Here is a 115343-nt window from a genome sequence, read left to right as displayed (position 1 = left end):
AGAAACGATCCATGGCCGACCCCACGCCGGCCATCCCCTCAGCCGCGCCGAACTCGCCCGCCGCTACGGCGTCGATCCCTCGATCATCACGCGCACGCTGCAAAGGGCCGCAAACGCCCACGCCAAGGACCAGCGGCGATCACGCGTCGGGTCTCCCCGACGCCCCGTCGTACACCGCGGCCGAGATCGCCATCGTCGGGGCGTCTCGGCGATCGGGGAACTGTGGGACTGGCGCGTCGCGCGCTGCAGTGCTCCTCGCCGACCCGGAGCACGCCCATCTCGCCCCGGACGTCCGGCGCTGCATCGCCCGCTACGGACGCGTGGCTCGACCGCGCGGCGTCGTGAACGAACGCTGTCGACCGGCCTGGATGGAACCCGCACCGACACACCGCCCCTCGAAGGGAGCACGCCATGATCCACCACACCTCTTTCGTCCTGCCCCGCAGGCGGCGACGATCCGCCACGGGACACACCGTTCGTCGTCCTGGCCGGCGAAACCGACGAGGACATCCGGCACATCCCGCTCGTGACGTCCCTGCACCGCATCGACAACCACGCCCGCCTGTTCCAGCGCGACGACCCCCGGTTCGACAACCAGGCGATCCCCGTCTCCGACGCCTGGATCACGGCCGTGAACGGCTACGAACACGCGGTCAAGTTCGTCATCGTCCTCGAACCGGTGGCCTCCGGCGCCCCGAGCACGTGGGCGCCGCTCCCGGAGGGCTTCAGGGGCCAGGACCTGCCCCGCTGGGTCGGATCGATGATCCTGGCGCAACTGCGCATGGTCGTACGCGAGGTCCCGGTGACCGCCGGCTCCACCCCCTGGACATGGCCTTCGTCCACGACGCCCCCCGCTCGATCGAGGCATGGGCCCAGGCCCTGGTCCCGCGCCGACGCATGGAACCCGCGGAGTGGCAGCGCCGGTATCCGGCCATGCGCGGCATCCTCGCCTGCCAAGGCTGTGCCCCGCTCACGGGTTGGTCGAGCTGCCAGGTGGACGAGAAGGGAATGTTCCCTCTGGTGGGACCGAGGCGTCCGCGGGGGCGCGGTGAGGGGCGGCCCGGGCGCAACGGCGTCGAGGCCACACTCTCCCAAGGAGCCCGTGCTTTCGGCATGCGCCGGTCGCGCTACCGCAGCCAGTCCAAGGCCCACCTTCAGCACCTGTTCACCGCCGCAGCGATGAACCTCGCGCGGCTCGATGCCTGGACTGAAGCGCCCTGGTACATCGACAACAGGTCGTTGTTGTCCCGTCCCACGGGTTCGCACGGAACTGCATCACAAGGATCCACACTTCGTCGTTCGTCAGGTCCTCGATGGGGCGTAGACGGCTACCGACGCGGGCAACGTCCTCACCCGGATCCGGGTGCTCACCACGAATCGGGCGGACGGGGCGAATGCGCCGTCGACGTGTTGGTGCCTGCCGGGCGCCATTCCTCTCGTCTCCCGTTCGTCGGGGCCGGCCGGCTGCCAGACTGGGGCGGTGACTACGGCGAAATCGGCGGCATCGCAGGGGCTTCCGGCGTCGAGGCTGGGCAGGAAGTTCACGCTGCTGTGGTCGGCCTCGTCGGTCTCCGCCGTGGGTGACGGCGTGCGGGAGGCGGCCCTGCCCTTGTTGGCCGCCACGGTGTCGTCGTCACCGAGCGCCGTGGCGTTGGTGACGGTGGCCGGAACGCTGCCCTGGCTGGTGATGTCCTTGGTGGGGGGTGTCCTGGCCGACCGGTTCGACCGGCGGCGCCTGATGTGGCAGGTCGACCTGGTGCGCGCCGTGGTGGTCCTGGGCTTCGCCGCGTGGGTGCTGGTCGCGAGCCCGCCGTTGGTGGTGCCGGTCCTGCTGGCCTTCGTGCTCGGATGCGGCGAGACGGTCTTCGTCAACGCGTCCACGTCCGCCCTGCCGGATGTGGTGCGGCCCGAGCAACTCGAGGCCGCCAACGGTCGTCTGGAGGGCGGTCTCATCGTCGGCGGACACTTCGTCGGCCCGCTGCTGGGCTCCGCCCTGTTCGTCGTCGGCGCGGGGTACCCGTTCGCCGTGGACGGCGTCTCCTTCGTCCTGGCCGCCGCCCTGGTGGCCGCGTTGGGTCGGTCGAGCGCGAGCACGCCGTCACCTCGTCGCCCGGTGGCGGCGGACATCCGCGAGGGCGTTCGCTGGACTTGGACGCACCGCGGGATCCGGCTGCTGGCCATCGTGGCAGCGGTGGCGTCGATGGCCTTCTATCTGGCGGTCACCATGCTGGTGCTGCTGTTGACGAAGACCCTGGGGGCGTCGCCCGTGGCGTACGGCATGGTGTTGGCCTCGGGTGCCGTCGGCGGAGCGTTGGCCGGCGTCACCTCGGGCCGGCTGCGCAACCGCCTCGGCCTGACGTCCAGAATCGGTCTGTCCTTCTTCCTGATGGGAGCCTCACTGCTGGGTCTGGGGGTCGGCTCCTCCGTGGCCTTGGCGGCCGTCCTGTACGCCGTGGCCAGTTTCGGTGTGGTGACCTGGAACGTGCAGGTGGTCTCCCTCAGGCAACGGGTCGTACCGCGTCGGCTTCTCGGTCGGGTCAACAGCTGCTACCTGTTGCTGAGCCGTCTGGGGATCCTGGTCGGCGCCGGGCTCAGCGGCTGGCTCGGTTCCGCGTTCTCCGTGCGCACCCCCGCCGTTCTCGGCGGTGTCGTCCTGCTCGCGTCCCTCGTCGTGGTCCCCAGGTTGGCGAGTCTCGAGGCGGTTCGAAGCCGACCCGCCGGACTCGACGGCGCAGCCGATCCGGATCCGGATCCGGATCCGGATCCGGATCCGGTCGACGATCCGACGCTCCCCCGGTGACCGGGCACCGCTTTCCGCAAGGCCGGGCGCGGCTCCCACCGCGCCCGTCCACGGTCACCGAACGACCGCGTACGCCTGTTGCCCGCGCGGACTCGCCGCCGCCAGCACGCCGCCGTGCGAGTCCGGGCCCGTGGCACACACCTTGCCCAGGGTCATCGGCGCGACCGTCTGCACCTCGTGGCCGCGCCGGCGAAGCTCGGTCAGGACGGCCGGATCGAACCCGTCCTGCTCCACGACCGCGGCCAGCGGCCGCGCCCGACGGGGCGTGAACGAGCTCGGTACGTGGTCGGTGTGGAAGGTCGCCGCTTCCACCGCCTGCTGGGGGCTCATGCCGAAGTCGACGTGGTTGACGAAGAAGTTCAGGGTCCACTGGTCCTGTTGGTCGCCCCCGGGCGTACCGAAGGCCAGATAGGGGGCGCCGTCCCGGAGCGCCAAGGTCGGACTGAGCGTCGTACGGGGCCGTTTGCCCGGAGCGACGGAGTTGTTGTGCCCCTCGTCCAACCAGGCCATCTGGCCTCGGGTGCCCAGCGGAAATCCGAGACCGGGGACCACAGGGGAGCTCTTGAGCCACCCGCCACTGGGGGTGGCGACCACCATGTTGCCGTCGCGATCGGTCGCACTCACGCAGCACGTGTCGCCCTTCGCCGCCGTCCGCTGCAGGACGGTCGGGATGCCGTCGGCCAACTGCCGCAGCCAGTCCGGGTCGCCGGAGGAGGCGGACACGTCCAGTACCGGGGGAATCCACGGTTTCCGACCGTCGGGGGAGCCGGGGCGCAGGACATCGGACGCCTCGGATCCGATCAGGGTCCGGCGGGCCGCCGCGTAGGCGGGGTCGAGGAGGCCGGCCAGCGGCACGTCGGCGTGCTCCGGGTCGCCGTACCACGCCTCCCGGTCCGCGAAGGCCAACTTGGCGGACTCGATCACGGTGTGCACGTGGTCCGCGCTCCCGAAGCCCATCGCGTTGATGTCGAAGCCCTCCAGCAGGGCCAGTTGCTGGAGGAAGACCGGGCCTTGGGACCAGGGACCCGCCTTGTGCACGCTGTGACCGCGGTAGTCGAGGGCCACGGTGGCCTCGACGGGTACCCGCCAGCCGGCCAGGTCGTCACCGGTGAGCAGGCCGCCGTTGTGCCGGCCGGTGGAGTCGATCGGCTCCTCGGTTGCCATGAACCGGTCGACGGCCTCGGCGACGAATCCCTCGTAGAAGGCCGAGATCGCGGCGTCCGCCTGTGCCTCGCGCGTTCGTCCGCCCGCCGTGGCCTCGGCGAGGATGCGGCGATATGTCCGGGCCAGCGCCGGATTGCGCATCCGGGCGCCGGGCGCGGGAGCCGCGCCGTGGTGCAGATAGGTACGGCCGGACTCGGTCCACTCGTCGCGGAAGAGCGGCGCCATCACCTCGATCATCGCGGCGGTTTTGGGCAGCAGCGGATATCCGTCCTCGGCGTAGCCGATCGCGGGCTCCAGCACGTCCTGTACCGTCAGCCGGCCGAAGTCGCGCAGCAGGCGCATCCAGGCGCCGAAGGCCCCGGGCACGGTGGCCGCCAGCAGTCCGGAGCCGGGTATCACCGCCAGCCCGCGCCGGCGAAACGCCTCGGGCGTCGCCTGCCGCGGCATCGGACCCTGTCCGCAGACGACCTGGGTGGACCCGGTCGCCGCGTCGTAGACCATGATCGGGACGTCTCCGCCGGGGCCGTTCAGATGCGGCTCCACCACCTGGATGACCAGGGCCGCGGCGGTGGCGGCGTCGAACGCGTTCCCGCCGCGGTCGAACATCGCCACGCCCGCCGCCGAAGCGAGCCAGTGCGTGGAGGAGACCGCGCACGCGGTGCCGTGCAGTTCCGGACGATGCAGCACGAGACGTCCTTCCGAGGGGTCGGTCAGGGGAATTCGACGGGGTCCGCGAGGTGTCCGGAGGCGACCGGTGTCACCCGGCCGGTCACGCTGCCTCGCACCACGAGGCCGTTCTCGACCGTCACCGTGCACTCGAGCAGTGCGGGGCGGCCCGCCTCGGCTCCCTGGCGGACCGTGTATCCGTGCTCGCCGTTCGTGGCGGGCAGTCGGCCGGCGACGATCAGCCACCCGCCCAGGGCCATGGCCACCGGTCCGCAGGCGGGGTCCTCGGGGATGCCGAAGCCGGGGGCGAACAGCCGGGCCCGGGCAAGGCGATCGGCCGGGTCCCAGGTGAACAGGCACAGAGCCGGCAGCGCGACGTCGCGCATGTGCGCGTAGTCGGGTCGGGCCCGGGCGATCGCGCCGGCGCGGACGGGGAGCACCGCGAAGCCCCCGCCGAAGCCCGCCAGTCGCGGCCCGCCGGCGCCGTCCGCATCGGCGAGGTCGGCCTCGGTCAGCCCCACCGCGTCGAGCAGTGGTTGCCGATCCAGCGGCTCGCCGCGCACCGGACCGGTCGCGTGCAGGGTGGCACGGTCGGCCCGCGCCGCGAGCACCTGGCGTCCGGTGCCACATTCCTGCACCAGGTGGCCGGTGGGAACGCGGCCCAACCGAGCCAGCGTGGCGGCGGTCCCCACGCCGGAATGCGCGCCGTGCGGTGATTCGGCGTCCGGACCGAAGACGCGCACCCGGTACGACGCGTGGGGCGAGGTCGCGGGGAGGACGAAGGCGGTTTCCGCGGCGCCGAGTTCCGCCGCGACGCACTGCATCACGGCGGACGACAGTCCCGTCGCGTCGGGGACCACGGCCAGGGCGCTGCCCGTGAAGGGACGGTCGGTGAACATGTTGACGAGCTCGTAGCCGATCATCGTGTGCCCGTCGACGTGAAGAGCTTGCCGGCGATCCGCTCCACGACCTCGGGGCTGCCCTGGTAGGGGAAGTCGGCTCGGGGCCAATGGACGACCAGGTCGGTGAAGCCGATGTCCGCGAACAGCCCGCAGGCGTCCTCGTAGGCGTCCACCGAGTCGATCACGCCGGTGATCATCGCGCCGGTGACGACCAGGCGGCGCACCGTGGAGGGGTCGCGGCCGATGTCCGCGCACGCCGCGTCGAGGGCGTGCGCCTGTGCGCGAAGCTTCGCGATCGCCGGTGCGTAGCCGCTCGGTTCACCCCAGCCGGCGTCGCCGGCCGTCACCCAGATGTCGGCGTGGCGAGCCGCCAGCCGGATGCCTCGGGGGCCGGTCGCGGCGATGGCCAGGGGCAGGCGCGGGCGCTGGACGCAGCCCGGCACCATGAAGGCGCCGTGGGCTTCGAACCAGGCACCCCGGTGGTCGGTCACCCGTCGGCGCAGCAGCAGGTCGGTCATTTCGACGAACTCCGCGAAACGGTCGTGGCGTTCGGCCGGGGACGGGGGTGTGTGGCCCAGCACCCGGTCGTCGTGGCCTCCGGCGCCGGCGCCGAGTCCGCAGATCAGCCGGCCGGCCGAGATGTCGTCGAGGGTCATCAATTCCTTGGCGAAGGTCACCGGGTGCCGGTAGGACGCGCCGGCGACCATCGTCCCGAGTGCGATCCGGGAGGTGGCCTCGGCCGCGGCCGCCAGCGTGGGGACGGCGCCGAACCAGGGCTTTTCGCGGAACCATCGCCACATCAGGTGGTCGTAGGTCCACGCGTGGTCGAAGCCGAGTTCCTCGGCGTGCGTCCACAGTCGCCGCGCGTGCGACCAGCGCTGCTCGGGGAGCAGGATCACCCCGTGCCGCATGGTGCTCACGAGGCGGTCATCTCCTTGGCCACCCGGGCCGCGGAGAAGCCGGCGGCCAGACCGGCGACGCGAAAGAGCGAGGGGGTCAGATCCTCCTCGCACTCCACGATGTCGGGGTGTCGCATCTCCGCCAATGTCTCGTCCCGGCTCTCGGGCGACCCCGGATACAGGCCGTTCGTGGCGAGGTCCATCACGATGGCCTTGTTGCGCCGCAGCAATTGCGCCAGGATCTCCTGCCGCGTGGTCGGCGCCCGCAGGGTCAGGAAGTAGCAGTCGAAGATCCCCTCCCACATGCGGGGCTGGTTGGCGTCGCGTTGCGCGACCGACTGCTGGAGCAGCGACCTGCCGCCTTCCACCAGCTTGGCCGCGACCCCCAGGTGGATGCGGTGGCTCAACTCGACCTGTCGGACCAGCCGTTCCCGCTCGGAGTCGACCACGGGCGGCAGTTTCCGGCCTCGGAACAGGCTTCGTACCGGCGGGTAGTCCGGCGCCCAGGTACCGCTGAAGGTGCTGTGCAGCCGATGCATGCTCGGTCGGATGTCCGCGTTGTAGATGGCGCTGTTGCACGAGCCCGTGTACAGCAGCATCCCGCAGTACGCCCGCACGTATTCCGTCACGGCGACCGAGGCGGCCTCGCGGTCCTTCGGGTTCGAGGACAGTCGCGACAGTTCGTCCGCCAGCAGGCGCCAGATCACGAAGGAGACGTGATGGCCGATGATCCAGCGAAACCAGAACAGTTGCCCCAGGCGGCTGTCGTCGACGGGCGGGGTGATCCCGAAGCCCTCCTTGGCCCGGGCCAGAAAGCCCAGGCACGCGTCGTCGAGGTCGGCTTCGTCGCGACTGCCGCCGTCGGGCGCGGCGCTGTTCGGCGCCGGCATCGTCAGCGGTTCCAGGCCGTAGGGGTAGTCGCCGAAGTCCCAGCCGTTGGTTCCGGGCAGGGAGAGCGCGGCGACGGCCGACGGGCGCCTCATGCGTTTTCCCCCACTGCTCCCCCGATGCAGGTGAACTCGAATTCCAGGCCGTTCACGTCGAGACAGTAGAAACTTTGGGTGCCCTGCGCGTCGGTCACGATCTCGGTGGGTTGCTCCGGGTCGACGAACGCGTAGCGGTGCGAAGCGGAGAGTTCCAACCAACGGCTGCGCCAGGTACGCAGTTCGGCGGGCGTTTCGACGCTCAGGCACACGTGTTGGAAACGAGGTGCGTCCGGCGCGGCCCGGCGATCGGCGGGAGTGCCGCGTTCGAAGAGATGGAAGTGCGCGGCCCCGACGGCCAGTTCGGCCATCCGCACGACGCCGGGCAGGCGGGATACGGTCAGGTCCGAGAATATGTCCGTCGCCCAGGTCAGCCGGCCGCCGAAGAAGTCCTCGTACCATGAAATCGAGTTGTCGAGGTTGTCCGTCTGCACCGCGATGTGGTGCAGAACGGGCACCGATTCGAGATCGGGCATACGAATCCTCTCCGGTGGCCGGCGGCCTGCGCCGGCCCGGTTCCGACATCCTGCGCGGCTCAGAGCCCTTCGAGTTCGAAGATGACCTCGCCGACGGCGATGTCGATCGAATTTTTACTCCTGAGCCGCCAACCGCCTTCCTCGAAAACGGATTCCCAGTCGCGCACGGTCGGAATGAACGTGCCCATCATGTCGTGCGCGACCTCGAATCCCAGCGCGAAGATCGGCAGGTCACGGTCGGCGACTCCCTCGCTGCGGGTGGCGTCACCCAGCAGGAATCTGCGCGCCCGCGGGAACAGGATGCGCAGCCGCCGAAGGTTGTCGATGCACCGTTGCCGGGGCCAGAAGTCGTGCCCCATCATGAAACAGGTCAGGAGTTCGACCTCTTCGAACACCGGAACCGGGGCCATCGTCAGCACGTCGGCCTGCACGAACGTCATCCGGTCGGCAAGGCCGGCCGCGGCCGCCGCGGCGGTTGCCATCCGTACGGCCGGCTGGGCGATGTCGATGCCCACGGCCCGGGTACCCGGATGGCGGCCGAGGAGTTGCATGAGCCGCTCGCCGCTGCCGCAGCCCAGGTCGGCGACGACGTGAAAGTCGAAGTCCAGGCCCTGCACCGTCTGCCAGAACCAGGGGTCGTAGCAGAACTCGCTGATCTCCCGGCACGCGAAGGCGATGGCGGCGCTGTCGCGCGGGCAGAAATTTCCCACCCGGTTCTCGGTGCGCACGACCTCGGGCGCCCGCCGGAACAGATCGGCACTCCCCCTGGTGAGCCAGTGAAAGAACGATTTGTTTCGGTATGCCTCGGAGAAGTGAACACCCGGTAATATCTTGAACTCTTCGCGCTCGACGATCTCGACCGCCGACAGTGCCCGAAAGAGGCCGAGAACGGAAACGGTGTCGAGTCCCCGTTCGGCCGCGAAACTCTGCACGTCGAGCATTCCCTGCGTGTGTAACTCGTCAAACATACCGAGTTCCCAGGCGGCCCCGATGGCCGAAGCCGCCACCGCAGAATTGTATATGTGGGTTATCGCTCTTTCGCTGTCCCCCGGCGTCACATCCACCCCTCTCACGCAAAATGGTGAGAAACAAAAATTTACGACAGGCGACATTTAATATCCATGATCACGATCGGATAACGCAAGTGACGTGCGTCACATCGGCGTCGTGTTGACAGGGCGACCGCACCGACGGCAGGTTCACCATGACCCACCTGGACGACCAGGGCCGCCGACCACTCGGCACGCCGGGACGGCGGCTTGAATTCATGTCACCCCGCCTGCCGTGCGGCCTCCCTGGATAGGGCTCGGCGCGACCGTCGGACCGGAATGCGGCAGAGTGACTGGAGTTCACGTTGTCCGATTCGTCAGCAGACATACACTTATCAGGAAATTCTTCCGTCTCGTCATATACCGAGTGGGATCCACTCGAAGAAGTGATTGTCGGGATAGTTGACGATGCCACGTTTCCCCCGTGGCACGCGTCACTGGAACCGGTCATTCCGGCACACCAGCACGAGACCTTCCGCCGCTGCGGCGGGCAACCGTTTCCCGCGGAGCTGATCGCCGCGGCCCGCAAGGAACTCGACGAGTTCGTGCACATCCTCGAAGCCGAGGGGGTGACGGTCCGACGCCCCGAGCCGGTCGCGCAGCGCACGCCCTACGCCACGCGCGACTGGACCAGTACCGGTCTGTACGCGGCCATGCCGCGGGACTGCCTCCTGGTGGTGGGCGAGGACGTCATCGAGTGCCCGATGGCCTGGCGCTCCCGGTACTACGAGACCCTCGCCTACCGGCCGCTCCTGAAGGAGTACTTCCGGACCGGCGCCCGGTGGAGCGCCGGACCCAAGCCCGAACTCACCGACGAACAATACGACTTGACCTGGACCGAGCCGGCCGAGGGGATGCCGACCCGGCTGATCGTGACCGAGTTCGAGCCGACCTTCGACGCGGCCGACTTCCTGCGGCTCGGGCGCGACATCGTCGCGCAGAAGAGCAACGTCACGAACGAGTTCGGCATCGACTGGCTGCGCCGCCATCTCGGTGATCGATACCGGATCCACGTCCTCGAGTTCGACGACACGCACCCCATGCACATCGACGCCACGCTGGCCCCGCTGGCTCCCGGGAAGCTGCTCGTGCACCCCGAGCGGGTGTCGAAGGTGCCCGCGATCTTCAAGGGCTGGGACGTGATGCGCGCCCCCCGGCCGGTGATTCCCGACAGTCACCCGCTCTACCTGACCAGCAAGTGGATCAACATGAACGTCCTGATGCTGGACGAGAACCGCGTCGTGGTCGAACGCGGCGACGAGCCGATGATCTCCGCGATGAAGGAGTGGGGCTTCACCCCCATTCCGTGCAGCTTCCGCAACTTCAACAGTTTCGGTGGCTCCTTCCACTGCGCCACCCTCGACGTGCGACGCAGCGGCGGACTCGACTCCTATCTCGACCACCCCGGCTGACCCACCGCAGGGAGCACCTCGCCAAGCGTCGTCTCGATCTGGAGTGTGAGATGTCGGACCGCAGCGCCGGACGTATCGAGCTCATGGCAGGGCAGCGGGGCCTGTGGTACGCCCATCGATTCGACCCCCGGAGCCCGATCCTCAACGAGGGCGAGTATCTCGACATCGACGGCTCCCTCGACATCGGCCTGTTCGAGGAGGCATTGCGGCAGACCGTGTCCGAGGCGGAGACCCTGCGGCTGAGATTCTTCGAGGACGAGGACGGGCTCCGCCAGGAGGTCGACCCGGACCTCGAACATCGCCTGCACGTCGTCGACGTGAGCGCGGACCGGGACCCGCACCGGTCCGCGCTGGAGTGGATGAGCGCCGATCTGGCCCGCCCGCGCGACCTCGAACGCGGCCCGCTCGTCACGTTCGCGCTCTTCAAACTGCACGATCGGCGCTTCCACTGGTACCAGGGCTGCCACCACATCGTGAACGACGGATTCGGCTTTCCCCTGGTGGTCGCCCGCGTCGCCGAGCTCTACACCGCCCTGTTCGAGGGCGGCTCGGCCGACGGCGAACCCTTCGAGTCCGTGCAGGCCCTCGTCGACGCCGATGCGGCGTACCGCGCCTCCCCCGCGTTCGACGAGGACCGGCGGTACTGGCTCGACCTGCTGGCGGACCGGCCCCGCCCGGTGTCCCTGGCCGGCGGGGCGGTGCAAGGACCGGCCCGCGCGCGCCGGCGCGAGACGAGGAACCTGGACCCCGCGGCGGCCGACCGACTCCGGTCCGCCTGCCGCGGCTTCGGAACCAACCTGGCCGGCCTCGCGGTCGCGGCCACCGCGCTCTTCGCCGCCCGGGCCACGGGCGAGACGGACGTGGTCATCGGCTTCGCCGTACCCGGCCGCGGCCCCGGCATCGAGCAGACGATTCCCGGAGTCGTCGCCAACGTGGTCCCCATCCGCCTGTCGGTGCGTCCCGAGACGACCCTGGCGGACCTGGTCGACCGAAGCCTTGTCCAGGTCCTGGAGGCGATGCGCCACCAGCGATACCGCTACGAGGACATCCGCCACGACCTCGGCCTCGCCCCGGGGGAGGTGCCCTGGGCGGTCTCCCTGAACGTCATGCCGTTCGACTACCGAGTCACCCTCGCCGGCCGGCCCTTCCTCGCCCACAACCTCGCCACCGGGCCCTTCGAGGAGATCTCCCTGAACCTGTGGGACATCTCGCGCGACGGCAGCCTGCAACTGGCCGTCGACACCGACCCCGACCGGTTCGACGAGCGCACGCACGCCGGCTGCGCGCGCCTGCTCGACGAAGCGCTCGACCGCGTCGTCGACACGCCGGGCAACACCCCGGTGAGCCGAATCGACGTGCTGCCGGCCGCCGTTCGGCGGCTGCTCCTGACCCGGTGGAACCCGCCGTCGGCACCGCTCCCCCCGCGCACCCTGTCCGAGCTGCTCGCCGAGCAGGCCCTGCGCACCCCGGAGCGAACCGCGCTGGTGTACGGGGACACCTCCTTGACGTATGCCGAACTCCGGGCCCGGGCGGGGCGGCTGGCCCGCGTGCTCACCGAGCGGGGCGTCGGACCCGAGCGGTTCGTGGCCGTACTGCTGCCCCGCTCCCCGGCGGGCGTGGTGGCCTTCCTGGCGATCCTCACCGCCGGAGGCGCCTACGTGCCGATCGATCCCGGATACCCGCCGGAGCGCATCGCGTACATGCTCGACGACGCGCGACCGGCTCTCGTGGTGACGACGGCGGACCTGGCGCGGGGACTTCCACCCGGCTGGACCGGGCCACGGTGTCTGGTGGTGGACGAGGTCACCGGCGCCGCCGACCGGACACCCCTCGCCGAGTCACGCGACGCACCCGCGCCCGACCTCCTCCCGGCGCATCCGGCGTACGTGATCTACACCTCGGGGTCGACCGGACGCCCCAAGGGGGTGGTGATCGAACACCGGTCGATCGCCCGGTACGTGGCGCACGCCGTCCAGGCGTACGGCGTGGGCGAGCGGGACCGCATCCTGGCGGCGTACGCCTTCACCTTCGACGGTTCCATGCTCGAACTGTGGGTCTCCCTGGCCGCCGGGGCGCAGATCGTGCTGGCCGACGACGACCAACGGCTCGACGCCGAAGCCCTGCAACGGCTGATGGCCGCCCACCGGGTCACCGTCGCGCATCTGTCCCCGGCCCTGATGCATCTGCTGCGGCCCGACGAACTGCCCGCGCTGCGCACGGTGTCCGCCGGTGGCGAGCGCGTGCCGGCAACGCTCGTGGACCAGTGGGCCGCGGACGGACGAAAGTTCTGGAACGGATACGGACCCACCGAGACCACCGTCGACGCCACGCAGAAACTGTGTGTCGCGCCCTCCGACGGCCGATCGCCGCCGATCGGCCCACCGGTCACCCACGCCACGGCGTACGTGCTGGACGCCGGTCTGCACCTGCTGCCCCCGGGCGCCGTCGGCGAGCTCTACATCGGCGGACCCGGCCTGGCCCGGGGCTATCTGCGGCGCCCCGGCCTCACCGCAGAGCGCTTCGTCCCGAACCCCTTCGGTGCGCCCGGATCGCGGATGTACCGTACCGGGGACCTGGTGCGCTGGACGTCGGACGGCGATCTGGACTTCGTCGGGCGGGCGGACCGCCAGGTCAAGATCCGCGGCTTCCGGATCGAGCCGGGCGAGGTGCAGGCCGCCCTGGCCCGGTGCGCCGGCGTCGCCGCCGCGCTCGCCGTGGTGCGCGAGGACCCCGGCACCGACAAGCGCCTGGTCGGCTACCTGGTGCCCGCGGCGGGAGCGCGGCCGGACATCGCCGCGATCCGTGCGCAGGTGGCCGGCTTCCTGCCCGACTACATGGTGCCCGCCGCCTTCGTCGTGCTGGACGCGCTGCCGTTGACCACCGCGGGGAAGGTGGACGAGCGCGCCCTGCCTGCCCCGTCCCGCCAGGCCCCGAGCGGCGGACGCGAGCCCGGCACACCCGCGGAGAAGGCGCTGTGCGCGATCTTCGCCGAGGTGTTGGGCCTGACCTCGGTCGGCGTCGACGACAGCTTCTTCGCGCTGGGCGGCCACTCCCTGTCGGCGACGCGCCTGCTCACCCGGATCCGGACCGTGCTCGGCCGGGAGACGGGCATTCGGACCGTGTACGAGGCACCGACCGTCGCGGCGCTGGCCGCCCGGCTCGGCACGGCCGGCCCGGCCCGGCCCGCACTGGTCCCGGCGGTGCGGCCCGACCGGATCCCGCTGTCGTTCGCCCAGTCCCGACTGTGGTTCCTTCGACAATTCCAGGGGCCGGTCGCCACCTACAACGAAGGCATGGGGCTGCGCCTGCTCGGTGCCTTGGACGTCGCCGCCCTGCGCGCCGCGCTGCGCGACCTGGTGGGCCGGCACGAGGTACTGCGCACCGTGTTCCCGGCCGACGACGGCCATCCGTATCAACACGTGCTCTCCGCCGACTCGGTCGACCTCGACCTGCCCGTGGTGCCGATCGACCCGGCCGACCTGGCACAGGACCTGGCCCGGGCCACCCGGCGGGCGTTCGACCTGGAGTCGGAGATCCCGCTGCGCGCGCGGTTGGTCGCCCTGTCGCCCAGGGAACACGTCCTGTTGCTGGTGATGCACCACATCGCCGGCGACGCCTGGTCGTTGCGTCCGCTGTTGGCTGATCTGGGCCGGGCATACACCGAGCGCGCCGCCGGACGGGAACCCGGCTGGGCGCCGCTCCCGGTCCAGTACGCCGACTACACCCTGTGGCAGCGGGACCGGCTCGGCTCGGCGGCGGATCCGGACAGTGTCCACGCCGGACAACTGGCCTACTGGCGGCGGGCCCTGGCCGAGCTGCCGCAGGAGATCAGCCTCCCGTCGGACCGGCCCAGGCCCGCCCTGCCCTCCTACGCGGGCGACTCGGTTCCGCTGGAGATCCCGGCGCACGTGCACCTGGGGCTGGTGAACCTGGCCCGGGCACACGACGCGAGCACGTTCATGGTGCTCCAGGCCGTGCTGGCCGTGCTGCTGTCCAGGCTCGGAGCCGGCGACGACGTCCCCATCGGTGCGCCGGTGGCCGGACGTCTGGACGACGCGCTGGAGGAGTTGGTGGGGTTCTTCACCAACACCCTCGTGGTGCGTACGGACCTGTCGGGAGATCCGACCTTCACCGAGTTGCTCGCCCGGGTGCGGGAAACCTGCCTGGACGCCTACGCCCACCAGGACGTCCCCTTCGAACTGCTGGTCGGCGACCTCGCGGTGGAGCGTTCCCTGGCCCGGCATCCCCTGTTCCAGGTGGCGCTCGTGCTGCGCAACACTCGCTCGGGCGAACTGGTGCTGCCCGGCATCGAGGTGCACCCCGAGTCGGTGTGGACCGGCATGTCCCCGTTCGACCTGGTGGTGGAGTTCGACGACGAGTCCGCCGGGTCGCAGGGTCCCACCGGACTGAGCGGCGCCCTGCTCTTCGGCACCGACCTGTTCGACCGGAGCACCGCGTTGTCCATCGCGGACCGGCTGCGGCGCCTGCTCGAACAGGTGGTGAGCGAGCCCACCCGCCGGATCGGCGCGTTCGAACTGTGGGCGCCCGGCGAGCGCGAGCGGGTGGTGCGGGACTGGAACGACACGGATCACCCGGTCGTCGCGACCACGCTGCCGGCCCTGTTCGAGTCCCGGGTCGAGCAGGGCCCCGAGCGCACGGCGGTCACCGCGCCCGACGGGAGCATGACGTACCGCGAGTTCAACGCCCGGGTGAACCGGCTGGCGAGGCTGCTGGTGGCCGCCGGGGTGGGGCCCGAATCCGTGGTCGCCCTGGCCGTGCCGCGCTCGCTCGACCTGGTGGCGGCGGTGTGGGCGGTGCTCAAGGCGGGTGCGGCGTACCTGCCGCTGGATCCGCAGTATCCGGCCGAGCGGATCGCCTTCCTCCTCGACGACGTCCGGCCGGCCCTGCTGCTGACCACCGTGCGCACGAGTGCGGAACTGCCGCCCGGCGTCCCGCGCCTGCTCCTGGACGAGCCGCGGACCGGCGCCGCGGCGGCCGCCGAGTCGGCCGACGACCTGCGCGACGACGAACGGACCGGGCCGTTGTCGGCACTGCACCCGGCGTATGTGATCCACACGTCCGGCTCGACCGGCAGGCCCAAGGGCGTCACCATGGGTACGGGCGCGATGGTGAACCTGGTGCAGGCGCACGCCCGGTGGGTCCGGCGGGAGCGGACGGGCATCGGCGGCCCGGTGGCGCAGTTCGCGGCGATCAGCTTCGACGTCTCGGCCTGGGAGATCATCGAGACCCTCACCTCCGGCAGGCACCTGGTCGTCCCCGACGACGAGGTCCGGCGCGACCCGGCGGCGTTCACCAGATGGCTGGACAAGCACGAGGTGGAGCAGTTCTGCGCGCCGAACGTGATGGTCGAGGCGGTGTGCGAGGCGGCCCTGGCCCAGGGGTTGGCGCTGCCGGCACTGCGTGACATCGGACAGGGCGGCGAGGTGCTGCGACTGACCCCCCGGGTCCGGGAGTTCCTGTCCGCGCGGCCGAAGGTGCGGCTGCACAATCTCTACGGCCCCACCGAGACGCATCTGGTGACCGCCTTCTCGCTGCCGGCGGACCTGACGCACTGGGAGTCCTCGACCGCGCCGTTGGGAACGCCGATCTGGAACACCCGGATGTACGTGCTGGATCGCACCCTGCGGCCGGTTCCGCCGGGGGTGACCGGTGAGTTGTACATCGCCGGCGCGGCCCTGGCCCGCGGGTACTGGAATCGTCCCGGCCTGACCGCCGACCGGTTCGTGCCGAACCCCTTCGACGGCCCCGGCGAGCGCATGTACCGCACCGGCGATCTGGTGCGCTGGTCCGGCGACGGCCGGTTGCACTATGTGGGCCGCGTCGACGAACAGGTCAAGGTGCGCGGGTTTCGGATCGAGCCCGGAGAGGTGGAGGTGGTGCTCGCCCGGCACCCGGACGTCGACCGGGTCGCGGTCGTCGTGCGCGAGGACCAGGCGGGAGAGAAGCGGCTGGTCGCCTACGTCGTGCCGGCCGCGGGCACCCGTCCGGACCCGGTCGCGCTGCGCCGCTTCGTGGCCGAGTCGGTGCCGGACTTCCTGGTGCCCACCGCGGTGCTGATCCTGGCCGACCTGCCGCTGACCGTGAGCGGCAAGGTCCATCGCCGGGCGCTGCCCGCCCCGGACTTCGCGCAGTTCGCCTCGACCCGGACACCGGCTACGCCGGAAGAGGAGGCCCTGTGTGCGCTGTTCGCGGACGTACTGCGACTGGAGCGGGTCGGACCGGACGACTCCTTCTTCGACTTCGGCGGTCATTCGCTCCTGGCCACCCGACTGACGAGCCGGATCCGGACCGTACTGGGCATCGACGTCGAGGTGGGCGCGGTGTTCGAGGCGCCGACGCCGGCGGCGCTGGCCGCCCGGATCAAGGGCACCAAACGTTCGCGCCGGCCGGCGTTGCGGCGGATGCCCCGCCCGGGGCCCGCGGCCGAAGAACGGAGCGACGGCTCGTGATTCACTCGGACCGCACCCACCTGGGGTACCGCTGATGATTCCGCTGTCGTACGCGCAACACCGGATCTGGTTCCTCAACAAGCTGGACGACGGGACGGGCTACCGCATCCCGTTGGTGTACCGACTCGTCGGGGAGCCGGACGTGGCGGCGCTGCGGGCCGCGTTCACCGATGTCCTGGCCAGACACGAGAGCCTGCGCACGGTCTTTCCCGAGTCCGACGGCACCCCCCGCCAAGTGGTCCTGGAGGACTCCGCGGCCTGGCCCGTCCTGGCGGTCGAACGAATTCGGCCGCCGGAACTGCCCGCGGTCCTTCGAGCCGCGGGAGCGCACGTCTTCGACCTCACCACCGAAGCCCCCGTGCGGTTCACTCTGCTCTCGCTCGGACCGGACGAGCACGTCCTGCTGATCCTCCTGCACCACATAGCGGCGGACGGCTGGTCGCGAGAACCACTCCTGCGCGACCTGGCGACCGCCTATGGGGCGCGGTGCGCGGGGCGGGCGCCGGGCTGGGATCCGCTGCCGGTCCAGTACATCGACTACACCCTGTGGCAGCGTGAACTGCTCGGCGACGAGGCTGATCCGGACAGTCTGATCAGCGAGCAACTGGCCTACTGGCGCGGCGCCTTGGCCGGCATCCCGGAGAATCTCTCGCTGCCCGTGGACCGGCCGCGGCCGGCCGCGGCCTCCCATCGCGGCGAGACGATCCCGATGCTGATCGCACCGCGAACGCATCTGGCCCTGATCGAGCTGGCCAGACAGGAGCGGGTCAGTCTCTTCATGGTGTTGCAGGCCGGGCTCGCCGCCCTGTTGACCCGGCTGGGAGCCGGCACCGACATCCCCATCGGCTCGGCCGTCGCCGGCCGGTCCGACGAGGCGATGGACGATCTGGTGGGGATGTGCGTCAACACGCTGGTGCTGCGCACCGACACCGGCGGTAATCCGTCCTTCCGGCAACTCCTGGCCCGGGTACGGGAAACGGACCTGGCGGCGTACGCACATCAGGACGTGCCGTTCGAACGGCTCGTCGACGTGCTCGCCCCCTCCCGTTCGGCGGCGTGGAACCCGCTGTTCCAGGTCATGCTCGTCCTGGAGGACCGCACCACGAACCTCCCGTACCTCCCGGGCCTGCCGGCCACCGAGGAACCGATCGACAACCCGGACTCCAAAGTCGACCTGTCGCTCCATCTCCGGGAGCGACAGACCGACGACGGCAGCCCCGACGGCCTGGAGGGCGGCCTGGAGTTCGCCCGCGATCTGTTCGACTCGATCACCGCCGAACACATGGTCGAACGGCTGGAGTCGGTACTCGCGGCCATGGCTGCGGACCCGGACCGCTCCATCGGCGACGTGGAGATTCTCCGGCCCGGTGAGCGCGGCGCCCTCCTCGGCGCGTGCCACCCGGCCCCGGCGCGAACCCGGGAGCAGTTGCTCCCCGGGCTCTTCGAGGCGCAGGTGGCGCGTACTCCGGAGGCGACGGCACTGATTGCCGGGCAGGCACGGACGACCTACCGGGAACTGAACGCGCGGGCCGACCGGCTGGCCCGATCGCTGACCGGCCGGGGTATCGGCGCCGAGGACATCGTGGCGCTGCTGCTGCCCCGCTCCATCGACGCGGTCGTCGCCATGCTCGGCGTGCTCAAGGCCGGCGCCGCGTACCTGCCGGTGGACCCGGATTACCCGGCCGCCCGGATCGCCTTCATGCTCACGGACTCGGCGCCCACGCTGCTCATCACCACGGGGAGCGCGGCCGGCCCCGCCGGGGCGGGCACCGTCCCCGTTCTGGACATCGCCGACTGGCAGCACGAGGCGGCGGATATGCCGCCCGAAGCGGGACCGACCCGCAGCCCGCGGGCCGGTGTGCCGCACGAGGCGAACGCCGCCTATGTGATCTACACCTCCGGTTCCACCGGCCGCCCCAAAGGCGTGGTGGTGGAACACCGTTCCCTGGCCGCCTATCTGGAACAGGCACGGGCGGCGTATCCGAGCGCGGCCGGGTCGAGCCTGGTCCATACCTCGCTGTCCTTCGACCTGACGGTGACCGCCCTGTACACCCCGCTGGTGAGCGGCGGGCACGCGCGGTTGGACGAGTTGGCCGGGCCGCACACCGACCCGCTCGGCCACTCCCTCTTGGACGTCACGCCGAGCCATCTCGACCTGATGGCGGCGATGCCGGTGGATCCGTCGCCGACCCGATGCCTGCTGATCGGCGGTGAGGCGCTGCGCGGGGAGTCGCTGGCCGGGTGGCGGGAGCAACACCCGGACGTCGTGGTCCACAACCTCTACGGCCCCACCGAGGCGACCGTGGACTGCGCCCGGTTCCGGCTCGACCCGGGCGAGCCCACACCGGCCGGAGCGGTTCCCATCGGCCGCCCCCACGAGGGCCTGAGCATGTACGTCCTGGACGAGCGGCTGCGCCCGGTGCCGAGCGGCGTCGCGGGCGAACTGTACGTGGCGGGTCCGGCCCTCGCGCGAGGCTATCTGGGCCGGTTCGCACTGACGGCCGAGCGTTTCGTGGCGGATCCGTTCGGCCGGGCCGGTACCCGGATGTATCGCACCGGTGATCTGGTCCGCCTGCGCTCCGACGGCGAACTCGAATACGTCGGGCGGGCGGACCACCAGATCAAATTGCGCGGCCACCGCATCGAGCCGGGCGAAGTGGAGGCCGCGCTGCTGGCCCTGCCCGGGATCTCCCGGTGCGCGGTCGTGGTCCACGAGCGTTCTTCCGACGACAGACGCCTGATCGGGTATGTCGTCCCGACCGGTCCGGTCGCGAGCGTGAGCCCGGCAGCCGTCCGGGCGGCCCTCGCCGACGCACTGCCCGCGCCGATGGTCCCCTCGGCCGTCGTGGTCCTGGCCCAACTGCCGGTCACGCCACACGGCAAGCTCGACCGCGCCGCTCTTCCGCCGCCGGAGATCGACGCACCGGTCGGTGACCGGCGGGCGCCGCGTACCCCGGCGGAGGCGTCGCTGTGCCAGGTGTTCGCCGAGGTGATCGGCGTCGACACGGTCGGCATCGACGACGGATTCTTCGAGTTGGGCGGGCACTCGCTGCTCATGCCGCGGTTGCTCACCCGGGCCAAGGAGGCCCTGGGGCTGGAACTGACCCTGAAGCAGTTGTTCGTGCGCCCCACCGTGGCGCAGCTGCTCCGGGACCAGCCCGCGACGGCGGACCTGCTCGGCCCACTGATCCGCCTACGCGGCGGAACGGGTCGGCCACTGTGGTGCATCCATCCGGGGAGTGGCCTGGGCTGGAGTTACGCGGGCCTGCTGCCGTACATTCCGGCCCGACACCCGGTGTACGCCCTCCAGGCGCGCGGCCTCGACGGCTCCACCGCCCTGGCCGGCAGTTTCCCCGAGCTCGTCCGGGACTACTGCGCGCGGATCGTCGACATCCAACCGAACGGGCCGTATCTGCTGGCCGGTTGGTCCTTCGGCGGAGCCGCGGCCCATGCCGTCGCGGTCCGACTGCGCGCGTCGGGGCATGCGGTCGCTCTGCTCGCCGCCATCGACGCCTGGCCGGCGGGCGTTCGTACCGATCGCGACACCGAAGAGCCCTCGGACGTCCGGCTGGTGGCCTTCGACGGCGGGGAGGCGATGGCGGCCCTGGACGAGGAGTCGGTGGCCGCGCTGCTGCGGGCCACCGGCAACAACATCCGCCTCCTGCAGGATCCGGGGATCGTCCCGGAGTTCTTCGACGGCTCGCTGCTGCTCTTCGAGGCCGCGCCCGGCGGCCGAGGAACGCAGGCCGGGCAACGGTGGCGGTCCTGCATCGGCGGGGACATCGCGGTGGTGCCGGTGGACAGCGAGCACCTGCGGATGATGCGCCCCGCGGCGCTGCGGGTGATCGGACCGGTCCTCGCGCGGGCGTTGCGATCGACGATGCCCCTGTCGCCGGCGATCAAGGAGCGGATCTGACATGTGCGGCATCACCGGGTCCATGGTCCTGCACAACGCTCGACCGACGACGGCCGAGGTACTGGAGCGGATGAGCGATACGTTGACGCACCGCGGCCCGGACGCGGCGGGCACCCTGATCCGGGACGGCGTGGCGCTGGCCTGCCGCCGACTGAGTCTGGTCGACCTCGCCGGCGGCGGGCAGCCGATGTCCAACGAGGACGGCAGCGTCACGATGGTGTGCAACGGCGAGATCTTCAACCACGTCGAGCTGCGCGCCCTGTTGCTCGCCCGGGGCCACCGATTCGGGTCGTCCTGCGACGTCGAGGTGATCCTGCACCTCTACGAGGACGAGGGGCCCGAGCTGTTGGCGCGACTCAACGGCCAGTTCGCGTTCGCGATCCACGACCGGCGCAGGCGACAGCTCTTCCTCGCGCGCGACCACGCCGGGATCGCTCCCCTGTACTACACGAACACCGGCGGGCACTTCGTTTTCGGATCGGAGATCAAGTCGATCCTGGAACACCCCGGCGTGCCGCGCGAGGTGGACCTCACCGGTCTGGACCAAGTCCTCACCTTCCCCGGGCTGGTGAGTCCGCGCACCATGTTCCGCGGCATCGAGAGCGTGCGCAACGGCCACTACCTGATCGTGCGCGACGGTGTCGTCACCGACCGGTGCTACTGGGCCCTGGACTACCCCCGCGACGACGTCGCGCACCGGCCCGACGAGTTCTACCCGGAACACCTGCGTGAACTGCTCACCCGGGCCGTTCGGCTCCGGATGCGGGCCGACGTCGAGGTCGGTTTCTATCTCAGCGGCGGCCTCGACTCCTCGCTGATCGGCGCGCTGGCGTCGCAATCGGGACCCCCCGCCCACTCCTTCTCCATCACCTTCCCCGACGCGGCCATCGACGAGTCCGGGTATCAGCGCCTGATGGCGACCAAGGTGGGGTCCGTGCACCACGAGGCGGTCTTCACGGAGCAGGACACCGTCGCCGAACTCCAGCGCATGGTGCGCCATGCCGAGTGCCCGGTGAAGGAGACCTACAACACCTGCTCGCTGGTCCTGTCGGCGCTCGCGCGAGAACACGGCGTCAAGGCGATCCTGACCGGCGAGGGGGCCGACGAACTCTTCGGCGGGTATCCCGGGTACCGGTTCGACGCGGGCGGGCGCGGCCCGGTGGTGTCGGGTGATCCGCTGGAGGACGCCTTCGAGGACGACCTTCGCGCCCGGCTGTGGGGCGACCCGGAGCTCTTCTACGAGCGCCGGTACCACGCGTGGCGGGACGCGAAGTTCGAGCTCTACTCCGAGCAGGCCCGGGCCGCCTTCGCGGAGTTCGACTGTCTGCACCACCCGGTCGTCGACCACGAGCGCCTGGTGGGCAGGCCGCGGCTGAGTCAGCGCTCCTATCTGGACTTCACCCTGCGGCTGTCGGACCACCTGTTGACCGACCACGGGGACCGGATGGCCCTGGCCAATTCCGTGGAGGCCCGCTACCCGTTCCTCGACCGCGCCGTGCTCGATTTCGCCACGCAGGTTCCCAACCGGCTCAAGGTGGGCGCGCGGGGCGAGAAGCTCGTGCTGAAACAGGCCGCGGAGGGACTGGTCCCGCCGGAGATCATCCGCCGGGAGAAGTACGGGTTCCGCGCGCCCGCGAGCCCTCGGCTGCTCCGGCGCAACGTCGAATGGGTCGACGACCTGCTGTCCCCGGCGCGTATCGCCCGTCAGGGCTACTTCGATCCGGCGGTCGTGGAGCAGTTGCGCTCGCGCAGCCTGGACGCGGGCTTCGACCTGCACCCGCACCTGGACGACGATCTGTTGCTCGTCGTCCTGACGTTCGGAATTCTGCTGGACACCTTCAACCTTCCCGGTCACGTGTGAACGCGGGTCGAGCAAAGGAAACCGCAATGGCGTTCGAACCGATCCAGTCGCTTGTCGCGCGCGCGATCGACCGCTTCCCCGACCGAGTCGCCGTACAGAGCGCGCACGGCTCGCTGCGCTATCGCGAACTGGACCAACGCGTCGACGCCGTCGCGGCCGAGCTGTATCGGTGCGGAGCCCGAGCCGGCTCCGTCGTCGCGGTCCTCGCCGGCGACCGGGCCGAGCTGACCGCGGCCCTGCTCGCCGTCCTGCGGCTGGGCGGTGTGGTGGTCCCCCTCGACGTGGGCACCCGGCCGGATCGGCTGGGCTGGATGCTGCGCGAGGCGGACCCCGATCTCCTGGTCGTCGGCGCCGACGACGGCGACCTCGCGGAGGACGTGCGCGACACGTGCGACCGGGCCGCCCTGGTCGATCTGGGCACGGTCAAGGACCGACCCGGGAACGACTACCCGCCCCACGTGCCGGCGCCGGACGATCCCTGCTACCTGTTCTTCACCTCCGGCTCCACCGGCCGGCCCAAGGGGATCCTCGGCCGGCTGAGCGCGGTGGACCACTACATCCGCTGGGAGGCGGAGCTGCTCGGCGCCGGTCCCCAGTGGCGGGTGGGCCAGCTGATCTCGCCCGCGTTCGACGCCGTGCTGCGCGACCTGCTCCTGCCGTTGAGCGTGGGCGCGACGGTATGCGTGCCGGCCGAGGACGTCCGGCTCGACCCGGTCGCCCTGTGCCGGTGGCTGGACCGGGAACGGATCGATCTGATCCACTGCGTGCCCTCGGTCTTTCGCGCCCTGGCGGGCGCGATCGACACGGTCCGGCCGGGGTTCGAGGCGCTGAAGTGCGTGGCCCTGTCCGGCGAGCGCGTGCTGCCCGCCGACGCCGCCGGCTGGTTCGACCGCTTCGGCGAGCGGATCCGGCTGCTGAACCTCTACGGGCCCTCGGAAACCACCATGACGAAGACCTTCCACTTCGTCACCGCCGCCGATGCCCGGGGCAGGTCCGTCCCGATCGGGCGCCCGATGCCCGACACCGTCGTCCTGCTGCTCGACGAACGCGGCCGGGAGGTACCGCCGGGGCGGGTCGGCGAGATTCACCTGCGTACGGCCTACCGCAGCCTCGGGTACCACCGCAGGCCGCAGGAGACCGAACGCGCCTTCATCGCCGACCCCACCCGGCCCGGTGACGACGAAGTCGTCTACCGGACCGGGGACTTCGCCCGCCTGCTGCCCGACGGCACGCTCGACTTCCTCGGCCGCCGGGACCGACAGGTCAAGGTCGGCGGCGTGCGGGTGGAGCTGGACGGGGTGGAGCAGCTCCTGCGCGAGGACCCGTCGGTCGCCGAGGCGGCCGTCGTGTCGGTCGAGCCGGACGACGCCCCGCCGTACCTGTGCGCGTTCGTCGAGACCGGCACCGGGACGGATCCCGAGGAGCTTCGCTCCCGGCTGAGCGAGCATCTGCGCGCACACCTGCCGGACGGCGCGATACCGGGGGTGATCGTGCCGCTGGAGCTCATCCCGCGCACCATCAGCGGCAAGATCGACCGCAAGGCGCTCACCGTGCCCGTGCGGTCCCCCGCCCGACCCGACGCGGACGCCGTCGCACCGCGCACCGCCACCGAACGCACGATCGCCGGGATCTGGGCGCGTACGCTGCCGGCCCCGGTCGACGACGTGCACACCCGGTTCTTCGACGTGGGCACCTCGCTGGCCGTGATCTCGGTACTGGCGCGGCTGACCGAGGAGTTCGGGGTGTCCGTCCCGCTGGCGGACTTCCTGGCGAACCAGACGATCGAGGGCCTGTCGAACCTGGTCGAGCGCTTGCTGCTCGCCGACGACGACGCCGACGACCTCTTCGGGAGCTGACATGACCGACCAGCCACTGGACGCCGAGCAGACCGAGTCCGTCGAACACCGGGTGCGGACGGCCGTGTTGGACCAGGACGGCGTCCTCGACTGCGCCGTCGTGTTCAACGAGGCCGACCCCGCGGCGGCCGGCGCCCGCGCCTGTGTCCGGTGCGGGATCAGCGCCGCTTACCCGGGACTGCGCTTCGACCCGGACGGGGTCTGTTCGCTGTGCGCGCGCTACGCCGCCCATCGATCGGCGATGCACGCCTACTTCCGTGACCCGCGGGAGCTGGCGCCGCGGCTGCGCGAGGCCGCGCGAGGGCGCGGATCGGACTACGACTGCCTGCTGCTGTTCAGTGGCGGCAAGGACAGCACGTATGTGCTCTACCAGCTCGTGGAACTGGGTCTGCGGGTGATGACCTTCACCTTCGACAACGGGTTCATCTCGCGGACCGCGCTGCGCAACGTCGAGACCGTCACCGCCGAACTGGGCATCGAACACGTCACCGCCACCCACGCCGACCAGAAGCGGATCTTCCTGAACTCGCTCCAGGAGCACAAGAGCGTGTGCAACGGGTGCTTCCGCTCCCTCCTGGACTTGAGCACCGAACTCGCGCACCAGCGCGACATCCCCACGGTGGTCACCGGGCTCTCCCGCGGCCAGATCATGGACGAGCGGCTGTCCTGGTTCCACGAGCAGGGCATCTTCGACGTGGCCGAGATCGAGGAGAAGTTGCGGCTGGGCCGGGAGGTGTACCACCAGGCCGCGGGCACGGTCGACGCCGCCGCGGTGAACGCGGTCCAGGTCGTCGACTACTTCCGCTACTCGGCGGTGACGAAGGAGGACGTGCGAGCCTTCCTGCGCGAGCGCTCGTCGTTCTGGGCGCAGCCCACCGATACCGGGTTCTGCAGCTCGAACTGCATGATCAACGATGTGGGCACCTACGTTCACGCCGCGGAGCGCGGTTTCCACAACTACGAGGCGCCGACCCGCTGGGAGGTACGGCTCGGGCATCTGGACGTCGCCGAGGCGGACGCGGAGCTGCGCGCCCCGGTGGAGACCGCGCAGGTGAAACGGATGCTGGCCAGGATCGGCTATCCGGACCCGGCCGACGCCGACCGGACGGGCGCCCGGCTGGCGGTCTACTACGTCGCCGACGAAAGCGCGTCCGGCGACCGGCTCGCGGCCGCGGTGGCCGATGCCCTGCCGCCCGCACTGGTACCGGCGCAGTGGGTGCAGGTGGCGGAGATCCCCAGGGTCGCGGGCGCCGTGGATCAGTGGGCTCTGCGCGGGATGCACCGCCCGAAGGCCCCGGGCTCGCGAGGCGGGGGCGTCACCGCGGACGCGGATTCCGATCGCTCGGTCGCGGTCCGTCCGGTACAGCGTCGGATTCTCGATCGGGATCCGGTCCGGGCGGCGCACCGGGCCCGAGCCCTGTTCCTGACCTCGGAGGCCGGTTTCCCGGTCACCGACCTGAAGCGGGTGTGGCTGCAACTGCTTTTGCACCACGAGGCGTTGCGGCTGCGGTTCGGCCACGGGGACCAGGGCTGGCGGCAGTCCCGGGGCGGCCTCGGCGGTGCGGTGCACGTCTCGCGGGTGGACCTCACCGACCGGGACCCGGGCGCGCAGGGGCAGGTGCTGCGTCGGCTCACCGACCGGATGCGGGCCCGGCTGCACGTCGATCGGGGTCCGCTGCTGCGGGCCGCGGTGGTCGACCGGGGCACCCGGCCGGCGGGTCTGCTGATCGTGGTGCACGAACTGGCCGCGGACGTCGAGTCCTGGCGGGTGCTGTTGGCGGACCTGGCCTTGGGGCTGGGACAGCTCCAGGCGGGCTCGGACGTGCGGTTGCCGCCTGCCGCGTCGTTCCTGGACCACCCGACCGAGCCCGCCGGCGTCGAGGACGAGGCGGGCCCGGAGGTCGCCGGGGTCGGCTGTGTCCTCCCGGGTTCGCCCGCACCCGGGCCGATCGCCGAGGAGCCGCTCGAAGCGCGCTGCCCGGTGCGCGGGGCGACGGCCCGCGACGTCGCCGCTGCGATCGCGCACGTGCTGGTCGAGGAGTTCGGCGGCGGGCGACTGGTCGCGGACGTCCTCGATCACACCACGCGCAGGCCCGCGGCACGGGTGATCGGTCCGCTGGCCGAGGCGGACCGCTGGGTGGTGACCCCGCTCGCGCGGGGAGCGAGCGTCGTACGGGCCGCGGGAGCGGCCGAGCCGGCCAGGGTGCGCTACGAACACTTCGGCGATCCGGCCGCCGCGCTGCTTCCGTCGGGGGTGGCCTGGACGCTGCGCGACACGGTGTGGCGGGACTTCGCCGGGCCGGGGCACCCGGACGACACCGATGCGACGATCACCGGTGTCGTCGACGCCGGCGAGTTCGTGCTCACCTGGTGGTGTCCCGCCTCCGTGGGCACGCGGCTGGCGGCGGCCCACATCCCCGAGCGCGTCGCGCAGCGGCTGATCGGGGAGCAGGCCGGCTGAGGTGGCGCGCTCACGCACCCTCGGTGTGCTCGGTGGGATGGGACCGGCGGCGACGGCGGAGTTCCTGCGGCTGCTGGCCGTGCGCGTCGCGGCCGGCAGCGACCAGGAGCACCCCCGGATCCTGATGCTGTCCGAGCCGGGCATCCCGGACCGGACCGCCGCGCTGCTCAGGGGCGACGACGCACCGCTCCTGCCGATCCGGCAGGCGCTGTTCACCCTTGCCGGCTGGGGCGCGGAGCTGCTCGCGGTGCCCTGCAACACCGCGCACGTCTACATCGACCGATTCCGCAGCCGACTGCCGGTGCCCCTGGTGCACATCGTGGAGGCGAGCGTGCGGGCCGCCGAGGTCGCCAGTCCCGACGGGGCCTGGTTGACGGCGACCGCGGGTACCGTCGCCGGCGGCATCTATCAGCGCTATGCGCAGCACCGGGGATACCGACTCCTGCTCCCCGACGAGGCGCTCCAGCAGCGCATCCACGCCGCCACCGTGCTGGTGAAGGCGAACCGGCTGCCGGCCGCCGGCGCGACCCTGGGTTCGGCGGTCCACGAGCTGCTGCGCATTCGGTGCCTGCCGGTGATCAGCGCCTGTACCGAACTCCCGCTCGCCTACGCGCACAGCGGGCTGCCGGCGGAATTCCAGGTGTCCAGCGTCGACGCGCTGGCGTCGGCCTGCGCGCACGCCCTGTACCCCCACCGCGGACCCGTACCGGGCCTGCTCTCGTCGACGGCCCGACGGGCGGTCGCCGGGTCCGGCTCCGGGTCCACGTCCGATCCCCCCGAAGGAGCACGATGACACGCTCACGCCTGTCGAAGGAACGCCGGCTGCTGCGCGAGACGGTCGCCGACTTCGCCCGCGCCAAGGTGGCTCCGGTGATCGCCGATATCTATCGACGCGAGGAGTTTCCCTACGAACTGGTCGCCGCCATGGGCCGCATGGGCTTGTTCGGACTGCCCTTCGAGGAACGCTACGGCGGCATGGGCGGGGATGTGTTCACCCTGTGTCTGGCCATCGAGGAACTGGCCAGAGTGGACTGCTCGGTGGCCGTCGCACTGTCCGCGGGCGTGACGCTCGGCGCGATCCCCATCCATCGGTTCGGCACCGCGGCACAGAAGGAACGCTGGCTCCCCGCTCTGTGCACCGGCGAGCGGATCGCCGGCTTCGGGCTCACCGAACCCGGCGGCGGGACCGACACGGCGGCGGCCCGCACCAAGGCGGAACTCGACGGCGACGAATGGGTGATCAACGGCAGCAAGGCGTTCATCACCAACTCCGGCACCGACATCACCAGCCTGGTCACGGTGACGGCGGTGACCGGTACCCGCGCCGACGGAGCCAAGGAGATCTCCGCGCTCGTCGTGCCGTCGGGCACCCCGGGCTTCACGGTGGCGCCGTCGTACTCCAAGGTGGGCTGGTGCGCCTCGGACACCCACGAACTCGGTTTCGCCGACTGCCGGGTGCCGGCCGAGCACCTGCTCGGCGAACGCGGCCTGGGCATCGCGCAGTTCATGTCGGTGCTGGACGAGAGCAGGATCGCGATCTCGGCCGTCGGAGCGGGGATGGCCCAGGGCTGCGTGGACGAGTGTGTGCGCCATGCCAAGGAGCGGACGGCGTTCGGGCAGCGCATCGGGGCATACCAGTCGATCCAGTTCAAGATCGCCGACATGGAGACGCGCGCCCACACCGCACGCCTGGCCTACTACTCGGCTGCGGCCTCGATGCTGCGCGGCGAATCCTTCTCGAAGGAGGCGGCGATGGCCAAGCTGGTCTCCTCCAGGGCGGCGATGGACAACGCCAGGGACGCGACCCAGATCTTCGGTGGCTCCGGCGTGATGAACGACAGCCCCGTGGGCCGCTTCTACCGCGACGCCAAGATCCTGGAAATCGGCGAAGGCACCACCGAGGTACAACAGATGATGATCGCCAGGCACCTTGGCCTGTCCTGACCCCACCGCCGGGCAGGCCCGGGCGTGGCGACGGACGTTCGCCCGGCCCGACCCCGGGAGTCCGAGGCTGTGCAGACTGCCCGGAAGGTCGCGTCCGGCCACGCTCGGTCCGGCCGCGACCTTTCTCGGGTGGGGCGAGTGGGTTATCCCAGTCCGCGGTCGAGGGCGGCGGCGAGTTCGCCGTTCTCGGTGTCGCCGCTCAGCTCCCGGAAGAAGGCGCCGCCCAACTGCTGTTCCCTGGCCCACTTCGTCTTGACGGCGAGGCCGGCCGGGGTGTCGTAGCCCCACCATTCGTTGCCGCAGTGGCCGTACGAGGTGCCGCCGGCCAGGCCGGTGTCAGGGCGGGCATTCCCCGCTTCGAATCGCGGATGTCGATCCCGAGCAGGCGTGCACCCGGTGTCGATGTCGGTGGGGGCTTGCACGTTCGCGCGTGGCCGTCGGCGACCTTGCCTCCCCACTCGGGTCCGACGGCCACGATCGGCCCGCCGGCCATACGTGCGCACCCCCTGGCCGACGAGCCGACTGGCGTCCCGGACACGGACCCGCGCGGGGTCGGGGCCCTCCGGGACGCCGCAACGAACACGAGATCAACTGATTGGCAACGGTACTCCGCCGATCCGGCAAGGGAGGAGGATCCCCCGGGTGGTCGATGTCGCCGAGGAGCGTGGTCGCGCGTGGCTCGCTCTCGGCACCGGACCACCGAGGGGCGAAGATCACCCGGAACGCCGCGCGTCCTGGGCGGATGTGCGGGCGACAGCCGCGAGACTTCTGCGGGTTGCGGATCCGGGTCGTCTCAGGCAACGGCAGTGGAGCTCGCCGATTCCAGCGTGGGGCGGTGTGCGGCATTGACGCGCCGGGCCTGCTCGAGTCGCTTCTCGAGGGTGACGATGCGGCAGGCGGCCTCGATGGAGGTCCCGCGGTCGACGAGTTCCCGGGCGCGGGCGGCGATGCGCAGCTGGTGGCGGGAGTAGCGGCGGTGTCCGCCGGCGGAGCGCTGCGGGGTGATCAGCCGGGCTTGTTCGACGGCGCGCAGGAAACTCGGTGTGGTGCCGAGGAGTTCGGCGGCCCGGCCGGTGGTGTAGGCGGGGTAGTGGTCGTCGTCGAGACGGTCGGGGTTGTCTGCTGTCATGGCACCTCTCTGTCGTGCGTGTGTGTCGCCCGTGGGGCATGTGGAGGGGCCCTGGTGCCGTTGGCACCAGGGCCCCGAAGGAACTGCTACACCATCCGCCGGCCCTGACACGGCGCCGGCCCGTTGTTACCGCAAACCCGACCGAACCGCGGTCGGGGGTGCGGGGATCGCGGATTCGTGACCGGAGACCACCTCACTATCGAAGTCCTCTGCGGTACCCGGGACCAAATTTCCGCCCGGGCGATCCCGATGGCGCTTCCACTCCCTCGTTGTTTCCTCTGTGACATCCACTGCGTACTGCCGGTACTGCTCTATCGGTTACTGCGTACTGCAACTGCTCTACTGCATACTGCCGGTGATACGTATTGCTCGGTGGCCTGTGACAGCGCCACGCTTCGGCAGCCGGCCCCGATCGCCCGTCCTGCGTCCGCTTGGCGTGGAACCCCACTGCCGAACCTCCCGGTGCGCGCGTCCGCAGCAGACGCCTTCACCGAGGTACCGCTCACCTACTCGACTGCGGGTATTGCCACTGCGTGAACCGCGGTACTGCTCTCCGGCGGCCCCGATCATCGCGAGCCACCCGGTGCGGCCGTCAGTCCCGTCGCCGTCCTGCGACAACCTGGCTTCGGGACTCCACAAGCGCACCGTTCTGCACCTGCTACTTCGGGTACTGCGTACTACGACTACGGGTACTGCGGCCGGCAGTTCGTCTCTGCCAGGCCCTTCCGTCTCTCTGGGCTACGACAGAAACCATAACCACACCGCCACCTGATGTCTACTCCGGTCAGCATAGATTTTCGCGTGGCCGACGGTGAGATAATCGACTTCGAGCAGCGATGGGGCGCCGATACTGCGGCGGCGCGGACCTCCCCTTGGAAGGCTCGGGCAAGGAGGCATGCAAGGCTCGGGCAACCTCGCCGGAAGCGGATGATTCGTGAGCGGGCGGCCGAAGGACGTCCGGCTCGGGCCGGGATGACCACCACCGGGAGCAGGCGGGCGACCGATCCGCGCACAACGGCACGCCCCGGAGGTCCGGGTGCCGAGGCCCGGGTGCGCACGACATCCCGGGGCGTGGCCGTCCGTCGGCTTCGAACACCGCCTCGCCCGGCGGCTGTTGGGCAGGAAGGCCCCGCCCCGCTTCGTCCGGTGGTCCTCGGTGTGCCGGCTGCCCGTGTCGCACATTCCCGGCCACGTCGAGGAGGCCGATCCGCCGGGCAGCGCGCTACCTCGGGAACGCCCGGCCCTGGGTGTAGCCGAGCATCGTGTGGTAGAGGTCGGTCCGACGGTCGCGTACCAAATCGTTGAGCCCGTTCCAGATCGGTGCGGAACGCGAGTCCACGACGTCGACGTCCGCGGTGAGGATGCGTTCCTCGTCGGGCCCCGCGATCTCGCCGATCGGCCAACCGTTGGTACCCGCGATCAGCGAGCAGCCGAGAAATCGTGCGTCGCGGTCGGTGCCGATGCGATTGGCGGCGGCGATGACCACGTTGTTGACATGGGCGGCGGTCATCGTCAGGTAGACCGCCATGCACCGACCGGAGGGATCGAACACCGGCGGCGGCGTCCAGACCCAGTTGTTGGCACTGCAGATGACGTCCGCGCCCTGCAGGGCGAGCAGCCGCGGCATCTCGGGGAACCAGATGTCCCAGCAGACGAGCAGACCGACGCGTCCCAGCGTCGTCTCGAACACCGGGACGCCCGTGTCTCCGGGGGTGAACCACAACTTCTCGGTGTTCCACAGATGGGTCTTGCGGTAGTGACCGATGTAGCCGTCCGGGCCGACCAGAACGGCGCTGCTGTACAACCGGACGCCGTCCCGCTCGGCGAGCCCTGCGACCAGGTGCACGGCGCGGTCGCGGGCGAACGCCTCCCACCGGCGGACGGTCTTTCCGGCCGGAACCTCCTCGGCATGCGCGTACGCCTCTGCCCTGGTCGCGAACGCGTATCCGGTGGCGCACAATTCGGGGAGCACGATCAACGTGGCACCGGCGTCGGCCGCCCGCCCGGCCAGGGCCAGGCCCCGCTCGATGTTTTCCTCGTGGTTGTCGACACCCACCCGCGCATCGCACTGTACGACGGCGATCCGGGCGGGACTGACTCGCCGATCGACTGCGCGCGGCGGTGCGGACTCGACGTGCGGCTCCGGCATGGGATACGTCTCCTCTCTCCGGCTGCGGAACGGGTGGACGCACGAGCGGCCCTCCTCTGCCACGCGCGGCGCTTCGGGCCGATCCCCCACCAGGACGGGCCGTCGCCGGCCCCGACTCCCCCAGCGCCGCGCCCCGCGTCGGCACTACCCGTCACATCCCAAACCCTAAAGGCGACCGTCCGCGACAAGTGTCGCTTTCCACAGATCCTCGGACACTTCCCGACCCGGACTACGCGGCCCGCGCTCGCGGCATCGACGCAGCCCCTGTGTCGCCGGTCCACACCCCACGAAGTGTCGTCGCCCAGGGTGGGGTGTCGATGCCGGCGGTGTTCTCGCTCCTCCGGGGGCGGGTGGGTTCGGCGCCGGCGGCCGCGGGCCGGACGGGACTCGGCCGTGTCCGTCGAGTTCGGTGAACCGCCCTCGTGGGGGCGAGGGTTCACGGAGGGCAGATCTCGGTCGGCAGGTGGTGGGGGAGGCTGGTGCGTTCGTCGTCGGTGAGGTCACGTCCCAGGACGGTGCACATGTGCCGCTTCCACAGGGCGGGGTCGAGGCGTAGCAGTTCCATGTGGCCTCCCGTTCCGTGGAGCAGTGTTCTGCCGTCCTTGGTGGCCGCCAGGAAGTGTTGGTTCTGCGCGAGTTGGTAGGTCTGTCGGTGCTCGGGGTCGTCCGCCTTCAGAAACTGCACGGAGCTGCCGTTGGCCAGGAAGAACCCGGTGCCCCCCGTGCCGCCCGCCAGGGATTCGTCGTTCACCGGCCCGAGTGGGCCCGCCACCTTCTTCGCCGGTTTCCCGGGCGGGGTCGACCACAGTTCCACCGTGTCGCCCGTGGTCAGCACGGCCACGTGGCGCCGATCGCTCAGGGGCAGGGGCGCGCGGAGTCCGTCGGTGAGGTGCACGCGCAGGTTTTCGTTCTCCTTGCCCGTTCGCAGGTCGATGGTGTGCATGTCCGGTTCGCCGGCCACGGCGACCACCACGTGGTTCGGGTCGGGGTGGCCTCTGACGGAGTAGTTCGGTTGGTCCTTCGTGGTGAGCCGGAGGTTTTTCAGGTCGATCGGCGGCGCGAGGGGGCGTGCGCTGCGGGCGTCCCAGTACTCGACGAGCGTGCCGGAAACCGTGAGGAGTCGATCCCCGTCGAGGAAGCGGTATCCGAGCAGGCCGGGTTGTCCGTCCCGGTCGGCGGGCGGCTCGGCGGTGGTGAATGCGCCCACCCGGCGGAGCGAGGGCAGAGCGCGCACGGTGATCAGATTGCGGTCGGACACGTCCGCCATCAGCGTTTCGGTGCCGTTGACCACGAGGTTCTGTGACGCGTCCGCAGGGATGCGGGCATCGATCCCGACCTCGGCGAGGGTTCGTTGGGCGCCCTCGGTCTCCATGACTTTCACGGTGTCGTCGCGGTCTCCGGTGCGGATCGCCATCGTGGCGCCGTCGCCGAGCAGCTTCGGTCGGCTGTTGACGGTGAGGCCTTCCGTCCTCGTCGTCTTCCATGCGGTCACGGAGTTCTCGCGTTGGGTGACCAGCATGGGATCCTGTGGGGTGCCGAGGAGTGGCAAGGCCCGATCCTTCGGACCCAGGGGCTCGCTCCAGGGGACGTGGAATCGCTGCGCGCGACGGTCACCGCGGGTTTCGAGGAACTCCCAAACGTCGAACGAGGCGGTGCCCACGGCGACGTGTTCACCCTTCGCGTCGACGGCGACGTTTCGGCACAGGTCGTCGGTGTTGTGGCGGCGCAGGATTCGTCCGTCCGCCACGGCGATGGCCTGGTAGTGGGCTTGGAACGACGGTCCGGGTTCGGTCTTGGTCTGCTCGCAGACGACGGTTACGGCGCCGTCCCCCGACACGTGGTGATGGGTGACGTCCGCCGCCAAGCGGCGTGTTGCGCCGGTGCCGATGTCGATCGCCACCATCGCGCCCGGCGCCGCGTTCGACCCCGTCATCTGGCCGGCCACCAGCGTGTTGTCGTCGGGACCGAACCACACCTGTCGGAGATGGGCGATCTTGGTCGGCAGTGTCCGCGGCTGTCCCGTGTCCAGGTCCCACACCTGCACCGGTAGTGGTGACATCGCCGCCGACACCCCCACCAGCCGACGGGCGTCCGGGGAGAAGTCCATGCTCTTCTCGTTGCCGTCGGGGCGCTCCCGAAGGGTTCCCCGAAGGGGATGCGCCGGCCCCACCAACCGCTTTCCCGAGGGGGTCACATCGTGCCAGACCACCACGTCGTCCACGCCCCGGACATAGGCGATCCGCCGCCCGTCCCGACTGACCACGGGCGTCGCGAGGCCGTCGAACAGGCGCAGTTGCTCCTGTCGGACCTTGCCCTGGGTGGATCGGACGAACAGGCTCGCGCGGCCCGTCTCGGTCGTCACGAGCGTCACCGCGCCGTCGGTGCTCATGGCCGTCGAGCGGATCTTCCCCTCGACACCGAACAGGATCCACGCCGTGTCCCTCAACCCTTCGTAGCGGCGCAGCAGGGCGTTGCGGGCTTCCTGTGTGGGTGCGGTCTCGTAGGCGGCCAGGGCAGCGAGGGCGGCGTGTCCGGGGTCGACGTTGGTGAGTTCGTCCGATGACACGGCGAGGGTGCGGGAGCGTCCCTCGGCCTGGCGTCGGGCGCTGACCTGTGACTGTTGGGCCAGGAAGGTACCCAGGGCGGCGACCAGGGCGAGGATCAGGGCCAGCGTGATCCACGCGACGCGGGCCCGGATTCGTCGCGTCTGTCGGCGTCGGCGGGCGAGCGCGAGGAAGTCCTTTTGGTCCTGGGCCAGTTCCGGTTCGCGCCCGCGCAGCCTGGCTTCCAGTGCGGCGAGGTGGAGGGGGCCGGGCAGGAGGTCGGCGGGGCGGTTCGCGTTGTGCCACCTTGCCAGGTCGTGGTGCACCTCCGCGCGCGCGGCGAGGAAGTCGGCGTCGGCGCGGACTCGTTCCGCCAGTGTCGGCCATACCCTGATCAGCGCCTCGTGGGCGAGTTCCGCGCTCTCGGGCCGGCCGTCGCCGCCGTGGAGGACGAGCAGGCGGTGGGGGTGGTCGGCCAGCGCGCGAGCGAGGCCCCAGGCGTCGTCCCCGGCCTCCGCGCGGGTCAGGGCGCGGCGTAGCGGGGCCTCGGCTCCCGGCAGCACCCGGACCAGGCCGGTCAGCAGCCTTTGTGCCTCCGCTTGGTTCGTGAGGCCGACGCATGCGTGCCATGCCCGTTCGGCGTGGTCGCGCAGCGCCCCGGAGACGCCGCCGAGGTCTTCGTAGGTTGCGGCGCGCAACCTGCCCGCGTTGCGTCGTTCCCACAGTTGTTGCAGGACGAAGCCGAGGAGGGGCAGGGTCCCGGGTTCCTCGCCCGCGTCGTCGAGGATGCGCCGGACCAGCCCGGGGTCGTAGTCGACGGCCGGGACGCGGGCGAGGGGTTCGGTGATCACCGTGTGCAGCTGGTCGCGGGTCATCGGGGTGAGCGGGAGTGTCGTGCCGCGCCGGAGGGCGGGGCCCAGGCGCGGATGGCTCAGGGCGGCGTCCATGAAGTCGGCGCGCAGGGTCACCAGGATCCGCAGGCCGGCCGGCGGGTGTTCGGGGAACAGCAGCGCGATCGTCTCGGCGAGTTCCGTCTCCGGGGTGTTCAGCAGTGCCTCGGCTTGGTCGAGCACGACCAGCAGCCGGGCGGCGGGCCGGCCGGTGGCGCGGTGGAGGGCGTCCACGAGCCCCCACTCGCGCAGCCAGGCGTCCACCCGGTCGGCGCTGTCGACCGGCGCGGGTCCGTCACCGTCCGCGGTGGCCGTCGCGAACAGCTCCGTCGCCAGCGCCGCGCGGACGGATCCGACGCGGCCGGCGTCGACCACCAGCACCACGTGGCCGGCCGGCCGCAGCGCGGGCACCACGCCCGCGAGGGCGAGGGAGGACTTCCCGCAGCCCGAGGGCCCGCAGAGCGTGACGCTCGGCGGATCGCCCCGCAGGGCCGCGATCACCCTGTCCACGTCGTCGTCGCGCCCGAAGAACACCTCGGTGTCGGCCTCCGTGAAGGTGGCCAGGCCCCGGAAGGGGGACGCCGGGCGCAGTACGGGGGCGAGTTCGGGGATCTCGCGCAACAGGGCCCGGGTGCGCAGGACGAACGCCTGCTGGGCCTCGCGCGCGGGCTGGGCGGCGACCATGAGGCCGACCGCGGCGCCGAGGTCGTCGTCCCAGACGGGGCTCCCGCTGAAACCCGGTCTGACATGCGCCGCTTCTGTGGTCGTGCGGGAGAGTTGGACCCAGCCGCGGCCGGTGGGGCCGCTGAAGGTTCCCCGGTGCCAGATGCCGTCGGGGTGGTCGTCGGTGAAGCCGACCACCCGGGCCCGGTGGTCCCACACGCTCTCGGCGTCGGCCATCGGCAGCGGAACGGCGCCCGGGAGGGCGTCGCGTAATCGCAGCAGGGCCGCGTCCCCGCTCTGGTCCGCCCGGATCGGCACCCACCGCAGTACCTCGGCCGGCGACTTGGGGATGTCACCCTCGTCGTCGGCCAGCGGCAGGTCGACGACGACCTCCGCCCCGACGTGCACGGGGGCGTCGCGGGGCAGGTCCAGGACGTCGGAGACCACGTGGGCGCAGGTGAGGACCAGGTCCGGGGCGACGAGGAATCCCGCGCCGCCGATCGTGCCGTCCGCTCCCCTGACCCGCACCACCGCCGACACGAGCACCGCACCCGGCTCCCGCGCTCCGTTGCCGCCGTCCTTCGCCACCGTGGGCCTCCCCCGTGAACGCGACCCGGCTCCGGGTCAGTTCCCTTGCGTCGCTTGTGGGCCGTTCGCGGGCGGTGCCTGGGCGTCGCGTCGGTGCCAGGTCATGCCGACGGAGAAGTTCGCGGCGACGGACGACCCGGCGATGAGGATCCTCGCGTCCGCGGACAGTGACATGCCGAACTGCAGGGTGGCCTCGTCCGGCGGATACGCCATCAGGCGGCACTGCTCGACGAAGGCGTTCGCCACCGGACGGATCACCCCCAGCATCTGCCCGAGCGTCTCCTCCGCCCGCCCCACCGAGCGACCGCCCCGGCCGACACGCACCAGGCTCTCGTCGACCTCGTTCACCTGGACCCGGACGACGTCTTCCCCGTCGCCCAGGGGCACTTCGACGATGTGGGAGGGCGAACGCTCGCTCATCGCGCCACCCCGCCGTCGAGGTGCGCGCACGCCACGAGAGCACCGGTCGTCCCGGCACACCGGCCGCCCCTGCCTCGGAGGCAGGGCTCGTGGTGTCGAAGGCGGTGCGGTGTCGAAACGAGGGACATGGGGCTCCAAATCGACAGGGCGAAACCGCCCCGCGAAATCGACCGGACGGAACGGAGGTTCACCGCGATCGTAACGACGCACAGTCGTCGGGACTGCCCGTTTCCGCCAGGTCACACAACAACCCGAACGAAGCCCCCACCGACGGCCGTCGCGTGATGTACCAGATACCGACACCACCTTGCGCCGGTGCCGGTGCCGATGGTTGTCAAAATCGTGTTCGAGTACAGGCTCACGTATGCGTGGCGTAGGGAACCACCCGGTGGCGCAGAGAGAATCTCCATCGTCGTGGAGAGGCCGGTCCGGTTGTCTCGCTGCCGGATCGACATGCACGACGTGACTCGCCGGCCGGCGGCGCTCGACCTCGCACGATGAGTGAGCGGGCGGCCGCGGCACGTAGACCTGCCCGGATGCGGGCGGCGAACGCGCGGCCGATGCCCCGAGTCCGAAGGCTTTGCCGCAGCCGGGTGGTCACCTTCGACCGGGTGGCCGGGACGACTTCGAGCAGGCACCGGAGTCGGTGGCGTCGAGACCGATCTCGCGCTCGCGGCAGGCGCAGCGGGTCGCCGGTTCGGTCCCCGCAGGCGTTCACGGTCATCATCGCCGCTTTGCGGGGCCGATGGGTACAGGCTGCCGGCGTGGTGAGTGTGATGGGCCGGGCCGTGAGGGGCGGCACGGACCGCCCCTCGATCCCGGCAACTCAGGGTGCGTGTCCCCGCTCCTGCGGTGCGCCCCAACTCGGCCAGGGTCGCGGTCCGGCCGGGATCGGCGTGCAGGAGATCGGTGACGGCGCGCAGACGGTCGTCGCGCGGTTCGGGCAGGTGCAGGGACTGCTCCGGAGTCTCGGCAAGCTCGTCACTCGGCCCGGCCCACCTGGACGCCGTCGCCGTGGTCGAGGTGGCGGTGCGACTCCCACGTATGACCGCCCGGCCGCACCTCGCGCCCCAGCCGCGACGTGCTGACGGCATACGGCGGCTCCACCTCGCGCGTCTGGCCACCGCCCGACCTCGTGACCTGCTGCACGGACCGCACTATACCGGCGGCAATTTAGGGTCCCCTTACCCCTCCCGGCCGGGCTTCGCCGCGGATGCCGGTTCCATCCGGCCTGCCGCGCGACCTGCACGACGCCGGGCGGACCGTCGAGCCGGACGCTCGGGGAGCCGTCCGGCTCGACGGCGGTTCAGGCACCGGTCGAGCGGCGGGTGAATCGCAGGGTGACCAGCTCGAAGGGGCGCAACTTCAGGCGGATGGCGCCGTCCGCCACGAGTTCGGGTCCCTCGCTGTCGGCGGCCCGGCGCTCCAACAGGTCACAGATGGCGACGCCGGCATGGGGGAATCCCGCCGTCAGGCGCGTTTCGGCACGGCCGCCTCGGGCCTCGTAGACCCGCACGACGACGTCGCCGCTCTTGTCGTCGGCGAGCTTGACGGCGCTGACGATGACCGCGTCGTTGTCCATACCCACCAGCGGTGCGACTTCCGTATCACCCGGCATGCGGCGCTCGGGCAGGTTGATCGCGCAACCCTCGCGGACGGCGTCGCCGACGCCGGCGCCGGGTACCAGCGCGTGCCGGAAGCGGTGCGTTCCCTGGTCGGTCTCCGGGTCGGGGAAACGCGGCGCGCGCAGGAGCGAGGCACGCACCGTGGTGGTGGTGCCGTGGTCCTCACGCACGGTCCGGGTGACGTCGTGGCCGTAGGTGGAGTCGTTGACCAGTGCCACGCCCCAACCCGGTTCGTCGAAATGCAGGAAGCGGTGGTTGCACGCCTCGAATTTGGCGTGCTCCCAGCTCGTGTTGGTGTGTGTCGGTCGGTAGAGGTGTCCGAACTGCGTCTCGGAGGCATAGCGTTCGGTGTGGATGTCGAGGGGGAATGCCAACTTGAGGAACTTCTCGGTCTCGTGCCAGTCGACCTCGGTCTCGATGTCCAGGCGCTTGGCACCGGCGGTGAGCGTGAGCGTCTGGACGGCCTTCGAGGATCCGAACGAACGATCCACACGGACCGCCACGGCCTCGTCCGTGTCCAGGGTGATCGTCACTTCGTCGGCGTCGGTCAGGTCGGTCACGGTGTTCCGGTAGAACTTGTCGACGTCCCACGCGTCCCACATGTTCGGGAAGTCCGGGTGCAGTTGGAGCAGGTTGCCGGGCTGTCGCGGAGCCAGCGACTCGCGCCCGGCGGCGATGTCGTAGACCGACGTCACCAGCCCGCGCTGGTCCACGGTCACTCGGATCAGTCCGTTGTCCAGCACGAATCCGCCGTCGTCCCGCGTGGAGAGACTGCACCCGGCCGACCCGACCGAGGCCCGGCTGCCGGCTCCGGGGGCGACACCGCCGCGCGTGTGCGGTGCGGCGTTGAACACGATGACGTCGCCGGAGGCCGGATCGCCGGCCAACGCACGCTGTGCCGCATCGATGATGGTGTCGAGTTCGGCGGCGACCACCGCGTATGTCGCCTCGGCCTCGCGGTGCACCCACGCGATCGACGAGCCCGGCAGGATGTCGTGGAACTGATGCAGCAGCACCGTTTTCCAGATTCGGTCCAAAGCCTCGTACGGGTAGGCGTGACCGGTTCGTACCGCGGCGGTTGCGGCCCACAGTTCGGCCTCGTGCAGCAGGTGTTCGCTGCGTCGGTTGCCCTGCTTGGTCTTGGCCTGGCTGGTCAGTGTCGCGCGGTGCAGTTCCAGGTACAGTTCGCCGACCCACACCGGCGGGTTCGCATATTCGGCCTCCGCTTTGGCGAAGAAGTCCGCGGGTTTTTCCCAGACGACCTTCGCGGACCCCTCCAGGTCGCGCATCCGGGCGGCTTTCGCGATCATCTCCCGGGTGGTGCCGCCCCCGCCGTCGCCCCAGCCGGTCGGGGCCATCGAGTGCCTGGCGACACCCTTGTCCTTGAAGTTGCGCGCCGCGTGCGCTATTTCGCGGCCGTGCATCGAGCAGTTGTAGGTGTCGATCGGCGGGAAGTGCGTGAAGATTCGTGTTCCGTCGATCCCCTCCCACAGGAACGTGTGGTGGGGGAACTTGTTGATCTGGCTCCATGAGATCTTTTGGGTCAGCAGCCATTTGCTGCCTGCGGCCTTGATGATCTGCGGCAAGCCGCCGGCGAACCCGAACGTGTCCGGCAGCCAAACCTCGTCGTTCTCGATGCCGAACTCGTCCAGGAAGAATCGTTTGCCGTGGACGAACTGCCGCGCCATGGCCTCGGAGCCGGGCATGTTCGTGTCCGACTCGACCCACATGCCACCGGTCGGCACGAAACGGCCTGCGGCGACCGCCTTCTTCACGCGGTCGTACACCTCCGGCCGGTGCACCTTGACGAACTCGTACTGGGCGGCCTGCGACATCGTGTAGACGAAGTCCGGTTCGTCGTCCAGGAGTGCGGTCATGTTCGCTGTCGTCCGGGCGACCTTGCGCACCGTCTCCCGCAGCGGCCACAACCAGGCCGAGTCGATGTGTGCGTGTCCCACTGCGCTCAGTCGGTGCGCCGACGCGGTGGCCGGCACGGACAGGACCCCCAGGAGCTGCGACCGCGCCGCGGCGGCTGTGCCGTTCACGTCCTGCAGATCGATCGCGTCCAACGACCGCTCGATCGCCCGCAGGATCTCGTATCGGCGCCCGGAGTCCTCGGGCAGTTCCAGCATGAGTTCACCGAGCACCTCGAGATCCTGCACCAGGTTCCACACGTCCTCGTCGAACACCGCGAGGTCGATCCGCTGGAGCCGATACTGCGGCTCGTCCCCGGAGGTCTCCTTCTCGCCGAGCGGGGTCGGCAGGAAGGGGTGGTAGTCGAGCACGACCGGGTTGGAGGCGGCCTCGACATGCAGCAGCACCTCTTCCCCACCGACCGCCGGGGCTGCGATCCGTACCCACTGATTGCGCGGATTGAGGCCCTTGACCGGGGTGCCGTCCGGCCGGTAGACGAGGCCCTCGCACTGGAATCCGGGCATGTTCTTGTCGAAGCCCAGATCGATCAGCGCCTCGACGGTCTTCCCGGCCCATGCGGTGGGCACGGTCCCGGAAACGGTCAGCCAGCTCGTCCCCCACGGCGCGCCCCACTGCGCCCCGGCTTCGATGGGTGTCCGCGGTGCGGCCAGCCCCTCGGCCACCGGCACCGGCTCGCCGGGCGCGACCCAGATGCCGATCCGGAGAGGCACCGACTCCGGGTAGATCGCGGGTATGACGCGCTCCTCCAGGACGCGCTTGAGGCGGCTTTCGACCAAAGACCGGTCATCATGCATCGCTGCGGCTCCAAAAATCGGTGGCGGCTGTGTGGCCGGGGGCTGGGCGGGCGGGTTCGGTCGGCGGCGGGTCGGCAACGGTCAACGTGCCGTGACATCCCCCACCCTCACGATCTCGGTGATCCCTCGGGCGTCCAGGTGGGTCTGATCCCCAACACGCTCGGCCAGCACGGTGGCGGGCCGCACGCCGTCTCCGGCCAGGCGCATGAACGCTTCGAAGTACGCGCCGCCGGGGCCGCAGGTCGAGCGCGCGGTCACGGTGTCGGGGAGGTCGAGGACGAGGGCGGTGGTACGCGGCTGCGGCCCGTGGCCGCGCCGGCGCACCTCGTCGACGATCTTGGCGATCTCCAGACCGGCCGGCTTCGGCTCCCGGTGGTGCGTCAGCAGTCCGAGGCTGTATTCCACCTCGGGAAAGTCCGCCAGCGCGCGGTCGATGTCGTGCGAGCACCACCACGTGACACCCCACAGGTCTTCGCAGTCCAGAGCGTTCTCGATGGTCTTGCGGGTGAAGTCGGCGGCGTCCGCGGCCGCTATGTGAGGCGCCGGGGCGCCGACCTCCTGCAGCCACACCGGCCGGTGCGCATCGGCCGACCATGCCTTCGACAGTTCGATCAGGTACGCGGCGTGCTGGTTCGACGCCGTCGACTTCGCGCCGTAGCGCTGCGCGGTGCCGTTGAAGACCCAGGAATGGACCGCCGTGGCGGCCCCGATGCGGGCCGAGTGGGCGGGGGTGAAGGGATGGTCGTCCAGGTACCAGGCCGCGTCGTAGGAGCAGTGCAGGTGGAACCGGCCAGGCGCTCCGGTCTCGCATGCCTCGAGCATGCGCTCCAACCATGCCGCGGCCTGCTCGGAGCCGATCCGGTCCGGGTCCGGGTGCGGGTCGCCGGAGAACTGGTTGGTCTCGTTGCCCAGCGTCATGCCGAGGAAGTTGGGACGGTCCGCCAGGGCCGCTGCCAGGGTCCGCAGATACTCCTCCTCGCCGGACAGCGCCTGCGGGTCGGTGAACATGTTGCGCCGGTGCCATGTCCGGAGCCACGAGGGTTGGAAGTCGAAGCTGGACAGATGCCCCTGGAGTCCGTCCACGCTCACGTCGAGCCCACGCTCGCCGGCCGCGTCCGCCAGCGCCACCAACTGCTCGACGGCACGCGGCCGGATCAGCGTCCGGTTCGGCTGGAACAGCGGCCACAGGGGGAAGACCCGGATGTGGTCCATCCCCAGCGCGGTGATCGAGTCCAGATCCGCGCGCACGACGTCCGGATCGAAGTCCAACCAGTGGTGGAACCAGCCGACGCTGGGGGTGTAGTTGACACCGAAGCGCGGTGTCGTCGAAGTGGCCGCGGGAGTCGGCGCGGTGCGGGCTGCGGGCCTTGCTGACCCTGGAAAGACGTGCCGGGACTCGGGCATGGGCGCGAAGCTTCCTCCGTGCAAGGGGCGGTGTGGCCGCCGGGGTGATGGGTGAAAACCCGCGCGGTACCTGGCTCAGCCCTTCACGGCGCCCTCCCCGACGCCCTTGAAGAAGAGCCGTTGCAGGCAGACGAACAGGACGAGGATGGGTACCAGCGCGATCATCGCGCCGGCCGCGATGGTCCGCGGATCGGCGGAGAAGGTGCTTTTGAGGTAGGACAGGCCGACGGTGAGCGTCAGGTTGGACGGTGTCTGCAGGACCAGCAACGGCCACAGGAAGTCGTCCCATGCGCCGATGAACGTCAGGATCGCGATCACGGCCAGCGTGCCCTTGACGTTCGGCAGACCGACGAAACGGATCCGCTGCAGGACGGTCGCGCCGTCGATGACCGCGGCCTCGTCGATGTCCTGCGGGATCGACAGGAAGGCGTTCCGCATCAGCAGGACGTTCAGCGCGCCGATCATGCCGGGCAGGGCCACCCCCAGCAGCGAGTCCCCCAGGCCCAGGCGGGTGATGGTCTGGAACTGGGAGATGATCGTGACCTCGGCCGGAAGCAGCAGGGCGGACAGGAACAACCCGAACACCAATCCCCGGCCCCGGAACCGCAGCCGGGCCAGGGCGAATCCCGCGAAGGTGGCTCCGACCAGATTCCCGGCCACGCAAAGGACGGCGACCACCAGGGAGTTGGCGGCGAAGTGCCAGACCGGGATCGTGCGGGCGACCTCGCCGTAGTTGTCGAATGTCGGGTGCTGCGGCAGGAACTGCGGCGTGGCCGCGTAGACGTCCTCGCTCTTGCTCTTGAGCGAGGTCGACAGCTCCCACAACAGCGGTCCGATCGTGATGAGCGTGGCGAACAGCAGTGTCGTGTAGCGGAACACCAGGCCGGCAGGGGTACTGCGGCCGAAGGCGCGGGAGCGCCGGCCCCGGTCGCGGCGGCCCGCGGGACCGGCCGACCGCGGGCGGCGCCCGGATGCGGTGGCGCGGGCAACGAATGTGCCGCCGACGTGATCGGCGTGGTCGGCCCGATCCGCGTGTTCGTGGATGGTGCTCAGCGCTCCGCCCTCCGGTTGAGCAGGACCAGAAGTGCCATCGGCCCGATGGTGATCACGAACAACAGGACGCTGAGCGCGGAGGCGTATCCCACTCGGCCGTCGCTGCCGGACACGGACTGCTGGATCAACATGACGACGGAGACGTCCCGGCCGCCGACGCCCCCGGTCCTGCCGCCGAGGATGTACAGCTCGGTGAAGACCCGCATGGCCGACACCGTCACGAGCATCGATGCCAGCAGCATGGTGCCTCGGACCCCGGGGACGGTGACGGACCAGAACCGCCGCACCGGTCCCGCGCCGTCGACCGCCGCCGCCTCGTGCAGCTCGCGGCGCACGTGTCCCAGCGCCGACAGGTAGAGGATCATGTAGTAGCCGAGGCCCTTCCAGACCGTCAGGGCGATGGCGCTGAACAGCAGCAGCCACCTGCCCGTCAGGAACGGAATCGCGGAGTGGATCAGATCCGCCTGCTGCGCCAGTCCGTTGGCGATTCCGCGGTCGTCCAGAAGCCACTGCCAGATCAGCGCGACGACCACGGCCGAGGCGATGACGGGGAAGTACAGGACGGTTCTGAAGAACGCCATGAACGGCAGGTTCCGCTCCACCAGCAACGCGAGAAGCAGCGGCAGCAGGGTGAGCAGCGGAACGCAGACGGCGACGTAGACGAGACAGTTGACCAGGGCGTCCCGCAACTGCGGGTCGTCCAGTATTCGTTGGTAGTTGCGCAATCCGACGAAGTGCCCGCCGGTCAGGGTGTGGACGTTGGTGAAGGACAGCACCCCGGTGTTGACCGCCGGCCACAGGCTGAACAGGGCCAGGAACGCGAACGCGGGGAGAACCAGCAGCCATGGCGTGTACCAGCGGTGGGGCCTCATGATCTCCTCATGGGTCCGGGACCGCCGACGGGCAAGGGGGAAGGCACCCGCCGACGGCGCACGGGGGCGGGTGTCAGTCGCTGAGCAGTTGGTTCGCCTTGGTGACGGCGTTGTCGAGCGCCTGCTTGGACGATTGCTTCCCGGTCATCGCGAGTGCGATCTGTTGGTTGAGGTAGGTGTTCATCGCGTCCGTCCACCCGGGGGGCGTGAAGTTCACGGCGCGCTGCATGCCCTGGTACGCGAAGGCCGTTGCGTCGCCTTGGGGTGTGCCGTCGCTCCTGCTGTACACCGGGTCGGCGGCCGCGGCGGCGGTGCCGGGGAGGTATCCCTGGGCAAGCTTGACGAAGGCCGTCTGGTTGGCGTTGTCCGTCGCGAACCTGGCGAATGCCAGCGCCAGCGGCAGGTTCTTGCTCTTCGCGGCGACGGAGATGCCCTGCACGTACAGCGGTGGGGTGTCCAGGGACGGCGAGGGGACGACCTGGGCGGCGAGTGTGGGATTGGTCTGCGCGAGGCTGTTGATGTAGTTGCCGGCGCCCGTCGTCCACGCCACCTGCTGCTTGGAGAACAGCGTCGAGTTGCCCTCATAGGTGTCGGTGAGCACGTTGGACGGCAGGTAGCCCGCTTCGAACGCCTTGGTGTACTGGTCCAGCATCGCCTGGGCGGCGGGGGTGCTGAAGTCGAACCTCTTCCCGTCGGCGGTCATCAGTTTCGTACCGGAGTTGACGATGTCGGAGAGGCCGGGCGCGCGGCTCATCAGGAAGTCCTTGCCGCCCGACTTGTCGTGCATGATCTTGGCCTGGGCGACCAGGTCCTCGAAGGTCTTCGGCGGCTTCGTGGGGTCGAGCCCGTTGCGGGTGAGCATGGTCTTGTTCCAGTAGCTGACATCCGTGCCGAGGTACCAGGGCAGTCCGTAGGTGGCGTTCGCGAAGTCGGGGAACGTGTAGGCGTCCAGGCCGCTCTTGACGTAGTCGGCGGAGAGTGTGGGCACGTTCTTGGTCAGGTCGAGCAGTGCGCCCACCTTGGCCATCGAATGTGCGATGTCGGGCGGCAGGTTGACGACGTCCGGGAGGCTGCCGCTGGTCACCTGGCTGCTGACCTTGGTCGAGTATCCGTCCCCCGGCTGGTCGATCCAGTTGATGGTGGTACCGGGGTGCTTCGTCTGGAAGTCCGCGATGAGCGCGGTGAAGTAGGGCGTGAACTTGTCGTTCTTCAGCGACCAGGTCTGAAACGTCACCGAGCCCTTGAGCGGGGTGTCCGTGGCGACGGTCTTGTGGTCGGCCCGTTTGTCACCGCCGCCGACACCGCAACCGGCCAGGGGCAGCAGAACCGCGACCGCGGCGAGCGTCCCCGCGAACTTGAGTCTGAAGTGCATGAGCGCCAACTTTCTCGTCGGACCGAAAGGGCGGTGCATGGGGATGCCGGGCTGTGCCCGAAAAACACTGCAGAAAGCGCGTACCACAACGGGACGCAGGATTTACAAGGCGAACCCGGAGAGAAACTAAAGCGCTATAGCCGGTGAACGAAACTATGGAACGACCCCGGAATGCGTGTCAAGACGCGGCGTGGAGGATCCCGTCTCGCCGACAGGTCGGGGCCACGCCGTGACGCGCGCGGGCAGCCCCGCCGCGGGTCCCCGTCCCGGAACATGCGAAGCCCGTACGGCGACGAGCCGGGGGATCGCGCCGATTCGCGCCGAGCCAATCCCCGGGCCGCCGGACGCACCGGGGACGGGCGCCGCGGGAGCGCCGATCCGGCCCGGCCGGCACAGGACCCGGGGCGGCCTCGGCCCCGCCTCAACCGCGCGGTCGAACCCGCCGCGCTCCGGAGGGCGCTGCCGTGCTGCCGCGGGCCACCAGGGTGGGCAGGGGATCCGGGACCACGCTCGCCGGGCCGCCGTCCAGCAGGCGCAGGAGCTGCTCCGCCGCATGGCGGCCGTAGGCCGCGGTGTCGCGGACCAGGGAGGTCAGCGGCGGATGCGCGGTACGGCACAGGACGGAGTCGTCCCAGGCGACGATGGACAGGTCCCGCGGCACCACCAGCCCGCTCTCGACCGCGACCGCGAGGCCCGCCATGGCGAGTATGTCGTTGTCGTAGACGATCGCCGTCGGGGGCAGCGGTGCCTCGAGGGCCCTGCGGGTGGCCTCGGCGCCCTCGGCCTCGGAGTAGTCCGTGGGCACCGAGGTGACGTCGACCAGGCCGAGCCGGGCCGCCTGCGCCCGAAGCGACTCCACCCGGCGCCGGGTGTGCACCAGTGCGGGCAGGCCCGCGATGTGCAGGATCCGGTGATGGCCGAGCCCGTGCAGGTGTCCGACGATCGATGCCATCGCGGCCGCGTCGTCCGCCCACACCGTGGAGATGCCCGGATAGGCGGGCGTGTGCGTGGCGAGCGTTCCGATGACGACGGCCGGCAGACCGAGTTCGTCGAGCAGCCGCGGGCGCGGGTCGTCCAGTCTCGGATCGACGACCAGCAGACCGTCCACCCGGCGCTCCGCCCACCACCGGCGGTAGACCGCGCACTCCTCGGCCACGTCCTCCACCACCTGGAAGAGCAATCCCAGGTGGCGCACGGCAAGCGACTCCTGGATACCGGAGACGAGTTGCAGAAAGAAGGACTCCACTTCGAGCGTCCGCGCGGGCCGGGCCAAGACCAGGCCCACGGTGGCCGCGCCCTCGCCGGACAGGGCCCGGGCCGCGGTGCTGGCCCGCCAGCCGAGTTCCTCGGCCACTCGTCGAACCCGCTCACGGGTCGTGGGTGAGACCCCGGGACGGTCGTTGAGAGCGAAGGAGACCGCGCTCTCCGACACACCCGCCCGCCGGGCGATGTCCTTCATCGTGGGACGGCGGGCCGGCCTCCGCCGACCGGGCTCCGGCGGGTCCGTGGCATCCATGGCGCGAAGCCTACCCCAGCCGCATCACCCGGGTAATGCGCTTGATCCGGTGCGCACTAAAGCGAATTAGTTGAACGGCCTCAACGCCGCCACCTCGCCTGTTGTCGGCATCGGGGAATTGGTGCGCAAGAAACCGTTGACAGCCCCGATGGCAGCCGCCAATCTGACGTTCGGCTCATCCGCACCAGCCCGGCGACCCCGCCGGGTTCCCCGGAATCGGTGGCATCCTCGGCCCCGCCGGCCGCAAGAGGTGCCGTGCGCGACCCCCGGAACCGCCAGATCTCCCACACCCGACGCCGTCAGCGCGTCGACAAGAATGAGGGCAGGGCCGACATGGAGCCTGGACCGCCGGAGCCACCCGGCCAATCGCGGTGGCTGGACGCGGAGTTCGATCGATTGGTGACGTTCGCGCGGGGTGCGCGCCTGGCCGGCGGCGGGTTCGGCCGGCTCGACGACGTGGGTGTCGCCTCGCCCGACAACACCGTGCACACCTGGATCACCGCGCGGATGACCCACGTCTTCGCCCTCGCCCACCTGCGCGCGGTTCCCGACACCTCGCCGCTCGTGGACCACGGGATCGCCGCGCTGTCGAGCCTGCTGCGCGACGGCCGGCACCGTGGCTGGTACGCGTCGATCGATGGCGCCGGCCGGCCGCTGACGAGCGACAAACGCGCGTACGACCACGCCTTCGTCGTCCTCGCCGCCGCGAGCGCCGCGGCTGCTGCGCGTCCCGGCGCCGACGAACTCCTCGCCGAGGCACTGGCCGTCGTCGAGCGCTGCTTCTGGAGCGAGGCGGAGGGCGCGTGCGTCGAGTCGTGGGACCGCGCGTGGACGACGTGCGAGGCCTATCGAGGTGCGAACAGCAACATGCACGCCGTGGAGGGCTTCCTCGCCGCGGCCGACGTGACAGGCGAGCAGGTGTGGCGGACGCGCGCGCTGCGCATCGCCGAGCGCGTCGTCCACGAATACGCCCGGGGCAACGACTGGCGGCTGATCGAGCACTTCGACACCTCGTGGCGGCCGATGTACGACTACAACCGCGAGCGTCCCGACGACCCGTTCCGCCCGTACGCCGCCACGGTCGGGCACTGGTTCGAGTGGTCCCGTCTCCTGGTCTCGCTGGCCGCGTGCGTGCCCGACCCGCCCGGATGGCTGCTCGACGACGCCGCCGCGCTGTTCGCGGCCGGGGTTCGCGAGGGCTGGCACGTCGACGGCCGCGCGGGGTTCGTGTACACCGTGGACTGGCACGGGAAACCGGTCGTCCGCACGCGGATGCACTGGGTCCTCGCCGAGGCCGTCATGGCGGCCTCGGCCCTGTACGGGGCGACGGGCGACCCCGACTACGAACACTGGTACCGAACGTGGTGGACCTACGCCGACGTCTTCCTCCTGGACCGGGCCCGCGGCAGCTGGCACCACGAACTGGACCCGGACAACCGGCCCTCGGCCACCGTGTGGTCCGGCAAACCCGACGCGTACCACGCCGTACAGGCAACCCTGCTGCCCCGACTGCCGGCCGCGCCGTCCCCCGCCGAGGCGTTGCGCCGCGGCCGCTCGGGCCAAGCGTCATGAGGCCCTCACGGAGCCCTGGCGTCGGGGAACCGGAAGGGAAGGAACGCCGGATGCGCCGGCCGCCCGAGAGGACCGGCAGGACCGATCCGACACCCTCTGCGCATGCCCGCAGCCGCACGACCGTGCGGGATGTGGCCTCGATCGCCGGTGGGCGCGTCACCCCATCCCCCATGCGCGGCGGGCTCGTTCCGCGTGGTTTCGGGAAGGTCGGCCCGTGATCACCGTGGTGGGCGAAGCCCTCGTCGATCTCGTCCGACCCGACGGCGGTCCCCCGGTGGCGCGTCCGGGGGGAAGTCCGGCCAACGTCGCGGTGGGACTCGGGCGGCTCGGCGCGCCGGTGCAACTGGTCACCGCGTTCGGGCGCGACGCTCACGGCGCCCTGCTCGCCGAGCATCTGGCGGCGAGTTCGGTGACCGTCCTCCCCGGGTCGGTGCACGACGGCCCGACCGGCGTCGCACGGGCCCGGGTCGACGATTGCGGAGTGGCGTCCTACGACTTCGACATCACCTGGGATCCGGACGGGACCCTCCCGACAACCGACTGCACGTGTTTGCATACGGGTTCGATCGCGGCGACGCTCGCACCGGGCGCGGCCGTCGTGCGCTCGCTCGTCGAACGGGCCCGGGAATGGAAGTGGGGACAGGGGCGCACGAGCGTGTCGTACGACCCGAACTGCCGTCCGTCGCTGATGGGCGATCCCGCATCGGCCCGGACACGAATCGAGTCGCTGGTCGCCCTGGCCGACATCGTCAAGGTGAGCGCCGAAGACCTCGCATGGCTCCACCCCTCCCGCCCCTTCGCCGACGTGGCCGCCGACTGGCTGGACTTCGGACCCGCCATGGTGGTCGTCACTCTCGGCGCGAAGGGCTCCTACGGCCTGTGCCGAACCGGCGCCGTATCCGTTCCCGCGACCCCGATCACGCTCGTGGACACGGTCGGCGCCGGCGACGCCTACACCTCGGGCATGCTCGACGCACTCCACCGCCGCGGCATCCTGGGCACCCACGACCCCGCCACCCTCCTGCACCCGAACCTGCTGACACAGGTACTGGCCGAGGCATCCCTGACCTCGGCCCTGACCTGCGCTCGCCCGGGCGCCGACCCGCCGACCGCGACCGACGTGGCGGCCCACCGCCCCTGAGCACCCTTCGACCAGGGGGTCGGACATCGCCTTCCCCCTTCGGTGCGGCGTGCCCGGAATCCGACCGGGCGACGCGACACCACCGGCTCCTTCGGCGCTTTCGAACAGGTCGGGCGCCGATTCCTACGACGGGAGATCGATCGACCATGTCGAAACTGCTACGGCGCAGAGTGCGGACAGCCGCGCTCGCGCTCTCGACCATCGCGGCCCTCGCCTTCGGCGCGACCGCCCCGACCGGCGCGTCAGCGGCCCCCGCCCCCGCCCCCATGAAGCAGGGACCGACCTCGGTGGCGTACGTCGAGGTGAACGACCAGAGCATGCTGAACGTGGGCAAGTACACCCTCGCCGAGGGCGGCGGCAACGTCTTCGACGTAGCCGTGATCTTCGCGGCGAACATCAACTACGACACGGACACGAAGGCGGCCTATCTGCACCTCAACGAGAACGTGCAGCGCGTTCTCGACAACGTTGCCACCGAGGTCCGACCGTTGCAGCGCAAGGGCATCAAGGTCGTCCTCTCGGTGCTCGGCAACCACCAGGGCGCGGGCTTCGCCAACTTCCCCTCGCAGCAGACGGCTTCGGCGTTCGCGACACAGCTGTCGGACACCGTGACCCGGTACGGCCTGGACGGCATCGACTTCGACGACGAGTACGCCGAGTACGGCAACAACGGCACCGGCCGGCCCAACAGCAGCTCGTTCGTGCACTTGGTGACGGCACTGCGGGCGAACATGCCGAACAAGATCATCAGCCTCTACAACATCGGCCCGTCCGCGTCGCGCCTGTCCTACGGCGGCGTCGACATCTCCTCCAAGTTCGACTACGCCTGGAACCCGTACTACGGCACCTGGCGGGTCCCCGGCATCGCCCTGCCCAAGTCGAAGCTGTCACCGGCGGCCGTCGAGATCGGCGGAACCTCGCAGAGCACGGCCGCCGGCCTCGCCCGCCGCACCGTCCGCGAGGGGTACGGCGTGTATCTCACGTACAACCTCGACGGCACCGATCGCAGCGCCGATGTCTCCGCGTTCACCAGGGAGTTGTACGGCAGTGACGCCGTCTACACGCCGTAAGGCGGCCGTGCGCCCCGGCGCATGGTGCACTCTCGGGGCTCGTCGCTTCCGATAGGGAGACCACTCGCGCAAGCCGCGCCTCGACGACGATGTCGGGGCGCGGCCCTGCACGACGGCGCGGAACGGTACGAATCCTGCGACCACATGGTGTGTGCGTTCATTCGCGAACCCTCACGATGCGGCGAGAGTGCGGGAAGTGGTCGATCACGAGGGCGGCGAGGCCGGCGGAGTTCGACGGCCTGAGTCGCGAATGGGCCGCGCGGAGGCGAATTGCGCGGACTCCACTGCGAACCCGGCGAATATCGGTCCCTGCCCCCGCACACGCGCCCACCCGACACCGTGCGTTGAACGGGAGGCCGGCGACGAGCAGCGCGGCGGCGCCGGCCGCGACCTGCGTCCTGGTGGTTTGCGACGTGGACGGTGTTCGTGACGTGGATCGTCGAGGGTCGTGCGATGCACAGCCTCGCCGAGGGGCGCAGGAAGCTGTCCGCGTCGACGACGCGCCGACCGTCGACTGTGTGGGTGGAGTCTTGTGGTCGATCGGGGAGATCTCGGTAAGGGGGTGCCAAGGGCAACGGCCACGGACAGCCGGGCGCGGCGGCCCGTCGGGTCGAGGGGCGTGCAAATTCGTCCGGTCTGGTTCTCCTGTGCGGATCAACTTCCATGCCGAGCCCGATCGAGGGTCGGGTACGTCTGCATGTCGACCACCCGTCGGGAGTCGGCGAGCCGGGCTCGAAGCCTCCTCCGTGCGGGGGCCACGACGTGTGGCGCCCCCGCGGTGTGCCGTGCGTGATCGACGGCGGTCACCTCACGGCCGGTGTCCGGAAGGGCCGCTACCCGCTCTTCCGCGCGCGCGATGCGGGCGTGGTCTTCGTGTTCGCCGGGTGCGGGGGTGCCGCGCCGGGGGCGGGGGCGGTGAGTGCGGCGGTGCCGATGGCCACCAGGTTGACGACGAGTTCGTCGGTCGTGAAGCCCAGTGGGGCTGAGGTGTCGCCGCTTCGGGCCCAGTCGGCGAGTGCGCCGGTGGTCATCGCGGACCAGGACAGCACCCGGAACTCCCGTACTGCCGGGGGGAGATGGGTGAGGTGTTCGTTCAGTCGGGCAAAGAGCCAGTGCAGTTCGGGAGCGGCGTCGTCGGGGATGAGGGTGGCCGCCGGCAGGCCGCGGTCGTGGCGCATCCGGTCGACGATGCGGATGCGGTTCCGCCCCGAGGGTGTGGAGAGCTGCGCGGCGAGCGGAGCGACAAGGGCGTCGAGGATGGCCGGGATGTCGGGCGGGCCGGAAGTGTCGCGCAGCCGTGCGACCAGCGCGGCACGCAGGGGGTCCACGTGCGCGTGGTGGCGTTCCAGGACGGCGTCGAGGAGGCGGTCACGGGAGCCGAAGTGGTAGTGCAGCGCGGACTTGTTGGCCTGCCCGGCGAGGCGGTGGATGTCCCGGAGGTTCGACTGGCCGATGCCCTGTTCGGCGAAGACCTGCTCGGCGGCGTCGATGAGCAGGTTGCGGGTGGCGGTCGCGTCGCGAGGCATCCGTCCAGCGTAGCGGCAGGTTTGGTGGTGTGCGGCCGGCGGTGGGGAGGGGGTTCGGGCGGTGCGGGTTCCCTTGACTCGTCATCCGCGTCGTGCCTTACTGAGGCCGTGCCTTAATTAAGGCGTTGCCTCAGAACGTTGTGTGAAAGGGGAGGATCATGACCGACACCCTCGTCGGACCGACGAACGCCTCCGACGCGTGCTTCGCCGCGTGGGAGCGGTTCTGCGCGGAGCTGGTGGACCTCGGACGCACGGTCCGCGACGGCGGCCACCCGGATCCGGCGGAGGGTCTGCGCCACCTGAGCCGGGTGGCGGTCCACGCGCTGCAGTCGGCCGTCGAGCATGGCGACCCGGCGTTCCCGACGTTCCACCGATTCGACGACGACGTGGTCAAGTGGGGCGGCCCGAACGTCGACAACGTGTACCTGCGTGCCCGCGTCGACGCCGACTACGGCTATCGGCTGACCGGGAACCTCGCCGGCGTGCGGAACGTGATCGTGTCGCTCCCCGAGGGCGACATGCAGTTGAACCAGTACGGCGTGTTCGCCGAGTGCGACATCGACGCCCTGGACGTCGCCGCGGACGGGTCGTTCGAGTTGGTGGTCTCCGCCGCACCGCCGGATCGCTACACCGGGCCCTGGATGAGGCTGGACGAGCGCGCGCGGTACCTGTCGATCCGGGTGTTCGTGTGTGATCTGGAAGCCGATCGCACCGGCGAGTTCGTCATCGAGCGGATCGGCTCGGCGGGGCTGGCCCCGGTGCCGCTGACATCGACGCGGCTGACGGCCCGGCTCACCGAGGCCACCGTCTGGCAGCGGGCCACGATGGAGTACTGGGGCCCGTTCATGAACACCGTCTACGAGCGAGCGGGCGGCGCGAACCGGATCTCGCCGCCCGGCTCGGTCCCCGGCGGCGCGGACGGCATCCGCTACGGCGGCGGCGTCTACGACCTCGGACCGGACGAAGCCCTGCTCATCGAGACCACCGTACCGGACGCGGACTACTGGAGCGTCATGCTCTACAGCAGCCCATGGTTCGAGTCGCTCGACATCCACAACCGGCAGAACGCCCTCAACGGCCAGGAAGCCCACGTCGACGACGACGACATCTGCCGCATCGTCGTCGCCCACACCGACCCCGGCCTGCCCAACTGGCTCGACACCGAAGGCCGCGCCACCGGACACGTGTCCTGGCGCTGGGTCTGGGCCCGCACCGCACCAACGCCGGTCGCCCGCGTCGTCCCGCTTGCCGACCTCGACCGCCACATCCCCGCCGACGCGCGCCGAGTCACCCGCGCAGAACGTGCCGCCGCCCTCGCGCGCCGCCGCGCCCACTTCGCGCGCCGCTTCCGCCGCTGACCACCGCCCGCCATCCCCCACCCCGTTTGCCGGACGCTCCGACATCGATGCGAGGACCCACACATGTGCGCAGCCAGACACGCCGACCGTGCAAGAACCGCCGCCGCGGCGGTGGCCGCAGCAGGGCTGCTGGCCGTCACGGCCTGCGGAGGCGGGAGCGGAAGCGGGTCCGCGAGAAACGGAGGGCACGCCGGGACCGCGGCGCCCCGGACCGGCGGCTCGCTGACCATGCTGGCCACGGGCGAGGCCAACTCCCTCGACCCGTTCGGCGCCAACTACGGCGGCGCGCCGGCCGACAACGCACGGATGGCCGCGCTGTACGACCCGCTGGTCTACCTCGACCCCGAGTCCAACACCGTCAAGCCCCACCTCGCCGAGGCCCTGACCAGCACCGACGGCGGCACGACCTGGACACTCAAGCTGCGCCCCGGCGTGACGTTCTCCGATCGCACCGCCTTCGACGCCGACGCGGTGCGCATGAACTGGGAAATGCATGCCCAACCCGAGACCCGCTCACAACACAGCGTCGCCGCCACCGGCCTGACGCTGCACGTGGCCGATCCGCTCACCCTTCGGATCACCCCCGCCGCGCCCAACCCGAGCTTCGACCGCACCGTCGCCGCGGACCTGACATTCGTCGAAGCCCCGTCCGTGCTCGCCAAGGGACCGGACGCCTACCGCAACCAGCCCGTCGGTGCCGGGCCGTTCACCCTCACCCACTGGACCCGAGGGACCGAGCAGATCTACCAGAAGAACCCCGCCTATTGGCAGAAGGACAAAAACCTGCCCCACCTGGACCGAGTCAGCATCAAGGTGATCTCCGACATCGCGCAGCAGTACAACACGCTTCGCTCCGGCGGCGCCGACGTCGTCATCGGCGCCGAGGCGCTCCTCGACCGTGCGAAGAACGGCCTCGACAGCCGACCGGTACGCGCCAACGGCGGCCAGGCCGTCCAGTTCAACCTGACCCGGGCCCCGTTCGACGACGTCCGGGCCCGCCGCGCGCTCGCACTCGCCGTCGATCCGGCGGAGATGGCCAGAACCCTCAACCTCGGAGCGGTCCCGGCCCGCGGCTACTTCACCACCGCCTCACCGTTCTTCGCCCCCGACGCCGCCCAACCGGCGCACGACAGGGCCGAGGCGCAGCGCCTGTTCGACGAACTCGCCGCCGACGGCCGCAAGACCGAGTTCACCTTCGTCATCCCCATGGCGTCGGTGTCGAACAAGGTCGCCGAATACCTCCAGAGCCGGCTCAACCGGTACCGCAACGTGTCCATGCGCATCGAACCCCTGGAGATCGCCGCGTACGTCACCCGCGTGGTGGTGCAGAAGAACTACCAGGCCACCCTCTACCAGGACTGGGTGATCGACCCCGAACCCCGCACCGGAAACGCGTTCACCTCCACCAGCCCGCAAAACCTGACCGGTTGGAAGAACCCGGACGCCGACCGCGCCCTCCAGGCCGGCCGCGCGGCCACCGACCCGGCCGCCCGCAAGGCCGCCTACACCGACCTGCAACGCGTCCTCGCCGCGGACCTGCCGATGTGGGTGTACGCCGAATCGTCCCAGGGCCCGGTCTTCACCGACCGCGTCGCCGGCGTCGAACTGTTCAACTCCGGATCGGTGCTCATGGACCGCATCGGTCTCGCACCGTAGGAGCCGGGCGGATGGGCGTCCGGCTCAGCGGCCCGGCGCCCACCCGACGACGCCGACGTTCGCCACCCGTACGCACACATGACAGAGGTGACCGTGACCGAAAAAGTCCTGCTCGAGTACGACGGCCCGATCGCCACGATCACCAACAACAACCCGGACAAGCACAACGCGTTCGACGACGACATGGATCAGCTGTTGTGGCAGATCCTCACCGAACTGCGCGAGCGACCAGACGTCAGGGCGGTGATCTGGCGCGCGGACGGCAGGTCGTTCTCCTCGGGCCGCGACGTGGGCGCGATCGGCGGCGGCCGGGTGACCGTGACCCACCACGAGCTGATGACGCGTGGGCACCGCGGCGTCCAGCAGATGTTCGACCTCGACGCCCCGATCCTGGTGGCGTGCAAGGGCTGGTCGATCGGCGCGTCGTTCCAGCGCGCGCTGCTCGCCGACATCCGGGTGGCCGCCGAGGGCGCGCGGTTCATGCTGCCGGAGACCACCCACGGGGTGATCCCGGACACCGGCGGCGTCGGGCGGCTGTTCCAGATCTGCGGCCACGGCGTCGCGTCAGACCTGGTGCTGACCGGCCGGCCCATGGACGCCGCCGAAGCGTGGACGCACGGCGTGGTCTCCCGCGTGGTCCCCGCCGACGACCTGGACTCCGTGGTCCGCGAGATGGCCGAAAAGATCGCCGCCGTCCCGTTCGCGACGGTCAAGACCGCCCGCCGCGTCATCCGGCACCTCGCCGAGCCGCAGATCCGCAGCTCGATGGCCGAAGAGCTGATCGCCCAGACCTATCTGAGCAGGTCCGACGACCTCGCCGAGTTCCGCGCCGCGCGCGCCGAGAACCGCCCGCCGCACTACACGGGAAGCTGACCGATGACCGACGAGAGCAAACCCGTGCCTGCCCGCGCCTACCCCGGCCTGCCCGAACCCGCGCCGCCGGGCGCCCGCGCGCTGCCACCCGGCACCTACGACGGAACCGTGGTCCTGGTCACCGGCGGTGGCACCGGCCTGGGCAAGGCCATCGCGACCGAATACGCCCGCCTCGCCGCCGACATCGTGGTGGCCGGCCGCAAGGACGACCACCTCAACGCGGCTCGCGAGGGCCTCGAAGGGCTCGGCGGCCGGGTCGCCACGGTGACCTGCGACATCCGCGACCCCGAGCAGATCGCCGCAGCCTTCGACGCCGCCGAGCAGCGCTTCGGGCTGCCGCACATCCTGATCAACAACGCGGCCGCCAACTTCCCGGTGCCGGCCGAGGACATGTCGCCCAACGGATGGCGCACCGTCGTCGACATCACCCTCAACGGCACCTACTTCTGCGCCCGCGAGTTCGCCCGCCGACACCTCGCGGTCGGCACGCCGGGCTCGATCGTCAACATCGGCGCGTCGTACGCGTGGACCGGCGGACCCGGCTTCGCGCACAGCGCGGCCGCCAAGGCGGGCGTCAAGAACATGGTGGAGACCCTCGCGGTCGAGTGGGGTCCGTACGGCATCCAGGTCAACGGACTGGTCCCCGGCCTCTTCCCGCACGCCGACATGACCGCCGACATCCGCAGCAACGTGGACCGCAGCAGCGAAAAGGACCCTCTGCAACCCGCCCTGCGGGTCGGCCGGGTACGCGAACTGGGCTGGGCGGCCACCTTCCTGACCTCGCCTTACGCACGCTTCATCTCCGGTCACACGCTGGTGGTGGACGGCGCCAACTGGCAACGCCGTGCGTTGCTCAACCCGCCGGTGGTCACGGTCCGCGACCAAATGCGCAAAGGACCGTTCACGCCATAGAACGCACCGCGACCGGATATGCAGCCGCCTACGGCGCAATCGTCGCTGCCGCGGGCGGACTGCGGTCACGGCGGCATCGGGAGGTCGCCGCCGACCTGGGCCGGGCGGCCCCTCCACTACCCAGTTGCCGGCCGACGCGCGGGACGTGAGTACCCGTCGTGCGCCTTACGCGAGGCACCGCGAAAAGCGCGGATGAATCTGGATTCCTCGATCGCCGGCGGGCTGCGACCGGCGAGACTCGCGGGCCTGTGGCGGACGGACGTCGGTCGGCCCGGGGAACCGGCGAACCACAGGTCGACGAAGCCGCGACCCTCATGACGGCCGCATGGTCGTCTTCGGTGCGCTGGAGGTCGCCGCGGCCACCTGGCAGGTGCGGCAGGGCCGCGATCAGCGGCTTGAGGGCGTGCAGGTTCTCGGCGAGGTCGTATCCGGGGTCGACGAACGAGGCGCGCGAGGCGTGGACCTCGGTGGGGCCGTCGTCCGTGGCCGGGGCGTCGAGGGAGGCGGCCGTGTAGCCCGCGGCGGCGGCGAGGCCTTCGACGACTTCCTCGACGCCGATGCCGAGCCGGTGGGCGAGTTCGGCCGACGTGGGTTCGCGGTCGTGTTCGGCGGCGAACGCGTCGCGGGCCCTGGCCCGGCGGCTCCGGGGCGAGCCGAGTCTCCTCCGTGCCGGCCACCCGGGTGGGCTCGGCCCCGACCACCCGGGTCGGCACCGCGTCGTCGGTCGCCGGTTCGGTTTCGATCTCCAGCAGTTCCACGGCCCGGCGGGCGGTCGACTCCACCACCAGGCCCGGCAACCAGCCCGGCACGAACAACCGCTGCGGATCGCCCTCGGGCGCGAGCGCGGTCACGACCTGATCCGCCGTCGGCCGCTCGGCCGGATCCTTCCGCAGGCACGCCTCGATCACCAGGTGCAGCGAGTACGGCACCCGGGACAGGTTCGGCTCGTGCCCGATCACCCGGTACATGTGCGCCTGGTCGTTGCCCTCGCCGAACGGTCCGACCCCGGTCGCCGCGTGCACCAGCACCGAACCCAGCGAGAACACGTCCCCGGCAGGTCCGACGTCGAGACCGTTGGCCTGCTCCGGCGACATGAACGCGGGCGAGCCGACGGATACGCCCGTCGTGGTCAGCGCGGTGGCGTCCGCCGCCCGAGCGATGCCGAAGTCGATCACGCGGAGGCCGTCGAGGGTGAGCAGCACGTCGGACGGCTTGAGACGCGGTGCACGAGCCCGGCGTCGCGCACGGCCACCAGCGCCGCGGCCGGCCCGGCGATGAACCGGGTGACCAACCACGGCCGCGCCGCCTCGGCGTCCGCGTCCAGCACTGCCCCACCCCGCGAAGGTCCGGCCGCGCTCCGTCCTTGTTTCTCCTCGACCAGTTCGACAGCGGCCCTGTCGAAGTGCATGGAGTGGACGAGGCCGCCCTGCGCATCGCTTGCCGGGCCGGGCGCGCGGTCGGGTGCGTCGGTGGGTAGGCTGCTTGCGGCAATACGCCATTCACATCACGAAGTTCGTCAGCGCCGGGTCGGTCGGTGGAGTGTGCTGTCGGGCTCGCTCGGCATGCGAGTTCGACGCGACTCCGCCTCGGCGGTGTGCGTTCGTGTCTCGGATCCGAGCCTGTCTCGGAAGGACCACGATGACCACCGACCACCACGTGTTCGACGACGGCGGGTACACGCCGGACGCCGAGCGGGACACCGCGATACTGCTGGACGCCTTCGTCGCGCACATCGCGAACGCGGTCCGCGAGCGGGCACTGCCGGACCGGCTCCCGGCCGACGTGATCGCGCTGCACCACGAACTCGAGGCCGTCAACGCGCACCTGATCGACGACGAGCCGTCGCGGCACAACCTGCGGATCACCCTCGCACTGGTGGCGGCGTACCGCGTCCTGCTGCCGCATCTGGCCCGCGACGAGGCCGTCGCCGTGGTCCGGGACGCGATCGTCGAACCGCTCGGCGCACTCACCGAGGCGGCCACCGCGGCGATGCTCGACGCCGCACCCGACCCGTTCGCGGCCATGGTGGCGATGTCGAAGTCCCGCGAGAAGGAGTCCTTCGGGCGGACGTTCGCCTTCGTGCGTCCGGCGGACGACGATCGACGCTACTTCCTCGACATCCACCGCTGCTTCTACCACGACGTGCTGGTCGCCAACTCCGCTCCGGAGTTGACGCCCGCGATGTGCGCCTTCGATCTCAACTGGATTCGGGCCATCGACCCGGCACGGCACGGTCTGCGCTTCGATCGTGCCGGCACCATCGGCCACGGCGATCCCCACTGCGCGTTCCACTTCCACCGCACCGACTCACCCGAATCGTCCCGCGACTGAGGACGCGACGACGTCGCCGGCTCGACGACCGTCACCTCGGGGGGAACGGTCGTTGGGCCGGGCGTGCCGGCAAGCGTCTCCTCGTCGAGGGTCGGCCGCCACCGATCGGCCTGCCGGCCGGACCGTGCCAAGCGCTCGGTGGGCCGGTAGTGCCGACCACCGGCGAGGGCCGGGCCGTGTCCGGGATGAGTGCCGGCCGTTCGGCGGTCTCGTCCGTGGCGAGCGGTGAGTACGCGAGACGGGCCTTCAACACGCCCAGGAACGCGGCAACCATGTACGGACTGCGGTGGGCGAGAATTGCGACGGGAGGCCGCCCGCTACCGCGAGGAATGCCTGCGTGAGGGCATCGATCCGCACATCTCGGTCCAGGCCCTCCGGCCCGGACTGCTGCGGGAACGGCTCGCCCGGGAGCCCGCAGACATCGCCACGCGATGGCCCGCGCCCCCGGGGCCACCGTCGTCCCCGACATCGCCGACACCGTGGTCACCCAAATCGATGTGGACGAGCGCCTGTCCGCCGCCCACGCCGCGTTGGGCCGGTTGCGCCGCACCGGGGCCGGGGCGGACGGCGGCGAGCGGGTGGCCCCGGTCGGCGCGACAGAGGAGGCCCTGGATCGCGAGATCTTCATGCTGTGCGTGTGCTCGGGACTGACCTACGCGCAGGTCGCGCAGGCGCTCGACCTGCCGGTGGGCACGGTGCGCGTGGCCTGCGGCGTCGCCGTCCTCGTCGTCTACCGACCCCGGCACCGGCCCCGACCCACCCGCCTGGACCCCGGGCAACTGCGCACACCACACGGCCGACGCAAGGCCCTCATCGGAATCACACTCGGACACGCTCACGGACCTACTCTCGTTCGCGATCGTGTTCGGGTCAGGAGCCGACACCCGACGCACGGGTCCGCGAAACCGCTCCGGCCCAGGGTGTCATGAAACCCCACGGTCGAGGCGTTACTCGTATGACGCCAACGGGTGGAGGCCCCATGTCGGGAAGCAAAGCCGCGGACTTCGAGGAGTTCGCGCATGCGCGCAGCAGCCAACTGTTGCGCACCGCCTGCCTGCTCACGGGCGATTGGCACCTGGCCGAAGACCTGGTGCAGGAGACCTTCGGGAATTTGTTCCCACGCTGGAACCGGGTGAGCACGATGGACGCCCCGATGGCATACGCGCACACCACCCTGGTCCGCACCTTCCTGTCCGCTCGCCGACTCAAACGCTGGTCGGAGCATCCCACCCGGGAACTCCCGGAAGCGCACGCGCCCGTCACCGACGACATCGAGCTGCGCCTGACTCTCTTGGAGGGACTGGCCCGGCTGTCGCCGGCCGACCGTGCGGTCCTGGTGCTGCGTTATTGGGAGGACTACTCGGTCAAGGAGACCGCGGAAATCCTGCGAACGGCGCCCGGCAACGTACCGGTCCGCGCGAAGCGGGCCTTGGCCCGGCTGCGCACCCTCCTGGGCACCGAACTGCGCGCCCCGGCGGCGACATGCTGACCGGATCCGAAAGTTACCACCGCCCCACACCCCGTGATCGCGACCGGAAGGACGTGCAGGCCGTGTTCACCGATACGGACCCGTTCGGCGACGAGGAATTCGAGCGATTCGAAAAGGAGTTGCCCGGCGCGCTGCGGGCGGCCGGCGACACGTTCCCCGGCCCCAGTTCGGATCTGGTCGCGCGCGGCATCGCCCGGGGCCGGCAGCGCAGGCGGGTGCGGACGCTGCGCCGCAGCGCCGTGGCCGCCGTGCTGGTGACGGCGAGCGTCGCCGGATGGGTCACCGTCCAGGGCACGTTCGAGCAGTCGGCCGCCGGCCCCGCCGGCCGCACCGGGAGCCCCTGGGTGACCAACGCGCCGCGCGACCTGATGCCGTATCTGACCCAGGCCGTTCCCGCGGGCGGTCGACTGACCGAGGGAGAGAACTACTTCGACGCCGACCTGCCGAGGGTGGCGCGGTCTCGGGCGGTGGTCCAGGCCGTCTACAGCGACGCGTCCGGATCTTCCCATCTCGCGGTGTCGATCGATCGCCCCGGCCCCGGCCATGCCGAGAACCCGCTCACCGGCACCTGCGCCGGGACTTCGGCAACGAACGAGTGCAACCGCAGTACGGACCCGGACGGAGGTGTGCTGCTCACCCGCAAGACCCACAAGCGGCCGGGCAGCGTCGAACAGGAGTGGAGAGCGGTGTACGACCGCGCGGACGGCGCCCGCGTCGATGTCCAGGTCACCGGCCGATATCTCGTGTCGGACGAGTCCGTCGGTGCCCCGGTGTTGTCCATGGAGCAGATCGTCGCCATCGCCCGCAGCACAAGCTGGGAACCGGTGGCCGCCGCCGTCCCCACCGCCGCTCAGCAGGTCACCGGGTTGCTGCCCGACCTGTTGCCGGGATCGCGTGTGGTGCCGGCCGAGAGCACGTCGGACGCGGGCGAGTTCGTGGTGGAGACCGAGGCCGGGACGAACGGTCTGAACGTACGCGTCGAAGCCGGACCCGTGGGTGAGCGCCCGGTCTGCCCGCCGGACGCCAACGGTACGGCGCCGGGCGGAAGTTGCCGGATCGTCAAGCTGTCCGACGGCACCCTGGCGCGGATCGACACGGAGCGCACCCAGGACGGCAGGTTCGTGCCCTGGGCGCTGACCGCGTTTCGCGCCCACGGACTCAGGATCCGCTTCCAGGCGAACACGCCCGCGACGAAGGGCGCGATCGAACGACCCGGACCGGTCGTGATCGAGGAGCAGATCAAGACGATCGCGGCGTCACCACGCTGGGACGCCCCCTGACCGGCAGACACCGGTAAAGCCCGGTCCGGGCCGCTGATTCCTGCTGTGACCACCCGGTCCACCCGCCCGGTCGGGCCCATTCCCCGAAGTAACCACCGCGCGTCGCCCCGGTGCGCACACACCGCGCCGGGGCGTGCTTCGGGCTGCCCGCAAGCGCCCGGCCGAGCTCGTCCGGGCTCCATCGAGCCGGCACCGGGCTCGATCAGGCCGGCCGCGGCCGTTGCAGCCGACTGTCCGCACAGCGACGAGAAGGCACCCATGTTCCCTGCACCACGTGCGCGCCTGCGCCGCCTGGCACCGGAGGTATCGAGGTTCGCCCTGGTGGGCAGCCTCGGGTACGCGACCGATGTCGTCCTGTTCAACGTCCTGCGCGCCCTCCTCGAAACCCCTTCCCTGCCGGCCAAGTTCATATCGCTCGGGGTCGCCACCGTGATCGCCTACCTCGGCAACCGCCGCTGGACGTACGGGGATCGGGCCGCATCCGCCGACCCGACCGACGCCGCAGGCCCACGACGGCAGTTCCTGCTGTTCGTCGGCTGGAGTTGCGGCGGCCTGGCCATCCAGGTCGGCTGCCTCGCGCTCTCCCGCGACGTGCTGGGCTTCGACAGTCCGCTGGCGGACAACATCTCCGGCAACCTGATCGGCATGGCCCTGGCCACCGCGTTCCGCTTCTGGGGCTACCGCACCTGGGTCTTTCGCGCCGCGCCGTCCGGTGCCGCCGCGGTGCCCTCGCGGATCCGCGCCCGCGACGTGCCCGGGCCCGTACGGTGAACGCCGCCGCACTCGTCATCGCACTGCTGGGCACGCTGACCGGATGCTGGCATCTGGCGTGCGCGAGCGGACCGCGCCGGGCGGTGGACCTGGTCCTGGTGTGGCTGCTGCTGAGCACCGCCCAACTGTCCGCGCTCACCCTGCTGGTCGGCGGCCTGCTCCGACACCTGGAGGCGGGCGCCCTGTTCGGCGCCGCGACGCTGCTCGCCGGCGCGGAGATCGCGGCCACCCGACGGCCCGGCACCGACGCCGCCCGCCGCCGCGGGGCCGCTCTCGCCGCCGGGTTGTGGCCACGTGCGCGGCGCTGCGGCCGGCATCCGCTGGTCGTGGTCCTGGCATTGTCGGTGGCCGCCCAGTACGGCTGGCGCGCCGCACTGGCCGCGTTCCTGGGCCCACTGGACTACGACGGGTTGTGGTACCACCTGCCCGGGCCCGCCATCTGGCTGCAACAGGGCCACGTCGGGCACACCTCGCAGGTGTTGTGGGCCGACGTCTATCCGCAGGGCCAGGAACTGCTCACCGGCTTCAGTGGCGCCTTCGTCGGCGACACCCGCCTCGGCTGGGCATCCGGCCTCCCCTTCCTCGCGCTCGGCGCGGTCGCCACGGCGGGCCTGGCCCGTACCGCCGGCGCCCGCCGCGCGCACGCCACCCTCGCGGGCCTCGGCATCCTGGCCATCCCCGCGGTATTCCTGGAAGCCTCCACCACCTACGTCGACTTCGCCACCGCCGCCACCGGCCTGACCGCCCTGCACCTGACGCTGGGCATGCATCCCGACGTCCGGGAGGCCGTCGACCGCAGTGCGGACGCGCGCCACCTTCTGCGCCGCCGAATCCTGTTCGTCGGAATCGCCCTGGGACTGGCCATCGGCGTCAAGTCCTCGAACCTGCTGACCGCGGTCGTGGTCACCGCCCTCGCCCTGGTGCAGACCTGGCGTGTGGTCGACCTCGTCGGCCCCGCCTCGCCGGCCACGCGGCGACAACCGGCCACCCGCTTCGCCCGGTTGCGCGACCGCGGCGCCGACACCGCTCGGTCGGCGCTGACGAACACCGCCGTATTGGGCCTGCCCGCCCTCGCGTTGGGGGGCTACTGGTACATCCGCACCTGGATCAGGTACGGCAACCCGTTCCATCCGTTCACCATGCTCGGCTTCCACGGCAAGGGATCCGTCGACGAACTGATCATCGTGCACAACACCCTGCCCCGGCTCGCCGGCGAGAGCAAACTACGCGCCACCTGGCACTCGTGGCTCTACGACCGCGAACGCGTGGCCTACACCCACGACCAGCAGCCCGGCGGCTTCGGCCTCCAGTGGATCTACGTACTGCTCCCGATCGTGCTCGTGGCTCTCGCCCTGTTCGTGCTCGGACGCCGCTTCGAACTGCTGTGGGGGCTGTTGCTCCCGGTCCTCGTCTCGGCGACGGCCTCCCCGGCACCGTGGTGGGCGCGCTACCAGTTGATCCTGCCCGCGTTCGGCTGCGTGTGCCTGGCGGCGGTGCTGACCGCGGTGGCCGAACGACCGCGGGCTCCGGGGCCGGGACGGGTGGCGCCGATGTGGCGCCGCGGTACGGCGGGCCTGGTCGCGGGCGCGTTCGTGGCGACCACGGCGATCTCCATGTGGTGGGCCACCCAGCCGACCAACACCTGGATCGGCGATCGTACGTTCGCCCACCGGGCGACCGTCCGCGAGGCCGTGGAGCTGATGCGCGACCCGGACCGGGACCGACGCATCCTGCCCACGGCCGCCTACGCCGCGATGAACCGGGTCCCCGACGGCCGCACCGTGGCGTACACCGAATTCACCCACCAACGCTTCGTGAATCTGATCATGGGCGAGCGCGGACAACGGCGCGTCACCAGCCTGGGGGAGCCGCGCGACGCCGCCGACTTCGAGCGCCGGTTACGGACGTCCGGCGCCGGATACGTACTGCTGACGACCGGCGGCCCGGACCGCGGCCTGCTGCTCGCCGTACTGCGCGATCGGGCCCATTACCGGCCGGTGGTGCGCGGGAGCGGTGCGCTCGGCTGGTTCGGCGGCGGGGCCGGCGCGGAACTCTTCGAGGTCGGCGACTTCACCGCGACCTTGTGTACCGACCGCGAGCCCCGGCTGGCCGCCACCGAGCCGGACCGGGGCACGATCGCCGTCTCGCTGCGGGACGCCTGCGGGGCGCCGCTGTTCGAGGTCGAGGTGGCGCTCGTGGACGAGAGTACGACGACGATCGCGCGTACCTGGACCTCTCGGGAGGGCGAGGCCGTCCTGCGGATCCCGTCCGGGCTGCTCGGGAAGCCGCTGCGCGTGCGGTTCGCGGGCGACGGATACTACGGCAGGGCGGAGCAGGCGGCCGAAAGGAGTCCCGGCGGTTGACGGTGGCAGCGGCGGTGTGGATCGGGGCCCACGGCCACCTGAGCCGGTGCGCTCACGCCCACCGGCCGCCGAGAAGCGGACGCGACGCCGACAACCAGCCGGCCGACGTGTCGGACGCGGTGGCATCGGACCGCGCCCGCGGCGACTTCCGACCCGCCCGCTTCGGCCGCGAGCGCACCGCCCCGGGGGACACCTCGCCGGGTACGCCCGAAGCAGTGACCCGCCGGCGTCCTCGGATCGCCGGACGACGCGGCGGGGAGCGCGAGTTCGGGTGTTCTCGCGGATGAGTCATCGGCTCACGAGGTCGATCGTGGCCGGGTGGATCACGGCTTCGGAGCAGTGTGGTGAGATTCGTAGCCGCGGGCGAAGGGCGCTGGTTTCACGGCCGTGGTCGTGCCGACCTCTTTGTCGATCCCGCCGGCTCCCGAACCCGCGCGCGGCCGGACCGGCGCAGCGGGGCAACGGTCGGGTCAGGAGCGGTGTCGGATGCGGTCCAGGTCCCCGTCCAGACGGCGAGGTCCGGGTGGTTCCGCAGTTCCTGCTCGCGTGCCCAGTCCTCGAGGTCGGCCTTGTGCGTCGCCCACACCGCGTCGACGGTGGTATCGGTGACGATATCGAGGACGAGCGCGTCGGCACTGCCCAGACCGCAGTAGCGGTTGGCGGAGCGTAGCCGGAGACAGCCTCGGCGGGCAGGCGAACTCCGCCCCGGCGCACCAGTGTTGCCCGCCACCGCGCTCTGCGAGTTCTGCTCGGCAAGCCGCCTCCGGCTCGGCGAACGTCTTGTAGTGCTCGCGCAGGTTCACATCCTTGGGACGAGATCGGCCTTCGCTATGCGAACGGTCGCTTCACCCACCAAGGCCGGCACGGCGTCCATTGCGCGGGAAGCCATCTGCACGACGGCGACAGCCGGGAGGCGCCGTTCGCTCTGCACTCGAGGCCGTCACAGGGTCCGGCTGCCGGGCTGCCCGGCACGTACATCGGTCCGGCCGACGAGCACCGGTCGTTGCCGTGGACAGATGCTCGTCCGCCGATTCCGGTCCGGCGCCTACGGAGCGGCGCGTGGGAGCGGGATGTCAGGGGCGACGACCGTGTTGGCGGCCACTTCCGCAGCTCGTCGTCGTTCGGCGAGCGCTCGTACACCACACCCTCCGAGGCCATTCGCGGCCACGACACTCCGCCCCGGTACGCGCGCTCACTACCCCGGACGCCCGGCCTCACACCCGACCATCGAGCATTCACCCGAACGGCTCGCAATCGCTCGAGCACCGTTTGCCTGCATATCGAATGGCAGATTTTGTTCGGTTTCGTCAGAGTGATGCGCCACTCGGATATGGCGTGCTCGCTCTGCGCATTCATGGCCACGGGCTGCTTCCGGACCCAGTGCCGGGACGGCCGCGCCGGCGTGATCCCCGAATCCCCGAAATTTGGCTCGTGGACGGCCACGACGTTTCCTCCTCGTGCTCGCCGGACCGTCGCAGCCCGTGCGCAAAGTGTCATCCCCTGTGGTTCGGCGCCCTTTGCTCGGCCAACCCGTGATTCGGACAAGTCACGCTTCCCGCAGGACGGGCGAACACCTCGATTGCGCCCCTCGACGCTGCGGCGCAGGTCACACGACCGGTGTTCGAGTGGGAGGCTTGTTCTCGTCGGAGGCGGGCAGCAGGAACCCACTCCGAATCGCCCCCGGTGACCCGGTGGGCGCAGGCCCGCGTGGCCTATGCGGATGACGACCGCTGTGAGTCGTGTCGGTTGCGTGAGTCGTGCCGGCTATTGATGGCAAGGAGCTTCTGATGCGAGTTTCATTGGGAGTCGAAGAAGAATTCCATATCGTCCGAGCCGACACTCGGAGCCTGGTGCCGGAGGCACCGGCGCTCTTGGCGAAGTTGTCGAGCGATACCTACACCCGGGAGTTCCGGCGGTCCGTCATCGAGACGAACAGCGCCGTCCATACGACGCTGGACGCGCTCTACCGCGACCTCAGCGAGACCCGTCGCGCCCTCGCCGACACGGCCGACACCCTCGGTCTGGCCGTCGTGGCCGCCGGCACGGTGCCACAGGCCCGCGTCGAGGACATCCAGACCACCGACGAGCGCCGATACACCGACATGGCCGAGGACTATCGGCTCGTCGCCGACGAACAACTCATCTGCGGTGCTCAGGTGCACGTCGACGTGCCCGATCGGGACACGGCCGTGCGTGCGGCGACCCTCGTATCCCCGTGGCTTCCGGTGCTGCTCGCGCTCACGGCCAGTTCGCCGTTCTGGCTCGGCGCCGACACCGGATATGCCAGTTGGCGCACGCTCTTGTGGCAGCGCTGGCCCACGGCGGGACCCATCGGCCACTTCGCCTCGGCCGCCGCATACGACGAAGCCATCGCCGATCTGGTCCGGTCCGGGGTCATCAGCGATCCCGGCATGGTCTACTACGACGTCCGCCCGTCCGCGCGGCAGCGCACTCTGGAACTGCGCGTCACCGACTCCTGTCCGCGCGTGGAGACCGTCGTCCTGGTCGCGGGCCTGTTTCGCGCCCTCGTCATCGACGCCTGCGAGGCGGTTCGCGAGGATCGCACCGACTGGCCGATCGCCCGCACCGAGTGGCTGCGTGCGGCAACCTGGCGCGCGGCGCGCTCCGGGCTCGAAGGTGCGCTGGTCGATCCGCTCACCCGCGAACCGGCGTCCGCCTCCGAGGTCGTGCACACCATGCTGACCCGGCTGCGGCCCCGTCTGGAAGCCTCGGGCGACTGGACGACCGTGCATCTTCTGGCCCGCGAACAACTCGCCCGCGGCAGTGAGGCACATCGTCTGCGGCGCTACGCGGCCCGCGAACGTTGGACCGACGCCGTCGGTGATCTGATCGCACTCACCCGCGGTGACCGCCCTTCGACCACACGCCCGCGACCCGGAACCCGAACGACCACGAATCGAGGAGACGCGCAATGTGCGGCCTGAGCGGCGAGATACGTTTCGACGGCACCAGACCCGACCTCGCCGGCGTCCAGCGGATGACCGACCGCCTGGCACCGCGAGGTCCCGACGGCCGCGGCATGTGGTGCCAGGCCGCGATCGCACTCGGTCACCGCCGCCTCCAGGTCATCGACCTGTCCGAACGCGGCGCACAACCGATGACCGACCCGGAAACGGGCCTGACCGGCGTGTTCAACGGCTGCATCTACAACTACCGCGAACTGCGGGACCGGTTGCGCGGTCTGGGCCACCGGTTCTTCTCCACCTCCGACACCGAAGTGGTTCTCAAGGCGTATCGCGAGTGGGGAACCGACTGTGTGGAGCACCTGTACGGCATGTTCGCGTTCGCGATCGCCGAGCACGCGAGCGGTCGCCTCGTGCTGGCCCGCGACCGCCTGGGCATCAAACCGCTCTACCTGGCGCAGGAGCCCGGTCGCCTGCGATTCGCCTCCTCCCTGCCCGCCCTGCTCGCCGGCGGCGGCATCGACACCTCGATCGATCCGGTCGCCCTGCACCAGTACCTCAGCCTGCACGCCACCGTCGCCGCGCCGCACACCATCCTGACGGGCGTACGCAAACTCGCCCCCGCCACGATCCGCGTCGTGGAGCCCGACGGCGAGTATCGCGACCACCGCTACTGGCAACCGGACTACACCCGCCGCGCCGAATACGCCGGCATGAGCGCCGCCGACTGGCGCGACGCTCTCCTGGACTCGCTGCGCACGGCCGTACGGCGCCGCACCGTGGCCGACGTCCAGGTCGGCGTCCTGCTGTCCGGCGGCCTGGACTCCAGCCTGATCGTCGCCCTCCTCGCCGAAGCCGGTCAGGAAGACCTGGCCACCTTCAGCGTCGGCTTCGAATCCGAGGGCGGGCAAAGCGGCGACGAGTTCCACTACTCCGACCTCGTCGCGCGGCACTTCGACACCGACCACCACCAACTGCTCGTCCCGTCCGACCGCTTGTCCACCGCCCTGGACGGCGCCATCGCCGCCATGAGCGAACCGATGGTCAGCCACGACGTCGTCGCATTCCACCTGCTTTCCGAACAAGTCGCCAAACACGTCAAGGTCGTGCAGAGCGGGCAGGGCGCCGACGAGATCCTGGCGGGCTACCGTTGGTACCCGGACCTCGCCGCCGTACCGCGTGAGCACGAACCGCAGACGTACGCCGACGTCTACTTCGACCGAGCGCACACCGACCTGTCCCACATGTTGCAACCGCACATGAGGGCCGACCACGACGCCTCGACCGAACTGGTCACCACGCACATGAGCGCACCGGGCGCGGAGACCGCCCTCGACGCCGCTCTGCGCCTGGACACGCACGTCATGATGGTCGACGACCCGGTCAAACGCGTCGACAACATGACCGCCGACTGGGGCCTGGAAGCACGCGTCCCCTTCCTCGACCACGAATTCGTGGAGCTCGCCGCAGCATGTCCGCCCGAACTCAAGCTCGCGCAAGGCGGCAAGGGCATCCTCAAGGACGCCGGGCGCCGGGTGCTTCCGGTCGAGGTCGTGGACCGGCCCAAGGGCTACTTCCCGCTCCCCGCCATCACCCACATGGCCGGCCCCGTGCTCACCCGGGTACGCGACGCGCTGTCCTCGCCCCAAGCCCTCGAACGCGGCATTTTCCGCCCGGACTTCGTGACCGAGCTGCTGAGCGCCCCCGACGATCATCGCACCCGTCGTGGGGCGAACGCGCTGTGGCAGGTCGCCCTGTTGGAGATGTGGCTCCAGACCCACGGAATCGAATGACCACGATGCCAAACCCCCAGCCGCCCCGCACAGGCGAGCGGGGCGGCTACCGGCCCGCCGAAAACGCGCCCGTCGCCTCGGCGTTGCCCGACGCGGTCGGGGCCCGCGACACCGCCCACCGGTGGACGCGGGCCCACGCCTGCGGCGACCCGTCGGGTGACCAGACCGGCGAACACGTGGCGTTCGTCTGCGATCGGGCCGGGGCACCCCAGGTGTGGACCGCGGCCGCCGACACCGACGAACCGCACCTGCTCGACACCGGCTCCGACCCGGTGAACGAAGTGTCGTGGTCACCGGACGGACGGTGGATCGCGTACACCGCCACCACCGGCGGGGGAGGACGCACGCGCGTGCTGTGCGTACGCCCGGACGGGTCGGGTCGCCGAGTGCTCGCCGACGCGCCGGCCGGCGGCTCCGCGTACCTGGGATGTTGGACACGCGACGGAAAGGCGGTAGCACTCACCACCGAATCCGCCACCACCGACGCCGGGGCGGTCCCGGCCGCCTCGTCACCGGCCGCGTCCGCCCGCCGCGCGGGTGCGGGACCGGCGCCCGGTCGACTGATCCCCACTTCCGCCGCCGAGCGGGAAGCCTGGGAACGAGCGGGTGACAGCTCCTCGACCGCCTACCTCGTGGACCCCGACGGCATCCGCTCCCCCACCCTGATCGCCCGCGAGCAGGGCGCGGCGACCCTGCGCGTATGCGACGTGTCGCCCGACGGACGCCTGGCCCTTCTGCGCCGCGGCCCGCGCGGGCGGCGCGAGGCGGCGATCGTGTCCACGTCCCGCGCCGAGCCGGTGTGCGTCCTGCGTGTGGCGGACGGAGACCCGTGGATCGGCCGGTTCGCCCCCGACGGCCGCACGCTGTGGCTGCGCAGCGACGCCGACCGGGAGTTCGCCGCTCTGGTCCGCGTCGAACTCACCGCCACCGGTTCGCTCGTCCGCTCGCGCGTCGCCGCCGCACGCGAAGACGCCGACCTGGAGTTGTTGTCGGTCACCAACGACGGGCGGACGGCCGCACTGTCCTGGAACAAGGGCGGTTGCAGCGAAGCCGAGATCGTCACGCTGCGCCGATCCGGGGCCGTCACGCGTCTTCGCACCGTGCCCCTGCCGCACGAAGTGGTCACCCGCCTGGCACCGGCCGGCGCCGACGGTTGGTGGATCGCGCTCTCCGGATCGCGGCGCCGCCCCGGGGTGTGGCGGCTTCGCACCGACGCGGTCGGCCCCACCCGCACGCCGTGGTCCTCGCGCGGTGCCGACGTCACGGCGCACGGCACGGCGCCGATCGTCCCCCGACCGGTGCGCGTACGCTCCCGAGACGGTCTTCCCTGCACCGGCTGGTACTACCGCGCCCCGAACCGCGACCGGGCCGGCGCCGCGCCGTGCGTGGTGTCGCTGCACGGCGGTCCCGAAGAGCAGGCGCGGCCCGTCTTCGACGCCCTGCATCATCGCCTGCTCGCCCGCGGCATCGACGTGTTCACACCGAACGTGCGAGGTTCCTCCGGAGCGGGCCGCTCGTTCGTCGACGCCGACCTCGGCCGCGGACGCTTCCGCGCGTTCGACGACGTCGCCGACTGCGCGGCGCACGTCGTCCTGGCCGGCTGGGCGGACCCCAACCGGCTTGCGGTGATGGGACACTCGTACGGCGGATACCTCACCTTCGCCGCCCTGACCTGGTATCCGGAACTGTTTCGCACCGGCATCGCCATCTGTGGCATGTCGGACCTGACGACCTTCTTCGCGGGCACCGAACCGTGGCTCGCACGCTCGGCCGCCGTCAAATACGGTCACCCGCGACACGACCGCGAGCTACTGCTGGAACTGTCCCCGATGAACCGCCTCGACGCCCTGCGCGTGCCCTTTCTCGCCGTTCACGGCGAACACGACACCAACGTCCCGGCGGACGAATCCCGTCGGATCGTGCGTGCGGCGCGCGAACGCGGCATCGGGGCGCGGATCCTGCTCCTCCCCGACGAAGGCCACGAGTTCCTGCACACGGACAGCCGCGTACGCGTGGGCAACGCCATCGAACACTGGATGTCGCGCCACTTGACGGCCTGAACGCCGCCCGGGCCGTGGGACGCAGCGTGATGAAAAGTCGCGTGAAACGGCGTTGGTGTCCGCACTGCACCCGCGCAGCCTTCTTCTGGGCGTCCTGGCCGCCTTCTCGGACCAAGGCGGTCTCGTCTTCGAGTCGACCAGGGTGACCCGGTCGAGCGAGAGCGATCCCTGTCGACTGGAAACGGCGGACGGACACGCCATCGTCGCGCGGGACGTCGTCGTGGCCACCCACTACCCGATCTTCGACCGGGCGCCGCATTCGGCGGGTGGGGCATGAGCAACGGCGTCATGTCCGCGCGCCTGCTCGCGTCGAGCATCCTGGGCGAAGAGTCGCCGTGGGCACACCTGTACGATCCCTGCCGACTCCCCGGGGCGGGGGAAATGCCCGCTCTACTGACCCTTCAGGCGTCCGTGGGAGCCCATTTCGTCGGAGACCGACTCCGCAAGCCCAAAGCCCGATCCGTCGCCGACGTCGCTCCCGGCACAGGTGCGATCGTGTCGGTGGCGGGCGGCAAGTGCGCCGTCTACCGCGACGAGGCCGGCACCGTCCACGCGGTGTCGGCGCGATGTACCCACCTGGGCTGCACCCGTACCCGAGCCTGGACATCACCTTGCCCGTCGAACGCGAGGGCACGCGGTGACGAGTCGGACCACCGAGCCGCGGATCGCCGACCGACGCGGGCCGCGCGTCACCCGCGACGCGTGTTATGCCTCGGGCCCGTCGGTCGGGGACGGGCCCGCGAGAAGAGCGTCGACACTCGCGACGTCGTGCCGGCTTTCCTGCGAGGCGTATGCCGCGTCGAACCGTGCGTCGCCCAGGATTTCGCGGGCTCGCGCTTCGATACGGGTGACGTCGTACCGTTCACCCTCGGGCAGCGGGATGCCGACCGAGCGACGGGCCGCCGCGGCGGCGCCCAGCAACCGCGCCGCGTGGTCGGCCCGGCCCGCCGGGACGCAAGCACCGGCGAGGCCCTCCAGGGCGAGGGCAACCGAGCGGGCGTCTCCGGCGGCGCGGGCGGCGGCCAGGCCCTGCACCTGGGTTTCCCACGCCGTCTTCGGGTCGCCTCGCAGTTCCGCGATGAAGCCCAGCTCCGCCAGGATCAGCGCGGGCATTCCCGGCTCGTATCCCATCCGGCGGTGTACTTCCAGGACGTTCCGCATGTGGGCTTCGGCGGCGTCCAAGTCGCCTTCGCGGCGTGCGCCCATCCCGAGGCCGATTTCGGCGTACTGCTCACCGAACTTGTCGGACTGTGCGATCGCCACTCGGCGGGCCCGCTCGTGGAACTCTCGGGCACGGGGATAGTCCCGTTCGAGCAGTGCGATCCGTCCCAGGCCGGAGAGTTGGAAGGAGACCTCGGGCCACAGCTCCAATTCCTCGGCCATACGCAGGCCTTCCCGGTGCAGCGCCTCGGCGCGGTCGTAGTCGCCCGTCACCTCGGCGAGGGTCTGCAACGGCACCATCGCCTGCAATTGCCCCCACTGGTCCCCCAGTTCACGAAACAGCCGAAGGCTCTCCTCACCGCGGTCCCGCACCGCGTGGAACTCGCCGTGCAGCTTCGCGTGGAACGCCTGGCCGGCCAGCGCGGCCGCCGTACCCCAGCGGTCGCCGAGCGAACGGAACGCCGCGAGTGCGGACTCGACGAGGCGCCGACTCGGCGCCGGGTCGCCGATGCCGTACATGTTGGACGCCACGAACCACTCCGCCCGCGCTCGACCCAGTGGCGCGTCGACTTCGTCGTACGGACGCAGCGCCGCGCGATAGGCACCGACGGGGTCCGCGCTGCCGCGGAGCCGCAGTTCGACGCCGCCCAGCCAGGCCGTCACCGGCGCGACCAGGGCTGCGGGGGCGTCGGCGTCGACCGTCAGGGCCATGGCGAGGCAACGCCGGGCCTCGCCGTTGCGCCCCCGAAGGCACCAGTACCAGGCCATGGCGTTCACCAGGCGAAGGGCGCACTCGGCGTCCCCGACCCGTACGGCTCCTTCCAACGCGGAGCGCAGGTTCGCGTGTTCGGTGTCGAGCCGACGCAGCCACGCGCGCTGCTCGCCGCTCCGCAGATGTGATTCGGCCTGCTCGGCCAACGCCGTGTAGTAGTCCCGAAACTTGCGGTGGTAGGCCGCCGACTCGCCTGATTCCGTGAGCCGTTCGGCGGCGTAGGCCGCGACCGATTCCGTCATCCGGTAGCGGGGGCCCGGCGTGTCGCCCGTGCCGTCGGTCATGACCAGAAGCGAGCAGTCCACCAGGCGGGTCAGGAGGTCGAGCACGTCCGCGCGGTCCGGACCGTCGCCGGTGCACAGATCTTCGGCCGCGGCGAGGGTGCACCCTCCGGCGTGTACGGACAACCGGCGCAGTGTCGCCTGCTCGCGGTCGCCGAGCAGTTCCCAACTCCAGTCGATCACGGCCTTCAGCGTGCGTTGCCGTGCCGGGGCGCTCGGCGAGCCGATCGCCAGCAAGCGGAAGCGGTCGTCCAGCCGGGCGGCCAGCTCGTGTACACCCAGCGCGCGTACGCGCCTCGCGGCCATCTCCAACGCCAGCGGAAGGCCGTCGAGACGCCGGCAGATCGACACGACAGCGTCAAGGGTGCCGTCGTCGAGGACGAATCCCGGCGCGGCGGCTTCGGCGCGTGCCACGAACAACTCGACCGCGCTGAATCGGCTTGCGTCCGCCGTGTCGAATCCCGTGGCGACGGACGTCGGCAGCCGCAGCGGAGGGACTTCCTCCAGCCATTCGCCGGTGATGCCGAGAGGGATCCGGCTGGTGCTCAGGATGTGAAGTGCGGGTGCCTGCTTCAGCAGTTGTTCGGTCAACTCCGCCACCGGCGCGGCAACGTGCTCGCAATTGTCGAGGACGAGCAGGGCCGGGCGGTCACCCAGCGCGTATGCGATACGCGTGGCCGGTGACGTCGGTTCGTCTTCGGGACGCGCCGTGTCGTCCCGCACCCCGAGTGCCGCACCGACCACCTCGCTCACCTCGAGCCATCCACCGCCCTGGTAAGCCGACGCCGGTTCAAGCCCTGAGAACTCCACCAGGCGGATGCCGCCGGGGAACACGGCGTCAAGCCGTGCGGCGGTCGCCAGCGCGAGCCGTGTCTTGCCGACACCACCGGGCCCGGTGAGCGTCACCAGTCGGTGTGCGCGCAGCAACCGGCGCAGTTCCTCGACCGCCTGGTCACGGCCGATCAGCTCGGTCAGCGCGGCCGGCACACCGCCCGGCGGGCGGGTCGAGGCGGAAGGTGCGGAAAGTGCGGACGGTACGGACGGTACGGACGGTACGGACGGTACGGAGGGTGCGGAGGGTGCGGAAGGCAACGACGCGAAGGCGCGCGTGGTGGTCAGCGCCGGGTCCTGGGTGAGGATCGCCTGGTGCAGGGCGGCCAGTTCGGGCCCCGGGTCCACACCCAGCTCCTCGGCCAGTCGGGTACGCAGCTCCGCGTAGCTGCGCAGCGCCGCGTCCTGACGGCCCACGAGGTACAGGGCCCGCATGTGCGCGGCGCGCATCCGCTCCCGCAGCGGATGGGCGCTCACCAAGGCGCCCAGGTCGTCGGCGACTTGGGCGTGCGCGCCGAGCGCCAGGCGTACGTCCGCGTGTTCCTCGACCGCGGTCAACCGCTGCTCTTCGAGCAGGGCCGCCGCACCGCGCGCGAATTCCTCGTCGCCGAAGTCGGCGTACGCAGGACCGCGCCAGACGGCCAGCGCGTCCGCGAGCAGGGCGGCCCGGACCCGGGAATCGCCGACGTCCCGGGCGAGGTCGAGGGTCTCCCGGAAACGGTCGGCGTCCACCACTTCGGGGCCGACGCGCAGCTCGTACCCCGGCGGGCGCGAGACCACCAGGGACCGCCCACCCGGCTCGGCGTCCTCCAGGGCGCGCCGGAGCTGCCACACCTTCGTCTGGAGCATCCCGGCGGGATTGCTCGGGAGTCTTGCCCCCCACAGGTCCTCGACCAGCCGGTCGGCGGAGACCGGTCGCCCCCGGTGCACCAGCAGGCAGGCCAGCAGAGCCCGGACCTTCCGCTCGGGGATCTTGGTTTCGGACCCGTCTGCGGCACGTACCTCCAGCGGGCCCAGCACCCCGAAACGCATGCGGCCAGACTAGCCGACCGCATCGGCTCCGCCTCTCGAAGCCGTCGGTGGGGCGGGGCAGCCCGAGAGGGGACCAAGAGCGAACCGAGAGATCGTCGCGAGCGCCGGGGTGCAGTGTGGCGAGCACGCGGAATCGAGCCCGGCGTGCGACAGACACGGCGGGCACCACAACGCCGAACGCCGAATGCCCGGGCACCGGGCACCGGGCACCGGGCACCGGGCACCGGGCACCGGGCACCGGGCACCGGGCACCGGGCACCAGGCACCAGGCACCAGGCACCAGGCACCAGGCACCAGGCACCAAGCACCAAGCACCAAGCACCAAGCACCAAGCACCAAGGATCAAGGATCAAGGCGCAAGCGCCGAGGAAGGTCACCGATGTCATCGTCGATCGCCCCCGCAGCCCCTCCCCGGAAGGCCGGGGCTCGGGAATGGCTGGGGCTGGCAGTACTGGCCCTGCCCACGCTGCTGATCTCCCTCGATCAGAGCGTGCTGTACCTGGCGCTGCCGCATCTCGCCGAGGATTTGCAGCCGACCGGCACGCAGACGCTGTGGATCATGGACGTCTACGGCTTCCTGATCGCCGGCTTCCTCATCACGATGGGTGCGCTGGGCGACCGGGTCGGCCGCCGCAAGCTGTTGATGGTGGGTGCCGTGGCGGTGGGTGTCACGTCCGTCGCGGCCGCGTACTCCACCAGCGCGGAGGCCTTGATCGTCACCCGTGCGCTGCTCGGGATCGCCGCGGCGACGCTCATGCCGTCGACGCTGGCCCTCATCGGCAACATGTTCCAGGACCCGTACGAGCGCGGCCGCGCCATCGCCGTCTGGGCCGGGTGCTTCATGGGGGGCACGGCTTTGGGTCCCGCCATCGGCGGCATGATGCTGGAGTCCTTCTGGTGGGGCTCGGTGTTCCTGCTCGGCGTACCCGTGATGGTGGTGCTGCTGATCGTCGGGCCCCTCGTCCTCCCCGAGTACAAGAACGCGGAAGCCGGCAGAACCGACCTCTTCAGCGTCGTACTGTCGCTGGCCTCGATCCTGTCGGTCGTCTACGGGCTGAAGGAGCTGGCCCGTTACGGCTTCGCGCCGGTGCCGATCGTGGCGATCGGCGTCGGTATCGGCGTCGGTGCCGTGTTCGTGTCGCGGCAGGGCAAGTTGGCCGAGCCGCTTTTGGACCTGACGCTGTTCGGGGTCGGCGCGTTCACCGCCGCGCTGATGATTCTGATGGTTTCGATGCTGGCCACCGGCGGCGGCTATCTCTTCATCTCCGGGTTCCTGCAGATGGTGGAGGGACTCTCGCCGATGGATGCGGGGTTGTGGATGGTGCCGTCGGCGATCGCGTCGATCGTCGCCGCGCAACTGGCGCCGGTCCTGGCGAAACGGCATCCGGTCGGCGTCGTCATCGGGATGGGCCTGCTCATCGGCACGAGCGGCTACCTGATGCTCGTCTTCGTCGATCCGGTCGGCGGACTGCCCCTGCTGATGGCCGGATTCGTCGTCGTCTTCATCGGCGTCGGGACCTTCGGGTCGCTCGGCACCGCCCTGGTCGTCGGGTCCGTGCCGCCGGAGCGGGGCGGCTCGGCGGCGGCCCTCTCCTCCATCTGCGGCGACCTGGGCAACGCGCTCGGCGTGGCCACGCTCGGCAGCCTCGGCACCGCCGTCTACCGCGACTCGCTCCACGTGCCCGACGGCACCGCGCCGAACGCCGCCGACGCCGCGGCGGCGAGCATGGAGGACGCCGTCGCCGCCGCCCGCAACCTGCCCCCCGAATCCGCCGAGAACCTGCTGACCGCCGCAGCGGACGCGTACACCAAGGGACTGAACGTCATCGGCGTCGCGTGCGCCGTCATCACCGCGACCAGCGCGGCCCTCGCCCTCGCCCTGCTGCGCACGAGCCACGGCGCCACACCCACCGACAACGTTCCGGCGACGCGGAAGGCGCAGCCGGAGGCCGCCGAGAACTCGCTGTCGAACACCTGACAACCCTTCGAGAACAGGGAGATCCACTATGACGACACTGGTGACGGGCGCTACCGGGAACACCGGACGGCACGTCGTGGCAGAGCTGATCCGACGCGGCGAGCGTGTCCGTGCCCTGACGCGGAATCCGTCCGCCGCGAAGGGAAAGCTTCCGCCGAGCGCGGAGTTGACAGCCGGAACACACACGGCCCCTGCGGACTTGGCCGACGCCTTCGAGGGCATCAGCCGGCTGCACATCACCGTGACGGCGGGACTCGCCGAGGCCGGGCCCGAGTTGGTACGACGAGCCGTCGACGCGGGCGTCCGACGCATCACCGTGGTCTGGGGCGGCTTCGTCGGGCCGGTCGAGCAGGCGGTGACGGACTCGGGCGTGGAGTGGACACGTCTGGAACCGCAGGAGTTCATGTCCAACACGCTGACCTGGATCGAGTCGATCCGGGCCGAGGGGATTGTGCGGGAGCCCTACGACTTCCCCAGTGCCCTCGTCCACGAGGCCGACATCGGGGCCGTGGCCGCCGCCGCGCTGCTCGACGACGGGCACGCGGCGCACGCGTACAACCTCACCGGGCCCGAAGTGCTGACCACCCGTGAACGGCTCGCCATCCTGTCCCAAGCGATCGGTCGCGACGTGACTTTCCTTCCGATCACCCATGAACAGGCTGTCGACAGGCTCATCTCCGACGGCGTGTCCCGCACGGACGCCGAATACGTCGTCGACTGGTATGCCTCATCGAGCAAGGACTCCAAGACCGTGGTCGACACCGTCGAACGCGTGACCGGCCGCCCTGCCCGTACCTTCGCCGACTGGGTGGCCGAACACGCCGACCGCTTCAAGTCTCCGCCCGAAAGCACGGTCGCCCCCTGACGCGGCGACACCGCGCGCGGCCGCGAGCCGTCGGCCTCACGTGGCGACTCGCCGGCCGCGCGGTCGATGCCAGCGCATCCGAGCCGTCACTCGGCTTTGCGTTCGCGACGGTGGATCAGACGTAGGCCGCAAGTCACCCTCCGCCGCGGTTCCGCTGCCCGGAACCGCGGCGCACCCGGTCGACGGCGTACATCCCTCCGCCTCGTCACCGCTCCCCCACCCGACCGGGTAGCGGCAGACCGCAGCTCGCGGCAGAGCAGCCGCCGAGGTTTGTGACCCAGCCGTGCCGCCGAGTGCCGGTCCGCCCCCACGCGGGAAGGACGAATGGCCACAACGGCAGCGATGCCGACCGTCTTGGTCGGCGGTGTCGGATGCGGCGAGGACGAATCGGATTCCCCGCCGTCGCGCGAATCATCGGCGGGAGCCACCTCGAGCGCACTTCGCCGAGCAGGTTGTCGCCGCCGCCAGAACATGACGGGCATCGACACCCGCGCCGTGAGCGGCGGTCGGGCCGGGGCCGACCGCCGCCCGAAGGCGCGAGCCTGTTCGCGGACACCTCACGAAACGCTGCCGTGCATGCGGCCGGTCTCACCCCCGGGTGATGGAGAGTTTCATGCCGACGTAGTCGAAGCTGACCGCGTACGGCTTGAAGAACTCGTGGGTGAAGTTCGCGATCAGGTCGAAACCGAACTGCGCCGACTGCCCGGGGCCGGGAAATCCGGGAAAGGCTTTCTCCGCGCCCACGCCCTGGAGGTTGCGTCGCACCGCGCCGCCGAGACTGATCCGGTCGGCGGTGATCGGGTAGAACTTGATCCCGAACCGCTCCCTGGGGTGGGCGTAGTCCACCGTGAGCCCGTACTGCTCGGCGATGGCCACCGTGGTGTCCACAGCGCTGGCGATGCCGCCGGTGTCCACGGTCACCATCCTGGGCTCGCGCTGCCCGAGGCTGCCCAGTGTGCACGGGAAGTGATCACCGGCCAGCCACAGCGGCAACCGGGCGAGTTCGCCGGGCAACGGACGTGCGACCGTGCGTCGTCGCAGGATCAGCGCCCGGTGCGCGTAGTCCATCGTGGTCAGGAAGTGGTAGAAGATCGTCGTACCGAACGCGCCCGCCGCCTGCGATCCGTCGGGGAGTGGCGGGCGTGGTGTGTCGTTCCACTGCACCGGGATGTTGCGGATCTCGATGTCCCCGATTCTGAACGAATCCAGGACGCCCACGTGAATCAGGACGGGATGGCCGTCCACGACCCCGCCTTCCCAGGAGGCCAGTGCCCGCAGTCCGGCCTGTTGCGCCGTCTCCGTCGACAGGTCGAGCGTGCCGTAGGTGTCGAGATAGAACTTCTGCGGCTCTCCGCCGTTGACACTCGCCTCGACCGACGGCACGGGGTCCAGGGTGTGAAAGGGCACGCGGGTGTCGCGGGCGCCGGAGATCTGCCACGGCGTGCCGTCGATCCGGGAGTAGGCCTCGGCGAACGCCCCATCACGCGGCCGGCCGGTACGGCGCATCAGCGGGACCGCGCGCGAGAGTTGGTCCTGTCGTACGAAGCACTCCGCGAGGCGCTGGGTGGAGGGGACGTCGTCGGGTGCCAGGGTGAGGGCCTCGGACAGGTGCCCCTCGGCGGTGCGGAACCGGTTGCACAGCAGTGCGATGTAGCCGATCCGGGCGTGCGCGTGCGCGTTGCCCGGATCGTCGCGCATAAGGCATCGGTAGCCCCGCTCGGCGTCGGCGAACCGGCCTTGCCGAAAGAGCTGATCGGGATCGTCCGCGGCGGCGAGCGCCGAGGGCGCGGAACCGAGCAGGGGAAGGGCCGCGCCCACCGCCGCCGCCGCACCCGCTCGTTGCAGGAACGCTCGTCGGTCGAGACTTTGGCCGACCTTTCGATGAGACATGTCGAGCTCCTCGGATGACGCGAGATATGCGGGATGTACGGGATGTACGGGATGTGCGGGATGTGCTGGATGTGCGGGAGAGTGGGTATCGCCGCCGGTGCCGCTGCCGTCGCCGTCGCCGTGACGGTGCGTCTCTTCCGCCGTGCCGCGGCGGTCACCACGACCGATGCGGCTGTGGACAATCAACACGAGAAGGCGTTTCGTCGGCGTTTCCGCCGCGAAGGGGTCGGCGTTGAGGGCCGCCTTTCGAACAGGAGACGGGCCGTGACGAGCGACGGATCAGGCGGCCACCAGGCCCCGACGAGCAACCGATCAGGCGGCCGCGAGGGCCTCCGTGGGCGCCAGTCGCGACGCCCGCACCGCCGGATACAACCCGGCGAGCGCGCCGATCACCAACGTGGCCCCCACTCCGCCGGCAAGCGCCCAGAGCGGCACGACCACGGGCCAAGCCTGAGATCGGGCGTAACCGGCGGTGACGGCGGCGCCCAGCAGCGCGCCGCCTGCCCCGCCCAGCGCGGACAACAACAACGATTCGGCCAGGAACTGGGTGCGGATCTGCCCGCGGGTGGCGCCCAACGCGCGGCGCAGCCCGATCTCGGCGCGCCGCTCCAGCACCGAGATAACCATGGTGTTGGCCACCCCCACGCCGCCGACGAGCAGGGCCACCGCGCCCAGGCCGAGCAGCAGTCCGGTGAGCGCCTCGCCTGCCGCCTGCTTGGCTGCCAACGCGTCCGAAGGCCGCGAGACGTCGACCTCGTTGGGCGCCTTCGGATTGGCCGTCGCCCCGAGCACCGTGCGCACCTGTTCGATCGCCGACTCCCGTACGCGGGCGTAGATGCCGGTGGGATGGCCGTCGTAGGCCAACCGTGCCTCGGCCACCGAAGGGCCCACCAGCGCGGCGGAGTCCAGTTCGGGGGCGAGGGCGATCGGCTCGAGGATGCCGACCACGGTGAACCACTGGCCACCGATCAACACCCGCGTGTCCGGGTTCGCGTGCCCCACGCCCAGGCGTTCGGCCGCGGCCGAGCCCAGCACCGTCGCCGGGTGGTCCCCGGTGGCGGCGTTGAGCCAGGTGCCGCTGCGCACCCGGGCGCCGATCGCCGCGAGCAGGTCGGGGCGTGCGGCGTACGCCCCGATGCCGTTGGTCTCGGCGGCCGGAATGCGATCGGTGCGGTACACCTTGGCGTCGGCGATCCGGCCGACCGAGGACACCGTCTGCACCGGGGCGATCCGCGCCACCATCGCCTCGGCCTCGACGGGCAGTCGGGCCCGGTCGCCGGTCATGGTGGTGCCGGGCCCGACGGTGAGCAGGTTGGTGCCCAGGGCGGCGAGCGTGCGGTCGAGGTCGGTTCGCGAGGACGCGGAGATCCCCACGACGGCGACCATCGCCGCGATGCCGATCGCGATGCCCAGCGCGGACAGGAAGGCCCGCATCGGCCGGGTCCGCAGCCCCACCGCGCCGACCCCGACCACATCGCGCGGACCCAACCGCGCCGGCCGCAGACCTGTGGTCGCCATCAGCCCACCTTCGCCACGACCGGTGTCTCCCGGCCCGAGTCGTCCTCCACCCGGCCGTCGCGCATGCGCACCCGGCGGGGCAGGCCGGCCGCGATGTCGCGATCGTGCGTGATGACCACCACCGTCGTGCCACCCGCGTGCAGTTCACGCAGCAGGCTCATCACCCCCGCGCCCGCGACCGTGTCCAGGGCTCCGGTGGGCTCGTCCGCGAGCAACAACGGCGGATCACCCGCCACCGCGCGCGCGATCGCCACCCGCTGGCGCTCACCACCGGACAACTCGTGCGGCTCGTGGTCCATCCGATGGCCCAGACCGACCCGCTCCAACGCCGCGACGGCCCGCCGGCGGCGTTCCGCGGCGCGGTGTCCGCTGTAGAGCAGCCCGTCCGCGACGTTGCGCCACGCCGGGGTGCCCCCCGCGAGGTGGAAGTGTTGGAAGACGAAGCCGATGCGGCTCGCCCGCAGCGCGGACAGCCGCGCGTCCGACAGGCGCCCCACGTCGTACCCGGCCAGACGCACGGTGCCCGACGTAGGCCGATCGAGGGTGCCCAACACGTTGAGCACGGTCGACTTCCCCGAACCGGACGGCCCGACGATCGCCACGAGTTCGCCCTCCTCGACCTCCAGATCGACCCCGTCGAGCGCCACCACGCCGCCCGCGTACACGCGAGACACGTTCGTCAACGAGATCACTTCGGCATCCCGACGGTGGTACCCGCCGCGATCCCGTCGCCGGTCACCTCCACGCGCCCCGCCGCGAACAGCCCGGTGTGCACCGGGACGAATCGCGACGTCGTGCCCTCGACCACCTCGACACCGAAGCCGCCCTCGGCCAGGGCCACCAAAGCGGCGACAGGCACGGTGAGCACGTCGGGGCGAGTGGCCGCGGTCAGGGTCACCGACACCGCTGCCGACGTGTACGCCTCGACTGCCGCGGGGGCCTTGTCGTCCGCGAAACGGACCACGACCTCGATCACGGTGCGCGGCTCGGCCCCCTGACCCTCACCGGGCCGCAGCACCGTGGAGACCTCGCGGATCGTGCCCGCCACCGAGGAGTCGTCCGGCAGGGTGATCGTCACCGGGGCATCCCGCACGGCCAACCGACGCTCCGCCGCGCCGAGTTCGACGGTCACCGCCCGAGTCGTGCCGGTGTGCGTGGCCACCTTGCCACCGGGCTGAGCCGGCGCGCCGACCTCCGCCTGCACGGCATCCACCCGCAACGCCGCCGGTGCCATCACCACCCTGCCCAGCTCGACCCGCCCGGTCTCCGTCAGCCCCAGATCCTCCTGCCAATCGCGGACCGCGGTCGCCGTCGCCTCGGTGTACGCGTCGTCCACCGTGAAACCGCGATACCCCAGCGCCTTCAGGTTCTCCTCGAACTCGCGCACATCCACGCCCTCGACGCCCGGCCGCAACTCGCGGTACGCGGGAGTCGAGCCATACATCAGCGTCACCGGCTTCGCGTCCACGTCGTACAACGCCTCGCCGCGTTCGATCGCAGCACCCGCCTCGGGCAGCCGGGTGAACGTCCCGGGCAACCGATTGATCAGCGTCCGGGTCGGGCCGTAGCCCAACTCACCGTTCTCCTCCCGGGTGTCCTGGAGAGTCTGCCGACTCACCGTCGCCGTGTTCGGCGGCAGCGTGCCGGTCGTCTCGCTCCCGCCGGTGCCGCTCCCGCCGAGCGCGAGCACGGCAGCCCCGGCCGCGCCCGTCCCGGTCGCCAGGACGATCGCGGCGGCGATGCGTCGCCCCCGTCGCCCGCGCCGTCGCCCGGGTGTGCGCGGCGCCCGGTCCGTCACCGGTTGTCCGACGGTCTCCTCCGGCGCTTCGGCCGTCACTTGGCCCCGCCGCCCATCAGCGGCCGGCACTTCTCGATCGCGGCCTCGAACTCCGGATCCTCCTGCGTGCCGCGTTCCATCCGCACACCACGTTGTCCGGGTTCCGGGTCGGGAAAGTCCTGGACGCCGTTCTCGCGCATGCACGCGGCGAACTTGCGGCCGCGCTCCTCCGACTCGGCGTCCCCGCCAGGGCCCGCCTGGCCCTGCGGTGCGAGTGTGCGGCAGGCCTCCTCGGCCTTGGTCACCGTCTCCTTCGGCACACTGCCGTCCAGTTTCAAGGTCACGCCCTGGCCGGGCAACGGGTCCTCCATCGAGACCCCGTTCTTGCGCATGCACTCGGCGTACTTCACACCCATCTCGTCGCGGCTCAGGCTCGGCGCGGCGGATGCGGCGGCCTGCGGGGCGTTCTTGCCCGCGGCCGAGGCCACGCCGCGGTCCTCGTCCCCGTCGTCGGAGCCGCAGCCCGTCAGGGCGAAGGCGAGCGCGAGAGCCGCGGCGGGCCACAGCGAGCGGGTCCTACCGCCGGTGAGCAGCTGTATTCGCATCGGATTCCTCCCATCGGCGGACCGGATCCCTTCCGGCCCGACGGAGGACGATGCAACGCGACAACGCGTTTCCGTACCGTTTCCGCGCCCGGGCGTCGACGGATGGCGGCGCTCCTTACGCTGCGGAAACAGCCCGTCCACGAGCATGAACCGCGCGGCGGGCCGACTCGGGAAGGACGACACACATGCGGGTACTGGTGGTCGAGGACGAGCCGATACTCGCCGACGCGATCACGGAGTGGTTACGTGAGGAGGCACACGCGGTGGACGTGGCCTACGACGGCGCGCGGGCACTGGAATGCCTGGGCGTCAACGACTACGACGTGGTGGTCCTGGACCGGGACCTGCCCGCCGTACAGGGCGACGAGGTGTGCCGCACCGTGGTGGCCTCCGACTCTCCGGTGCGCGTGCTGATGCTCACGGCCGCCGCCGGGATCGCCGACCGCGTCGCCGGGCTGGGCCTGGGCGCCGACGACTACCTGACCAAGCCCTTCGCGTTCGCCGAACTTGCCGCGCGGGTACTGGCGTTGGGGCGACGCTCCCGAGCGGCCATGCCCCCGGTGCTGCGCCGCGCCGGCATCACGTTGGACGCGGCCCGACGCGAGGTGTTCCGCGATGGACGCTATGTACCGCTCTCCCGTAAGGAGTTCGCCGTTCTGGTCGAACTCCTGCGCGCGGACGGCGCGCCCGTCTCCGCGGAGGAACTGCTGGAGAAGGCGTGGGACGAGCACACCGACCCGTTCACCGGGGCAGTGCGGCTGGTGATGCTCAAGCTGCGTCGCAAACTGGGTGATCCGCCGGTGATCGAGACCGTCACCGGCGTGGGATACCTGATCCGATGAGACCCCGACTCGCTCACCGGCGCCGGACACCGCGGCCGACCGATGGCGGGGCCCGCGCCGCCCGCCGCGGCAGGCGGCGCTCCGAACGGCGAAGGAAGCCGGGGCGCTTCGCGGTCCTGCCGCTCCGGATGGGGCTGCGCACCCGGCTCACGGTGATCTACGGCGTGATGTTCCTGGTGGCCGGCGTACTGCTGCTGACCGTCACGTACACCCTGTTCACCCAGCAACTCGACCGGCGGGGCACGAAGGTGATCACCAGAGTCGGGCCGGAGGGTTCTCAGCTGCTCGTCTCCGCGCCGGGCAAGGGCGAGACGATCCTCCTGCCGGAGCCGGCCCACACCCTTCCGGCAGAAGGGCCCATGACGCCGGGTGCCGACGCCGAGCGGTGGTTCGACGACCAGCGCCGCGAATTGCGCAGGGCCGCCTCCCATTCGCTGATCACTCAGGGCGGCATCGCGCTGTTCGCGGTCGGCGGCGCGGCGACCGGCCTGGGCGCGGTGATCGCCGGGCGGGTCCTGGCTCCGCTGCGACGGGTCACCGACACCGCGCGCCGCATCGCGGGCGCCCCGTCCGCCGTTCCCCTCCTGCACGAACGCATCGCGCTCCGCGGTCCGGACGACGAGGTCAAGGATCTCGCCGACACCTTCGACACCATGGTCGAACGATTGGACCGCTCGTTCGACGGCCAACGCCGCTTCGTGGCGAACGCTTCCCATGAACTGCGTACACCGCTGACCCTGGGCCGCGCACTGGTGGAGGTGGCGATGCATCGCCGCACCGCCTCGCCCGACCTGCGCACGCTCGGCACCAGGCTGTTGGAGATCAACGCACGCCATGAGCGGTTGATCGCGGGCCTGCTGGCACTGGCCGGGTCGGACAACGCGATCACCGAGCGCGCGTTGGTCGATCTCGCGGACATCGCCACACACGTGTGCGCGCAAAGCGAACCGGAGGCGCGGCGGGCCGGCGTCGAGATGATCGAGGGGTACCACGAGGCGCCGACCACCGGTGACGCACTGCTCCTGGAGCAACTGGTGCGCAATCTCGTGGAAAACGCCATTCGCCACAACACGGCGCACGCCGGCCGGCTCCACGTGCGCACCGGTACCAACGCGGGCGGTGTCGCACTTCTCGAAGTGGGCAACACCGGAGCGGAGTTGACTGCCGACGTGATCCCCACGCTGTTCGAGCCCTTTCGCCGCGCGGGCCCCGCTCGCCTGGTCACCGCGAAGGGAGCCGGCCTGGGGCTGTCCATCGTCCGCTCCATCTGCGTCGCGCACGGTGGTTCGGTCGATGCCGAACCCCGCCCGGGTGGCGGCCTGGTCGTGCGGGTCGAGCTGCCGCCCGTCCCGTCCGGTCTTCACACCCGTGCGGCGGCGTCCCCGTTGCATGTTCCGGCCGGTCGACGGCCTGCTTGAGATGTGCCGCATCAAGGCGACCCGGCGGGCCGATCATGTGCCGTCCTGGGCCGTCGCGGGGTGCCGTGCCGGGTCGTGCGGTGGTCGGCCGGGGGATCATGGCTCGCGCCGGCCATCGGCACCGCCGACGCGATGATTCTGCACAGCGGGCCGCGGACGGACTTCGAGGCGCGCGAGTCGTCACTCGCGACGCTGACGCTCGACGCGATCGGTCACGTGCCGTGGTGGCCCGAGGAGCGACGCGAGGTGACACTGAATCACATCCTCGTGCGCGTGATCTCCGATACGCAGCGGCACGCCGGACACACCGACATCCTGCGAGAACTCCTTCGACGGAACGGTCGGGTACTTGCAAGGCAAGGACAACATGTCACCGGGAGATCAGGCTTGGTGGGAGGACCACCGTCGTCGGCTGGAGCGCGTGGCGCGGGAAGTCGGCAACGCCTGATCTCGTCCCGCTGCCGCCGACCCCACCCGTCCCGAGGTCGGCCACGCGGCGTCGCCCGGGCAGCCTCAGGCCTGGTCAGCCCTCGTTCCGGTGTGAGCGAGGCACCACGACGCGCGTGTCCCGCTCCATCGGCTCGTCGTCGGTGCCCTGCCGTGCGTCGGCCTCGGCGACCGCCCGGTGCGGCGAGGGCGATCGAGTACCGCGAGCACCTACCCCGCATCGGCCCCACGCGGACGGGCGGCCGGAAACGGGACCGGCCAGGCAGGGCCGGCGTCCCGGTGAGGTGAGCCCGTAGCGTCGGTCTCCGGCTCCATAGCGGCTGAACGTGCCGTGCGCGCTGCTCCCACGGCTGAACTCATCGCGCCGGCCCGAGGCCGGGACACTCCGGCCGCGCGGACGGCGCATCGGTTCACGGATCCCGGCGTCGCGGGCCTGCGTGGCAGGTTTCAGCCCGGAGGCCTTCGGGTGACGGCCGACAGCAGGGTCAGTGCGGCCTGACGGGCGTGTGTCCCCGCGGCTGCCGCGTCGTGGTGTGCGGCGACGGCGGTCGCTCCTTCGACCAACATGAGCCACTGCCGTCCCAGCGTGTGGGGATCGGCGGTCCCGGCGCGTTCGGCGATGCCGGTCAGCAGTTCCAGGTAGCCGTCCAGGTGGTGCGCGGTGATGGTCAGGACGGCTTCGTTGCGGTGCTGGGCGGCCGCGTTCAACATTGCGCAGCCGCGGAAGTCCGGGGACTCGTACCACTCTTGGAGAGAGTCGAATACTGCGGAGAGCTGGTCGGCCGGGTCCGGACCTGCTGCTGCGGCGGCCTCGCTCAGCCATCGGGTGACCCGTTCGCTCCGGGCCTCCAGAACGGCGTTGACCAGGCCGTCCTTGGTGCCGAAGTGCCGGTAGAGCGTCTCCTTGGAGATGCCGAGGCGTGTGCACAGTTCGGCGACGCCGATGCCGTCGATGCCGCGCTCGTACAGCACCGGGGTGGCTGCGTCCAGGATGGCGGCGCGGGTGCGCCCCGGGTCGATTGTCGAGCCTTTGGGGACTGGCATGACCAAGATGGTACCGGGCGGTTCGATCGCCTGCTACTATCCGTGGATAGTAACGATCGGTTCTATCTCGGCGGCCCTCCTCGCCGCCGCCGGACACCGCGCAGCGGCCGGGCCCGAACGGGCCAACGCAACGCCACAGGCTTGACATGACGCTCCCCACACCGACCCGACAGAACAGGAACACCACGATGGCCGACTTCGTCCTCATCCCCGGCATGTGCCACGGCGGCTGGTGCTTCGCGGAACTCACCGACGAACTGCGCGCTCACGGACACACCGTGCACCCCCTGACACTGACCGGCATCAGTGAACGCAGCCACATACATCCCGGCGCGGTCAACCTCGACACCCACATCCAGGACGTCACCGCCGTCCTGGAGGCCGCGAACATCCGCGACGCGGTGCTGGTCGGCCACAGCTACGGCGGCATGGTGATCACCGGCGCCGCAGACCGCGCCGCCGACCGCGTCCGCTCACTGGTGTACGTGGACGCCATGGTCCCCGGGCACGGCGACTCCTGCTGGTCCCTGGTCACCGAACAGGAACGACGTTGGTACATGGACGTGGTGGACTCCGGCCACGCAGTCCGGCCGCTGCCGTTCTTCGACCCGCGCGCCACCCCCCACCCCCTCGCATCTCTGCTGCAACCGCTCCGCCTCGCCGGCGACCTCACCCACATCCGGCGCCGCACCTACGTCTACGCGGCCGGATGGGACGGGCCGTCCCCGTTCGCCCCCGTCCACGAACGGCTCCGAGACGATCCCGCCTGGAAAACACACGCCCTGGCCGGCGGCCACAACCTCATGCGCGACACACCTCGGGACCTGGCCCGCATCCTGCTCGAAGCCGCCGAACACGCCGACCACGCGCAGACGCCGGAGCCATAGCGTCCCCGAAACCCGCCGACTCGGATAGCCGCAACGGGCATTCGCGTTCTCCGCGTACGGAGACGACCACCGCAGGCTCCGCCGGCCCGTGGCACCAGCGTTCACCGCACACCGCACCCACACCCTGGGTTCAGGGGCTGCGGCCTCTGCGTGACCCGGACACTGCCGACCTCGACGATGACGACGACGGCCAGGAGGAGTAGGTGCCGCATCCGCCGTCCGGGGCCTGCCGGGCGTCCGACGACTGCCCGCAACCGGCATTCGAAGAAGTCCGTCCGGAAGCGGGACAGTTCCGCGAACTCCTCCCGTTCGCCGATGCGGTACAGCACACTCATCACCACGGCCTTCTTCGTGAACATCTGGAACTCGTCGCGGAGTTCGGGATCACGAGAAGGCCCCGGGACACGCCGCCGTCGAGCGGCCGGCAGCGGTCGAGGAGCTGACGGTGCACGGCGGGGGCGGCGGTCACCCGCAGGGTGCAGCCCCGGCCTCGCCGTACTCCCCCTCGTCGAGGTTCGCGGAACTTCGGCTGCTGGAGCGGGTGGAGGCGGCTGGAGGTGCCCGGGTCCTTCTCGAAGACGACCGGGTCCTCGATCCTGCGGCCTCGTCCAGGACGAGGTTCTGCCGGGCGGTCGACTGCCGGTCGGTCGAGACCCGTCCGCGCCAACCGGAGGCACTGTCGCCCTCCGCTACTCGGTGATACCGTATAGTGGTACTCGGTGCTACGTAGTACCGCTGGGCCGAGGAGGACTCGCGATGGACGACCTGACGGAGATGCTGAAGGGCACCCTCGAAGGGTGCGTGCTCGAAATCATCGGCCGCGAGGAAACCTACGGGTACGCCATCACTCGTCAGCTGAACGAGCTCGGCTTCGCTGACGTCGTCGAGGGGACCGTCTACACCATCTTGCTGCGACTGGAGAGGAACAAGCTCGTCCAGGTGACGAAACGACCGTCCGGGGTCGGTCCGCCGCGCAAGTTCTACTCGCTCAACGACGCCGGACGCGAGGAACTCGCGAAGTTCTGGGCGAAATGGCAGTACGTCTCATCACGCGTCGACAAGCTCAAGGAGGGCGGGAGATGAACTTCTGGGAGAAGATCACAGGCAGCGATCTCACCAGGGAATGGAAGGCATTCGAAACCCGGGTCGAGGTCCTGCCGGACGACTACCGGGCGGCGTGGGGACGAATCATCGCCCACTTCTTCCCCTATGGGGATTTCACCGGCCGCAACTTGATGCCGATCCTCGACGCCGTCCTGGGGCTGCTCGAAGTGGCAGCAGCCGACGGACAGAGCGTCCACGAGGTGCTCGGCGACGACATCCCAGGCTTCTGCGCCGCGCTGGCCGGTGGGGAAGGGGCTCGAACCTATCGCGACCGGTGGCGCGAGCAGTTGAACAGGAACGTCGCAAAGAAGCTGAGCCGGCTGGGAGGTTGACGTGAGCATCCAAGACATCATCGAGGGCAAGAAGCAGTGGCGGGCGCACATGGCCCGGGTCAAGGTGCTCCCGCAGGACTACCGGATCGTCTACAAGGAGATGCAGAAGTACCTGTTCAAGGTCGGACCGATCGACCTGCCTGACGGGCCCCTGCTCCCCGGGATCGTCGACTTCTTCGAGGAGGGCGCCGCCACGGGCAAGGGGGTCCTGGAGCTTGTCGGCACGGACATCGCCGCGTTCTGCGACGATCTGATCAGGGACTCACGCACCTACGCGGACATCTATCAGCAGTCCATCAGCGGGGAATCCGGCACGGCCGAGAAGTAGCATCCGTCGCCTTACACCAGTCGACTCGGCCCGCACGCGCGGTTCGTTCGCCTCGGCACAGCACGAATGGATGCGGGCCGACCGCCTCCGACGGCGTGACCGTCTTCCTCACCGCCCAGTACCTGGATGAGGCCGACGAACTCGCCGGAGGTGCCGGGCGCCGCGGCGGGGTGAACGTTGCCGGGCGCGGCACTGCCTTACCGGTGCGACGAGTTGCGGTGCCCGGCGTCGTGGCGCGCGTCGAGGGAGGGACCCTCACCGGATCACTTCGGCAGCATCCCCCGCAGATGCAGCGCGAGTCGGATTTGCAGCTCTCGATCGGGCTCCCGCCAATCCGCGCCGAGCAAGGACGCGATGCGGTCCAGCCGTTGTGTCACGGTGTTGATGTGTACATGCAGCACCTTGCGCGTCCGCGCCGGACTGCACCCCGAGTCGAAATACGCGGCGGCGGTTCGGGTCAACTCCGCGCCGCGTGTGGCGTCGTAGTCCAGCAGCGGGCCCAGGGTCGCGTGGACAAAGCCGGCGATGTCCTTCGTATCCGCCAACAGCACGCCCAGGAAGCCGAGTTCGTCGGCCGAGGCGCCCTCCCCGTCCCGGCCGAGGGCGCGCAGAGCCGCGACACAACGGCCGGCCTCGGCATACCGATCGGGAATCGCGTCCAGGTCCGGTGCCGGGCCGGCGGCCCCCGCCGTCGCGGGGCGCCCGAGCGCATGGCCGATCTCCGTCGCTGCGCGCCGCGCGCTCGCCGAAGGGTCCGTCTCGGGAAGCAGCAGGACCACGCCTCCGTCGATCTCGCCCGCCATGCCTCCGGATGTCGCGGCCAAGTGCCAAGCCGCCGAAGCCACTCGCGAACGGTCGGCGCCGGGTACCTGAACCACCACGACGACGTGCGGCCGGTTCAGGTCCGCACCAAATCGTGCCGCCCGGTCGCCGATCGCCCTCCGGTCCCGCGACGGGGCCGCGAGGATGTCGCGTACCAGCTCTCCCGCGAGCCGGTGCTCGGCCTCGTCCGCCGAGCGTCGGAAGAACAGGAGTAGCGCGACGATCATCGCCGCGCGCTCCAGAGTGCGCATGTCCGAAGCTGTCGAGTCGGGCGGGTTGCTCTCGCCGCGACGCACCAGTACGCCGAACCACTCGGTGCCGGCGGCAACCGGTACTACGTCGACGTTGCCGACCCGGGCCCCGCGCCCGGTGGCCAGCGCTTGCCCGCGGGCTGCCGCGAAGTCGGGGTCGGCTGTGTCCATGGCGCTTCCGGCGTCGGGGCCGAGCAGCACGGACGCCTCACCGCCGACGAGTTCCCCCACCGCTCGGACGACGTCGTCCACCCCGGCGCCCGCAAGGACGAGCCCGGTGAACCGGTCGTGGGCGGCGGCGGCGCGTTCGATCGAAGCGCTGTAGGCCCGGGCTCCGGCGTGCGCGTCGGCCAGCTCGGCGATCGCGGACCGTGTTTCGGCGAGCAGATTCGCGTTGTCGATGGCGACGGACGCATGGGCTGCGAGCGCGGTCAACAGTGACACTTCACCGGGACGGAACACTCGCGGACGGCGGTCGGAGGCCCACAGCACCCCGATCACCGTGTCGTCGACGACGAGTGGCACCGCGAGCATGGCGACGAGCCCCTCGTCGCCGACTCCCTCGTCAAGACGAGAGGTATGCCGAAAACTGGTGTCGGCGAAGTAGTCGGCAGTAACGAACGGGGTGCCGCGTTCGGCGACCAGGCCTCCGATCCCATCCCCGATCGCCATACGCAGCTGCCGGAACCGTGGTGACACGGCGCCCGCAGTCACCCGGACATACGTGTCGCCTGCGTCCGTGTCCTGCAGCGACAAGTACGCGGTGTCCGAGCCGAGAAGCGAGCGCGCCCGGTGCACGATCGCGGACAGCACCGCGTCGACGTCCCGCAGCGCGGCCAGGTCGCCGATGGTCTCGTTGAGGGCGGCGAGTTCGGCTTCGCGGCGGCGGTGCTCCCGAAGGGCGTCGCGAAGCCGCATCGCGGTCGCATATGCGGCGTCGACCTCGGTGAGCAGAGCGGGGCTGATGCCCGCGGCGCGGACGCTGTCGACGACAGCCTCGAACTCTGCCGCCGGCGCCTCGTCGTGCAGGAGAGTGAACAGACCGCGCACGGCGGCCGTCGCCGTAAGAGCGTCCATCGGGTGATTATGCACATGAACGCCCCGGGAGTCCTCAACCGCTGCGATCGGCATGCGCAGGCGCTCGGCTCCCGCCCGCCCTGCACGGCACCTCGGGATCATGCCGGGTGGTCCATCGCTCCGGCATGGCGGTTCCACCCATCACATCGCCGCAGGGTGTGGTTGCCTCATACATATCCGCACCGGCGTCGTGGCCCTACCGTCTTCGAACTATGGACAAGACATGGGCATCCGCCGCCGAGGCGGTCGCCGACATCCCCGACGGCGCGACCGTCGCGGTCGGGGGGTTCGGACTGTGCGGCATCCCGCACGACCTGATCCACGCACTCCTGGCTTGCGGAACGGGGGGCCTGCGTGTGGTCTCGAACAATTGCGGCGTCGATGACGGTGGTCTGGGCATCCTGCTGGCCGCACGGCGAATCGCTCGGATGACATCGAGCTACGTCGGGGAAAACAAGGAGTTCGCGCGCCAGTATCTGGAGGGCGAGCTGGAAGTGGAACTCGTCCCGCAGGGAACGCTGGCCGAACGACTCCGGGCGGGCGGCGCAGGCATCCCGGCGTTCTACACGCCTGCGGGGGTGGGCACAGTTGTCGCGGAGGGCGGACTGCCGTGGCGGTACTCCGCGGACGGAACAGTGGAGGTCGCCTCGCCGGTCCGGGAGACCCGCCTCTTCGACGGCGCGGAACATGTGCTCGAGGAATCCGTCACGACGGACTTCGCGCTGGTGCGCGCGGCGGTCGGCGACACCCATGGCAACCTCGTATTCCACTCCTCCGCCCGGAACTTCAATCCGCTGGTGGCCGTCGCCGGGCGTATCACCCTGGCCGAGGTCGAGGAACTGGTCCCCGCGGGTGCGTTGGACCCCGACCACGTGCACCTTCCCGGTGTCTTCGTCCAGCGTGTGGTCGTGGTCGCGGACCCGGGCCACAAGCGCATCGAGAAGCGCACCACCGCGCTTGCGACCAACCAGGCAGGGAACTGACATGGCGCTCACCCGCGAACAGATGGCCGCCCGAGCGGCACGCGAGTTGACCCCGGGCAGCTACGTCAACCTGGGCATCGGGCTGCCGACGCTCATCCCCGACCACCTGCCGCCCGGCGTCGACGTCGTACTGCAGAGCGAGAACGGGATCCTGGGCGTCGGCCCATACCCGGAGGAGGACCGTGTCGACCCCGACCTGATCAACGCGGGCAAGGAGACGGTGACGACCCGGCCCGGCGCGTCCTTCTTCGACTCGGCGCTGTCGTTCGCGATGATCCGCGGCGGCCACATCGATACCGCGGTCCTCGGCGGCATGCAGGTCTCGGCGACGGGGGATTTGGCGAACTGGACGGTGCCCGGACACATGGTCAAGGGGATGGGTGGCGCGATGGACCTCGTGCACGGCGCTCGCCGCGTCATCGTCCTCATGGAGCACACCACGCGCGACGGCCGACCCAAACTTGTGCAGCGCTGCACCCTGCCGCTCACCGGACGCAGTGTGGTGCACCGGGTGATCACCGACCTCGCCGTCGTCGACGTGACCCACTTCGGCCTGCTTTTGGTGGAGACGGCCCCGGGAGTCACCGTAGCCGAGGTCGCCGCAGCCACCGACGCACCCCTGACGGTCGCCCGCGGCATGATCCGGCCGCACGCACTCCCTGACGTATGGCTTCCCGAGCCTTGACGACGAGGCCGGTGGTGCCTGCCGGTGAGACCCTCTGAGATCTGAGAGACACCAACTGGGATCATCATCGCTAGGATGGCCGGGTGAAGTATCTGCCGGCCATCCTCAGCACCGATCACGCCGGCTCGAATGCCACGGAGCGCGCTTACCTGGCGATCAAGCGGCAGATCATCGAGCTCGAACTGCGACCCGGCGCACACGTCACCAAGACCGACCTTTCGCGCCTGGCGAGTGCGGGCACCATGCCCGTCCGGGAAGCTCTGACCCGTCTCCAGCGCGACGGCTTGGTCCAGGCGCTGCCCCGATCGGGGTATCGCATCCTGCCGGTGACCGTGAAGGGCACCCGGGACCTGTGTGCGTTCCGGCAACTCCTGGAGACCGAGGCCGCGGGCCTGGCCGCGGAGCACGGCTGTCCGAAGCCGAGCCTGGCCCGCATGGAGAAACTGCTGGACGCATCCTACGAGTTGGGCGACAGGGCCGGCGTCGACGACTTCTTGCGGGCCAACCTCGAGTTCGACGCCATCATCGCCAACTGCTGCGGCAACGACATGCTGGCCCAGTCGATCGTCCGTGCCTTCGACGAGTTGGAACGCGTCCTGCGGATCACCTTGAAGTCGCTGCCGTTCTCGGCAACGGCCGCACACCAGCGGCGCACCATTCTGGAGGCCATCCGCGAGCGCGACCCCGCCGCCGCCCGCGCGGCCATGAGCGCCCGTACGCGGACCTCGCAGGAGCACATCATCGGCGCGCTTCTGTCCAGCGATTCGATTACCGGGGCCAGTATCCAGGTGTCCTGACGCGCGACGACGAGTTCCCCCGGACGTTCCGGAACCGTTGACAGAAGGTTTTCCCAGTGATGAACTGAGATCTCAGTTAGTCAATCAGAGATCTCAGCGCTCTTCAGGTGAGCCGGCCCCCACAGAACGGCGCCCGTTGCGGCCGTGCAATGCCTCCGAAGGGAATCACGATGCGCCTGCAACGCCTGCCGGCCCTCGAACTCGCCGAACGCGTGCCCGACGCGTCGGGGCCGTGTGCCGACCTGATCCCCATGGGCGGCGTCCCGGTGCTGCCGATGCCCGCACACGTCGTCGAGGCCGCCCGGACCGCGGCGGGCCGGGTCTTCCCCCGCCGGAGCCGGGGCTCGGCCGAACTGCGCCGAACGATCTCCGATCACCTGCGGATCACTCTCGGGGTCGACGCGGATCCGGAGGCCGAACTGCTCATCACCCACGGAGCGCAACATGGCATGAGCGTGGTCCTCCGTGCCCTTCTGGACCCGGGCGACGAGGTCCTCGTGCCGGCCCCCACCTACTTCTTCGACGGCATGATCCGGCTGGCGGGAGTCCGCGCGGTTTATGTGCCGTCGCAGGAGAAGCGCGGATGGGACCACGACCCTGCGGCCGTCGAGGCCGCCGTCACCCCCGCCACCAGGGCGCTGCTGATCTGCAATCCCAACAACCCCACCGGCTACCTTCCCAGTCGGGAGCGGCTCGAGCAGCTTCTGGACGTGGCGGCGCGCCACGGCCTGATCGTCCTGGCCGACGAATCCTACGAGCGTTACGTATGGGACGGCCCCGGCTACCAGCCCCAGATGCTGCTGCGCGACCGCCACCCCGACCTGGTCACGGTGACCAGCCTCAGCAAGAACTACGCCTTCACGAGCTGGCGGGTGGGATACGTGCACGCTCCCGCCCACCTGCTGGAACCGATCCACCGTGCACTCGAATGGGACGTGATCAACGTGGGCGACGTCGCCCAGGCCGCCGCGGTCGCCGTCCTCACCGGACCGCAGGACTGGATCGAACCCTCCTTCGCGACCCTGCGCGCGCGGCGCGACCTACTGGTGGCCGGCCTGGCCCAGGCGGGCCTGGAAACCCCGCCGCCCGACGCGGGAGTCTTCGCCTTCGTCGACTTCGGCCCGCTCGGCGTGGCCGGCCGCGCACTGGAGGACCTGCTGCTGTCCCATGGTGTCTCCGCTCTCGCAGGCGATGCCTTCCAGGGCCCGGCCACCCATGCCCGCGTGCTGTACGGCGGGAGCCCGGCCGCCCTCACCGAAGTCACAGACCGGCTGGCTTCCCTGACCGCCGGCGTCCGCCGCACCTGAGCCCCCGCCGAACCCGCAACCCCGGCTGCTTCGTGCCCCTCCCCCACTGTGGGCACGCGCTCTGCATTGCAAAAGATCTCAGTCAGACCTTGTGAGATCTCAATTCTCCCGCATCTGCCTGCGAGACGTCCGCGTCAACCAGGCCCACCCCCGAAGGAGCCGAACGTGTCAGGAGCACCCATGACCGGTCGCGACGAAGGCTGGCGCGTCAGTGCCGACATCGGCGGCACTTTCACCGACGTCATCGCCCTCGGGCCCGACGGCCGCGTCCTGCCCGTCAAGGTTCTCTCCACTCCGCCCGACTTCGGCACCGCGGTCCTGGAAGGGACGGCCGCCGCGCTCGGTGACGCGGGCGTCGAGACGCATGAGGTCCACGCGATGCTGCACGCCACCACCGTGGCCACCAACGCGATCCTCGAAATGCGCGGCGCGCGCACCGCGCTGGTCACCACCAAAGGCTTCCGGGACGTCCTGGAACTCGGCCGCCTGCGCCGCCCCCTGCTGTACGACCTGTCCTGGCAAAAGCCCGTGCCGCTCGCGCCGCGCCGCCACCGCTACGAACTGGATCAGCGCATCACCGCGAACGGTGAGCTCAGGCCCGCCGCGGACAGCGCCGAGGTGGCCGACCTGGCCGATCGGATCCGTGCGGCGGGCATCGAGGCCGTCGCCGTCTGTCTGATCAACTCCCATGTCCGCCCCGATGAGGAACAACGTGTCGCAGCCGAACTGCGCGAACTGCTGCCCGGCGTGTACGTCACCGCCTCCGTGGACATCTCACCGCAGATCAGGGAGTTCGAACGCACCAGCACTGCGGTCGTGAACAGCTACGTCGGACCGCAGGTGCACGACTACGTCAGCGCGCTCAGCGACGGGCTGCGCGCGGCGGGCATCACCGAACCCCTCATGATCATGCAGTCCAGCGGCGGCCTCCTCGACGCGGCGTCCGTGGTGCGGCGGCCTGTCCAGATCATCGAGTCGGGCCCCGCCGCAGGCGTCATCGCCGTCCGGAAGCTCGCCCAACTGATGGGCCTCGACTCCGTCGTAGCCTTCGACATGGGCGGCACCACCGCCAAGGCCTCGCTCATCGAAAACGGGGAGCCCTTCGTCGCCGCCGACTACGAGGTCGGCGGAGGAATGAACCTCACGAGAAGCATGGGCCGGGGCGCCGGCTACACCGTGCGGGTGCCTTCCATCGACATCGCCGAGGTGGGCGCCGGCGGCGGCAGCATCGTCTCCGTGGACGCGGCAGGCTCCCTGAGGGTCGGTCCCCAAAGCGCGGGTTCCCGGCCCGGCCCCGCGTGCTACGGCAACGGCGGCGACCATCCCACCCTCACCGACGCCAATGTCGTCCTGGGCTACCTCAGTCCCCGGTCCCTCGCCGGGGGTCGGGTGGCGATCCGTCCGGACCTCGCCGAGAAGTCCCTCGACACCATCGCCCAACAGTTGGACGTCGACATCCCCGCTGCCGCGCGCGGCGCCTACGAGGTCGCCGTCTCCAACATGACGAAGGCCGTCAAGGCCGTCACGAGTGAACGCGGCCGCGACCCGCGGGACGCGGTCATGGTGGCCTTCGGAGGAGCGGGCCCCCTCTACGGTGCCGCTCTGGCGAAGGAACTGGGCATCGACACCGTCATCGTTCCCGTGCACACCGGCCTGTTCAGCAGCCTCGGCCTGCTCGTGGCCGACACCTCCCGCGAGTCGGTCGCACCCCACCGCCCCCAATTCGACGAACCCGGCGTGCTCACCGCCGAGTTCGACCGTATGGCCGAGGACATCACCCGGGCGCTGCGGGAAGCCGCGCCGGGTGCAGAAGCCGATGTGCAGCGGGTCCTCGACATGCGCTACCACGGCCAGCGGTTCGAACTCCCGATCGTGATCCCCAACGGCACCGTCACCCCCGCCCTCATGGCCGGAGCCCGCACGCGGTTCCACGCCGAGCACCGCCGGACCTACGGTCGCGCGGGTGGTGACGAACTGATCGAGATCGTCAACATCCGCGTGCGGGGCACGGTACGCAACCCCATCACCATCGACCGTGCGCTGCGTCTGCTCCCGCAGCACTCCCGCCCCGCCCATTCCCGGGCCTGCCGGTTCGACCGCACGCAAGACACCCCGGTCATCGCCCGCGCCGAACTGCCCGCCCACCGCGTGCCCGGACCGCTGGTCATCGAGGACATGGACTCGACGACCCTGGTGCCGCCGGGGGCCACCGCGCACCGCGACAGCCTCGACAACATCGTCATCCGCTGGACCACTGCCACCAAGGAATCGTCATGAGCCCGCACCCCATCCGCGACGCCGCCACATTCGAGGTGTTCCGCAACGCGGTAACAGGACTGTCCGACGAGATGGCGATCACCATCCTGCGTACGGCCCACTCGCAGATCGTCGCCTCCAGCATGGACTTCTCGGCCGCGCTGTGCGACGCCTCCGGGCGGGTCATCGCGCAGGCCAACACCTGCCCGGTGCACCTCGGTTCCATCCCCGAGGCCATGAGCGCCGTCCTGGACGCGTTCGGGGACACCGTCCGTCCCGGCGACGTCTACCTGCTCAACGATCCGGACCTGGGCGGCATGCATCTGCCCGACATCTTCGCTGTCGGGCCGGTCTTCACCGACGAGCAGGAACTGATCGGCTACTCGGTCACCGTCGTCAACCACGCCGACGTGGGCGGCTGGGCCGCCGGATCGATGGCCGTGCAGTCCACCAGCATCTTCGCCGAAGGCGTCCAGATCCCACCGTCCCGCCTGGTCGCAGCGGGCGTACTGAACGAAACGTTCCTGGCCCTGATCCTGCGCAACGTACGCGAGCCCGGCCTGCTGCGCGGTGACCTCGAGGCGCAACTCGCCGCCTGCCACGCCGGCGGCGAAGGACTGAAGGAACTTGCCAGGCGCCACGGAACCGACGAATTGGCTGTGCTGATCGACGAACTCCTCGACTACTCCGAGACCCTCCTGCGTGCCGCAGTCACCGAAGCCGCCGACGGCAGCTACACATTCGAGGATTACATCGACGACGACGGGCTCGGCTCGCCCCCCATCCCCTTCCGCGTCACCGTCGACATCGTCGGCGACGCCCTGCACCTGGACTTCACCGGATCGTCCCCGCAGGTCGCCTCGGCGCTCAACGCCACCGCCTCGTTCACCAAGTCCGCCTCCTACGCCGCCATCCAGGGAGCCCTCGGATCCGACATCCCGGCCAACAGCGGGTTCTATCGCCCCTTCACGTTCGTCATCCCCGAAGGCAGCATCCTCAACGGCAGACGCCCGTCCGCCCGCGGGGCACGCGGCCTGGTCGCCTACCGCATCATCGATACCGTCCTGGGCGCGCTGGCACCGGTCTTCCCCCACCGAGTCCCTGCCGCCGGCGACGGCGGCCCCGACTCCATCGCGATCGGCGTCACCGAGCAGGACGGATCCAGCACCGTCCTGTGGGACGTCCTGTGCGGCGCCTGGGGGGCCAGGCCCGACCGCGACGGGGTGGACGGCATCAGCCCGCTCGGTGCGAACCTCGCCAACACGCCGATCGAGGAGCTCGAGCAGTCCGGGCACCTTCGCATCGACGGTTACGGCTATCTCCCCGACACCGGCGGGCCGGGCAGGTGGCGCGGTGGCCTGTCGACCTTCCGCGACATGACGATCCTCCACCCCGAGGCCTCGGTACAGATCCGTTCGGACCGGCGCCGGCACCTCCCCTACGGCCTTGCGGGAGGAGGACCGGGGACGCCCTCGTCCAACATCCTCGACACCGGAACGCCGCAGGAGCAGATCCTGCCGACCAAGGTCGTCCGGACCCTGGTCGCCGGCGACCGCCACCGCCACGTCACCGCCGGCGGAGGAGGTCACGGCAGCGCCCTGACCCGGGAAGCCGACCGGGTCCTGCAGGACGTGCTCGACCAGAAAGTGACCGTCGCCGGCGCGGCCCGCGACTACGGGGTGGTCATCACGCCCACCGGCACCGTCGACACCGCCGCCACGCAGGAACTCCGCTCCGCTCACCACCGCTGAACGGCCGCTCTCCCCTGCCCGGCCGCGCCCCGGAGCATCCGCTGTACCACGCCTGAGAAGAGGTCACCGTCATGGCCGAGGTCACCGTCCCCGCCTCCACCGACCGATCCATGCGCCGGCTGTGGCGCAAGGTGGGCATACGCATCATCCCGCTCATCGGAATCGCCTACGTCATGAGCTACATCGACCGCGCCAATCTCGGCTACATGGCCGTGCCCCTCAGCAAGGACCTGGGCATCTCCGGCTCGCAGATGGGACTTGCCTCCGGATTGTTCTTCATCGGCTACGTCCTCGTCGAGGTGCCGAGCAACATGATGCTGCGCCGGTTCGGGGCACGACGGTGGATCACGCGCATCCTCGTCACCTGGGGCGCGGTCACCATGGCGACGGCGGCGGTGCAAAACGTCGGCCAGCTCTACGTCATGCGGATCCTTCTCGGCTTCGCCGAGGCAGGACTGGCCGCGGGCATCCTCCTGTACCTCACCGGCTGGTTTCCTCGCAGGTACCGGGCCTGGGCCCTGTCGGCGTTCTTCATGATGATTCCGCTCTCGGGCATCATCGGCTCGCCCCTGGCCGCCGCCCTCCTGTCCTGGGGGCAGAGTCTCACCGGACTGGCCGGATGGAGATCGCTGTTCCTGGTCGAGGGGGCCATCACCCTCCTCGCCGGAATCCTCGTCTTCACGATGCTGCCCGACCGGCCCCGCGACGCCAAGTGGCTGACGACGGTCGAGAAGGAAGCCATCGAACGCCGGCTCGCGCAGGAAACATCCGAGCAGGAAGCGCGTGGCGCGCTGTCCAGCGTGCGCCAGGCCCTCACCAGCGCGCGGGTCTGGACGCTGGCGCTGGCCTTCTTCGCCATCGTCTTCGGCCTGTACCCGATCGCCTTCTTCCTCCCCACGATGATCTCCACGTTGACCGGCAGCGTCTCCGGCATGTCGAACGTCAGCAGTGTGCTGCTGGCCGGCATCCCGTCGGCGTTCGCGATCATCGCCATGGCGGTCTGGCCCAAGGTCGCCTCCGGCATGTCGGCGGTGTCCGCCACCGTGATTCCCATGGGCGTCGGAATCGTCGGCCTGGTGACAGCCACGTTCACGCACGACAACGTCATCTTCATCGCGTCGTTCTGCCTCAGCGTCTCCGGTATCTACACGGCCATGCCCCAGTTCTGGCGGCTGCCGCCGCTGTCTCTGACCGGCGCGGCCGCCGCTTCGGGCATCGCTGTGATCAACTCGGTGAGCAACATCAGCGGCTTCGTCGGCCCCTACTTCACCGGCTTCATCGCCGACACGACCGGCAGCTACACCTACGCGCTGCTGACCATCGCCCTCATCTTGGTCGCGGGCGCGGCAATCCTCCTCACCGCCGGGCGCAAGGCGGAGCACGACGGAACGAGTCGTCAGGTGCTCCAGCCGTCCGAGAAGGAGAAGATCGCATGATCGCGCCGGCGAATCCGGCTTTGATCGTCGGTGACATGCAAAAGGGCATCCTCGCGAGCTATCCCTTCGCCCGGCAACCCGTTCCCGCTCTGTTGTCGCTGCTGCCCGCAGCGCGGGCCGACGGCTTGCTCGTGATCTTCGTGCGCACCCATCTGCGGCCCACAGGCGCCGACGTCTCGGCGAACAACCCGCTGTTCCAGCGGTTCCACCAGGCCGGGAACCTTTTCCACGAAGGTGCGGAAGCCACCGAAATCGCCGCGGAGTTGGAGGCACGGGCGGACGAAGCCGTCGTGGGCAAGCGGCGGACCAGCGCCTTCGCCGGCACCGACCTCGACCTGTTGCTGCGGGCCGGGCACGTCGACTCCCTTGTCCTGACCGGTGTCGCGACCGGCGCGATGGTGGCGGCAACCCTCGTCGACGCACTCGACCTCGACTACCGGGTCACCGTCGTGAGCAACGCCTGCGCCGACGCCGAGCCGGACGTCCACGACTTCTTCATGGAGCGTGTCTTCCCTGCTCGGGGCGCCCGGGTAACGACCTCCCAGGCCTGGATCGAGGACCACCGCCTTTAAGCCTGAGCATCGCGACGGCCCGGCGTGCGTGTGCGGTGCGGGTGGTGAAACCGGGTGTCGCGCGGGCCAACGCGCGCCGACGCCATGCCACATGGCCGACGAAACGTGTCGCGGCCTCGACCGGGCTGGGAATGCCATGCAGGTGAGACGAGCCCGGCGGGGTCGAGGGAAGCCGATCGGCCGTGCCGAGGGTGGCGCGGGAGAAGGCCGTGCCGGACGAGTCAGGCTGCGGTGCCGCGCGTGTCGCCGAGGCGGCGCAGCGCGTCGTCGAGTTCGGCCTGGGCGCGGTCGAGCCGGGCGGTGGCGATGTCGGCGCCGGCGGTGGTGGTGTGGCCGGGGCGCCGGTGCGGACGGGGCTCTTCGCCGGGATCGGCGGCACGGGCACGGGTAACGGCGTGGATCGTTCGCGCTGCGCCGGCGATTTCCTCGCCGGCCGCGTCCAGGTATGTGCGGGTGTCCGGTTCGGTGACCTTCACCAGGTTGGCCGGGTCGGTCAGGGGCGCGGGCGATCGCCCGGAGGGTCCTGCCGGTCAGCTTGCGGGCAGTCAACGCCGGGAGCAGGCCGGGGAGTTGTGCCAGGTGTGCGAGGGCCGTGCTCTCCGGCAGAGCCAGGGAGTACGTCAGTCGTCCGAGGATCCCGGATGAGACATCCACTCGACATCGAGACACCGATCGACTTCTGCGACATCCGGGCAGGACTCGTCGCGGTGTGCACCCTCGTCAGGAGCCACAACCGAACACGGCCGTCGCGGAGGCGGAGTCCAGGTGGACACCGGCCTCGTTGGACGCCCACCGGCCGGCCGCAGGCACGAACGAACGCAACGGCACCGGTACACACGAGGGCCTCTCGGTCGGCCGCCAAGGTCCCCATCCCTGCGCGGCCGTGGTGTCCGCAAGGCGAACGACGGCGTAGTAGTAATAGTCCGACGGCGCCGGCGGCCCCAGCCGACCGTTCTCGAGCAAGTCGGTGGACCAGACGCACCAGTGTGCGGAGAGCACGGGACCCAACCGGGACACCTCCGGGAACACCTCCGACAAGCCCGACGTTCGCGTCGGCCCACAACCGACCCCGGGCGGCCCGACCCGCGCGTCGTCCCCTTCGTCGCCGGCGCTGCACGCGCCCGTGAGCACGGCGAACGCCGTGAAGGCCACGGCCGCCGCTCGGGCCCCGAGCCTCGTCCTCGACCCGCCCATGTGCCCGTCCTCCACCTCGACACGAAATCGACACCCGAGTCTGGCGCCGGGAGCGTTCACGGCGCATCCGACTTCGTGCGTACTTGCATGGGCGACCACCCCGAGCGATGATCACCGCTCGACGCCGGCATCACCGCCCCGGAGGCGGCGAGTTCCCGCACGTCCTCGGGTCGAACCGCATGGCTGGGAGCGAACATCCGGCTCACCACCTCGAATCGTCGCCGTGCGGGTCACGACACGCACACCCCGGATCGCTCCGGGGTGTTCGCCACCTCGTCGACCGGGCGGCCCGAGCCCACGGCATCGCACCGCACTACGCCGGCCACCGTGCGCCGCGACGAACCGGCCGAACTCGTCGCCGAGGCACCGCGGTTGACCGCACCGAAGCGGCTTGTGAAGGCGTACGACGCGGAAATTGCGTTGCCGGACGCCTGAGGCTCGCCTAGGTTCGCACTGGCCCGAGTCGCTCGGGCCGCACATGTTCCGGCGGGACCCGAAGGAGAAGGCCGTTGCTCGTCTGAGGCAGGAGACCCGCACCGCACCCGGGCAACCGTGGTGCGCAGGCGCGCGATCTCGACCTCGGCACGGAGCCGCCTTCCCGGTCCTCGGGACCGCCTGATCCCAGGCGTTGCCGCCCTCCCCCTCCACCGGTCGATACACCGCGCGCCCGCGGATCCCCAGACGCCGCACTGTCCGCGAGCGCCCCTGGAGGCATCAACCATGTCAACCTTCACCGTGTCCATCGTCTGCACCGACCTCGGTTTCGCGTGGCCGGACGGCAGCACCCTCTTCGACGACTTCCGGATGGCCGTCGGCCCGGGCCGTACCGGCCTCGTGGGTCTGAACGGCGCCGGGAAGTCCACGCTGCTGCGCCTGATGGCGGGCGACCTCGCGCCCACCCGCGGCTCGGTGCGAGTCACCGGTGAACTCGGCTACCTGCCGCAGAACCTCACGCTCGACACGACCGCCCGGGTGGACACGGTGCTCGGCATCGCGGCGCAACGGGCGGCCCTGCACGCGGTCGAGGCGGGCGAGGTCGACGAGGCGCACTTCGCGGCGATCGGCGACGACTGGGACGTCGAGGAGCGCGCGATCGCGACGCTCGAGCGCCTGGGCCTCGCGCACCTCGACCTGGACCGCACCACCGGCGAACTCTCCGGCGGGGAGTCGGTCATGCTGGCTCTCGCGGGCCTATTGCTGCGCCGCCCGGACGTACTGCTGCTCGACGAGCCGACCAACAACCTCGACCTCGTGGCGCGCGAACGCCTGTACGACGCGGTCGAGGCGTGGCCCGGCGTCCTGGTCGTGGTCAGCCACGACCGCGGGCTGCTGGAGCTGGTGGACCGGGTGGCCGATCTCCGGGACGGCGAAGTGCGCTGGTACGGCGGCACGTTCAGTGCGTACCAGAACTCGCTGGAGGTGGAGCAGGAGGCCGCCGAGCGCATGGTGCGGGTGGCGGAGTCCGACGTACGCCGCCAAGAGCGCGAGCTGACCGAGGCGCACGACAAGCTGGCCCGCCGTAAGCGCTACGGCCGGAAAATGTGGGACAACAAGCGCGAGCCGAAGGTCGTCATGGCCCAGCGCAAGCGTTCGGCGCAGGTCGCGGCGGGCAAGCACCGCACGATGCACGGCGAGCGCCTGACCGACGCGCGCGAGCGTCTGACCGAGGCGGAGCAGGCGGTACGCGACGACGACGTGATCCGCGTCGACCTGCCGCTGACCGAGGTGCCGGACGGCCGCCAGGTCGTGGCGCTGCCGGGCGTCGGGCTTCGGTTCGGGCCGCGTGTGAAGCTCGACGTACGCGGGCCCGAGCGCATCGCGCTGCTCGGCCGCAACGGTTCGGGCAAGACGACGCTGCTGCGGACCATCGCCGGGCTGACCGAGCCGCGCACCGGCGAGGTGCGGCGGGAGGTGCCGATGCGCTGCCTGCCGCAGCGCCTGGACCTGTTGTTCGACGACCTGACCGTGGTGGAGAACGTCGGCCGTTTCGCGCCGGGTGCGAGCGACAACGAGATCCGCGCGCGGCTGGCCCGGTTCCTCTTCCGGGGACGCCGGGCCGACCAGCGGGCGGACTCGTTGTCGGGCGGCGAGCGGTTCCGGGCCACGCTGGCGGCGCTGCTGCTGGCCGAGCCCGCGCCGCAGTTGCTCATGCTCGACGAGCCGACGAACAACCTCGACATGGCGAGCGTGCGGCAGTTGACGACCGCGCTGGAGTCGTACCGGGGTGCGCTGATCGTGGCGAGCCACGACGTGTCGTTCCTGCGCGGGCTCGGCATCACGCGGTGGCTGAACCTCGACGAGCGGGGCCTGACGGCGGTGGATCCCCGATAGTGCGGGCATGACGCGCGCCGTCATGTGACGCGGCGCCCCGCCGTCCCGGCCGGGACGGCGGGGCGCCGTTCGGCGCCGCGGCGGCGGATCGGCCACTCGCAAGGGTGAGGACGGCGCGCAGCGCGGAGGCAGCCAGGTGTCGACGCTCCCGGCGTTGACGCCGGCCTCCGCGGAAGGGCCGAACTCGTAGCCCTCGGTGGTGATGAAGCCGACCGTGACCGCGTACCGGATCTCCCACGTCTGCGCCGCGGGGCGCGGGGCCGTGTCAAGCGGTGGAGTGATGCACCGACGGGGCCTGCACGACGAGGGTGCCGACGAAACCGGCGGAAAACACCGAACCCAGGCGGCCCTGCGCTTGTTGCTGTAACCGCCCCGGTCGGTGTCCCACTTCCGGTGCGCCGGAGAGCGCACGGGCGGGTGCTGGTCCTGGCGCCGACCCTCGACCTCCTCGTGCAGACCGTGACCGCTTGGCAACGGGCCGGGCGCACGGGCGGCGTCCGGGTGGCGGTGTGCTCGCTCGGCGGCGACGCGGTGTTGGCCGCCGCGGGGGTGCGGGCGACCACCAGCGCGCCACAACTCGCCCTGTGGGCGGGAGCGGTCCAGGGGCCGCCCTGGAACGGCCCACCGCGCGACGTGGGCGAGTTCGTACCGTCGCCGTGCGCCGAGAGCGCTCCGCGGACGATGGCTTCGGCGAGGTGGCGGACCATCGGTTCCTTGTGCGCTCGGGGCAACCGCCGGAAGTCGAACGGCTGCTGCCGGTCGCGCAGCGGACCGGCACGGACGCCCGGTACCGTGTCGCCGGTCATCGGGATCGGCCGGCGTGCAGTACCTCGTGGTCCCACAGGTGTGGTGGTTGCGTGTGCAGCCGCCAGTAGTGTTCGGCGATGTCGTCGGGGTCGAAGTCGGTGCCGGGAGCGATCGGGCCGTCGACGGTGATACTCGCGACGTGCACGCCGGATCCGCCGTACTGCTGGTGAAGCAGGGCGACCAGGGTTCGCACGCCCGCCTTGCCCAAGGACAGGCTCACGTACTGCGGCTTCGGTTCGGGCATGCCGCCGGTGATCAAGAACGTTCCGCTGCGGCGTGCCGCCATGGCCGGCGCAAGGTGAGCCGCCGCATTGAGCGCGCCGACCACATTGACCGCCCACGCCTCCAAGTGGCCCTGTACGGACAACTCGCCGAGTGAATCCGCCCGGACGAGTGCGGCGTTGTACACCGCGACGTCGGGTACACCGTGCTTGCCGACGACCGTGTCGAGAGCGGCGTCCAACCCCGCCCGGTCGGTGCTGTCGGCCTGTACCGTCACGACCGGAACGCCACCGGCCCCGACGGCGTCGGCCGCAGCCCTCAGCGTCGGCTCGCTCCGGGCGATCAACGCGACCGGCAGCCCGGCCGCCGCGAACCGACGTGCCACCGCCTGGCCGATTCCCGGACCCGCGCCGATGATCACTGCACCTGACATGGACGTTTCTCCCTTTCCCGATCAGCGATACTGGCGACGGTAGGGCGTCACATCAATGTGAAGGTCAAGGGGAGACCGATGCGCATCGGCGATCTGGAACATCAAACCGGTGTCAGCAAGCGGCTGTTGCGCTACTACGAGGAACAGGGGCTGCTCACACCGACCCGACGGGACAACGGCTACCGCGAGTACACCGAAGCGGACCTCACAAGAGTGCGCCACATTCGAGCCCTGCTCGCCGCCGGACTTCCCACCGCGGTCATCGCCAAGGTGATCCACTGCGTGCACGACAAGGACGGACTCGGGACGCCTTCCGCAGCCTGCCCGACCTTCGTCGAGGAGTTGCGGCGCGAAAGCGCCCGCATCACGGAGACGATCACGCACCTCGAAGGTTCCCGGCACGTACTGGACACGATTTTGGCCGTGGCACTCCGCAAGACGGAAGGTGTGGCGGGACTGTGAAAGGTTCGGTGTGACTCCGATCATGGGAGTGACATCGACAGATGACTGATATGACGTCAGAACCCTTGCAGGACGCGGTGGATGGCCTCGATGCCGCGGCTCTCGCGGCGGTGGACGAGCGGTTGATCGGACAGTTGGTCGATCGGCCCCGGGCCGGTGGCCTGGACCTGGTGGGCGAGGGCCGGCAGCTGGAGCAGAACGCGGGCAGCAGTGCCCATCGGGTGCCGGATCCGCCCAGGACGGCGGTGTCGTCGCCGTCGACTCCCAGGGTGCCGGTGGCGTCGGCCTGTGCAGTGTCCAGGTGCCGTCCTTGTTGCCGGTGAGATTCCACCACGGGCCTGCGGGGCGACCTCGTCCGGCCGAGGCGCGGCCGACACGGATATCGCCCCGATATCTGTCGCATCGGGTGATCCGACCTGCGCGAACGGGTTCCGCCGGGTGCCCGAGCAGGCGCCGATATCCGTGGCGGGCTCGAAGCATGGGCAACATTGCGCACCTGCCGGCGGGCGGGACGTGGTCGGTGGCCACGGCCGCCGACGCGTTCGTCGACGCCCTCGACAACCCGAACACCGTCCGCGGCTACGGCACCGCCCTCAACGCGATCGTCGACCGCGTCGGCGCGGACCGCCCGCTCGCCCTGGCCGCCGACGACGAGATCGACGAAGCCCTCGAACTCGCCTGGGGCAAAGCCGGCGTCAACACCTGGAACACCCGACGCACGGCCGGTGCGGCCCCGACGCACGGGGCGCGGGCGGCACGTGCGCCGATCCGAGGCCGATCGGCGTCGGAGGCGAGACGGCGTCCCGGCCCGTCCGGCCCGGACGAGGCGGCGAAGCAGGCCGCGCGTAACCGGGCCGAGCGCACCGTGGCGTGGTGTGGGTGGAGCCGGTGGGCCAAGTACCCCCGAACCGGCGTCCGTTCGGGGGTGACGCGGCACCCGCCCCTTCCTTATGGTCTAGACCTATGATCAGACGATTAGGCGATGCCGTCCGCGGGGCAGTGGTGATCGCGCTCATGGCCACGCTGACCGCCGCGATTCCGGCCGAGGCCGCCCCTTCACGACCACCGACGCTCACCTGGACGACCTGTCCGCCCGACCCCAACGGCGTTCCCGTCGACCCGCGACTACGGTGCACGACGTTGCGTGTACCGATGGACTACCGTGCCCCGGCCGGCCCGACGATCGAGATCGCGGTGTCCCGGTTGGCCACGGCCAAGCCGGGGCTGCGCCGCGGCATCCTGCTGCACAACGCGGGCGGGCCCGGCGCGGCGAGCCTGAACCGGCCGAGCACGTTCGTCAACCTGTATCCGCAGGACGTCCTGGACCGCTTCGACCTGATCGGCTTCGACCCGCGCGGTCTCGGCTACAGCACGCCGATCACGTGTGGACGCACCACCCAAATCACCAACGAGCGTCTCTTCCCGTTTCCGGCGCCGGACGGATCGATCGCGGACAACGCGGACTTCGCCCGTACTCTGGCGCGCGACTGCCTCGCCAACGGCGGCGCCCTCATGCCGCACGTGACCACGGCCAACACCGCGCGCGACATGGACCGGATCCGAATCGCCCTCGGCGAACGCAAGCTCTCCTATCTCAGCGCTTCCTACGGCAGCTACCTGGGAGCGGTGTACGCCGAACTCTTCCCCGATCGCACCGACCGGGTCGTCCTCGACGCCAACGTCGACCCCGACGTCACCTGGCACGATCGATGGGCGTCCTGGGACCCAGGGTTCGACACGCGGTTCGCGGACTTCGCCGCCTGGGCGGCCGAACGGCACGACACCCTCGGCCTCGGCACCACCCCTGCCGCCGTACGCCGGGGCTACCTCGACACGGTCCAGCGTCTCGATCGCTCCCCGGCGCGACACCCCGAAGCGGGTCCCGTCACCGGCAACCTGTTCCGAGCCATCTATCAGGCGTACTCGTACCACACCCTGCAGTTCCCGGAATTCGCCGCGTGGTGGCGGTTCGTCGCCGGTGCCGGGCCGCCTCCCCCGTGGGGCGAGTGGCCGAGCACGCCCGGCATCCCCCGGGACAACGACACAGCCGTACTGCTCGCGGTGACCTGCGGAGACAGCCGTGCCCCGCGCGACATCGCCCACTACCAGCGCGAAGTAACGCTCAACCGGGCCCTGTTCCCGATCCTGGGCGGCATGGGCACCAACATCTGGCCGTGCGCGTTCTGGCCCGAACCGGTCGAGCCGGCCGTACGGATCACCGACCGCGGAGCGAGCAACATCCTCCTGCTCCAAACCACCCGGGACCCGGCCACGCCCTATCCGGGCGCACTGCGCATGCGCCTCGCCCTGGGCAAGCGAGCACGCATGATCACCGTGGACGGAGGAAACCACGGCGCCTACGACCCCGAGGCGCCGTCCTGCGCGCTCACCCGAGCACACGACTTCCTGAGCACCGGAACCCTGCCCCCGCGCGACCTCTTCTGCTTCCACGACCCGTCGATCGCACAGGACGCAAGCCGGCCTCGCGGCGCCACCCTTCACCCGCCTCGCCCACCGATCGGCCCGTTCTGACCCCACGCGCGTCGCGCACCGATCGACCCCGCCCGACCCCGACTCCCCCGCCCACCCGACACACGCCCTCGACCGGCTCCGAAGCCGATCGAGGGCGCCTCGTCGTCGACCGGTGCCGGCCGTTTCGCCGACGCCGGGTCACTGTCCTGCCGGTCAGTTTGCGGGCGGTCAACGCGGGTGGCAGACCAAGGAGTTGCGCCCGTGCGCCGCTTCGCCACCGACCCCGAGCCCAGGCTCCGGTCCTTCGCGCCCCGCGATCCGAATCCACCCACGAAAACTGCCGAGAAGCCGGCATCCGACCCGGAAGACCGCGTCCGCCGAGCTGTTGCGCCCCACCGCAACCTCCCGCTCCCGGCCCTTCTCCGACTCCTCGCCGACCCCTCCGAGCGTGTCGCCGCTGCCCGGGGCCTGGTGGGAGTGGTTGGGCGTGCTCGTGCGCACCACCCGGATCGACCGATCCTGGTCCGAACGGCCCGGAAACCTGCTCGCCGACGCGGTCCGCCGAGCCTCACCGGACCGGGGCGCGGAGTTCGCCGAACTCGCCGAGGCGTGTGCGGCTTGGACCAGGGTTCAGGCTCTGGCCGTGATCGACGCCTGCCAACGCGACGACATCGCGGCCCTGCCGACCCGCGACCGGGTCCACCGGACCGCGAACGCCCGACGCCTCGGCCTCGGCCCCACCGGTGACGCCGACCCACACAGCCGTTGAGGCTGTTCGGCCTCGGCGGTGTCAGTGTTTCCGGTAGTCGCGTTCCGGCAATCGAACCCACAGGTCGGGGGGTCCGACGACCGCCCGCGCTTCGGTCGGGCGCAGTCCCGCGAAGGCGAAGGTGAAGGCCACCGCGTTGTACCGGTAGAGGTAGGCGGCCAAGACCTCCTCGGGGGTGTCGTCCTCGTACGGTCCGCCGCCCGGATGCAGGTCCCAGCCCTCGATGGCTCCGTCACGTGCGATCGCGCCCTGGTTGCCGCTCTTGGGGTTGGCGTAGAGGCCGTAGCAGACGGTTCCCACGGACAACCGGGTCAGCACGCCCGGCATCTGCGGCGCATACCCCCACGGCTGGGTCACCGCGCAGCCGCCCGGCACGGACGTCACACCGACGATCCGCAGGGTCTCGTCCCGTTCGACGGCGTGCGGATTTTCGAGCGCCGCGTCGATGATGTGGGCGGGTGCGGGTGCCGCCTCGAGGCGGCGGATCGCCTCGGCCGCGTCGATCCCGGCCACGCAGGCCAATCCCGTGCCCTCGACGTGGAAGCTGCCCAGCGCCGCGACGAGCCGCCCGGCGTCCTGTGCCGCCGCGCGCTCCGCGTCGGTCAGGCGCTCGCCGGGCGGCACGGTGAACACGTCCGGGGTGGGCCCGGCCAGGCTCAGCCGCCCCGGTGACCAACCGCCGACCGACCGCCGCCACGGATCGGCCCCGGCGGCGGCAAGGGCCCGCGCGTTGTCCGGTTTCCCGGACACGACGGCCTCCCACAACGCCGTCACCCCGTCCTCGAGCGCGTCCACGTCCGCAACCCGCCGGGCCAACTCCGCAACCACCTCGGGAGAGCCGAACACAGCCGCACGATGCAGGGGCCGCCCCCCGCGCCACACCTCCGGGTCGGCGCCCCGGTCGAGGCGACGACGGATGTCGTCATGGTCCTTCCAATCCCAGCCGAAACCGGCCCAACCATCCCCCCGCACCGACACCGAACACCCCTCCAACCGCGACCCGACAAGCCCCATGCGGAGCTCCCCCAGGACACTCGCACACGGCTCGGACACCGGCGACACACCGGATCAGGCGGTCGCAGCCGCGTCCCGCACCGCCGGGCACCGATACGACCGATGCGTCGCGCGCGGTTCACGACGCGACTTCCTCGATGGATGAACTCGGCGTGTTCGCAGGGGAGATCATGCCGGGCAACAGCTATTACACAGAACCCTCGCGACTTCAGAGTCGGCATCGGGACTCGTCCGCGTGCCACCGTCCGGGTTCCGGAGCGGGCGGCACGGGCGACGGCAGGGGGCGGGGGTCAGGGTCCGAGCCAGGTGACCTGGGTGATGTAGATGCATTCCTGGCGGGGAACGGTGAGGTATTCGAAGAGGAGGTTGCGGGCCGGGTCGCTGTGGGTGCGAATGCCCGGGCCGGTGCCCTGGAAGTCGACTCCGTCGAGATAGACCATGGAGTTGACCGTGGCCAGGTCCGCGGCGGCCTTCTCGACGGCGGACAGCACCTCGGACGGCAGACCCGCGGCGACCTCTTCCAGGCTGGGCAGCCATTCCCAGGACCAGTCACTCACCGGCGATCTCGCGGTGCGCCTCGGCGCGGAGTCGGGCGATCTCGGTCCCGGCGTCCCGGATCTCACCGGGATCGTTCGACCGCGCCACGACACGCTCCAACTCGCGCAGACGTCGCGCTAGGGCTGGGCGGCGCTCGATCGCCACGAACACGGCCCATTTGCGCAGGAAGAGCCGTACCGCGTTCGGTTGGAGGTTCTCGGCGACCCAGTCCAGGGCCTCGTCCTCCTCCTGCTGGAACTCCGGCAGATAGGTCGGGCTCAGCACGGCCACCGCCTCACGAAGCGCCCGGATCTTCAAGGGCGGCATCGGAATCAGCGGCTCGTCGCCCCACTCGGCGTGCTCGGCTGTCATGGTCTCCTCCTCCACCGCCCAGTCAACCAGAACCATCCGACCCACGCCCCCACCACCATGAACCTGCCGGAGCACAACGGGCCCGGTCAGGCCAAGCCGGTGGGCTCCTCGCCGCGTTCGCCTCGCTCTCCCGACCCGAGTCACGCGCCTACTACGACCGCAAACGCCGGGAAGGAAAACATCGCGTCGCAGCCCTCGTCTCACTGGCACGACGCCGCGTCGACGTCCTCTTCGCCATGCTCCGCGACGACACTCTCTACCAGTCACCCACACCGGCTACAGCTTGACGAAAGCCATAGAGGCACTTTTTCCGTCTTCGCTCCGGCGGTCTTCAAGACGAGGAATGGACACGACTTGCCCGCCACCTCAAACCGGCGGCCGCTCCCCTTGACAATGCAACGCGGCGGCCCAACCGGAATCGTCACCGTCGCCTCCCAGGCTCACTACTCAGGGTTCATGCCGCTGGACCCGACCGATCCACCGACGGCACAGGGCTCGGGCGCCCGGCGCTCGCGCGAACTGCCCCGTCAGGCCGAACACCAATCGAGTGCCCAGCCACCCTCCTGACGGAAATGGCCCAAAACCAGCTGTTCGGTGATGATCGGCCGAAATCCCTGGCATACCGGCAAACCGTGGCGTCGTTCGACAGCGGCTCCTAGTGCCGCGCCCGGCAACGTTTGCCCCGTCGCGGTGTTCGGTGCGGTGCATCGGCGTGCCGCCGGAACGTTCTCGTACTGGAGTACTCGGACG

The 115343-nt window shown here is 70.6% G+C and carries 84 protein-coding genes and 5 pseudogenes; 51 read left to right on the top strand and 38 right to left on the bottom strand.

What is annotated here, in order from left to right; translation table 11 throughout:
* Positions 1-411: 411 nt before the first annotated feature.
* Positions 412-1584 (top strand): transposase, encoded by a 1173-nt coding sequence (locus tag ACFZBU_RS36020; RefSeq protein WP_391587947.1) that lies wholly within the window; start codon positions 412-414, stop codon positions 1582-1584.
* Positions 1481-2800, top strand: coding sequence for an MFS transporter (locus tag ACFZBU_RS36015; RefSeq protein WP_391587946.1), 1320 nt, complete (start codon positions 1481-1483; stop codon positions 2798-2800). Before ACFZBU_RS36020 ends, ACFZBU_RS36015 begins: the two co-directional genes overlap by 104 nt.
* A 54-nt stretch (positions 2801-2854) precedes the next feature.
* On the opposite strand, the gene ACFZBU_RS36010 is transcribed toward ACFZBU_RS36015, so the two are convergent.
* Genes ACFZBU_RS36010 through ACFZBU_RS35985 form a run of 6 tightly spaced genes read right to left on the bottom strand, consistent with a single transcriptional unit; the run spans position 2855 to position 8897 of the window.
* Complete coding sequence (locus tag ACFZBU_RS36010) at positions 2855-4651, bottom strand: gamma-glutamyltransferase family protein (RefSeq protein ID WP_391587945.1); 1797 nt, start codon at positions 4649-4651, stop codon at positions 2855-2857.
* 23 nt (positions 4652-4674) lie between these two features.
* Complete coding sequence (locus ACFZBU_RS36005; RefSeq protein ID WP_391587944.1) at positions 4675-5553, bottom strand: PhzF family phenazine biosynthesis protein; 879 nt, start codon at positions 5551-5553, stop codon at positions 4675-4677.
* Positions 5550-6443 carry an LLM class flavin-dependent oxidoreductase gene (locus tag ACFZBU_RS36000; protein WP_391588058.1) on the bottom strand — a complete coding sequence of 298 codons (894 nt, stop codon included), beginning with the start codon at positions 6441-6443 and terminating at the stop codon, positions 5550-5552. Before ACFZBU_RS36000 ends, ACFZBU_RS36005 begins: the two co-directional genes overlap by 4 nt.
* A gap of 5 nt (positions 6444-6448) precedes the next feature.
* Complete coding sequence (locus ACFZBU_RS35995) at positions 6449-7414, bottom strand: hypothetical protein (RefSeq protein ID WP_391587943.1); 966 nt, start codon at positions 7412-7414, stop codon at positions 6449-6451.
* Positions 7411-7890 carry a VOC family protein gene (locus ACFZBU_RS35990; protein WP_391587942.1) on the bottom strand — a complete coding sequence of 160 codons (480 nt, stop codon included), beginning with the start codon at positions 7888-7890 and terminating at the stop codon, positions 7411-7413. The genes ACFZBU_RS35995 and ACFZBU_RS35990 overlap by 4 nt, the downstream gene beginning before the upstream one ends.
* Before the next feature lie 59 nt (positions 7891-7949).
* Complete coding sequence (locus ACFZBU_RS35985) at positions 7950-8897, bottom strand: class I SAM-dependent methyltransferase (protein WP_391587941.1); 948 nt, start codon at positions 8895-8897, stop codon at positions 7950-7952.
* Positions 8898-9325: 428 nt separating this feature from the next.
* Here ACFZBU_RS35985 and ACFZBU_RS35980 point away from each other — a divergent pair, with 428 nt between their 5' ends.
* The 8 genes from ACFZBU_RS35980 to ACFZBU_RS35945 are packed head-to-tail and all read left to right on the top strand — an operon-like array spanning position 9326 to position 28859.
* On the top strand, positions 9326-10351 hold the full coding sequence (locus ACFZBU_RS35980) for a hypothetical protein (protein ID WP_020555674.1): 1026 nt from the start codon (positions 9326-9328) through the stop codon (positions 10349-10351).
* 50 nt (positions 10352-10401) lie between these two features.
* The gene (locus tag ACFZBU_RS35975; RefSeq protein ID WP_391587940.1) at positions 10402-16821 is read left to right on the top strand and encodes an amino acid adenylation domain-containing protein; all 6420 of its coding nucleotides are present in this window, start codon (positions 10402-10404) and stop codon (positions 16819-16821) included.
* Positions 16822-16855: 34 nt separating this feature from the next.
* Positions 16856-20737, top strand: a complete 3882-nt coding sequence (locus ACFZBU_RS35970; RefSeq protein ID WP_391587939.1) for an amino acid adenylation domain-containing protein — start codon at positions 16856-16858, stop codon at positions 20735-20737.
* Between the two features lies 1 nt (position 20738).
* Positions 20739-22598, top strand: coding sequence for an asparagine synthase (glutamine-hydrolyzing) (gene asnB, locus ACFZBU_RS35965; RefSeq protein ID WP_391587938.1), 1860 nt, complete (start codon positions 20739-20741; stop codon positions 22596-22598).
* Between the two features lie 26 nt (positions 22599-22624).
* Complete coding sequence (locus tag ACFZBU_RS35960; RefSeq protein ID WP_391587937.1) at positions 22625-24454, top strand: amino acid adenylation domain-containing protein; 1830 nt, start codon at positions 22625-22627, stop codon at positions 24452-24454.
* Position 24455: 1 nt separating this feature from the next.
* Positions 24456-26915 carry a condensation domain-containing protein gene (locus ACFZBU_RS35955; RefSeq protein ID WP_391587936.1) on the top strand — a complete coding sequence of 820 codons (2460 nt, stop codon included), beginning with the start codon at positions 24456-24458 and terminating at the stop codon, positions 26913-26915.
* Between the two features lies 1 nt (position 26916).
* The gene (locus tag ACFZBU_RS35950; RefSeq protein WP_391587935.1) at positions 26917-27708 is read left to right on the top strand and encodes an aspartate/glutamate racemase family protein; all 792 of its coding nucleotides are present in this window, start codon (positions 26917-26919) and stop codon (positions 27706-27708) included.
* Positions 27705-28859: an acyl-CoA dehydrogenase family protein gene (locus ACFZBU_RS35945; protein WP_391587934.1), complete on the top strand. Its 1155-nt coding sequence runs from the start codon at positions 27705-27707 to the stop codon at positions 28857-28859. Before ACFZBU_RS35950 ends, ACFZBU_RS35945 begins: the two co-directional genes overlap by 4 nt.
* 143 nt (positions 28860-29002) lie before the next feature.
* Here ACFZBU_RS35945 and ACFZBU_RS35940 read toward each other — a convergent pair whose 3' ends face one another.
* From ACFZBU_RS35940 to ACFZBU_RS35880, 13 genes and pseudogenes are all read right to left on the bottom strand, one after another.
* Positions 29003-29281, bottom strand: coding sequence for a hypothetical protein (locus tag ACFZBU_RS35940; RefSeq protein WP_391587933.1), 279 nt, complete (start codon positions 29279-29281; stop codon positions 29003-29005).
* Between the two features lie 371 nt (positions 29282-29652).
* The gene (locus tag ACFZBU_RS35935; protein ID WP_391587932.1) at positions 29653-29988 is read right to left on the bottom strand and encodes a MerR family transcriptional regulator; all 336 of its coding nucleotides are present in this window, start codon (positions 29986-29988) and stop codon (positions 29653-29655) included.
* Between the two features lie 1222 nt (positions 29989-31210).
* Positions 31211-32137 (bottom strand): nitrilase family protein, encoded by a 927-nt coding sequence (locus ACFZBU_RS35930; RefSeq protein WP_391587931.1) that lies wholly within the window; start codon positions 32135-32137, stop codon positions 31211-31213.
* Positions 32138-32573: 436 nt separating this feature from the next.
* Complete coding sequence (locus ACFZBU_RS35925) at positions 32574-36821, bottom strand: trypsin-like peptidase domain-containing protein (RefSeq protein WP_391587930.1); 4248 nt, start codon at positions 36819-36821, stop codon at positions 32574-32576.
* Positions 36822-36857: 36 nt separating this feature from the next.
* Positions 36858-37241, bottom strand: coding sequence for a CU044_2847 family protein (locus ACFZBU_RS35920; protein WP_391587929.1), 384 nt, complete (start codon positions 37239-37241; stop codon positions 36858-36860).
* Positions 37242-38065: 824 nt separating this feature from the next.
* Positions 38066-38224, bottom strand: a pseudogene (locus ACFZBU_RS35915) (AraC family transcriptional regulator); the annotation flags it as partial.
* Positions 38223-38390, bottom strand: a complete 168-nt coding sequence (locus ACFZBU_RS35910; RefSeq protein ID WP_391588062.1) for a hypothetical protein — start codon at positions 38388-38390, stop codon at positions 38223-38225. The gene ACFZBU_RS35910 and the pseudogene ACFZBU_RS35915, both read right to left, overlap by 2 nt.
* A 157-nt stretch (positions 38391-38547) precedes the next feature.
* Positions 38548-41595, bottom strand: coding sequence for an alpha-mannosidase (locus tag ACFZBU_RS35905; protein WP_391587928.1), 3048 nt, complete (start codon positions 41593-41595; stop codon positions 38548-38550).
* 81 nt (positions 41596-41676) lie between these two features.
* Positions 41677-42999 carry a glycosyl hydrolase gene (locus ACFZBU_RS35900; RefSeq protein ID WP_391587927.1) on the bottom strand — a complete coding sequence of 441 codons (1323 nt, stop codon included), beginning with the start codon at positions 42997-42999 and terminating at the stop codon, positions 41677-41679.
* A gap of 75 nt (positions 43000-43074) precedes the next feature.
* Positions 43075-43878, bottom strand: a complete 804-nt coding sequence (locus tag ACFZBU_RS35895; RefSeq protein ID WP_391587926.1) for a carbohydrate ABC transporter permease — start codon at positions 43876-43878, stop codon at positions 43075-43077.
* 170 nt (positions 43879-44048) lie between these two features.
* The gene (locus ACFZBU_RS35890) at positions 44049-44924 is read right to left on the bottom strand and encodes a carbohydrate ABC transporter permease (RefSeq protein WP_391587925.1); all 876 of its coding nucleotides are present in this window, start codon (positions 44922-44924) and stop codon (positions 44049-44051) included.
* 73 nt (positions 44925-44997) lie between these two features.
* Positions 44998-46296: an ABC transporter substrate-binding protein gene (locus ACFZBU_RS35885; RefSeq protein ID WP_391587924.1), complete on the bottom strand. Its 1299-nt coding sequence runs from the start codon at positions 46294-46296 to the stop codon at positions 44998-45000.
* A gap of 421 nt (positions 46297-46717) precedes the next feature.
* Positions 46718-47812, bottom strand: coding sequence for a LacI family DNA-binding transcriptional regulator (locus ACFZBU_RS35880; RefSeq protein WP_391587923.1), 1095 nt, complete (start codon positions 47810-47812; stop codon positions 46718-46720).
* Positions 47813-48211: 399 nt separating this feature from the next.
* On the opposite strand from ACFZBU_RS35880, the gene ACFZBU_RS35875 reads away from it, so the two are divergent.
* The 3 genes from ACFZBU_RS35875 (at position 48212) to ACFZBU_RS35865 (ending at position 51595) form a co-directional block, all read left to right on the top strand.
* Positions 48212-49384 carry an AGE family epimerase/isomerase gene (locus ACFZBU_RS35875; RefSeq protein WP_391587922.1) on the top strand — a complete coding sequence of 391 codons (1173 nt, stop codon included), beginning with the start codon at positions 48212-48214 and terminating at the stop codon, positions 49382-49384.
* A 214-nt stretch (positions 49385-49598) separates the two neighbouring features.
* On the top strand, positions 49599-50525 hold the full coding sequence (locus ACFZBU_RS35870; protein ID WP_391587921.1) for a carbohydrate kinase: 927 nt from the start codon (positions 49599-49601) through the stop codon (positions 50523-50525).
* Positions 50526-50671: 146 nt separating this feature from the next.
* Complete coding sequence (locus ACFZBU_RS35865; protein ID WP_391587920.1) at positions 50672-51595, top strand: endo-beta-N-acetylglucosaminidase H; 924 nt, start codon at positions 50672-50674, stop codon at positions 51593-51595.
* A gap of 833 nt (positions 51596-52428) precedes the next feature.
* On the opposite strand, the gene ACFZBU_RS35860 is transcribed toward ACFZBU_RS35865, so the two are convergent.
* Positions 52429-53121: a TetR/AcrR family transcriptional regulator gene (locus ACFZBU_RS35860; protein ID WP_391587919.1), complete on the bottom strand. Its 693-nt coding sequence runs from the start codon at positions 53119-53121 to the stop codon at positions 52429-52431.
* Positions 53122-53279: 158 nt separating this feature from the next.
* Between ACFZBU_RS35860 and ACFZBU_RS35855 the strand changes: the two genes are divergently transcribed.
* The 4 genes from ACFZBU_RS35855 to ACFZBU_RS35840 all read left to right on the top strand — a co-directional run bounded on the left by ACFZBU_RS35855 (position 53280) and on the right by ACFZBU_RS35840 (position 57920).
* Positions 53280-54479, top strand: a complete 1200-nt coding sequence (locus ACFZBU_RS35855) for a DUF1214 domain-containing protein (protein ID WP_391587918.1) — start codon at positions 53280-53282, stop codon at positions 54477-54479.
* Between the two features lie 63 nt (positions 54480-54542).
* Complete coding sequence (locus ACFZBU_RS35850) at positions 54543-56135, top strand: ABC transporter substrate-binding protein (RefSeq protein WP_391587917.1); 1593 nt, start codon at positions 54543-54545, stop codon at positions 56133-56135.
* Between the two features lie 93 nt (positions 56136-56228).
* Positions 56229-57008 (top strand): enoyl-CoA hydratase/isomerase family protein, encoded by a 780-nt coding sequence (locus tag ACFZBU_RS35845; RefSeq protein WP_391587916.1) that lies wholly within the window; start codon positions 56229-56231, stop codon positions 57006-57008.
* 3 nt (positions 57009-57011) lie between these two features.
* On the top strand, positions 57012-57920 hold the full coding sequence (locus ACFZBU_RS35840) for an SDR family oxidoreductase (RefSeq protein WP_391587915.1): 909 nt from the start codon (positions 57012-57014) through the stop codon (positions 57918-57920).
* Positions 57921-57948: 28 nt separating this feature from the next.
* On the opposite strand, the gene ACFZBU_RS35835 is transcribed toward ACFZBU_RS35840, so the two are convergent.
* From ACFZBU_RS35835 to ACFZBU_RS35825, 3 genes and pseudogenes are all read right to left on the bottom strand, one after another.
* Entirely contained in the window at positions 57949-58746 is a 798-nt protein-coding gene (locus ACFZBU_RS35835) for a sigma-70 domain-containing protein (RefSeq protein ID WP_391588057.1), read from the bottom strand.
* A gap of 73 nt (positions 58747-58819) precedes the next feature.
* Positions 58820-59095, bottom strand: a pseudogene (locus ACFZBU_RS35830) (serine/threonine protein kinase); the annotation flags it as partial.
* The gene (locus ACFZBU_RS35825) at positions 59092-59328 is read right to left on the bottom strand and encodes a hypothetical protein (RefSeq protein ID WP_391587914.1); all 237 of its coding nucleotides are present in this window, start codon (positions 59326-59328) and stop codon (positions 59092-59094) included. The pseudogene ACFZBU_RS35830 and the gene ACFZBU_RS35825, both read right to left, overlap by 4 nt.
* Positions 59329-59558: 230 nt before the next feature.
* Here ACFZBU_RS35825 and ACFZBU_RS35820 point away from each other — a divergent pair, with 230 nt between their 5' ends.
* The 11 genes and pseudogenes from ACFZBU_RS35820 to ACFZBU_RS35770 all read left to right on the top strand — a co-directional run.
* Positions 59559-60251 carry an L-2-amino-thiazoline-4-carboxylic acid hydrolase gene (locus ACFZBU_RS35820; RefSeq protein WP_391587913.1) on the top strand — a complete coding sequence of 231 codons (693 nt, stop codon included), beginning with the start codon at positions 59559-59561 and terminating at the stop codon, positions 60249-60251.
* 431 nt (positions 60252-60682) lie between these two features.
* Positions 60683-61180 carry an RNA polymerase sigma factor gene (locus ACFZBU_RS35815; RefSeq protein ID WP_391587912.1) on the top strand — a complete coding sequence of 166 codons (498 nt, stop codon included), beginning with the start codon at positions 60683-60685 and terminating at the stop codon, positions 61178-61180.
* 50 nt (positions 61181-61230) lie between these two features.
* Positions 61231-61740 (top strand): SigE family RNA polymerase sigma factor, encoded by a 510-nt coding sequence (locus ACFZBU_RS35810; RefSeq protein ID WP_391587911.1) that lies wholly within the window; start codon positions 61231-61233, stop codon positions 61738-61740.
* Between the two features lie 62 nt (positions 61741-61802).
* A complete protein-coding gene (locus tag ACFZBU_RS35805) occupies positions 61803-63020 on the top strand; it encodes a hypothetical protein (RefSeq protein ID WP_391587910.1) in 1218 nt (405 codons plus the stop codon).
* Positions 63021-63278: 258 nt separating this feature from the next.
* Positions 63279-63791 carry a GtrA family protein gene (locus ACFZBU_RS35800; RefSeq protein WP_391587909.1) on the top strand — a complete coding sequence of 171 codons (513 nt, stop codon included), beginning with the start codon at positions 63279-63281 and terminating at the stop codon, positions 63789-63791.
* A complete protein-coding gene (locus ACFZBU_RS35795) occupies positions 63788-66154 on the top strand; it encodes a hypothetical protein (RefSeq protein WP_391587908.1) in 2367 nt (788 codons plus the stop codon). The genes ACFZBU_RS35800 and ACFZBU_RS35795 overlap by 4 nt, the downstream gene beginning before the upstream one ends.
* Before the next feature lie 1787 nt (positions 66155-67941).
* Entirely contained in the window at positions 67942-69099 is a 1158-nt protein-coding gene (locus tag ACFZBU_RS35790) for a glutamate--cysteine ligase (protein WP_391587907.1), read from the top strand.
* Positions 69087-70871, top strand: coding sequence for an N-acetylglutaminylglutamine amidotransferase (locus ACFZBU_RS35785; protein WP_391587906.1), 1785 nt, complete (start codon positions 69087-69089; stop codon positions 70869-70871). The genes ACFZBU_RS35790 and ACFZBU_RS35785 overlap by 13 nt, the downstream gene beginning before the upstream one ends.
* A complete protein-coding gene (locus ACFZBU_RS35780) occupies positions 70868-72931 on the top strand; it encodes a S9 family peptidase (protein ID WP_391587905.1) in 2064 nt (687 codons plus the stop codon). The genes ACFZBU_RS35785 and ACFZBU_RS35780 overlap by 4 nt, the downstream gene beginning before the upstream one ends.
* Positions 72932-72986: 55 nt before the next feature.
* Positions 72987-73208, top strand: a complete 222-nt coding sequence (locus tag ACFZBU_RS35775) for a hypothetical protein (RefSeq protein WP_391587904.1) — start codon at positions 72987-72989, stop codon at positions 73206-73208.
* Positions 73205-73459 (top strand): annotated as a pseudogene (locus tag ACFZBU_RS35770) (FAD-dependent oxidoreductase); the annotation flags it as partial. The gene ACFZBU_RS35775 and the pseudogene ACFZBU_RS35770, both read left to right, overlap by 4 nt.
* A gap of 177 nt (positions 73460-73636) precedes the next feature.
* Here the strand turns inward: ACFZBU_RS35770 and ACFZBU_RS35765 are convergent.
* Positions 73637-77008: a BTAD domain-containing putative transcriptional regulator gene (locus tag ACFZBU_RS35765; RefSeq protein ID WP_391587903.1), complete on the bottom strand. Its 3372-nt coding sequence runs from the start codon at positions 77006-77008 to the stop codon at positions 73637-73639.
* A 379-nt stretch (positions 77009-77387) separates the two neighbouring features.
* Between ACFZBU_RS35765 and ACFZBU_RS35760 the strand changes: the two genes are divergently transcribed.
* Complete coding sequence (locus tag ACFZBU_RS35760; protein ID WP_391587902.1) at positions 77388-78986, top strand: MFS transporter; 1599 nt, start codon at positions 77388-77390, stop codon at positions 78984-78986.
* A 28-nt stretch (positions 78987-79014) separates the two neighbouring features.
* Positions 79015-79851, top strand: a complete 837-nt coding sequence (locus ACFZBU_RS35755; RefSeq protein ID WP_391587901.1) for an NAD(P)H-binding protein — start codon at positions 79015-79017, stop codon at positions 79849-79851.
* A 588-nt stretch (positions 79852-80439) separates the two neighbouring features.
* Here ACFZBU_RS35755 and ACFZBU_RS35750 read toward each other — a convergent pair.
* The 5 genes from ACFZBU_RS35750 to ACFZBU_RS35730 all read right to left on the bottom strand — a co-directional run bounded on the left by ACFZBU_RS35750 (position 80440) and on the right by ACFZBU_RS35730 (position 85641).
* Positions 80440-81741 (bottom strand): aspartyl protease family protein, encoded by a 1302-nt coding sequence (locus ACFZBU_RS35750; RefSeq protein ID WP_391587900.1) that lies wholly within the window; start codon positions 81739-81741, stop codon positions 80440-80442.
* Between the two features lie 312 nt (positions 81742-82053).
* On the bottom strand, positions 82054-83259 hold the full coding sequence (locus ACFZBU_RS35745; protein ID WP_391587899.1) for an ABC transporter permease: 1206 nt from the start codon (positions 83257-83259) through the stop codon (positions 82054-82056).
* Entirely contained in the window at positions 83259-83951 is a 693-nt protein-coding gene (locus tag ACFZBU_RS35740; RefSeq protein WP_391587898.1) for an ABC transporter ATP-binding protein, read from the bottom strand. Before ACFZBU_RS35740 ends, ACFZBU_RS35745 begins: the two co-directional genes overlap by 1 nt.
* Positions 83948-85096, bottom strand: a complete 1149-nt coding sequence (locus tag ACFZBU_RS35735; protein WP_391587897.1) for a peptidoglycan-binding protein — start codon at positions 85094-85096, stop codon at positions 83948-83950. The genes ACFZBU_RS35740 and ACFZBU_RS35735 overlap by 4 nt, the downstream gene beginning before the upstream one ends.
* On the bottom strand, positions 85093-85641 hold the full coding sequence (locus ACFZBU_RS35730; protein WP_391587896.1) for a hypothetical protein: 549 nt from the start codon (positions 85639-85641) through the stop codon (positions 85093-85095). Before ACFZBU_RS35730 ends, ACFZBU_RS35735 begins: the two co-directional genes overlap by 4 nt.
* Positions 85642-85826: 185 nt before the next feature.
* Here ACFZBU_RS35730 and ACFZBU_RS35725 point away from each other — a divergent pair, with 185 nt between their 5' ends.
* The 3 genes and pseudogenes from ACFZBU_RS35725 to ACFZBU_RS35715 all read left to right on the top strand — a co-directional run.
* Positions 85827-86483 carry a response regulator transcription factor gene (locus ACFZBU_RS35725; protein ID WP_391587895.1) on the top strand — a complete coding sequence of 219 codons (657 nt, stop codon included), beginning with the start codon at positions 85827-85829 and terminating at the stop codon, positions 86481-86483.
* 128 nt (positions 86484-86611) lie between these two features.
* The gene (locus tag ACFZBU_RS35720; protein ID WP_391587894.1) at positions 86612-87901 is read left to right on the top strand and encodes a sensor histidine kinase; all 1290 of its coding nucleotides are present in this window, start codon (positions 86612-86614) and stop codon (positions 87899-87901) included.
* 186 nt (positions 87902-88087) lie between these two features.
* Positions 88088-88349 (top strand): annotated as a pseudogene (locus ACFZBU_RS35715) (DUF664 domain-containing protein); the annotation flags it as partial.
* 446 nt (positions 88350-88795) lie between these two features.
* Here the strand turns inward: ACFZBU_RS35715 and ACFZBU_RS35710 are convergent.
* Complete coding sequence (locus ACFZBU_RS35710) at positions 88796-89392, bottom strand: TetR/AcrR family transcriptional regulator (RefSeq protein WP_391587893.1); 597 nt, start codon at positions 89390-89392, stop codon at positions 88796-88798.
* Between the two features lie 146 nt (positions 89393-89538).
* Between ACFZBU_RS35710 and ACFZBU_RS35705 the strand changes: the two genes are divergently transcribed.
* Complete coding sequence (locus ACFZBU_RS35705) at positions 89539-90279, top strand: alpha/beta fold hydrolase (RefSeq protein ID WP_391587892.1); 741 nt, start codon at positions 89539-89541, stop codon at positions 90277-90279.
* 101 nt (positions 90280-90380) lie between these two features.
* Here ACFZBU_RS35705 and ACFZBU_RS35700 read toward each other — a convergent pair whose 3' ends face one another.
* Positions 90381-90638 (bottom strand): hypothetical protein, encoded by a 258-nt coding sequence (locus tag ACFZBU_RS35700; RefSeq protein WP_391587891.1) that lies wholly within the window; start codon positions 90636-90638, stop codon positions 90381-90383.
* Positions 90639-91035: 397 nt separating this feature from the next.
* Between ACFZBU_RS35700 and ACFZBU_RS35695 the strand changes: the two genes are divergently transcribed.
* From ACFZBU_RS35695 to ACFZBU_RS35685, 3 genes are read left to right on the top strand one after another with little or no spacing between them, the layout of a single operon-like run.
* Positions 91036-91362: a PadR family transcriptional regulator gene (locus tag ACFZBU_RS35695; RefSeq protein ID WP_391587890.1), complete on the top strand. Its 327-nt coding sequence runs from the start codon at positions 91036-91038 to the stop codon at positions 91360-91362.
* The gene (locus ACFZBU_RS35690) at positions 91359-91715 is read left to right on the top strand and encodes a DUF1048 domain-containing protein (RefSeq protein WP_391587889.1); all 357 of its coding nucleotides are present in this window, start codon (positions 91359-91361) and stop codon (positions 91713-91715) included. Before ACFZBU_RS35695 ends, ACFZBU_RS35690 begins: the two co-directional genes overlap by 4 nt.
* Before the next feature lies 1 nt (position 91716).
* The gene (locus ACFZBU_RS35685) at positions 91717-92043 is read left to right on the top strand and encodes a DUF1048 domain-containing protein (RefSeq protein ID WP_391587888.1); all 327 of its coding nucleotides are present in this window, start codon (positions 91717-91719) and stop codon (positions 92041-92043) included.
* Positions 92044-92306: 263 nt separating this feature from the next.
* Here ACFZBU_RS35685 and ACFZBU_RS35680 read toward each other — a convergent pair whose 3' ends face one another.
* Complete coding sequence (locus tag ACFZBU_RS35680; protein WP_391587887.1) at positions 92307-94193, bottom strand: helix-turn-helix domain-containing protein; 1887 nt, start codon at positions 94191-94193, stop codon at positions 92307-92309.
* Positions 94194-94405: 212 nt separating this feature from the next.
* Here ACFZBU_RS35680 and ACFZBU_RS35675 point away from each other — a divergent pair, with 212 nt between their 5' ends.
* The 8 genes from ACFZBU_RS35675 (at position 94406) to ACFZBU_RS35640 (ending at position 103980) form a co-directional block, all read left to right on the top strand.
* Positions 94406-95176: a CoA transferase subunit A gene (locus tag ACFZBU_RS35675; RefSeq protein WP_391587886.1), complete on the top strand. Its 771-nt coding sequence runs from the start codon at positions 94406-94408 to the stop codon at positions 95174-95176.
* 1 nt (position 95177) lies between these two features.
* Positions 95178-95861: a CoA transferase subunit B gene (locus ACFZBU_RS35670; protein WP_391587885.1), complete on the top strand. Its 684-nt coding sequence runs from the start codon at positions 95178-95180 to the stop codon at positions 95859-95861.
* An 83-nt stretch (positions 95862-95944) separates the two neighbouring features.
* Complete coding sequence (locus ACFZBU_RS35665; RefSeq protein WP_391587884.1) at positions 95945-96658, top strand: GntR family transcriptional regulator; 714 nt, start codon at positions 95945-95947, stop codon at positions 96656-96658.
* Between the two features lie 170 nt (positions 96659-96828).
* Complete coding sequence (locus tag ACFZBU_RS35660; RefSeq protein WP_391587883.1) at positions 96829-97965, top strand: pyridoxal phosphate-dependent aminotransferase; 1137 nt, start codon at positions 96829-96831, stop codon at positions 97963-97965.
* A gap of 180 nt (positions 97966-98145) precedes the next feature.
* A complete protein-coding gene (locus ACFZBU_RS35655) occupies positions 98146-100242 on the top strand; it encodes a hydantoinase/oxoprolinase family protein (RefSeq protein ID WP_391587882.1) in 2097 nt (698 codons plus the stop codon).
* On the top strand, positions 100239-101972 hold the full coding sequence (locus ACFZBU_RS35650) for a hydantoinase B/oxoprolinase family protein (RefSeq protein WP_391587881.1): 1734 nt from the start codon (positions 100239-100241) through the stop codon (positions 101970-101972). The genes ACFZBU_RS35655 and ACFZBU_RS35650 overlap by 4 nt, the downstream gene beginning before the upstream one ends.
* A 71-nt stretch (positions 101973-102043) precedes the next feature.
* Positions 102044-103408 carry an MFS transporter gene (locus tag ACFZBU_RS35645; RefSeq protein WP_391587880.1) on the top strand — a complete coding sequence of 455 codons (1365 nt, stop codon included), beginning with the start codon at positions 102044-102046 and terminating at the stop codon, positions 103406-103408.
* Entirely contained in the window at positions 103405-103980 is a 576-nt protein-coding gene (locus ACFZBU_RS35640) for a cysteine hydrolase family protein (RefSeq protein WP_391587879.1), read from the top strand. Before ACFZBU_RS35645 ends, ACFZBU_RS35640 begins: the two co-directional genes overlap by 4 nt.
* Positions 103981-104201: 221 nt before the next feature.
* Here the strand turns inward: ACFZBU_RS35640 and ACFZBU_RS35635 are convergent, their stop codons facing one another.
* Positions 104202-104456, bottom strand: coding sequence for a hypothetical protein (locus tag ACFZBU_RS35635; RefSeq protein ID WP_391587878.1), 255 nt, complete (start codon positions 104454-104456; stop codon positions 104202-104204).
* A 1438-nt stretch (positions 104457-105894) separates the two neighbouring features.
* Between ACFZBU_RS35635 and ACFZBU_RS35630 the strand changes: the two genes are divergently transcribed.
* On the top strand, positions 105895-107505 hold the full coding sequence (locus ACFZBU_RS35630; RefSeq protein WP_391587877.1) for an ABC-F family ATP-binding cassette domain-containing protein: 1611 nt from the start codon (positions 105895-105897) through the stop codon (positions 107503-107505).
* 802 nt (positions 107506-108307) lie between these two features.
* Here the strand turns inward: ACFZBU_RS35630 and ACFZBU_RS35625 are convergent.
* Complete coding sequence (locus ACFZBU_RS35625) at positions 108308-108967, bottom strand: SDR family NAD(P)-dependent oxidoreductase (RefSeq protein ID WP_391587876.1); 660 nt, start codon at positions 108965-108967, stop codon at positions 108308-108310.
* Between the two features lie 78 nt (positions 108968-109045).
* Here ACFZBU_RS35625 and ACFZBU_RS35620 point away from each other — a divergent pair, with 78 nt between their 5' ends.
* Complete coding sequence (locus ACFZBU_RS35620) at positions 109046-109429, top strand: MerR family transcriptional regulator (RefSeq protein ID WP_391587875.1); 384 nt, start codon at positions 109046-109048, stop codon at positions 109427-109429.
* Between the two features lie 56 nt (positions 109430-109485).
* Here ACFZBU_RS35620 and ACFZBU_RS35615 read toward each other — a convergent pair whose 3' ends face one another.
* Entirely contained in the window at positions 109486-109647 is a 162-nt protein-coding gene (locus ACFZBU_RS35615) for a hypothetical protein (RefSeq protein ID WP_391587874.1), read from the bottom strand.
* Positions 109648-109907: 260 nt separating this feature from the next.
* Here ACFZBU_RS35615 and ACFZBU_RS35610 point away from each other — a divergent pair, with 260 nt between their 5' ends.
* The 3 genes from ACFZBU_RS35610 (at position 109908) to ACFZBU_RS35600 (ending at position 112670) form a co-directional block, all read left to right on the top strand.
* Positions 109908-110396, top strand: a complete 489-nt coding sequence (locus ACFZBU_RS35610; RefSeq protein WP_391587873.1) for a hypothetical protein — start codon at positions 109908-109910, stop codon at positions 110394-110396.
* A complete protein-coding gene (locus ACFZBU_RS35605) occupies positions 110393-111961 on the top strand; it encodes an alpha/beta hydrolase (RefSeq protein WP_391587872.1) in 1569 nt (522 codons plus the stop codon). The genes ACFZBU_RS35610 and ACFZBU_RS35605 overlap by 4 nt, the downstream gene beginning before the upstream one ends.
* 388 nt (positions 111962-112349) lie before the next feature.
* Positions 112350-112670 (top strand): hypothetical protein, encoded by a 321-nt coding sequence (locus ACFZBU_RS35600; protein ID WP_391587871.1) that lies wholly within the window; start codon positions 112350-112352, stop codon positions 112668-112670.
* Between the two features lie 21 nt (positions 112671-112691).
* Here ACFZBU_RS35600 and ACFZBU_RS35595 read toward each other — a convergent pair whose 3' ends face one another.
* The 3 genes from ACFZBU_RS35595 to ACFZBU_RS35585 form a co-directional block, all read right to left on the bottom strand.
* Entirely contained in the window at positions 112692-113684 is a 993-nt protein-coding gene (locus ACFZBU_RS35595) for an ankyrin repeat domain-containing protein (protein ID WP_391587870.1), read from the bottom strand.
* A gap of 290 nt (positions 113685-113974) precedes the next feature.
* Positions 113975-114241 (bottom strand): hypothetical protein, encoded by a 267-nt coding sequence (locus ACFZBU_RS35590; protein WP_391587869.1) that lies wholly within the window; start codon positions 114239-114241, stop codon positions 113975-113977.
* Positions 114234-114593, bottom strand: a complete 360-nt coding sequence (locus tag ACFZBU_RS35585; RefSeq protein WP_391587868.1) for a hypothetical protein — start codon at positions 114591-114593, stop codon at positions 114234-114236. Before ACFZBU_RS35585 ends, ACFZBU_RS35590 begins: the two co-directional genes overlap by 8 nt.
* 107 nt (positions 114594-114700) lie before the next feature.
* Between ACFZBU_RS35585 and ACFZBU_RS35580 the strand changes: the two are divergent.
* A pseudogene (locus tag ACFZBU_RS35580) lies at positions 114701-114880 on the top strand (IS110 family transposase); the annotation flags it as partial.
* Positions 114881-115343: the final 463 nt, after the last annotated feature.

It is taken from the genome of Embleya sp. NPDC008237, from assembly GCF_042956465.1.
Taxonomy (GTDB): Bacteria; Actinomycetota; Actinomycetes; order Streptomycetales; family Streptomycetaceae; genus Embleya.
This window is presented reverse-complemented; position numbering and strand designations above follow the sequence as displayed.

What these genes read in the sequence shown, in the direction of transcription:
- ACFZBU_RS36020 (WP_391587947.1), top strand. Translation starts at nt 412, where the DNA reads ATGATCCACCACACCTCTTTCGTCCTGCCCCGCAGGCGGCGACGATCC.
- ACFZBU_RS36005 (WP_391587944.1), bottom strand. Translation starts at nt 5,553, where the DNA reads ATGATCGGCTACGAGCTCGTCAACATGTTCACCGACCGTCCCTTCACG.
- ACFZBU_RS36000 (WP_391588058.1), bottom strand. Translation starts at nt 6,443, where the DNA reads ATGCGGCACGGGGTGATCCTGCTCCCCGAGCAGCGCTGGTCGCACGCG.
- ACFZBU_RS35995 (WP_391587943.1), bottom strand. Translation starts at nt 7,414, where the DNA reads ATGAGGCGCCCGTCGGCCGTCGCCGCGCTCTCCCTGCCCGGAACCAAC.
- ACFZBU_RS35990 (WP_391587942.1), bottom strand. Translation starts at nt 7,890, where the DNA reads ATGCCCGATCTCGAATCGGTGCCCGTTCTGCACCACATCGCGGTGCAG.
- ACFZBU_RS35975 (WP_391587940.1), top strand. Translation starts at nt 10,402, where the DNA reads ATGTCGGACCGCAGCGCCGGACGTATCGAGCTCATGGCAGGGCAGCGG.
- ACFZBU_RS35970 (WP_391587939.1), top strand. Translation starts at nt 16,856, where the DNA reads ATGATTCCGCTGTCGTACGCGCAACACCGGATCTGGTTCCTCAACAAG.
- asnB (WP_391587938.1), top strand. Translation starts at nt 20,739, where the DNA reads ATGTGCGGCATCACCGGGTCCATGGTCCTGCACAACGCTCGACCGACG.
- ACFZBU_RS35960 (WP_391587937.1), top strand. Translation starts at nt 22,625, where the DNA reads ATGGCGTTCGAACCGATCCAGTCGCTTGTCGCGCGCGCGATCGACCGC.
- ACFZBU_RS35955 (WP_391587936.1), top strand. Translation starts at nt 24,456, where the DNA reads ATGACCGACCAGCCACTGGACGCCGAGCAGACCGAGTCCGTCGAACAC.
- ACFZBU_RS35945 (WP_391587934.1), top strand. Translation starts at nt 27,705, where the DNA reads ATGACACGCTCACGCCTGTCGAAGGAACGCCGGCTGCTGCGCGAGACG.
- ACFZBU_RS35935 (WP_391587932.1), bottom strand. Translation starts at nt 29,988, where the DNA reads ATGACAGCAGACAACCCCGACCGTCTCGACGACGACCACTACCCCGCC.
- ACFZBU_RS35930 (WP_391587931.1), bottom strand. Translation starts at nt 32,137, where the DNA reads ATGCCGGAGCCGCACGTCGAGTCCGCACCGCCGCGCGCAGTCGATCGG.
- ACFZBU_RS35920 (WP_391587929.1), bottom strand. Translation starts at nt 37,241, where the DNA reads ATGAGCGAGCGTTCGCCCTCCCACATCGTCGAAGTGCCCCTGGGCGAC.
- ACFZBU_RS35905 (WP_391587928.1), bottom strand. Translation starts at nt 41,595, where the DNA reads ATGCATGATGACCGGTCTTTGGTCGAAAGCCGCCTCAAGCGCGTCCTG.
- ACFZBU_RS35900 (WP_391587927.1), bottom strand. Translation starts at nt 42,999, where the DNA reads ATGCCCGAGTCCCGGCACGTCTTTCCAGGGTCAGCAAGGCCCGCAGCC.
- ACFZBU_RS35890 (WP_391587925.1), bottom strand. Translation starts at nt 44,924, where the DNA reads ATGAGGCCCCACCGCTGGTACACGCCATGGCTGCTGGTTCTCCCCGCG.
- ACFZBU_RS35885 (WP_391587924.1), bottom strand. Translation starts at nt 46,296, where the DNA reads ATGCACTTCAGACTCAAGTTCGCGGGGACGCTCGCCGCGGTCGCGGTT.
- ACFZBU_RS35880 (WP_391587923.1), bottom strand. Translation starts at nt 47,812, where the DNA reads ATGGATGCCACGGACCCGCCGGAGCCCGGTCGGCGGAGGCCGGCCCGC.
- ACFZBU_RS35865 (WP_391587920.1), top strand. Translation starts at nt 50,672, where the DNA reads ATGTCGAAACTGCTACGGCGCAGAGTGCGGACAGCCGCGCTCGCGCTC.
- ACFZBU_RS35860 (WP_391587919.1), bottom strand. Translation starts at nt 53,121, where the DNA reads ATGCCTCGCGACGCGACCGCCACCCGCAACCTGCTCATCGACGCCGCC.
- ACFZBU_RS35855 (WP_391587918.1), top strand. Translation starts at nt 53,280, where the DNA reads ATGACCGACACCCTCGTCGGACCGACGAACGCCTCCGACGCGTGCTTC.
- ACFZBU_RS35850 (WP_391587917.1), top strand. Translation starts at nt 54,543, where the DNA reads ATGTGCGCAGCCAGACACGCCGACCGTGCAAGAACCGCCGCCGCGGCG.
- ACFZBU_RS35840 (WP_391587915.1), top strand. Translation starts at nt 57,012, where the DNA reads ATGACCGACGAGAGCAAACCCGTGCCTGCCCGCGCCTACCCCGGCCTG.
- ACFZBU_RS35825 (WP_391587914.1), bottom strand. Translation starts at nt 59,328, where the DNA reads ATGCACTTCGACAGGGCCGCTGTCGAACTGGTCGAGGAGAAACAAGGA.
- ACFZBU_RS35820 (WP_391587913.1), top strand. Translation starts at nt 59,559, where the DNA reads ATGACCACCGACCACCACGTGTTCGACGACGGCGGGTACACGCCGGAC.
- ACFZBU_RS35815 (WP_391587912.1), top strand. Translation starts at nt 60,683, where the DNA reads ATGGCCCGCGCCCCCGGGGCCACCGTCGTCCCCGACATCGCCGACACC.
- ACFZBU_RS35810 (WP_391587911.1), top strand. Translation starts at nt 61,231, where the DNA reads ATGTCGGGAAGCAAAGCCGCGGACTTCGAGGAGTTCGCGCATGCGCGC.
- ACFZBU_RS35800 (WP_391587909.1), top strand. Translation starts at nt 63,279, where the DNA reads ATGTTCCCTGCACCACGTGCGCGCCTGCGCCGCCTGGCACCGGAGGTA.
- ACFZBU_RS35790 (WP_391587907.1), top strand. Translation starts at nt 67,942, where the DNA reads ATGCGAGTTTCATTGGGAGTCGAAGAAGAATTCCATATCGTCCGAGCC.
- ACFZBU_RS35785 (WP_391587906.1), top strand. Translation starts at nt 69,087, where the DNA reads ATGTGCGGCCTGAGCGGCGAGATACGTTTCGACGGCACCAGACCCGAC.
- ACFZBU_RS35780 (WP_391587905.1), top strand. Translation starts at nt 70,868, where the DNA reads ATGACCACGATGCCAAACCCCCAGCCGCCCCGCACAGGCGAGCGGGGC.
- ACFZBU_RS35765 (WP_391587903.1), bottom strand. Translation starts at nt 77,008, where the DNA reads ATGCGTTTCGGGGTGCTGGGCCCGCTGGAGGTACGTGCCGCAGACGGG.
- ACFZBU_RS35760 (WP_391587902.1), top strand. Translation starts at nt 77,388, where the DNA reads ATGTCATCGTCGATCGCCCCCGCAGCCCCTCCCCGGAAGGCCGGGGCT.
- ACFZBU_RS35755 (WP_391587901.1), top strand. Translation starts at nt 79,015, where the DNA reads ATGACGACACTGGTGACGGGCGCTACCGGGAACACCGGACGGCACGTC.
- ACFZBU_RS35750 (WP_391587900.1), bottom strand. Translation starts at nt 81,741, where the DNA reads ATGTCTCATCGAAAGGTCGGCCAAAGTCTCGACCGACGAGCGTTCCTG.
- ACFZBU_RS35745 (WP_391587899.1), bottom strand. Translation starts at nt 83,259, where the DNA reads ATGGCGACCACAGGTCTGCGGCCGGCGCGGTTGGGTCCGCGCGATGTG.
- ACFZBU_RS35730 (WP_391587896.1), bottom strand. Translation starts at nt 85,641, where the DNA reads ATGCGAATACAGCTGCTCACCGGCGGTAGGACCCGCTCGCTGTGGCCC.
- ACFZBU_RS35725 (WP_391587895.1), top strand. Translation starts at nt 85,827, where the DNA reads ATGCGGGTACTGGTGGTCGAGGACGAGCCGATACTCGCCGACGCGATC.
- ACFZBU_RS35720 (WP_391587894.1), top strand. Translation starts at nt 86,612, where the DNA reads ATGGGGCTGCGCACCCGGCTCACGGTGATCTACGGCGTGATGTTCCTG.
- ACFZBU_RS35710 (WP_391587893.1), bottom strand. Translation starts at nt 89,392, where the DNA reads ATGCCAGTCCCCAAAGGCTCGACAATCGACCCGGGGCGCACCCGCGCC.
- ACFZBU_RS35705 (WP_391587892.1), top strand. Translation starts at nt 89,539, where the DNA reads ATGACGCTCCCCACACCGACCCGACAGAACAGGAACACCACGATGGCC.
- ACFZBU_RS35700 (WP_391587891.1), bottom strand. Translation starts at nt 90,638, where the DNA reads ATGTTCACGAAGAAGGCCGTGGTGATGAGTGTGCTGTACCGCATCGGC.
- ACFZBU_RS35695 (WP_391587890.1), top strand. Translation starts at nt 91,036, where the DNA reads ATGGACGACCTGACGGAGATGCTGAAGGGCACCCTCGAAGGGTGCGTG.
- ACFZBU_RS35690 (WP_391587889.1), top strand. Translation starts at nt 91,359, where the DNA reads ATGAACTTCTGGGAGAAGATCACAGGCAGCGATCTCACCAGGGAATGG.
- ACFZBU_RS35680 (WP_391587887.1), bottom strand. Translation starts at nt 94,193, where the DNA reads ATGGACGCTCTTACGGCGACGGCCGCCGTGCGCGGTCTGTTCACTCTC.
- ACFZBU_RS35675 (WP_391587886.1), top strand. Translation starts at nt 94,406, where the DNA reads ATGGACAAGACATGGGCATCCGCCGCCGAGGCGGTCGCCGACATCCCC.
- ACFZBU_RS35670 (WP_391587885.1), top strand. Translation starts at nt 95,178, where the DNA reads ATGGCGCTCACCCGCGAACAGATGGCCGCCCGAGCGGCACGCGAGTTG.
- ACFZBU_RS35660 (WP_391587883.1), top strand. Translation starts at nt 96,829, where the DNA reads ATGCGCCTGCAACGCCTGCCGGCCCTCGAACTCGCCGAACGCGTGCCC.
- ACFZBU_RS35655 (WP_391587882.1), top strand. Translation starts at nt 98,146, where the DNA reads ATGACCGGTCGCGACGAAGGCTGGCGCGTCAGTGCCGACATCGGCGGC.
- ACFZBU_RS35650 (WP_391587881.1), top strand. Translation starts at nt 100,239, where the DNA reads ATGAGCCCGCACCCCATCCGCGACGCCGCCACATTCGAGGTGTTCCGC.
- ACFZBU_RS35645 (WP_391587880.1), top strand. Translation starts at nt 102,044, where the DNA reads ATGGCCGAGGTCACCGTCCCCGCCTCCACCGACCGATCCATGCGCCGG.
- ACFZBU_RS35640 (WP_391587879.1), top strand. Translation starts at nt 103,405, where the DNA reads ATGATCGCGCCGGCGAATCCGGCTTTGATCGTCGGTGACATGCAAAAG.
- ACFZBU_RS35630 (WP_391587877.1), top strand. Translation starts at nt 105,895, where the DNA reads ATGTCAACCTTCACCGTGTCCATCGTCTGCACCGACCTCGGTTTCGCG.
- ACFZBU_RS35625 (WP_391587876.1), bottom strand. Translation starts at nt 108,967, where the DNA reads ATGTCAGGTGCAGTGATCATCGGCGCGGGTCCGGGAATCGGCCAGGCG.
- ACFZBU_RS35620 (WP_391587875.1), top strand. Translation starts at nt 109,046, where the DNA reads ATGCGCATCGGCGATCTGGAACATCAAACCGGTGTCAGCAAGCGGCTG.
- ACFZBU_RS35615 (WP_391587874.1), bottom strand. Translation starts at nt 109,647, where the DNA reads ATGGGCACTGCTGCCCGCGTTCTGCTCCAGCTGCCGGCCCTCGCCCAC.
- ACFZBU_RS35610 (WP_391587873.1), top strand. Translation starts at nt 109,908, where the DNA reads ATGGGCAACATTGCGCACCTGCCGGCGGGCGGGACGTGGTCGGTGGCC.
- ACFZBU_RS35605 (WP_391587872.1), top strand. Translation starts at nt 110,393, where the DNA reads ATGATCAGACGATTAGGCGATGCCGTCCGCGGGGCAGTGGTGATCGCG.
- ACFZBU_RS35595 (WP_391587870.1), bottom strand. Translation starts at nt 113,684, where the DNA reads ATGGGGCTTGTCGGGTCGCGGTTGGAGGGGTGTTCGGTGTCGGTGCGG.
- ACFZBU_RS35585 (WP_391587868.1), bottom strand. Translation starts at nt 114,593, where the DNA reads ATGACAGCCGAGCACGCCGAGTGGGGCGACGAGCCGCTGATTCCGATG.